The following is a 115,343-nucleotide window of genomic DNA, read 5'->3' as shown; positions in this document are numbered from 1 at the left end:
TTGTATCATTCACGTTTTTCATAATATACTTGTTCTTTTCAGCGATTTAGTTAATCTTAAGTAGTTTTGATAAAGAGAAAGTTTAGCTTTTGATTTCAATTATATATTATTATTTTAGGGATAATACATTAGCTTTTTAAATATTCACCATTTATGCCAACCATATGATATTGCTTCTCCTAATTTCCAGCCTCTTAACAGTTGTACCCTTTTTGGTATTGATTAACACTAAGCCTAAAAAAAATAGTCTGTTTATCCTTAACGTTCTTTCCTTAACTTTTGGCGTTATGTTATTATCCCTGCCTGCAGGCGAGTTTATAGGTAAGGCGCTTTATTATTTCACCCATTAACATTGGCTTTTGATTACAAAACATCCCATCTTTTGTGAGTTTGATAGCCATCATGAACATGCAGATGCTGTTTCTATTTCGGTTAGTTTAAATTTTCTTCAGCATTTCATTTTCCATCATTAATTTTATTCCTGTTTGATGGGATAATTCCAAATTCGATTTATCAGACCTTTCATCCCTACAATCTCCCTGTTGGTGTATCATTTTTGTTGCCCTTCCATTTTAATCCAAAATTGCCCACATAAATTAATGTAGTCAATATGGCCGTTGAAAAAGAGGCAGATCTGGAGAACAATGTTTTGGTTTTTTTACACCAAACAAAAGTGAGTACCCAGATTATTTATTCTATAACCTTACTAGCGATTATTGCTGCAATCTCTGCACTTCCTTTTATCTATACCACGGTAAGTGTTAAAGGCAGTGGTTCTTTGCAAAGTAATATTGAAAAAAATGAGTTGCTGGCACCAGTGTCTGGAAGGATCACCATGATTAATTTAACAGATAATAAAAAAATAAAAAGGGGAGATCTCCTTTTAAATATAGATCCAACGCTCCAGGAAAAGCAGGGAATGATTTTAAGCACTCGTACAAATGAACTTAATGATTTGTTAAACGATGCTACGCTCGTGTTAAAAACAGTCGATTTAAGCAGTGCCGGATTACCAGCACTGCACACCGGCTTATATGCTGCCAGTTGGCAACAGTTTATGGAGCAAACTCAAAACGCTTCTAATGCAAAAATGCAGGCATATAAAATCTACACCAGATATGAAACCTTGTTTAACAAGAAGGTAGTTACGCAGGCAGAGTACGAACAATATAAATTCAATTACGATCAGGCGCTTTCTGATTTTAATCTGGTGGCCCGGAAATATAAAACGCAATGGCAAACTGAAGTTAATCAATACCGTAAAGAATTAAAAGATCTGAATGATCAAAAGGTTCAGCTTACCGAGCAGGAAAAACTATACCAACTTACCGCACATATCGATGGTACTGTTCAGGGGTTATCTGGTTTGCAAGTCGGTTCAATTGTTTCTGCAGGACAAAAAATAGGAGAGGTTTCTCCGGATAGTGCATTGCTCGCCATTAATTATATTAAACCATCCGATATAGGCTTAATTAAAAAAGGACAGGAAGCCAGGTTTCAGATAGATGCCTTTAATTACAATCAATGGGGGATGTTAACAGGTATTGTTACCGATATTTCTGACGACATCATTATGATTAACCAGAATCCATATTTTAAGGTGAAGTGTAAGTTGAATAAAGACTATTTGCAATTAAAAAATGGTTATAAAGGTCAGGTAAAAAAAGGAATGAGTTTCAGTGCCCGTTTCACCATCGCCAGAAGAAGCCTTTATCAATTGCTTTATGATAAGGTAGACGACTGGCTAAACCCGAATGGAGCTAAAGGCTAGACGAAAGCTAAAAGCTTAAAGATTAAAGCTAAAAGGTAATGGTTAAAAAGTCTGAATAAAACATCCTCATATCTCACATCTGAAACTCATGTCTATTTTAATTAAACAACGCGATATTACTGATTGTGGAGCTGCTTGTCTGGCATCAGTTTCGGCCTTTCATAAATTAAAAATGCCAGTTGCCCGAATCAGGCAGTTGGCCAGTACCGATCAAAAAGGTACCAATGTTTTAGGCTTAACAGAAGCTGCAGTTAAACTCGGTTTTGAAGCTAAAGGTGTACGTGGTCAGGTAGATAGCTTAACAAAAATTCCGCTACCCGCAATTGCTCACGTGGTGGTTAAAAAACAATTGCAGCATTATGTGGTACTATACAAAGCCACAGATAAACATATTGAGATAATGGATCCTGGTGATGGCAAAATTCACCGTAAAACTGTAGAGGAGTTTGCAGCCGAATGGACAGGAGTATTGGTTTTAATGTTGCCTGATGAAAGTTTTAAAAAAGGGAATGAAAAGGTAGATACGGGGAGCAGGTTCTGGAATCTGATTAAACCACACAAAACCATTGCTATGCAGGCACTTTTTGGTGCACTGATGTATACTATCCTTGGTTTATCTACCTCTATCTTTGTCCAAAAAATAACCGATCATGTTTTGGTTGATGGTAACCGAAATCTACTGAACGTGATGAGTCTGGCAATGATTGCGATCTTATTGCTGCAATTATTTATTGGCACGGCGAAAACTATTTTTACCATCCGCACCGGACAACAAATTGATGCCCGTTTAATTTTAGGCTATTACAAGCACCTGCTGAAATTACCACAACAGTTTTTTGATACCATGCGTGTTGGAGAAATTATTTCGAGGGTTAACGATGCGGTAAAGATCAGGGCATTTATTAACGATGTTTCCATTAACCTGGTGGTAAACGTTTTTATCGTTATTTTTTCCTTCGTGCTCATGTTCAGTTATTACTGGAAGCTTGCGCTGATGATGCTTGTCGTTATTCCGCTTTACCTGCTGATTTATTATGTGAGCAATGGCTTAAATAAAAAGATCCAAAGAAAGCTGATGGAGGAATCTGCAGATTTGGAGTCGCAATTGGTAGAGGGTTTAAATAATGTAGCTACGATTAAACGTTTTGGCCTGGAACGTTTTACGAATGAAAAAACCGAAACACATTTTGTTTCCTTGCTTAGAACCATTTATAAATCAGGAATGAATGGCGTTTTCTCTGGAACATCAACCGAAGTTATTGCCAGATTGCTGACCATTATCTTATTATGGGTAGGAGCGGGATATGTTTTAGATGGCGAAATTACTCCGGGAGAATTATTTTCATTTTATACGTTGATTGGTTATTTCACTGCGCCAGCTGCCTCACTGATTGGAGCCAATAAGGCAATTCAGGATGCCATCATTGCTTCTGACCGTTTATTTGAAATTATTGATCTGGAAGTGGAACAGGATACCTCTAGTGTACACCTTACTAAAGAATTAATTGGAAACATTCGTTTCGAACATGTTGCTTTCCGCTATGGTAGTCGTGTTAACGTTTTTGAAGATCTGAATCTGAATATTGAAGCTGGTTCATTTACCGCCATTGTTGGAGAAAGTGGCTCTGGTAAATCTACCTTAATGTCGCTGCTGCAGAATATTTATCCTATTCAATCTGGAAATATCTTTATAGGGATTAATGCCATTAAATACCTAAATAATAATTCGTTGCGAAACATTTTAAGTGTGGTTCCTCAAAAAATAGATCTTTTTGCAGGTAATGTAGTGGATAATATTGCGGTGGGAGATTATGAAGCGGATATGCAACGTATTATAAACATTTGTTCGCAATTGGGAATTATGGCTTTCATTGAAGAATTGCCGGAAGGCTTTCAAACCTATCTGGGTGAAAACGGCGCTTCGTTATCTGGCGGACAAAAACAACGCATCGCAATTGCCAGGGCTTTGTACCGTAACCCTGAAATTTTAATATTGGATGAGGCTACTTCATCTTTAGATTCGGCTTCAGAACAATATGTTCAACGGACGATAGACTTATTAAGGAAGCAGAATAAAACGATCATCATTATCGCACATCGGTTAACTACCATCAGAAAAGCAGACAAAATTATTGTTTTAGATAAAGGGAAAGTGGTAGAAGAAGGAAGCCATACGGAAATGATCTTTGCAGATGGTCATTATGCAAACTTATGGAAACAGCAGTTTGGCGATGATGATTTGACCAACCTGTTAACGCCATCACTGGAATTTGTCAATTCTAAAATTGTATCCTAGTGATTTAACGAAATTAAACTCATATGAAACTATTAGAATATATTGACCGCATCAAAATCATACATAAATTGATAAAAGAAAGCCATACAGGTGCTCCAGAAAGTTTTGCGAAAAGATTATCTATATCAACATCGAGATTGTATGTGGTATTGGATGAATTGAAGCTGATGGGGGCACCAATAGAATATTCGCGCCAGTTGCAGACGTATTATTATACCCAGGCATTTGATGTAAATATCAGGGCTGATTTTACAATTTTAAAAACAGAAGAATTAATTCATATTAATGCAGGGTTTTTAAATCAAAATAATTATTCACTCCTTTTTTTGTAGAGTGGACAAAAGTAATTTAGTGGTGTTGCAACGAAAGGCGTAAACCGAAAAGCCTTAAATGAGTAGGTAAATTATTAGAATATAAAAAATGAAAAATTTAAATCAATTAGCTTTAAAAGAATTAAGTAATTCTGAAATGGTAAATATTGATGGAGGTAAACTTCCATATGCTGATTATACTTGGTCTAACACAGACAACGAACTCATATATACAGCTGAGGCTGTTGCCAATGGAGGTAAATTGTTATACAATGGTGTTGCTGCTGCATGGAATTGGGCTACAAGCTAATTTGCAGTTTACATAAAAAATCATTTATTGAAATTTCGATTCAATAAGATAATTAAATAAAGACTGATTTTTCAATTTTGAAAATCAGTCTTTTGTATAGTTCCAAACCTTATTTAAATAATACCAAGTATCAGATATTAGTAATGACAATGATAAAATACCCTAAAAATGTTTTACAAGCCATAATGTTGTTGATTTTTGGCTTCATTACACTTCTTCCCTTAATTGCCATTAACGAACTACACATCATAAACATACCCAAGGAAATATTTAATCATATTATGTTTCTATTATATTTTCTTGGAATAGTTCTTTTTTATACATTGAAAAACAAAGGAACAGCATCATTTATCTCCTTTTTCAAGACTGGTGATTCCTTTAATGCAATAGCCTACATAATAATATGCTTACTAGTGATGATTTTTCAAGTGGGAATAAATGTCCCCTTAGCTAAATTTATATCCTATCATTTTAGTAAAACGAATAACATAACAAACCCCCTAAATGATATTTATACAGTTTTAGCGTCAATAATCCTCGCTCCATTTTGTGAAGAAATTATTTTTAGAGGCATTATTCTACGTGGTTTTCTTGTTAATTATAATTTTAAAGTTGCCATTTTATTATCAGCTATTATTTTTTGCGTTTTTCATATAAATCCATCCCAACTAATAGGAGCATTAATTTTAGGATTATTTTTGGGGTATATATACGGATATACTAAAAACTTATTTACTACAATAATTTTTCATTCCTTATCTAATTTAATTAGTGTGTTAACTGCTTTGTTATTATTTCAAACTTTGGGTATTGGCAGGGCTGATATAATATACGGAAAGTGGACACTTCTTACTGTTGGCTTTAGTGTGATTTTGGTTGGATGTTTGATCTACTTACTTCACGCATTTGTTAAAAAGAAGTGCATAAAGAATGTTTAGCTATGATTCAAGTAATAAGCATTTATAGGTGGTCTAACGGTTAATTATGAATGTCAACTAAATAAGCTTTAATAATTTTTTATCCTAAAGTGCTATTAAAGTTAGATCCTTGTCTGTTATTGTTAAACCTTATTTATACACCAAAGCCAGATACCGCCCATGGTGGCTCACGCACCCGGCAGCCATACTTTTATAATTTATCGGGTGATTAGGCTGGGAATAAATTTCAATACTGATTTCGCTAAGCTGATTAGAAAGTGGAGCGGCGATAGTATGTACATAGGTTGATAAAATACTCGTTTTAGTAAAATAAATCTGGCTGTCAACAGTAACCGATCCAATTACCTCGCCATCAACATTTGTTAAAGAACAGGACAAATGCGTTGGCGCAAAGTTTCTGATTCCCGTTTTGCGGTTATGAATTTTATAGGCAGCTTCTTTCATGCTCCATAAAATCCAGACTGTTGTATTGGGGCAGCTGGAGGTTTTGATTAACTCCTGCTCTGCATTTGTGAAAATTTTTTCCAGGTATCCTTTTCTCCGCCAGTTGCTTTGCACTTTAGCCAGATCCAAATCTACCACATCGTTGCCGATCATTTTTCGCTTAGTTTTTCTTTGATTACCTCAATAGATGCCTTAACGGTGAGCATTTTTTCCATTGATGCGTTATCGATCGTGATGCCGAATGCTTCTTCAACATCTAAAATGATATCAACCAGATTAGCTGAATTGATATTCAGATCTTTGATGAAGTCAGATTCTTCATTCAGATTATCCAAAGCTTCCGAAACAGGTGCGTAAGTGGTGATAATAGGTTTCAGTTGATTAATTATTTCTTCGTTACTCATGGGTTATATTTTTTAAAAACGATACAGGCATTTACATCGCCAAAACCGAAGCTTGCTTTAATTAAAGTATTGATTTTTATCGATTTCATTTCCTGTGGAATTTTTTCCACATCGATTAACTCGGCAATAGCTGGATTTAAATCTTCACAGTTTACATTTGGAAAGAGAAAATCATGATGGATTTGCAGTACTGATGCCACACATTCTATGCTTCCTGATGCGGTTAAACAGTGGCCTGTCATTCCTTTTAAAGCATTGATAGATGGAAAATCACTTCCTTTCCGATTCAATGCAACTGTCCAGTTTTTAATTTCCAATGCATCCATTGCTGTAGCCGTTAAGTGACCATTAATGGCATCAATTTCATTGGCTTCAACTTTGGCATTTTCAAGCGCTTTTACAATGCATTTTTGTACTGCTGTGGAGTTAGGTGCGGTCATGGTTCCGGCGCCCCTTTGTCCGCCAGAATTTGTATGGCCACCTAAAATTTCTGCATAAATTTTTGCGCCCCGGGCTTTTGCATGGGTTAATGATTCTACTACAAAAGCACCAGCGCCACTTCCGGGTACAAAGCCACTGGCTGTTGCACTCATCGGCCGCGAACCTTGGGTAGGTGTATCATTATGTTTGTAAGTGCAAACTTTCATTCCATCAAAACCACCCCAAATGTATGGACCGCTATCACTGGTGGCACCAGCCAGAATTACATTGGCCTGTCCGCTTTTGATTCGTTCGTATGCCATAAGTAAACTTTCTGTTCCGGTGCAACAGGCGGATGAATTGGTGGTAATTTGATTGCCTAATCCAATTTTTCCAGAGAGATAGGCGCTTACGCCGCTATTCATGGTTTGCGCAACTACTGTGCTACCCAAACGTCTGATTTCTAGTTTATCAATCGTGTAAATGGCTTCTCTAAAACGGTCAATTCCGGAAGTTCCGGCACCGAAAACCATTCCATAATCCCAAAAAGGTTCATCTGTTTGATTTATCTCCAGGCCAGCATCCTTCCAGGCATCCAGGCCGGCGATAACGCCATATAAAATCCCGGAACTATTGAAGTTGCGTAATTCCAAAGGTGTAAAATATTGCGCAGCAAGCTCAGTTGATACATCAGGTAAACCAGCAATCTGGCAGGAGAATTTCAGATCACTTAAGTTTTGCTGGTGCCGAACGCCAGAAATTCCATTTTGAATGGCATGCAAAAAGGTTTCTAATCCAATTCCATTTGGCGAAACTACACCCATTCCGGTGATGACAACCCGATTATCCATTGGCATTTTTGATAAACATCCCGGCAAGTTCCCCATAGCAAACTTTTTCTCCTGCTTCATTTTGCATGGTAATTTTACACTTCAATTTGTTAAAACGGAAGTATATTTTTTCGGAGATGACGATTACTTTCTCTCCTGGAAAAACAGGTCTTAAAAACTCAACATTTGAAGAGGTCATCGCAACCTTACCATTATATTCATTTTTATGGGCTGACAGCAGAAAAATTCCTAAGCAAACTAAACCGATTTGTGCCATGGTTTCCGTCAAAATTACGCCAGGTGTTACCGGATTGTCTTTGAAGTGACCTTTGTAGAAATCAAGTTCAGGGCTAAAAGTAAAAGTACCTGTTACGCCATCTTCTGTAATTTTTTCGATTTCATCAACAAATAGAAATGGCCTTGAATAAGGCAAGAGGTCTATAATTTGCTGTGCTGTCAATTTTACCATTCTATTAAAATTCTTTGTGCAGAAAATCCAGGACCAAAACTCAACATTAAACCTTTTTCACCTTTAGCGGGTTTTGAATCCAGAAAACGTTCCAAAACATATAAAACCGTGGCGCTGCTCATGTTCCCGTAAAGGCGTAATACTTCTTTGGTATCGTTAATATTCTTTCCTAGTGCGCCAAATAAGCTTTCTACCATTTGTACAATTTTTTTCCCTCCCGGATGAAAGATGAGGTGATCGATATCGCCTATTTTTAGGTTTTGCTTAGCTAAAAAAGGGTGGATTATATCAGGGAAATGGGCTTCAATGGTTTGCGGAACTTCAATATTCAGTACCATTTTCAATCCTGTATTGGTGAGGTCAAAGCCCATCATGTGTTCTGCGTCGTAAAAATGATACATCTCTTCAGCGATTATTTCAGGCCCTTCATCTTCTTCGTTAGAAGATAGTAGCACGCATGCTGCGCCATCACCAAAAATGGCAGCACTTACAATGTTGGTCATGGAGAAATCGTTCAATTGAAACGTTGCCGTAGGTGATTCTACCGCCACAACAGCTGCTCTTTTTCCCGGGTTTGCTTTTAAGAAATTCTTGGCATAAATCATTCCTGAAACGCCTGCAGCACAACCCATTTCTGTAACAGGTAGCCGAACAATATCCTGACTAAGTTTTAATTTATTAATCAGGTAGGCATCCAAAGATGGAATCATAATTCCGGTACAGCTTACGGTAATCAGAAAATCCAGATCTTCGGGTTTCCAGCTGGCTTTTTCCAAAGCATCGGTTAGGCATTGTGTCCCTAACTTTATTCCTTCCCTGATATAGATTTTGTTTCTTTCTTCAAATGAAGCATCACTAAAAACCTCTTCGGGCGACATGAATGAGTAGCGCTTATCAACCGCAGCATTTTCGAAAATCTTTTTTACTTTCCTGATAAACCGTTCATCCTGCCCATTTAACCAGGCATCTAAAAAAGGCACAATTTCTTCAGTGGCACGATTATAAGAAGGCAAGGCTTTACTCAGGGCTTTAATTTTTACGCTCATATTGATTTTATAATCCATTGGTAACGAAAAGCCCATCGCCATCGGATAGTGAAATTGTTAAACTTTAACGCTGTAGAATACTGCTGCAGATCAGTTTTTTTAAAGCCTCTTAAAATGGAAACCAATCCATCTTTTCGCGACATTTCATTTAATCTGAAGATAAAACAGATGGCATTAAATAAGTGATAAGCCAGTTTGCTGCGGTGTAAATCATTAATAACTATCCCAAGTTTGGTTTGTTGCCGGAAAGACTCCATCAAATTTAAAATTTCGCTATCCTTAAAATGGTGCAAGGTTAGGGTACATAAAATGATATCAAAATCCTTTGCTTTAAAGGCGTCGCTAAAAACATCAACACAGTCATAATTGATATTATCATAACCTGTAGATAAACCTTCAGCATGCCTGATGGTAAAAGCATTTGCATCAACACCAATCAGGTTTAGTTTCAAATTGTTTTTTACACCATAATCTGCCAGCGTTCTCAACATGTCTCCGTTTCCACAACCCACATCTACAATAGATATTTCCGCCTCTTTCTTTTGGCTGTTGATTAAAGTTTTAACACCATCCAGGGTTACTTTGTTTCCGCCCAATAGTTTATTGATGCTGGCAATTTTGTCGAGTGCATCTCGCAATACCTCACCCTCGAGTGCAAAATCATCCATCAGTTCGGGTTCATCGCTTCTTGTTCTGGTGTTTACCGGCATTTAGCTTAAGGTTATAGGTTTTCCGTGTGTACGTTTAATTATTTGTGGCAATAGCATAGGGAATTTAGCGATATAGTTAATTAAAAAATCAGATAGCCTTTCTTTTTTTAATAACGCTGAAAGTAGCTTTCCGGTTTTTAATCTCGAATTAAAATTAAATTTCCATTGAGCTATATATTCGCTTTCTAGTTTTTGGCGAGAGGTGATTGATCCATTCAAGAACTTTATGATTAACGTACTGGCTATTTGAGCAGCATGGATAGCCATCCCCATTCCGTTACCGCAGAGCGGATGAATTAATCCGGCAGTATCACCAACCATTAAAATGTGATTTTTAATGCATTCTTTCTGCTCGAATGAGATCTGACTGATGCTTAGTGGCGTATCAAACTGCATGGCGGTATTCTCCAGAATTGCTTTCAAATGCGGGTTTTGATACAATACTTTTTCCTGATGTTCTTTAATGTTTTTATGCTTTTTAAAGGAAGCATAATTTACCAGGTAGCAAATGTTGATCAGGTTATGCTCTACTTTTGATACCCCACAGTAGCCTCCTTTAAAATGGTGTAGCGCAACCAGATCATTTGGAAAATTACCTTTATAATGCGCTTTAACTGCGAGCCAGTCAGATTTTTCTTTGATAAATTTACGGTCTAATTTCACATCCAGGGTTGATCTTTTGCCGTAAGCCCCGATTGCAATACGACTTCGGTAATTTTTATCTTTAGTTGATACCGTAAAAATTTCATTGTTGAACACCACATCCAACACCGTATCCTGAATGATTACTGCTCCTGCTAGTTTTGCTTTCTCCAGCAAAAAGTGATCAAAAGTAAAGCGGCTGATTCCAAAACCTCCTAATGGCAAATCGCAACCAATCAGGGCACTTTTCGGCGTGCTCATTTCAAATTTGGTGAGTGTAGTAGGCAGTAAAATAGCTGGATGGGCACCTAAAGCATTTAAGTAGGGTAAAACCTCGTTTGAGATATATTCTCCACAAACTTTATGGTGCGGGTAGCTTTCTTTTTCGATTACCATTACCGCTTTGCCAGCTTGTGATAGATGAATCGCACTCACTAATCCAGCCAAGCCCCCTCCAATAATGATTACATCGGCATCAAGCATATCCTGCAATTTAGGATAATTATATGAAGATTGTTTGAAGAAGATGAACGATAGACGAACAACGACAAACGAAAATTGAACGTTAAAAAGATTTAATAAGATCGTAATTGTCAGATTACCTGTCGCTTCTTTCTTCCATATTTAAATCAGTGTCAAACGGACTCTTTGTAAATGGATAGATGGATTGGTTTACAAAACCTTTGGGATAGGAGGCCTCGTGAACGCCAGTACCTGCTGGCCATTCATTTTTAGGTAAATAGTAAGTTCCAAAAATCATATCAATGAAGGGGAAAATCGAGGCAAAGTTATGTCCATAATATTTAGGGTCTTCGCAGTGGTGCCAATGGTGGTACTGTGGCGTGGTAAAAATATATTTGAGCGGACCAAAATTTATTCTTGTATTCGCATGTATTAAAACTGCATGGATAGCAATGAAAATGATGTAAACATTAAATACCATCGGCGAAAAGCCAAAAATGTAAAGCGGAATAAAGGTCATTGCTCTGGTGAAAAAGATATCAATGAAGTGCGTCCGGCTTCCGGCAAGCCAATCCATGTTTTGTGTAGAATGATGGATAGAGTGAAAACGCCATAGTGATACACGCGTATGGAAAAAGCGATGTGCCCAATATTGAAACAAATCTGTAGTGAAGAAAGCTAAAAATAATGCAACGATAAAAGGTAAACCCTGCACCCAGGTATGGAGTTTGTCTAATCCCATCCATCCAAAAAATAATACTGCAGGTTTTTGGGTAATGATTCCGAAGAACTGAATAAATAAATGGCTGATCACGAAGTAAGTTAAATCTGTACGCCACTCTTCATGAAACTTGGTTTGCTCGTTGTTCTTTGGGAAAAATAATTCGAGTGGAACAAAGATCGCGACCATTAAAAGTAAATCTAAAATCATCCAGTCTAAACCAAAATGCCAGCTCGATTTTGCTACGTCTCTACCTTGAACACTTAAAGCGCCAAGAATAACGGCTAAAGCGGCAAGCGAAAATCCCGGCCATCCCCATTTTAATTTTTTACTCAAAATTATGCTCAAAGCCGCAAAGAAGAAAGAAGCAATTACGCCGCCCAACATCAAAACTTCCATACTATCTTTGGTGTATATTTCCCGAAACTCAGGAGTGGTCAGTTTTTCAGGGTAATGAAAACACAGGATTCCGAGCAAAGCCAAAACAGCCAGAAATATAGAGATATAACCACTTATCTGGCCCTGGCCAACAACTAAACGTTTATTTGGAGACATTATTTAACTTAAATTTTTTAATCAACAATTATACTGAAAATTATATTCTTATAAAACGTAAACTTTTATATCGGATTGCTTTGGCGGATTTTTAGATTCAGTCATGTTAAAGCTTTTAAGTATTAGCGAGCTGTCTAAATTTCATGAATGAAGATCAAATTGCTAAGTTTTGGTGGCCTTAGTTGGGGGAAATACTTACAAAGTTTTATGGTACTGTCATCCAACTTGCGGAATTCTTCAGCGCATAGGCTTTTGAAAAGCTTATAAAATCAGAAACATTTTTTAACGGAAAGGGTTGCTTTAATAGGCATTGTCGAAATGCGATGCTTTTCTTTTTTAAATAATAGGTAATTTTGAAAATACAATTATGCTACTTAACTATTTACGTTTTTTACTGCTTCCTTTCTCGTTAATTTATGGAATAGCCATCATCCTTCGCAAAAAACTTTACGATTGGGGTATTATGCGCTCCGTTAAATTTGATTTGCCCGTAATTTGTGTGGGTAACTTAGCTGTTGGAGGATCTGGCAAAACCCCAACTACAGAATATTTAGTCAGGTTACTGGCAGATTATAAAATTGCGATCTTAAGTAGGGGATACGGGCGGGAAACGAAAGGTTTTATTTTAGCTGATAACAATGCTACCGCAGAAACGATAGGAGATGAACCGCTACAGTATTACCATAAGTTTGAAGATGTAACGGTTGCTGTATGTGAGGATCGCGTTAAGGGAATCGAAAAATTAAAAGAAAACCACGATTTAATTATTTTAGATGATGCCTTTCAACATCGCCCGGTAAAAGCAGGTTTGAATATTCTACTTTTCGAGTTTCGGAAATTAGGTACGTTGCAGTTTTTACTTCCGGCAGGAAACCTGCGCGATGTTTTTGCATCCAGAAAAAGAGCCGAAATTTTATTAGTTACCAAAGCCCCGGTTCCATTATTGCATGTGGCGCAGCAGGCATCGATAAATGAACTGCAACCAAATAGCACACAGAAAGTATTGCACTCTTACTTAAAATATGGCGATCTTAAACACCTTTATTTAGAGGATAGCCGATCATTGGAATCAATTAAAGATTTTGAAATCTATTTGTTAACGGGCATTGCGAATCCAGATCCTTTAATTGAGGAACTGGAAAAGTATAGCAAAACCATTAAACATGAAAAATTTGCTGATCATTATGCATTCAAAACTGATGATATCAAGAAGTTTAAATCGGAATTTGAAGCAGGTAATAAAAAAGAAAAAATCATCATCACAACAGAAAAGGATAGCAAACGTTTAAAAGCTGCGGGATTTAAAGATTTACTGGTAAATTTACCCGTATATTTTTTACCCATCGAGGTTGAATTATTTGAAGAAGATAAGATTACCTTTGATGAACTTATTTTAAACTATGTTAAGAGTAATAGAAGAAACCGTTGAATATATCAAACGCAAAACTGAAAACTTTAAGCCCGAGATTGGTATAATTTTAGGAACGGGCCTTGGTGGCCTGGTGAAAGAAATTGAGGTTGAGCATCAACTGATGTACTCCAACATTCCGAATTTCCCTATATCTACCTTAGAGTTTCATAGTGGTAAGTTAATTTTTGGAACGTTAAACGGAAAGAAAATTGTTGCCATGCAAGGGCGTTTGCATTATTACGAAGGTTATAGTATGCAACAGATTACTTTCCCTGTACGGGTAATGAAAGGTCTGGGTATTGAAAACCTTATAGTTTCTAATGCAGCAGGTTCGTTAAATCCAGCATTTAAAAAAGGAGATTTAATGATTCTCGAAGATCACATCAACCTGCAGCCAGATAATCCATTACGTGGATTGATCGAAAGTTCACTAGGTCCGCGTTTTCCGGATATGAGTCAGCCCTATAAAAGAGATATCATTGCAAAGGCTTTAAAGATTGCAAGCGAGGTTGACATTAAATGCCATAAAGGCGTTTATGTAGCTGTTTCTGGTCCAAATTTAGAAACAAAAGCAGAATATAAATACCTTCGTTTAATTGGTGCAGATGCAGTTGGTATGAGCACCGTGCCCGAAGTGATTGTAGCTAACCATGCCGCCTTACCAGTATTCGCCATTTCGGTGTTAACCGACGAAGGTTTTCCGGAAGATTTACAACCATTTAATCTTGATGAGATTTTGGAAGCTGCAGCAAAGGCGGAACCAAAGATGACTGAAATTTTAACCCGCCTAATTGCTGAGTTATAAGATGGGTAAACTGGCTCAAATTTGTCTTTTAATCTTACTGCTAATCGGCATTAATAAAGCTTTTGCCCAAGATTTAAAAACAAACATCAATAAAAAAACCGAAGCAGATTCTATTAGAAAAAAACTAGATGGGCAGGATTCTGTTATTTATACCGCGAAATTTATTCGTTATACAAAACTTGGTTTGAGCAAAGACAGTATTGTATTGTTGCCTCTTGATACTTCTACCACGAATATTCAGAATTATAGTCCGCTTTTACAGCCGCAGCACCCTACCATTAACAATGGTAATATGGGGCTGTCTGCCAGGCCGCTGCTTTACGAACCAAGTAAAAGAATTGGTTTCGATGTAGGTTTTCATTCATTGGATTATTATGCAATGACTCCGGATGATATTATCTATTACCAGGCAAGGGCGCCCTATACCAGCCTTTATTTGGTAAGTGCAGGACAAAAGGAGCAGCTTTTCAAAATGATTCATAGCCAGAACATTAAAAAAAACTGGAATGTTGGGGTGAATTTTAACCGTGGAGATTCCCGGGGTTTTTACCGTAGACAGCGTGGTGATAATTTAAATGTAGCCGTTTTCTCCTGGTACCAATCACCTAGTAAGCGATACAACATGTGGGCTTCTGCCATTTTTAATACCATGCGTGCTTACGAAAATGGTTCAAATGGCGATACTACTATTTTTGAGCCTGGGTATAACAAAATTGATCGGGCATCTGAAGTGGTGAACCTCACTACAGCCAGGAATTTATACAAAAAGAATACACTCTTTCTAAAGCAAACTTACTACGTAGGCAGGATTGATACCTCTGCTAATGCGAATAATGCCGTTTTGCCTACTAATAAGGTTACCTACACCATAGAATACAATAGCGACAATTATAGCTTTGCTAAAAATGAGCTTGATGCAAATAACATCATGCCAATTGGATTTGCTGATCCTTCGTTTACGAATGATTCTACTAAAGTGCGGCATCTTAAAAATGAGTTTATTTATAGCTTTTTCTTTCGCCCAAAAAACTCAACGGTAATTAAAAATGAACTTAAGGTTGACGCAGGAATTCGTCACGATTATTATACTCATCGCTTTCTGGGTTTTAAACCCGATGGTTTAACTTATGAAGAAAGTCAGTTTACCTACCAAAATACGACCATTTTAGGGTCTGCCGGCTATCGTTTCTCTAATAACATCGATTTCAATCTTGATTTACAACAAATTTTGCAAGGTGAAAATGCAGGCGATTATTTGTATGAGGCCAAAAGCAGAATTCTCCTAAGCAAATCGGTTGGGAGAGTAGAACTTGGTGCTTATGTACAAAATCAATCTCCGTCTCAGCTTTTCAATTATTATCATGGCAACCACTACAGATGGGAAAACACAGGCTTTGAGAAGACAAAAATTGCCAATCTGTCTTTCAATTTTATTAATGATAAGTACGAATTTACGGCCGGAGCGAAGTATTTCTTAACCAGCAATTATTTATATTTTGGTTTAGATAACACCAATGGATCGAATGCAATTTCGCCACGGCAGGTTGATGGAGATATCAGCTTAATCAGATTTGATGTTTCGAAAAAGTGGCGGTTCGGAAAGTTTGTTATGGAGAATTATCTGGCCTATCAAAAAACTGATAGAAATGAAATTTTGAGAACCCCAGAATTCTATACCTATAATAGTATTTATTTGAATAGTACTTTCTTCAAAGTATTGAAATCGAATATTGGCTTTGATGTACGGTATAATTCTGAATATGCTAATTATTCTTATTCGCCTGCTACCGCACAGTTTTATATAGGCAGTAACACGGTTTATAAATCAACACCGATTGTTGATGTGTTTTTTAAGGCTAATTTGAAACGGGCGAATCTTTTTGTTAAATATGATTTTATAAATCAGGGGTTATTTGTACCTGGTTATTATACGGTGAATCGTTATCCTATGCAGGATGCGTTGCTGAAGTTCGGTGTAAGCTGGAATTTCTATGATTAGATTTTTGTCATTCAGGGCGATTTAAAACGAAAGTTACTGAGCTGCATATTTAATGAAACATTAAGGGATTAAGATCATTAAATTGATGAGCTTTTACAGGATCAATAGTTTTCAGGAAGAAAATGGGGAAAGCGCTTTAATGAAACATTAAGGCATTAAGATCATTAAATTGATGAGCTTTTACAGGATCAATAGTTTTCAGGAAGAAAATGGGGAAAGCGCTTTAATGAAACATTAAGGCATTAAGATCATTAAAGTTAATTAGCCACATATAATGAGTGTGAGCAAGAATGGGTGATCTGCGTCTTAATACTGATAGTTTATTCTGCTATAGAAACCTGCTTATAAACGAAAAAAGCCGTTTTGAATTAAATCAAAACGGCTTTTAAAATTTTTAGGCTTTCTTAGAAAGAATAACCTACTGAGAAACCTAATACACGGTTAGTCAATTTGTTATCATTGTTATTTGATCTAGAATCTTTAGATGTAAGATTTGATAATCCTAAACCATAGTTCGCACCAACAGAAATACCTGAATTTAAACGGTAAGCCAAACCAAAGTTTGCTCCGAATTCAGTACTGCTATAATCTTTATCTGCAGCACTACCAAAAGATAAATCGTTTTCACCTGAGGTTGTAACTGTTGAGCTTGAATTGTTTGTGTTATTAACTGCAGTAGCGGTTGATTCTAATTTATTTTTTCCAGATATGTTGAAACCGATGTAAGGACCAGCACTGATTTGAAATGCTCCAGCATCTCCAGTAGGAATTCTAAACACTGCATTAACTGGAACTTCAATAGTCATTAAACTAGCTTTATTACTAGAAATTGTAGTAGTAGTAACGTTTGCTGCTGTTACAACATTTGTTGACTCAAACTTTGCTCCCTTGTTTTGTAATGAAACTCCTGGTTGAATGAAAAAGTTGTTTCCAACACCAAAGTCTGCAAATGCAGTAACATTAAAACCTACATTACTTTTAACATTGTCGTTGAATGAATTTGAGAAAGCGTCATCTCCGCCCATGTGGAACTTAGCTAAGTTTACACCTGCTTTGATTCCAAATCTAGCATCAGAACCCGTCATTGTTGTTGTTTGTGCGAAAGCACCTGTTGCCATTAATAATACTGAAGCACTTAATAATAATCTTTTCATGATATTTTTTCTTTAAGTAAAGAATCTTGTTTTTAAATTTTAGGCCGAAACCTTTTGTTAATTACAAGCCTCAATTCCAAAAGCTGTGCCAAAGTATCAGGTGTGTTACAAAATGTATGGTAAGCCGTTGGTTTACAGTGCCTGTTTTTGATGATTTGATAGCGGAATACCCATAACGGGAATATTTTATGCGCTGTTTAAAATTGTATACAAATCAGGAATTTTATTAAAAGCGGTGTATTTTTAACGCATTACTTTAGTTTATCAACTTACGAAATTTCCAAAGCCAGGAGGGCGGGAAGAATTTCGTCAGTTTAATGATAAATCTTTGAGACTGACAATGTATAGACCATTGCTCATGGCCACCAAAACTTCGTAAGTCAGATCAACTTGCGCAGTCTCGAAGGCCAACGAGCGAGGAAAGACTTCGAAAGTTTAGCGGAAACATCAAGAGACTGACGAAGTTTCTCAACCACACAGGTCATCTAAACTTCGTAAGTCGATGCTTTAGTTTATCAACTTAAGAAATTTACAGAGCCAAGTGGGCGGGAAGAATTTTGTTAATTTAACGGATAAATCTTTGAGACTGACGAAGTATAGGCTATTGCTCATGGCCACCAAAACTTCGTAAGTCAGATCAACTTGCGTAGTCTCGAAGGCCAACGAGCTAGGAAAGACTTCGGAAGTTTAGCGGAAACATCAAGAGACTTACGAAGTTTCTCAACCACACAGGCCATCTAAACTTCGTAAGTCGATGCTTTAGATTGATCAACTTACGAGATTTCCAAAGCCAAGTGGGCGGGAAGAATTTCGTAAGTTTAATGATAAATCTTTGAGACTGACGAAGTATAGGCTATTGCTCATGGCCACCAAAACTTCGTAAGTCAGATTAACTTGCGCAGTCTCGAAGGCCAACGAGCGAGGAAAGACTTTGAAAGTTTAGCGGAAACATCAAGAGACGGACGAAGTTTCTCAACCACACAGGCCACCTAAACTTCGTAAGTCAGAAATTCTAAGTTTTCTGTGGTTTTTTCTTCGCTGCTGGAAAAAGTACATTATTTAAGATCAAACGGTAACCTGCCGAATTGGGGTGTAGATTTAAGTCTGTTGGAGGATCTCCGACGGCGTGCTGGTAATCTTCCGGATCATGGCCGCCGTAAAAAGTAAACTGGCCTTTGCCAATTTCGCCATGGAGGTACCTTACTTCTGCAGCGCCTTTATTTTCACCCAGTACGGTTACACTTGGTTTCACTAAACTCTTCTTAAATGCGGTGGTCTGTCCCATGAAACCTTTAATTACTTTATCATGATTTTGCGTAAGCATAGTTGGAACCAAATCCCATTTTGCAGAAAAATCAAAAAGAGTGAAATAGTCATTGCTTTGATTAAGTGTTCTGAATTGGGTAACATCAATATCAGAAAATTCATAATTCATCGGGTTGTTATCCAGCTTGAAGTTTTGGAAGGCCAATGTTTTATTAAAATCTAATTTCGACTGTGCATTTGGATCTGCTGCGTCGCCATCAAACATCTGTGCGCAGATATCTATGCCATCAGCAGCTAATGCGATATCGAAACTATCTGTTCCAGAGCACATGGCAAACATAAAGCCTCCGCCTGCACAATATTCTTTAATGTGTTTGGCAACCGCCAGTTTCATTTCCGATACTTTTTTGAAGCCTAAGCGTTTGGCTAATTTTTCCTGATTTTTTACATCTTCCTGGTACCAGGTCGCATACCTGAAATTAGACCAGAACCGACCATATTGGCCAGTAAAATCTTCATGGTGCAGGTGTAACCAATCATATTTGCTTAATTTATCATTAATAATATCGTCATCGTAAATTACTTCGTATGGAATTTCTGCGTAAGTGAGTACGAGCGTTACGGCATCATCCCAAGGTAATTTGCTTTTAGGTGAGTATACGGCAATCTTCGGCGTTTTCTCCAGTTTAACCATTTCCATGTTCACCGCCGGATCGCTAATCTCATTTAAAAGATTTACCACTTTTCCATCCGCCAGTACTTCATAAGAAACCCCTCTAATTTTTAATTCGTCTTCCACACTTTTATTATACTTGATTAAGAAGCTTCCTCCACGGTAGTTTAACAACCAATCCACTTCCACTTGCTTGCTAATTGTCCAATAGGCAATTCCATATGCTTTGAGGTGGTTTTTCTGGTCTTCATCCATATAAATCAGAAGGGACGATGCCCGGACACCAAGTGCACAAAACAGGCAAAACAACAGGATATAATATTTCTTTCTCAAAATGATGTCGCTTAAAATACTAAAATACCTCATTTAAACTGTTTAGAAAAATTTAATGGTATCAGATGTAATACAATTTTGTTATTTTTGCCTTTTACTTTAAAAAATGAATTGTTTTTTAAGGCGTTAAAAATTAAATTTAGTACCCAAAATTGATATGAGTAAAGCAATAATAAAAACCGAAAAAGGTGATATGACTGTTGAGTTCTTTGAAAAAGACGCTCCAAAAGCAGTTGCAAACTTCAAAAAATTAGCAAGCGAAGGCTTTTATGATGGTGTAACTTTTCACCGTGTGATTCCTAATTTCATGGTACAAACTGGTTGTCCAAATTCAAAAGATCCGGCTAAAGCACATTTAGCAGGTACTGGTGGCCCGGGTTACAAAATCGATTGTGAGCTTGATGGCGAAAATCAATATCACGATCGTGGTGTATTATCAATGGCTCATGCAGGTCGCAACACTGGTGGTTCTCAGTTTTTCATCTGCCACAGCAGAGCTAACACTGCACATTTAGATCGCAACCATACAGTTTTTGGTAAAGCTATCGAAAATGTTGATCTGGTTGATGATATCCGCCAGGGAGATAAAATTGTAGGAATTGAAATAATCGAAGACTAAAAACGCGTTTAGCATTTGGTGATAAGCGATTTAAATCGTTAAACATCAACTGCTGACTGCTAAACAAAATATTATGAATTTAAGAGGAATTGTTGCCGTATCTGGCAGACCAGGTTTATTTAAACTGGTTGGACAAAATAAAGTGGGTTATATTTTAGAGGGTTTAGATGCTCAAAAAACTAAAGTTGTAGCCAATATCACCAACACAAAGTTAGCTTCGTTAGAAGATATTACGGTTTATGGTGAAGATGAAGAAATCAAATTATCAGATATTTTTGCTAAAATTTCCGAAAAAGGAACTACACCAGATTTAAAAGGTGATTTGCGTACTTATTTCTTAGAAGTGGCACCTGGTCATGATCAGGAAAAGGTATATGCTTCTGATATGAAGAAAATTATTACCTGGTATAACTTATTAAAAGATTTGCCTTTGTTTACTGAGGAAACGCCTGAAACTCCAGGTTCTCCTGCAGAAGTTAGCCTAGCCGAAGAAAAAGTTGCTGCTGATAAAAAGCAGAAAGGTGCAAGTGCTAAAGGTTCAGCAAGTGCTAAAGCCACTACCAAAACTTCAGCGCCTGCTAAGAAAGCAAGCATGACAAGTAAAAAAGGCGTTTAAGCTTTTATTCAAGAATTTCAGAAAACACCAGGCAAATTGTCTGGTGTTTTTTGTTTTAAAAGAAATAATAAAGAATCACTACAATCACCAGTGAGATGATAATGCTGATCCAAAGCATTTTGTTATTGCCGCTCTGGTTACTTCTAAATCGGTATTGACGTTTATATTTATCTAACATATTTTTTTATTTTATGATGTGATTGCATTTCAAATTCCATATCATTTGAAGAATTGTTTATTAAACAAAAATACCATTTACCATTTTGCTTTTTCCATCTTCCCTTATTCCATCATCCCTCTTCCCATCATCCATCTCTAAGCGTGATGATAAGGTTCGCCCTTTAGGATGCTGAAACCCCTGTAGAGTTGCTCTACAAAAAACAATCGAATCATTTGGTGTGAAAAAGTCATGTCAGAAAGTGAAATCAGGCCATTTGCTCTTTTATAAATGCTTTCATCAAAACCGTAAGGACCGCCAATAATAAAAATCAGGTGTTGCACACTTCCAATCATTTGCTTGTTCAGGTAATTTGAAAAATCAATCGAGGTATACTTTTTGCCCTTTTCATCTAATAAAATAACAACATCGCCATTATTAATTTGTTTGTGCAGGAGTTCGGCTTCCTTGTTTTTTTGCTGCGCTTCACTCAGGTTTTTTACATTTTTAACGTCGGGAATAGGCAAAAAACTAAAATTGATGTAATGCTTCAGGCGGCTAATGTATTTATCAATCCCCTCAATCAAATATTTATCTTCCGTTTTGCCAATGGCTATTAAAGTGATCTTCATTTAATATTTTGTTATCTTTAGAATTTTCCGCGATTCAAAGATAATGTTAAATACTCAAGCACAAATTATATCTGGCTACAGCCAAAAAATTACAGATGTAAGTGATCGGATAGATCAAATTAAAAAATTAATAGACCAGCTTTCTTTTGGAAGAATAGGACTATTCCTAGCCGAAATTCTATTTTTTATTTTGCTCCTGAATTCTGCTGATGATGAATGGAGAACACTGGTTCAAATTTTATTGATGCTGCCTGTTTTCGCTTTTGCTTTAATTGTTAAAAAGCAAAGCAAGCTGGATCGCGAAATTGATTATCAAAAACAATTGCTGTGGGTTTATCAAAATGAATGGAATTTGCTGAATGGCATGGTAAATGGTTATGATGATGGTAAAGCTTTCGAGTCAGAAACACATCCTTATACTTCAGACCTTGATATTTTTGGACACGCCTCGCTATATGGTTTGTTGAATCGGTGTTATACCAAAAATGGAAAAGAGTTGCTGGCTAAAAACCTGGCAGAGAAATCATCAAGAGATAAAATTTTAGCCCGACAAGATGCCGTTAAAGAAATGCAAACCAAAATTGACGATACTTTTGATTTTAGGGCAAATCTTCATGGCCATGATGTAGAAAAAATTGAACAAATTAAACTACAGTTAAAATCTCAGCTTGGCGAGCAACTTAGTTTCGTGCGAAATAAGGCGTTAAAATTTTATGTTGCTATTGTTCCTTACATTTCTGGCGCAATAATTTTAGCAGCGATTTTCTTAAACAGCGCATTCTGGAATATCCTTACCATTTATCTCATCATTAACATCGGCTTCATTGTATTGCGGGGTTCGAAGATAAATAAGGTATTTTATAGTTTTGGAGGCGGATCGAATCTCCTTAATGGATATGCAGATGCCATTTTATGGACAGAGAAATACGAGTGGACCAGCCCTTATATTTTAGCTTTATTTAAATCGAAGACACCGGTAAGTATAGAAATTAAAAGCCTTTCTAAGATTATTCAAAATTTCGATGCCAGGTTGAATATTGTGGTCGGTACGGCGTTGAATGCGTTGCTTTTATGGGATTTGAAGTGCTGTGTTAACCTGTATCGCTGGTATCAGTCTTCGTCAAAAGATGTAATCTCTGCATTGAACCACCTGGGTGATTTCGAGGAATTGATTTCCCTTGCTACTTTGGTTCATAACGAGCCTGCATGGGTTTTCCCGGAAATTACCGATAATTTTAATTTAGGCACAAAAGAGATCGGTCATCCGCTAATTGCCCCGAATATTAGGGTAAATAATACATTTTATCTGGAGAATGAACCAACCGTAGATATCGTAACCGGTTCGAACATGGCCGGCAAAAGTACGTTTTTGCGGACTTTGGGGATCAATATGGTATTGGCCTATGTTGGTGCTCCTGTTTGCGCCCAGGCCATGAGCCTTTCTGTTTTTTCTATTAATACTTATATGCGGATTAAAGATTCGCTGAATGAAAGTACTTCGACATTTAAGGCAGAACTGAATCGATTGAAGATGATTTTAGATAATGTAGTTAGTGATAAAGATACTTTTGTATTAATTGATGAGATGTTACGTGGAACGAACAGCCGCGATAAATACTTAGGATCAAAAGTTTTTGTTGAAAAACTGATCAATGAAAAAACGCCGACACTGTTTGCTACGCACGATTTACAGTTGGCAGATCTGAAGAACGACCATGATAAAACGCTTCGTAATTTTCACTTCGATATTCAAATTACAGAAGGGGAAATGAAATTTGATTATAAATTGAAACAGGGTCCTTGTTCAACCTTTAATGCGGCAATCCTGCTGAAGGAAATCGGTTTAACCCTATCTTAGCGTTTTGGATTAATGGAAAGCTATCTAAAAACTTTACACACAAATCTAATTGTTAATGATTTCTTAATAGTAAACTTGCAACTTACGATCAATCAATTGATAAGATGATCAAAGCAAGTGATTTTGGTAGTGATTTTTCATGGGGTGTGGCCACTGCGGCACCGCAGATTGAAGGTGCTTCGCAGCAATATGGCAAGGGTGCATCCATCTGGGATACCTTTTCTGCAAGAAGTGGCAAAATTAAAAAAGGGCATAAACTTGATGTGGCCTGCGATTTCTACCACCGATACCAGGAAGACATTAAGCTGGTTAAGCTTTTAGGTTTTGAAGTGTTTCGTTTTTCTATTGCATGGGCAAGAATACTACCCACAGGCAGAGGAGAAATTAATCAGGAAGGAATCAGGTTTTATCACAACGTGATTGACGAATGCCTCACGCAAGGAATTATTCCATATGTTACGTTATATCATTGGGATTTGCCCCAGGCTCTCGAAGATGAAGGGGGGTGGACGAGCTTCAGTATCAATGTTGCATTTAATTCTTTTGTAAATATCTGTGCTAAAGAATATGGCGATAAGGTTAAAAACTGGTTGGTGTTAAACGAGCCATTTGGCTTTACCTCATTGGGGTATATGCTGGGCATTCATGCGCCCGGCCGAAGCGGATTAAGCAATTTCTTCCCGGCAGTGTTACATACCGCGATAGCGCAGGCCGAAGGTGGAAAGATACTACGCGCCGAAGTTAGCCATGCCAATATTGGTACTACATACTCTTGCTCAGAAATTATTCCTTATACGCAAAGCGACAATGATATTTTGGCCGCAAACCGGGTAGATTGCCTCATGAATAGGTTATTTGTGGAGCCTGCACAAGGGTTGGGCTTCCCCACCGCAGATTGGGATTTGCTGGAGAAGTTTCAGATCGAATACGGTACCTGGCGTTTAAATGATCGCATGAAATTCGATTTTGACTTTATTGGTCTTCAAAACTACTTCCCTTTAACTATAAAATACAATGCCTTTATCCCTGTTATTCAAGCCTGGGAAATAAAAGCCAAAAGCAGGAAAAAGCCACATACCGCAATGGGCTGGGAAATTAATGCCGATAGTTTCTATCGGATTATTAAGCAATTTGCCGCCTATCCGAATATCAAGAACCTGATGATTACCGAGAATGGTGCAGCTTATCATGATAAATTAGGCGATGGCAAGGTAATAGATGCAGAACGCATCGAGTATTTCGAATTGTATTTAAATGCCGTGCTCAAGGCTAAAAATGAGGGGATAAATATTACGGGTTATATGGCCTGGACGCTTATGGATAATTTCGAATGGGCAGAAGGTTTTAATGCGCGATTTGGTCTGGTTCATACGGATTTTAAAACCTTAGCGCGAACGATCAAATATTCTGGTTATTGGTGGCAGGAGTTTTTGAGGAATTAGGTTTGTATTCCTGTTGATGTTCTTTCCTGTTTGGGATTTATAATTCAAGTTTGTTTTGATGAGGATTAAAAATCCTCAGTTAATAGATCAGGAAAAAATTTCCTGACCAACCAAGAAATAACGCTTGTCTAAAAATGAAGGACGCAGATTTAAAAAGATTAAATAAACTGGATTATCTTATCTTCAATTTGAAAGTTAGTAACTTTTAATAGTATGGCGGCAGGTTAAAGTTAGTAACTTGATTGATAATTTAGTCTGAGGTTTCTGTTTTAATAAAATACTGGTAATATTGAGCTTGAAAAATTTACAAACAGGAGTAGCTTTTATTTCTACTGATCGACTTATCTTAATTCCTTTCACTACCGAAATTATCGCTTCAATAACACATGATGAAGGTGCATTATTGAAAGCTAATAAATTGGTTTACGGAAATGGTTGGCCAGATGATGATGCTTGGGAAACATTACCAAAGATTAAGAAAAGCCTGGCACTTGTTACTCATCCATCTGGCTTTGAATCTTGGCTGATCGTTAAAAAAGATGGTTTAGTAATTATCGGTGATGCCGGTTTCAAAGGAAAACCAAGTGTAGAGGGATGTATAGATATCGGTTACGCAATTATTGCAGCTGAGCGAAAGCAAGGGTTTGCTTCGGAAACTGTCCAGGCGTTAATACATTGGGCTTTTGATAAACCTGAGGTCAACTCCATTACGGCCAGTTGTTTAATTTCAAATCCTGAGTCGAGAAAGATCTTGCAGAAATTTGAGTTCAGTGAATTAAACAGGAATAATGAAATGATTTTTTGGGAGAGAGAAAAATAATGCTAATTATTTCCCGCAGATTTCCGAAGATGAAGAACGCAGATTTAAAAGGATTGAATAAGCGGAGTTATTTTCTTCAATTTAAAGTTAGTAACTTTTAAGAAAGGATTTAAGCTTGATGTATATTAACATCGCTACCTTCTTAAATGAAAAATCCCGTTCTGATTTTACTCAAAACGGGATTTTCTTTATGGAGTAAGGAACAAAGAATAAGGAGCAAGGAATAATTAACTTATAGTCTTTATTCCTTGCTCCTTTATCCTTTACTCTTTTATCCTTACTCTTCTAAAGCTCCGCTTTTGCAGCAGCTTCATCTCTGATAATGTTCAACGCGCCACCAGCTTTAAACCAGTCGATTTGTTGTGCATTATAACTGTGGTTAACTGAGAATTGTTCTTCAGAACCATCTGCATGGTGTAATACCAATGTTAATGGTTTATCTGGTGCAAATTCTGTTAAGCCTAAGATGTCGATTTTATCATCCTCAAGGATTTTATCGTAATCATCTTTATCAGCAAATGTTAAACCAAGCATCCCTTGTTTTTTAAGGTTGGTTTCGTGAATACGGGCAAAAGATTTTACCAATACTGCACGAACACCTAAGTGACGAGGTTCCATAGCTGCATGTTCACGAGATGAACCTTCACCATAGTTTTCATCACCCACTACGATCGAACCAATACCTGCCGCTTTATAATCACGTTGAGTTGCTGGAACAGGGCCGTATTCGCCGGTTAATTCATTTTTAACGTTATCTGTTTTTTCATTGAAGTAGTTTACCGCTCCAATTAACATGTTGTTAGAAATATTATCTAAGTGACCACGAAACTTTAACCATGGGCCAGCCATAGAAATATGATCCGTTGTACATTTACCTTTGGCTTTAATTAAAAGGTTTAAGCCTTTCAAATCTGTACCTTCCCAAGGGGTGAAAGGAGCTAATAACTGCAAACGATGAGAAGTTGGAGAAACTAAAACCTCAACTGATGAACCATCAGCTGCCGGCGCTTGAAAACCAGCATCCTCTACAGCGAAACCTTTTGTAGGTAATTCATCACCAGTAGGTGGATCTAGTTTAATTTGCTCGCCTTTATCGTTCGTTAACGTATCGGTTAATGGATTGAAACCCAAGTCTCCTGCAATTGCAATAGCAGCAACCATTTCTGGTGAGGCTACGAAAGCGAAAGTGTTCGGGTTACCATCCGCACGTTTAGCAAAATTTCTGTTAAACGAGTGTACGATGGTGTTTTTCTCTGCTTTTTCTGAACCTGTTCTATCCCACATTCCAATACATGGTCCGCAGGCATTGGTAAAAATTGTAGCATTTAAATCTTTGAAAGTTTTTAAGAAGCCATCGCGATCTGCCGTGTAACGTACCTGCTCAGATCCTGGGTTAATTCCAAAATCAGCCTTAGTTACCAACCCTTTTGCAATAGCCTGGTTAGCAATAGATGCAGCTCTTGATAAATCCTCATAAGAAGAGTTGGTGCAAGAACCGATCAATCCCCACTCTACTTTTAAAGGCCAGCCATTTTTCTCTGCTTCCACTTTCATTTGAGAAACCGGAGTAGCTAAATCTGGCGTAAACGGTCCGTTTAAATAAGGTTCTAATTCATCAAGATTAATTTCAATTACCTGATCAAAATAAGTTTCAGGATTAGCATATACTTCATCATCACCAGTTAAATATGCTGCAATTTTGTTTGCTTCATCTGCAACTTCATTACGATCAGTAGCGCGTAAATAACGCTCCATACTTTCGTCATAACCGAATGTAGAAGTAGTTGCTCCAATTTCGGCACCCATATTACAAATGGTACCTTTACCAGTACAGCTTAAGTTAATTGCGCCATCACCAAAATATTCTACAATTGCACCCGTACCACCTTTTACAGTTAGAATACCAGCAACTTTTAAAATAATATCTTTAGCAGCCGTCCAGCCGTTTAACTTACCTGTTAATTTTACACCAATTAATTTAGGGAATTTCAGTTCCCAGGGTAAGCCAGCCATCACATCACAAGCATCTGCACCACCAACACCAATGGCAACCATACCCAAACCACCTGCATTAACAGTATGTGAGTCGGTTCCAATCATCATTCCGCCTGGGAAAGCATAATTTTCTAAAACTACCTGGTGAATAATACCTGCTCCTGGTTTCCAGAAACCGATGCCATATTTATTTGATACAGATGATAAGAAATCAAAAACTTCGGCACTTTCTGTTCTGGCGTGAGGTAAATCTATTGATGCACCTTCTTTAGCGGTTATTAAGTGATCGCAATGAACGGTAGAAGGAACAGCCACTTGTGGACGGCCAGCCTGCATAAATTGCAAAAGTGCCATTTGAGCAGTTGCATCTTGCATGGCAACGCGATCTGGTGCGAAATCTACATAGTCTGTTCCGCGGGAAAATGCTTTTTTAGGATTGCCATCCCAAAGGTGAGCATACAATATTTTTTCTGATAATGTTAAAGGTCTGCCAACAATCTTGCGTGCCGCATCTACACGAGGGCCGAAGTTTGCATAAACCTTCTTTATCATTTCTATATCAAAAGCCATAATTTATTTATTAAAATTTATTGTCGATAACAACACTAACTAAATTAAGTAATTTTTGACAGACTTACTTTTAAGATTTGTCAAATTGATTATTTAAAACCATTCTATTTATTTTTAAATAAATAAAAAGGCTACCTAATATTATTTCAGATAGCCTTGTAATGTTAACAAATAATATGCTGGTTTGTTTTTTTATTGCTTCGTAGAGATAGGTGTAAACTTTGTTAAATTAATACCTTCTACTGCTAATTTATATTCTTCAATGTTAGGAATGCGACCTAAAATTGCAGATAAGACTACAACTGGCGTAGAAGCCAATAAAGATTCGCCTTTTTTGCCATCCCTGTCTTCAACCACACGGCCTTGGAATAAACGCGTAGATGTAGCCATTACCGTATCTCCTTTAGCCGCTTTCTCCTGGTTACCCATGCATAAGTTACAGCCCGGGCGTTCTAAATACATGATGTTTTCGTATTCGGTACGTGCTGTGCTTTTAGGTAGCGCATCGCTAAATTCAAATCCAGAGTATTTCTGTAAGTATTCCCAATCGCCTTCTGCTTTCAGCTCATCGATGATATTGTAAGTTGGAGCCGCAACTACTAATGGCGCTTTAAATTCTACTTTACCAGTTTGTTTTTCTATGTTTCTCAACATTTGAGAAACGATTTTTAAGTCGTCTTTGTGTACCATACAAGAGCCCACAAAACTTAGGTCTACTTTTTTATCTCCACCATAAAAAGTCAAATCTCTGATGGTATCGTGTGTATAACGTTTAGAAACATCTACGTTGTTCACATCCGGATCTGCAATCATTGGCTCATTGATGATATTCAGATCGATCACAACTTCAGCAAAATATCTGGCATTTATATCTGGCATTAAAGCTGGCTTAATACCCGTTTTGATTTCCTCAATACGTTTGTTTGCTTTGTTGATTAAACCTTGTAAAACCTGGTTATGGTTATCCATACCCTTGTCTATCATGATTTGAATACGTTTTTTGGCGATTTCCAATGATTCAATTAATGTATCATCTTGCGAAATACAGATCGAAGCTTTTGCTTTCATCTCTGCTGTCCAATCTGTAAAAGTGAAAGCCTGATCAGCTAATAAAGTGCCAATGTGAACTTCGATGATACGACCCTGGAATACATTTTCACCATCAAACTGCTGTAGCATTTGCAATTGTGTCGCATGAACCACATCACGGAAATCCATGTGCTGTTTCATTTCACCTGTAAATGTTACTTTAACTGATTCAGGAATTGGCATAGAAGCTTCGCCAGTTGCTAAAGCTAAAGCCACCGTACCTGAATCGGCACCAAAAGCTACGCCTTTAGACATCCGTGTATGGGAGTCGCCACCGATGATGATCGCCCATTCGTCAATCGTAATGTCATTCAATACTTTGTGAATAACATCAGTCATTGCGTGGTATTCACCTTTAGGGTCGCGGGCGGTAATTACTCCAAATTCATTCATAAACTTCATCAGTTTAGGAATGTTGGCTTGTGCTTTTTTGTCCCAAACCGAAGCTGTATGACAGCCAGATTGATAAGCACCGTCAACAATTGGAGAGATAACTGTAGCAGCCATTGCCTCTAATTCCTGAGCAGTCATCAAACCAGTTGTGTCTTGTGAACCTACAATATTAACTTCTACCCGAACGTCAGAACCAGCATGTAAAACTTTACCCGGCGTTAGGCCTACTGCATTTCTATTGAAAATTTTCTCTACAGCCGTTAAACCTTGCCCTTCAATAGATACTTCTTTAGCTGGAGCAAATACTAATGGGGCTTCAATACCTAAAATTCGAGCTGCAAAAGTTTGGATTTTCTTACCAAAAACGATGGCATAAGAGCCACCAGCTTTCATAAATTCCATTTTTTGCGCCGTTAAGGCTTTGGAAATATCGATTAGCTCTTGATCTCCGTTGTATAATTTTTTAGTTTTTGTATTAATGTTAAGTACTGTACCCGTTTCAATTGCGTAAACCTGCTCTAAAATTGGCTCATCATTTTCATTACGAATGACGTTACCATTTTCATCCATTTTCTTTACCCAGTTTTTAAGGTCGATACCAATACCACCCGTTACATCAACTGTTGTTAAGAAAATTGGAGAAATACCATTAGTGCCGCCCACAATTGGCGCTATGTTAACAAATGGGATATAAGGACTGGATTTTTTACCTGTCCAAAGGGCTACGTTATTTACACCCGACATCCGCGAAGAACCTACGCCCATAGTACCTTTTTCAGCAACCAACATCACGCTTTTATCTGGATGTAATGCTTGTAGCGCTTTGATTTCTTCCTGAGCCTCTGGCGTGATCATACATTTACCATGCAATTCACGATCAGAACGGGAGTGTGCCTGATTGCCCGGAGACAATAAATCTGTTGAAATATCTCCAATACCAGCAATAAAAGTAACCACCTTGATTTCTTCAGCTACTTCTGGAAGTTTGGTGAAAAATTCAGCCTGGGCATAGCTTTCCAATATTTCTTTAGCAATATCATTGCCGTTGTTGTAAGCTTCTTTTAAACGATCTGTATCTGCATCGTACAAGAAAACTTGTGTTTTAAGCACATCAGCAGCTTTATGAGCTTTATCTCCATTATCAGCTAAAGCAATATCTAATAAAACTTTGATAGAAGGCCCGCCCTTCATGTGCGATAATAATTCGAACGCAAAATCAGGTGTAATTTCTGCTACAGTGGTTTCTCCTAAAATAATTTCTTTTAAAAATTGTGCTTTAACAACCGCTGCACCGGTAGTGCCTGGCAAGGTATTGTATATGAAAAAAATAACAGCATTTTCTCTGTTAAAATTATTTACACTTTTAATTTGATTGATGATTTCACTCGTTAATTCGGCTCCGTCAATAGGTTTAGGATGAAGACCTTGAGCTTTTCTGTCTTCAATTTCCTGGATATAATCGTTATAAATACTCATCTTAGATAATTTATCCAATTCGTTTCAAGCTTTCACAACATAAGTGTAATGCTATTCACAAAAAGAATACTGCTTTTGTATATTAATTTGTTTAAATTGAATCAAAAAGATTCTAATTCTTGGTTAAAACAAAAATAGAAAAAAGCAACCCGTAATTGCAATTTAGGCAGGCGATTAAGTAATTTGGAATTATTCTAAATTAATTTGAAAGATCAGAATTTTCATTCGTTTTACCCTTACAAACATCTGAATGGTTTTAATTTTTAAGATGCATATTTTGATTCAAAAAATTTAGAAATGGGTTTTTTAATAACCAACAAATGCATTGCTAAAATTTATTAATGAGTATTAATCCAAACAGGTATCATCATCAACATTATAGTAAAACCCTAGAAGCTTTCTTACAACTGTTCAATAATGAACAATATTGTTCACTTACGAACGCATTCCATCGCCGAATATCTTAAAATATAGATTTATTGACTAGCAGCGCAATAAAATTTAACTGGCACAACAATGGCTACTGGCTAAAGCGTTGAAAAAATGAAACCTTTATCAGTAAAAAATTTTAATACCCGGGGCAGTGCATATGCTAATCGATCAAATGCTTTTAAGCTATCATGAAAAACGATAATAGAGCCATTTTCGGTATGTCTGATTACGTTTTGATAACATTTTTCCGGGGAGAGATTGATGTCAAAATCGCCACTGAGTACATCCCACATGATGATGTTTAGTCTTGAGTTGAGAGTTGGGAGTTGAGAGTTGTTTGGCGCTTTAAACTCCGAACTCCAATCTAATGACTCCAAACTCTTGATTTGACTTTTCTTTATCCTCCCATAAGGTGGCCTGAAAAGATTAGATTTAGTAAGTGCCTGACACTTTAAAGTATTTTGTATATAGGTTTCATCGTCGGTTTTCCATCCTTTTAAATGATTGAAGGTATGGTTTCCGATGGCGTGTCCGTCGTTTATGACATGAGCGTAAACGTCTGGATGCTTAGTAATATTATCACCGATGCAAAAAAAAGTAGCTTTTGCGTTAAAGACCTTCAAAGTTTTTAAAACAAAATCTGTAACATTGGGTATAGGTCCATCGTCAAAGGTCAAATAAATAACTTTATCGGTGCGGGATTTATTCCAAAGCAATGATGGATAATACCATTTTAGCAGAAGCGGTGATTTGATCAGGTACATTTAACTTCAAAGTTAGTAAATGCCTGTACAGATTGAAATTATTAAAGTCGTTTATATAGATTTGAAAACAAATTATGAAGATGTTTACCAAAAATAAGTTAATTACCGGATCTGCAATATTAGTTGCTTTAGGCTTAAGTCAAGTTGTTAATGCCCAACAAGTAATTACCATACAGCAGGCTGTTGATAATACCTTAAATAATAACCTCACGATTAAACAAGCCCGATTTAGCGCCGCTATAACTGAAGAGAATTTAACACAATCTAAATATGCGCTGTATCCAAACTTAAGCGCAAGTGTAAGTCCAAATTTAACTTTTGGTCGTGGTTTGGATCAAACTACTTTTCAGGTTACCAATCAAACATCATTATATACAAGTGGTAATCTAAATACTAATGTTGATTTGTTTCAAGGCTTTTCCAAAATTAATCAGATTAGACAAAATAAATTATTATTACAAGCAGACCAAACGAACGTTGATAAAGTTAAAAACGATTTAATTTTGAATGTGGTTACTGCATATCTTCAGGTTTTATATAATACTGATTTAGAAAGAGCATCAAAAGAACAATTAGAAATCGCCAATAAAACTTTAATCCGGGAGAATGCTTTACTTGACGCAGGGAATAAAACCCTTGCCGATGTTTCTCAGGCTAAATCTCAGGTGGCAACTGCAGAGCTTAATTTAACAAATGCTCAGAATGAGTTGTCAATTTCCTATTTAACTCTGGGTCAACTTATGGAAATGCAACCCAATCAGAGATTTGTTGTACAGGCACCCCTGATTGATAATGTTAAAGCTGCTTCTTCGACAGCTAATGCTGATGAAATTTATAATAATGCCTTAAATATTTTTCCAGATATAAAACTGGCAAATTTACGTTCACTAGCTGCTAAACAAGCAATTGCAGTTGCAAAAGGTGCTTACGCTCCTTCGTTAAGTTTAGGAGCCGGACTTAATACTTCTTATTCATATCAGTTTGATTATTTAGGAGCATTTCCTCAGGCATCATTTGCAGATCAGATTAACCAGCGTTTAGGGCAAAGTATTGGCATGAGTTTACAGATTCCAATATTTAATGGCTTTACTGCCCGGTCAAGTGTTCGCAGAGCGAAAATAACTTATCAAAATACCTTAACTTCCGAGCAGCTTGCGAAGAATAATTTAAATAAAGTTATCTTCCAGGCAACAACAGATTTAAAAGCAGCTGAAAGTCGTTACAGTTCTACACAAAATGCTTTCGATGCTCAAAAAGATGCATTTTATGTAGTGGAGCAACGCTATAATGTTGGCTTGGTAAATTCCTTAGATTTCAGTACGGCCCAAACCAATAGAAACAAAGCGGAAATTGATTTTATTCAGGCAAAATATGATCTTTTATTCAGGGCAAAAGTGATTGATTATTATTTAGGGAAACAGATTACGTTTTAGATAAGATTAAGGATCAAAGATCAAGGAGCAAAGATTAAGGAACAAGGAATAAAGAACAAGGATTAAGGAGCAAAGGCAAATTTGAGAATAACATCAATGTAATCATCTCGAAGGGAAAAAAGAGATTAATCATATTACAACATTGTAGCCTTACAACATTACAACTTTAATAAACAAACGAAACATATTAACTATTATGAAACTGAAGCACATATTAATTACCATTGGTGTTATCATTGCCATTTTAATCGTACTGAAGCTTACCGGAGTGATCGGGGGTGAGAAAATGGAAAAAGTAACTACTGAAAAAGCATCGGCAAAAACGGTTGTTGAAACCGTAACGGCGAGTGGTAAAATTCAGCCAGAAACGGAGGTGAAATTGAGCTCTGAAGTTTCAGGAGAGGTAGTCCAATTGACGGTTAAAGAGGGAGATATTGTAAAGGCAGGTCAATTGCTTTGTAAGGTTCGTCCAGATATTTTACAATCTGGATATGAGCGGACTGTAGCTAGTTTTAATGCACAAAAAGCAAGTGTTGCATCTGCGCAACAGCAGTTGATCCAGAACCAGGCTAATTTTGCCAATGAAGAAGCAACCTATAAACGTAATGTAGAACTGTTTAAGAAAAAAGTAATTTCTGCATCTGAATTTGATGCAGCCAAAGCAGCTTATTTATCAGCCAAAGCCACCTTGGCCAGTGCAAAAGAAAGTGTAACCGGTGCTAAATTTACGCTTGAGCAAACTGGCGCAAATGTTAAGGAAGCTGGAGCTAACTTAGCCAGAACAACCATTTATGCACCAGCTGATGGGGTAGTTTCGAAACTTTCCATTGAATTAGGAGATCGTATTTTGGGTACTTCACAAATGGCAGGAACCGAGATTATGCGAATCTCAAACCTATCTTCTATGGAAGTTAATGTTGATGTGAACGAGAACGACATTACCCGTGTTAAAGTAGGTGATAAAGCTTCAATAGAAGTAGATGCGTTCTCAGATAAAAAATTTAGAGGAGTGGTGACCGAGATTGCCAGTTCATCAACAGCTGTTGGAACTGTAACCTCTACATCAGTAGATCAGGTAACCAATTTCTCAGTAAAAATTAGAATCACAGAAGTGATGGAAGGTAAGCAACAGTCGATCTTCCGCCCGGGTATGTCTGCAACGGTAGATATTGAAAGTGCTTCCCTTAATGGTTTGGCTATTCCGATTCAGGCAGTATTTACGGATAGTGGCAAAAGTGCAGATCAGAATCAGGGCAACCAGGAGAATTCTGACAAGCAAAAATCAAAATTAACTGATAAGAAAGTTAAGCAGTTTGTATATGGTTATGATGCTAAAACTAAAAAAGTTAAGAAGGTTGAAGTAACTACAGGGATTCAGAATGATCAGTTCATTATTGTTAAATCAGGACTCAAATCTGGTCAGGAGATTGTTACTGGCCCGTATTCTGCTATCCAGAATAAGCTGAAGGATGGAATGATTGTAGAGAAAACAGCTAAAGACCAATTGTTTAGCAAAGACGGTAAAAAGTAGTTTATAATTAATCGCAAGAAATAGTAACTTGCGTTGTTAAAGGTGTAATATAGCGGTTGGGGTGTAAGGTTTATGGTTTAAAGACGCAAAGTCTAAACCTTTAGCCTTACACCCTTTACCTTATATATTTAATAAATACCTTTTACCTTAAACCTTTTTTATAACATGGTACCTAAAATAGCGATGATAGGGGGCGGTAGCTGGGCTACAGCTATTGTAAAAATGCTATCTGATAATACTTCAGAGAAGGAAATATATTGGTGGATGCGGAATGAAGTTGCGATAGAACATATCAATAGATTCAAACACAATCCTCATTATTTAAGTTCGGTAGAAATTAAATTACCAGAAGATAATATCTCATCTGATATTGCCTGCATCATTAAATCGGCCGATTTCATAATCTTAAATGTTCCTGCTGCTTTTCTAAAAGAAAGTTTAGTTGGAATAACCGCTGAAGATTTAAAAGGAAAGAAGATTATTTCTGCCATTAAAGGAATTGTACCCGAAGATAATTTAATCATTGGTGAGTTTTTACATGAGATTTACAGTGTGCCCTATGATGATATTTTAGTAGTAAGCGGTCCATGTCATGCAGAGGAAGTTGCTTTCGAGAAACTTTCTTACCTCACTATTGCCTGTACGGATATTCAGATTGCCTCTAAATTTGCTGCTTTCTTAAATAACAGATATATTAAAACCAATGTTTCTGATGATATCTTCGGAACGGAGTATGCTGCGGTGTTAAAAAATATTTACGCGATTGCGAGTGGCATTTGTCATGGTATTGGTTATGGTGATAATTTCCAGGCAGTTTTGATTAGCAATGCTATTCGTGAGATTAAGCGTTTTGTTGATGCAGTGCACCCCATTAACCGTGATATTAAAGAGTCAGCCTATCTTGGTGATCTTTTAGTTACGGCTTATTCTCAATTTAGCCGTAATCGTACTTTTGGAAACATGGTTGGGAAAGGCTATACGGTTAAATCAGCACAGCTGGAAATGAACATGATTGCTGAAGGTTATTATGCTGTAAAATGTATGCATATCAAAAATCAGGCTTATGAAGTGGATATGCCCATTAGCAAGGCCGTACATAACATCTTATATAATAACCGTTCGCCGCGGATTGAGATGAAATTGCTTGCTGAAAAGTTGAATTAGTATTTTTGGTTTTAATAACTTTTTTGCTTTATTTTTTTGTCAAAACTAAATCGTAATTAACAGCTTCGGTATTAAAACAAAATTAAAGATTCACTGTTATCATCTGAAATAAATATATAGGCCATGAAAAAGAAATTTTCAATCGGATTATTAGCGCTCGCATTAGTTGGTGGATTAACCTTTAACGCAGGTGCGCAAGAGAAAAAAACAGAAGTAGGAAAAGCATTAGATCATACAGGTAAAGCAATTGGAAAAGGGGCAAAATCTGTAGGTAATAAAACTGCTGAAATTGCAGTTAAAGGCGGATCGAAAGTTGCAGATAAAACCTGGAAAGGTAAAATGGCACCAGATGGTTCTGATGTTTACATCAATGCTAAAAATGAAAAATATTACGTGAATGCTAAAGGTGCAAAGATTTGGTTAAAACCTAGCCAGATCAAAACCAGACCACAATCTAAAAAATAGTATCTGGTGCATTTGGTAATAAAAGCAGCTCAACAAAATGAGCTGCTTTTTTTGGCTTATAATTTTAACGAAAATATACTTTTGATGTAGAAATCGTCGTTTGGTGCCGTACTTTCCAGATGTATGTCAACCTGATCTATCAGCAATCGCTCTGTTTTGTTTCCATTTATTTTCAGGTTGAGTTCCATAGGCTGGCGGTTGCCCAGTTTCAGAAAAAATGTGTTATTAATGCTTTTAGCAAGCGAGGTAATGCGGGAGGAGAATAATTGGTTAAATGCATATGTGTTGGTTCCATAGGAGAAAGATTGCCTGATGTTAAATTCTATTGGCTGCGAAACGCCTTGATTGTCTTTGTAATAAAGTTGGATCTGATCTTTACTAAATGCGCCAGCATTTGCTACGTTTAATAAATCTGATCCATTACTTCCTTTAATGGATAAACTTAAATAAGATTCTATAGTTGGGGAACATGCACAAAGTCCGCCGCCCTGATCAATTGTTTTTTTGCAACCAATGCCTATAATAAACATGAATGCGAGAACGATAAAGACTTTTTTCATAATTGGTTTTTTTCTTTAAACGACTGTGCTATTGATATCGCTACAGCGTTGAGAAATAATACTGCAAAAAAAAAATCCCGATAGGAGATTGCTATCGGGATTAATGTAAAGGTGATTATCTAAACGATTGTACCGTACAAATCGAAATCCTCTGCTCTGTCTATTTTAACCTGGACAAAACTTCCATTGGCGGCATAACCTGTTGAAGCATCTATTAAAACTTCGTTATCAACTTCAGGTGAGTCGAACTCTGTTCTGCCTACAAAGAAGTCGCCTTCTTTTTTATCTACTAATACTTTAAATGTTTGACCTACTTTTTCCTGGTTAATATCGAAAGAGATACCTTGTTGAATTTCCATAATGTCATCAACACGTTGTTGTTTCACTTCCTCCGGCACATCGTCAATTAGTGTATGTGCATGTGTTTTCTCTTCGTGAGAGTAAGTAAAACAGCCTAAGCGATCGAATTTAGTGTCGGAAACCCAGGCTGCCATTTCTTCAAAATCCTGCTGTGTCTCGCCTGGATAACCACAAATTAAAGTGGTACGCATGGCAATATTAGGAACCTTATCTCTGATTTGATTAACCAGGTCGATTGTTTTTTGTTTGGTAGTACCGCGGCGCATCGATTTCAACATATTATCGGTAATGTGCTGCAAAGGCATATCCAGGTATTTACAGATGTTATCACGCTCATTCATCGCGTCTAAAATTTCCATCGGGAAACCACTTGGGTATGCATACTGTAAACGAATCCATTCAATGCCTGGTACATCCGAAAGGCGACGCATTAATTCATCGAGTTTACGAACGCCGTAAAGATCCAAGCCATAATAAGTTAGATCCTGCGCAATTAAAATCAACTCTTTTGTGCCGTTTTTAGCCAGGATTTTTGCTTCATTAACCAATTCTTCCATTGGCTTACTCATGTGCTTTCCACGCATCAACGGGATGGCACAAAAGGAGCATGGACGGTTACAGCCTTCTGCTATTTTGAAATAGGCAAAATGTGATGGTGTAGTAAGCAAACGCTCGCCAATGAGTTCATGTTTGTAATTTGCACCCAATTCGTGCAGGATATTTTGTAAGTCGTTTGTGCCGAAAAAAGCATCAACGTTGGTAATTTCTGCTTCTAATTCTGGTTTGTAGCGTTCAGATAAACATCCTGTTACAACAACTTTTCCAATTTTACCAGCTTCTTTTAATTCACTGAATTGCAGAATGGTATCAATTGATTCTTGTTTAGCATTATCGATAAAACCGCAGGTATTGATTACTACGATATCGTCTTTCCCCATCTTATCAGATTCGTGAACCACATTTAAATTGTTTCCACGCAACTGACCCATTAACACCTCCGAATCGTAGATATTTTTTGAGCAACCCAAAGTAATTACGTTGATTTTAGGTTGTTTAATTGCTGCTTTACTTCTTGCTATTTTTGTATTCATATTCCGTGATTGTACTAACCTTTCAGCACAGATTAAAATGATTATTAAAGATTACACTGATACTCTTTGAACTTCACAGCTGGTGTTTCCGAAGTTGATCAATAATCCAGTTTTTATTTTGCTTGCTTTTAAATAAGAAATGAGTTGATTTTGAAATATCTTAGGTTGGAAACCAGTAACTGACTTTAGCTCCACTATAACTTTGTCCTCAACCACTAAATCGCATCTGAATTTACCAATTAAGTGACCTTCAAATATGACAACAAATTCTTTTTCAACTTCAAAGCTAAGCCCAGCCTGATGAAGTTTTATTTTGAGTGCATTAACGTATATTTTTTCCAAAAAGCCTGGGCCTAATTGCGTATGGACTTTGTATGAGCAGCCAATAATGGTTTTAGTAAGTTGTTGATGAAGGTATTCTTCCATTATTGAATTTACACAAAAATCTGTGTAATCTTTCCATCCGTGGAATCAACCACGAAGTGTATCTTACTTAAACAAACTATTCACAAACTCCTTCTTATCGAAAAGCTGTAAATCACCTATTTTCTCACCCACACCAATATATTTAACAGGAATTTTAAACTGATCTGAAATCCCGATTACTACTCCACCTTTGGCAGTTCCATCAAGCTTGGTGATGGCTAAAGCATTTACATCAGTGGCTTCTGTAAATTGTTTACATTGTTCAAAAGCATTTTGTCCGGTGGAAGCATCCAAAACCAATAATATTTCATGTGGTGCATTCGGTATAACTTTCTGCATCACCTGCTTAATTTTGCCAAGCTCATTCATCAAGCCAACTTTGTTGTGCAAACGACCGGCAGTATCAATAATTACTACATCTTCACCTGTGGCTACAGCAGATTGTAGTGTATCGAAAGCTACAGATGCCGGATCAGAACCCATGGCTTGTGCTACCACTCTTACGCCGACACGTTCACCCCATAATTTAATCTGATCTACGGCAGCAGCCCTGAAAGTATCGGCAGCACCTAATACTACCTTAAGTCCTGATTCTTTTAATTTATGGGCCAGCTTGCCAATAGTGGTGGTTTTACCCACGCCATTTACACCAACCACCATAATCACATAAGGTTTATGGTCGCCATATTCAAACTGGCGAAAATCATTACTGTTGTTTTCTGATAAAAGCAGCTGTATCTCATCGCGAAGAATGAAATTTAGTTCAGACGTATTGAGGTACTTATCTTTTGATACGCGGTCTTCAATCCTTTTAATAATTTTTAATGTGGTGCTTACGCCAACGTCAGAAGTTACTAAAACTTCTTCCAGGTTATCAAGCACTTCATCATCAACAGAAGATTTCCCTGCAACGGCCTTGGTAATTTTGTTGAAGAAACCATCTTTGGTTTTCTCTAAACCTTTATCCAATGCTTCCTGAGCTTCAGGTGCAGTTTCTTTCTTTTTGAAAAAATCGAATAAGCCCATTATTTATTAATTATGTTTTTTAAGAAATCGGTAGGTGTTTGTGCAGGTATTTACCTCCTGTGAAATCTTTTGTATTTCTGGTTACGATAAGATCAGTTTGATTTGAATGTGTTGATACATTTTAAATCAATGTCGCCAAACGATTTGTATCTAAGAATATCTTTACAAGGCATGTTTAGCTTTAAGATATTCCCATCTAGCTTGATCAACATCAATATTTTTTTTAACTTCAGTACGTCCTTCAACAAATTCACTTCCAGTTAATAACAGGACTGCATCATTTAAAATAATTACCTCAACTTCTTTGTTTTTTACATCAAAGCCATCGGGAACAACAATTGTTCCATTCTCAGAAACTTTGGTTTTAAATATATACGCTTCCATGGCTTGTTTTTTCAAAGATAATCAATTATTTTCTATCGTAAATTTCGCCAACAAAAAAAGCCCTTCCGGTTAAAACGGAACGGCCTTTAATATTTTATATTAAAAAATATTAACCTTATTTAGATGCGATAGCATCTTTTACGTGGTCGTTATGAACGATAAGTTCTTTGAATGAATAAGCACCACTTTTAGGTGATTTAACCATTGTAATTACTTTCGAATATTCTTTACCTGTACCTGTTTTAAGGGTTGCAACTACTTTCTTTGCCATGTTCTTATGTTTTTAATGATCGAATTAGAGAATGTTGGAATGAGAGAATTTTTTAACTCAATCATTCAATCAATCTGTCATTCAATTATTTTATCTCTTTGTGTACGGTTACTTTTCTCAACACTGGATTGAATTTTTTCAATTCTAAACGCTCAGTTGTGTTTTTACGGTTCTTGGTAGAAATATATCTAGACATACCTGGCATGCCACTTTCTTTATGTTCAGTACATTCTAAAATAACCTGAACTCTGTTACCTTTTTTTGCCATTATAATATAAATTTAAACTGTTAATCTCAACAGTTAATGTTTTTTACAAAAATCCTTTTTTAACGAAACGGTTGATGGCTTCGCTGATACCCACTTTATTAATGGTTTTAATCGCTGAAGTAGAAACTTTCAACGTAATCCAACGGTTTTCTTCAGGAATATAAAATTTCTGAAGTTGAAGGTTCGGGTAAAATTTGCGTTTGGTTTTAACGTTTGAGTGAGAAACGTTGTTACCTACCATTGCTTTTTTTCCTGTTAAATCACAAACTCTTGACATGACTTGTAAATATAGTTGTTAATATCGTCCGCTTAATTTTTTTAAGAGTGTGCAAATATCTGAATAATAAATGAAAAGCGCAAGAGTGGCGCTAAATATTTTCATATATTTTTTAAATAATGTGGAGGATTGATTTTAATGTGGTTTGAATATTTCTCCTTATCATTATTTAATTAAATTAGCCGATACTAATCCAAAACATATAATCGAGCGATGCAAATTACATCTTTTAAGCAATACGAAGAAGATTTTAAGAAAAGCGTAGAGAATCCCGAGCAATTCTGGGGGGAAGTTGCGCAGAATTTTCAATGGCGAAAACCCTGGTTTAAAGTATTATCGTGGGATTTTAAAGAACCCAATATCAAATGGTTTGAAGGCGCAAAACTTAACATTACTGAAAATTGCCTGGATCGTCATTTAGAAAAAAACGGCGATAAACCAGCCATTATCTGGGAGCCAAATAGCCCTGAAGAAGAAAGTGTAACGTTAACTTATAAGATGTTGCACGAACGTGTTTGCCGTTTCGCCAATGTATTAAAACGCAACGGTGCAAAAAAAGGCGACCGCATTTGTATCTATATGCCCATGGTTCCGGAGCTTGCCATTGCGGTTTTAGCTTGTGCAAGAATAGGTGCAGTGCACTCCGTAATTTTTGGTGGATTCTCTGCGAAATCTATTGCAGATCGAATCAACGATTCACAATGTAAATTGGTGATCACTGCAGATGGCGCCTACCGCGGAAGTAAGCAAATTCCTTTAAAGGATGTAATTGATGACGCCTTAATTGGTTGCCCTACGGTTGAAAAATGTATCGTTTTAACGCATGTACGTACCCCGGTTTCGATGTTAAAAGGACGTGATGTTTGGTGGGAAGATGAGGTTAAACACGTAAATGATATTTGTGAAGCTGAAGAAATGGATGCCGAAGACATGCTTTTCATTCTTTATACTTCAGGTTCAACCGGAAAACCAAAAGGCGTGGTGCATACTTGTGGTGGTTATATGGTTTATGCTGGCTACACCTTTGCCAATGTATTTAATTATCAACCGGGCGAAGTTTATTTTTGTACTGCAGATATTGGCTGGATTACCGGCCACTCTTATATTGTTTATGGTCCACTTTCTCAAGGCGCCACCTCTGTGTTGTTCGAAGGCATTCCAACTTATCCAACACCGTCGCGCTTTTGGGATATTGTAGAAAAGCACAAAGTAAATACCTTATATACCGCGCCTACAGCCATCCGCTCTTTGATGAGTTTTGGTGATGAGCCATTGGAAGGAAAAGATTTGAGCAGTATTCGGGTTTTAGGGTCGGTAGGAGAGCCTATCAACGAAGAAGCATGGCATTGGTTCGATGAGAAAATAGGACACGGTGAAGCGCCGATTGTTGATACCTGGTGGCAAACTGAAACCGGAGGGATTATGATTTCGCCAATCGCAACCGTTACGCCGACTAAACCTAGTTTTGCCACTTTGCCTTTACCGGGAATTCAGCCTATTCTGGTGGATGAAAACGGAAAAGAAATTCTGGGTAATGATGTGATGGGGAACCTTTGTATTAAATTCCCCTGGCCGGGGATGTTAAGAACAACTTATGGCGACCATGAGCGATGCAAGCAAACTTATTTCTCCACTTACCCGGATCTGTATTTTACCGGAGACGGATGTATGCGCGATCAGGATGGTTATTATAGAATCACCGGCAGGGTAGATGATGTTTTAAATGTTTCAGGGCATAGAATTGGTACTGCCGAAGTGGAAAATGCCATTAACATGCACGCAGGTGTAGTAGAAAGTGCTGTAGTTGGTTATCCTCATGATGTGAAAGGACAGGGCATTTATGCCTTTGTAATTAATCCGGAAATGCATGGTGAGGCAGAGCTAACCAAAAAGGATATCTTACAAACGGTTACCAGAATGATTGGTGCCATTGCTAAACCAGATAAAATATTATTTGTTTCGGGATTACCGAAAACGCGTTCAGGAAAGATTATGCGTAGAATTTTAAGGAAAATTGCTGAAGGCGATATCGCTAATTTAGGCGACACTTCTACTTTACTTGATCCGAATGTGGTTGAAGAGATTATCGAAGCGGCGAAGGCTTTGAAATAGTTATAATATCGATCAAACAAAAAATGCTCCCGAATTCGGGAGCATTTTTTGTTTAAAAAGCTTGTAATTAGTAACCTGGGTTTTGAGCTATATTTTTATTCGCATCAATCTCTATTTGAGGAATTGGAAAAACCAGATTATTTGCATTCCATGGAATTGATCCGATATTAGTTTGGGTTCTTTTGGCATCATGCAGTGCAAAACCTTCGAAAGCAAGTTCCAGTTTTCTTTCTGTGAGAATATCAGCTAAAGTTGCTGTGGTAGTTGTCAATCCAGCTCTGCTTCTTACTACTGCTAAATCTTGTAAAGCCGTTTGGCCACCAATTGGTGCGGCAGGTGTTAAACGAGCATTGCATTCTGCTCTGATTAAGTACATTTCCGCTAATCTAATAATCGAAACATTTCCATACTGATTGGCGAACTTTGAAGTGAACATATCTCCATCATCGTAAAACGCATTAATACGATCATCCGCTGCACTATAAGTTTTATCTATCCAACTCTGAGAAATAACAGCATCTCCGCGACCACCATATGTTGATGAACCATAGAATTCGTTGTAACCGTTAAATCCTGTCAGCGTTCTCACTTGAATAGAGAATACGTCTTCCGTAGTATTTGATCCAACGGCTGAACCCATAACTGGAAAAGCACCAATAAACGTTGGTGTTAAAGTATAATTGCCTAAAGTAATTACTCTATTGGCAGCGGCACCAGCTGCTGCATAATTGCCCATCTGCAAGTATATTCTGGCTAACATACCTGCCGCCGCAGATTTAGTGGCAAAAAAACCATTTGTTGCAGGTAATTTACTTTCTGCTTCAGTAAGATCAGCAATAGCCTGTGTATAAACTGCCGCAACAGTAGCCCTGCTTACATAGCTGCCTTCAGTTACGGCAGTTGTTGGGGTGAGAACAAGTGGAACACCAAGATTTGTTGTTGGAGATCCATCATTATAAGCTTTACCAAATAATCTAACCAGGTCAAAGTAAACCGCACCCCTGATAAATTTTGCCTCACCTTCAATTCTATTCTTTTTTGCTGCATCTACTTTATCTATTGCCGCAATTACATTATTTGCATCATTAATTGCAGTGTAGCCATCAGCCCAAACGTTATTTACAAAAGTGTTGGTTTTTAATATTGATTTATTGATCGTTTGTGTAAGCTCTTCATAAGTCCCAAACCAATTTATTGCATCGGTATTAGCTAAAAAATCAGCCATAAGAAATGGTCTGCCTCCATAGAGATTTCTGCTACCTAAGGCAGAATAGGTACCGACTAATGCAACTTCCACATCTTTTGACGTTAGAAGGGCTTTGCTTTGGTCAATTGTATCTACAGGAGAAATTTCAAGTGCTTTTTTGCAGGATGAAGCTCCAAAAAGAATCATGGCTGCCATTAGCAAATTATATATATATGTCTTTTTCATGTTTTTGCTCTTTAAAATTACAGACCAATGTTTATGCCTAAGGAAATTACGCGGGGTTGCGGAGCAGAGTAAAAATCTACTCCCTGATTAATATTTGAAGATTGATAATCAGCATTTACTTCCGGATCCCAACCTTTGTAGCCGGTAATGGTAGCCAGATTCTGAGCCGTAGCGTATAGCCTCAATTTGCTTAACTTAATTTTTGTTAAAACTGCCGTTGGAAAAGTGTAGCCAAGTGTTAAGGTTTTTAAACGAATATAATTACCATCTGATAGATATCTTGTGGAGTTACCAACGCCGTTTCCAAGTCCTAAACGAGGTTCCGGAACCATGGTGATATCTCCTGGTTTATCCCAATAACTCATTTGATCTGCTGTTTGGTTATCATATCCGTTTGAACCATTGGCACTCATGTATTGACCTCCGGCATTGAAAATTTTATTTCCGGAAACACCTTGGAAAAACAAACCCAAATCAAAGTTTTTATAAGAAAAGGTATTGTTTATTCCGAATGTATATTTTGGGTTCGGATTGCCAGCAAATATTCTCTGCGCTTCGTTAATATTTGTTGTAGTTCTCCTGTCGATGTTCCCAGCTGCATCTGTGGTATTTCGGTAGTAAAGTGCGTCTCCATTTGCAGCGTCTACACCTGCATATTCCGGTAAATAGAAAACACCAATTGGTTGCCCTGTAATTGCTGCATTAATTTCATTGGTATTTAGTACCTGTCCGCCAAGATCAGTGATTTTGTTATTATTAATCGCTCCCGTTATTGCGGTAGACCATTTAAATTCGCCCACAAAGTTTTCTGAATTAATCCCCAATTCAAATCCGGTGTTTTTTAATTTACCTAAATTCTGGGTTATAGTGCCAAAGCCAGTTGTTTGTGGTATCGGCACGTTTAGCAGTAAGTCTGTGGTGTTTTTTTGATAGAAATCGAACGTACCAGTAATCCTGTTTTTTAGAATACCAAAGTCTAAGCCTAAATCCAACTGTTTAGTTTTTTCCCAGGTTAAATCTGGATTGGCAATTCTTGATGGAATTTGCCCTGCTGAACCGCCATAAGCACCTGTTCCACTAAATAATCCACGGGCAGCGTAATTTCCAATTTCTGCATTACCTGTTAAACCGTAACTGGCTCTTATTTTTAATAAGCTAATCGTCTCGCTCTGTTTAAGAAAATCTTCTTCAGAAGCAATCCAGGCTACAGATCCTGCAGGGAAGTATCCATATCTATGATTTTCACCAAAGCGGGATGACCCATCTGCTCTTACGCTAAATCCAACCAGATATCGGTCATTATACTTATAGTTTGCTCTGAAAAAATAAGAAAGAAAACTAAAAGCACTCTCATTACTTGTTGCAATAACCTTTGTAGCTGCCGAACCTAATTTAACATAAGCATCGCTTGGAAAATCCTGACCTTCTATTGTGCTATATTTCGTAGTAGACTTTTGGTAACTCGTTCCTAAAATGGCATCAAAACTGCTTTTTCCGATTGTTGTATTGTAACTGAAGAAATTATTGGTATTTGCATTAATTACAAAAGTGGAAATATTCTGCCCATCGCCGTTTGATGTTCCTGTGTTTCTAAAAGTTAAGGAACCATAATAACTCTCTTCGTTTTGGTTTAAGTTATCAATAGAAAAGTCTGTACTAAATTTTAAACCTTTTGCTATGTTTACATTTGCGAATGCTTTGCCTATTGTGCGATAAACAGTTGCTTTATAAGCAGCATTTTCAATGCCAATAAATGGATTATAATATACTGGATAATTTGATGCAGCACCTGGCAATGTTCCACTGATTAAACCTGATCTTGGATCGATAAAAGGCGTAATAGGAGATAAAGCTACTGATTGTAATGGGCTGGAGAAAGCATTATCATTAGATAAACGATTATTGATACTATTTGAAAAGTTTAAATTTATTCCAACTTCCAGAAAATCGGTTACTTTATTCGTTAAGTTTAACCGGCCACTGTAACGTTTGTAGCTATTGCCAACAATGATTCCTTTTTGGTCTAAAGCTTGTCCACCCATGTAAAACTTGGTTTTTTCATTGCCTCCTGTTAGATTTAGATCGTACTGTTGTGTTACTGGGTTGTCCTGAAATGATTCTCGCTCCCAATTGGTATTTACCTTGTAAGTTTGATAATCATTATTGCCAGCAGAGTAACGATTAAATCTGCTCTCTACAACTGAGCTATAATCGTCAAGTGCTTCCTGTAGAGTTGCATAATCAGTTGTGTTTGCAAAATCATCTTGTGCACGACCAATACCTGCTCTTCTTAACAATTGAACATATTGTTCAGCATTTAAAAACTCCCTATGGTTTGAAGGTGTGCTTATCCCTCCCAGGGCATTAAATTGGATCAGTGTTTTACCTGCTTTCCCTTGTTTTGTGGTAATTAAAACTACGCCATTGGAAGCCCTTGCACCATAAATAGCAGATGCTGATGCATCTTTTAATACCTCAATAGATTCAATATCGTTTGTGTTTAGATCTGCTAATGCGCTTGTTGGAGCCGTTGTGCTTGAAAAATCTCCAGACGTAATAGGGATTCCATCCACAATATAAAGTGGTTCACTACCAGCGGTTACAGAAGCTGCTCCACGTACCCGAACTGTAATACCCTGGCCAAGTTTGCCATTTTGTGCTGAAATTTGAACGCCAGCTGCTTTACCTTGCAAAGCCTGCTCAAAACTGGTAACAGGTAAGTTTTCCAGGTCTTTTGATTTTACAGAAGCCACTGAGCCAGTTACGTCTCTTTTACTCTGCGTACCATAACCTACAACAACCACATCCGATAGCGTGGTGTTTTCTTCTTTAAGATTGGCATTGATAGAAGTTCCTGTAATCGGGATTTCTAAAGTGGTGTAACCTATAAAACTAAAAACGAGTGTCTTCGCATCGTTCGGAACATTGAGTTTGTAAGTACCAGTTGCATCACTTTGCGTGATATTGGATGGTAAGCCTTTTACAAACACACTTACGCCCGGAATAGGACCGGAAGTGCCTGAGGTAACTTTGCCACTAATTACTTTGCTTTGTGCGAAAGCAAACGAAATTAATCCGAAAGTTAAAACCATACTAAGTAGGAGTTTTTTCATTAATTGTTTAGTTTTAGTTGATAATAATCAGTTCTTTCCATGGAACGATAGATGAATTTAAATAAAAAAAGAATATAAACATGTAAAGAATAACTTCTGAAGATTATTTAATATATAAATATGGATTTTCTTTCAAAAAAGGCATAAAATTGATGTAGGATCTTGAAAAATGCTTGCCAATTTTACTTTTATGATATACATTAATGATCTGGAAATAAAAAGAAAGTCGAATCGGCTAAAAAGAAAGTTTAAATAAGTAAGTCTGATAACTTTTGATCATTTAAGATGTTATGAATACCTGGGAACGTTGCAACAAAATAAAACAGGAGGAGTTATTGTGATGAATCAATTGATCATAAAATTAAATTGCAAAAAGGTGGGCTAAATCCGTGCGTTTGTAATAAGTAATAGTAAGTATAAAAAATATGGAAGAACAAGTTAGGAGATTTGCAGAAAATCCGATTTTATCGCCAAAAGATTTAGTTCCAAGTCGGGCAGGTTTAGAAATTGCCTGTTTATTAAATCCGGGCGTATTCAGGTTTGATGACAAAGTTTGGTTATTGATTCGGGTAGCGGAACGGCCTGAACCGGTTCCGGGTGTGATCTCTTTTCCTGTATTAAAAGATGGAGGGATTGAGATCATCACAATTAATGAAAATGATCCTGATTTAAGAATAGAAGATCCCCGGATCATTAACTTTAAAGGTACAGATTACTTAACCACACTTTCGCATTTAAGGCTGGTTTGCAGTGAAGATGGTGTTCATTTTTATCAGGCGGAAGGTTTTCCTTTATTGCAGGGAGAAGGGGAAAACGAAGCTTTTGGAATAGAAGATTGCCGGGTTGCACAAATTGGCGACACTTATTATTTAACTTATACTGCGGTTTCTGCACATGGTGTTGGAGTGGGCTTACGTACCACAAAAGATTGGAAAACTTTCGAAAAGCATGGCATGATCATCGCTCCGCATAATAAAGATTGTGCCATTTTCGAAGAAAAGATTAATGGAAAGTTTTATGCACTTCACCGTCCGAGTAGTGTAGGCCTTGGTGGAAATTATATTTGGTTGGCTGAATCTCCAGATGGCATTCATTGGGGAAACCACAAATGTATTGTCAAAACCAGAAAACATCAATGGGATGGTGCACGGGTTGGCGCAGGTGCTGCCCCGATAAAAACAGATCAGGGTTGGCTGGAAATATACCATGGTGCTAACGCAGATCATCAATATTGCCTGGGCGCTTTTTTAATGGATTTGAACGATCCTTCAATAGTTATTGCGCAAACAGATGAGCCAATAATGAAACCGACAACTGATTATGAGCTGAATGGTTTTTTTGGAGAAGTTGTATTTACAAATGGTCATACAATTGATGGTGATGAGTTAACCATTTATTATGGTGCCGCTGATGAATTTGTTTGTGGGGCGAAGGTTTCGATTAAAGAAATCTTGAGTGCGCTGAAACCTGTTTAATTACTTTGCCACGGAAGCACGGATTGACACGGAATTTTAATGTGTTTTACTAAGGTGGATTACAAATCCACAGCTCAATAATCTGGAAAGTTTTTCCAGACCAACACTTAATTTTTCTGCACGCAAACCAATGAACTAATGGCCATTGAACCAATGAACATTTTTTTTGCCACGGAAGCACAGATCGACACGGAATTTCGATTTGTTTTACTAAGGTGGATTACAAATCCACAGCTCAATAATCTGGAAAGTTTTTCCAGCCAACTTAATTTTTCTGCACGCAAATCAATGAACTAATGACCGTTGAACATTTTTTTTGCCACGGAAGCACGGATTGACACGGAATTTTAATGTGTTTTACTAAGGTGGATTACAAATCCACAGCTCAATAATCTGGAAAGTATTTCCAGACCAACGCTTAATTTTTCAGCACCCAAACCAATGAACTAATGGCAATTGAACCAATGAACATTTTTAGTTGCCGCGGAAACACAGATTAGCACGGAATTTCGATTTGTTTTACTAAGGTGGATTACAAATCCACAGTTCAATGATCTGGAAAGTACTTCCAGACCAACACTTAATTTTTCTGCATCCAAACCAATTAACTAATGGCCATTGAACCAATGAACATTTTTTTTTGCCACGGAAGCACAGATCGACACGGAATTTCGATTTGTTTTACTAAGATGGATTACAAATCCACAGTTCAATGATCTGGAAAGTATTTCCAGACCAAAACTTATCAAACCAATACTTATAAAAAAAGCGATTCCTGTTTCCAGAAATCGCTTTTTTGCATTGTTTTTGTTTATCGTTTATCGTCTCGCGGAGCTTTAGTCTTTAAGCTTTCCGCTTTAGTCTTTGTTCTTTAATCCTTGTTCTTTAATCTTTCTTAGTATCCAAAAATCTGCTCCAGCGTCAATTTAGTAACCGGACCAAATTTGGCTAAATCGGCCATGTTGATTTTTTTCTCTGAAGCAACAATACAATAGTTGTAAGGCTTAGCCGATAAATTATCATGGTGAAAAGTATTAATATCAGTAAAGTTTAATGGTTTTAGGTTGGCGTATTCATCAATTCTGGAATCGTGGTCAAAACCAAGTTTTTGATCAGATAAATAGCTGGCGATAATACCATCCTTAGTGATTCGGGAAGTTTCTAAACCATTTAATGAATTCGCTTTAGATAGGTCGAAAGATTTATCAGATTCTGGAAGTGTATTTAACAATTCATTCATGCCGGCAACAGCATCATTCATTTTATCAGCCTGTGTACCCACATAAGCCACTACCGTATTTTCTTTCTCTTTAGTGTTTGGTGTAGAGTATACGGCAAAAGTAGAATAGGCCAATGCTTTAGATTCGCGAATGGTTTGGAAAACAATAGAACCCATACCACCACCAAAATAATTATTAAATAAACCAATTTTCGCTGCGTTAGCTGGATCATATAATCCACCGTTTCTTACCCAACGAATTTCGGCCTGCACCATGTCGTAATCTGCAAAATAAACTTTGGTAGAATCTGTTTTAATATAATTGAATTTCTTGATCGGTGCTACAGGCGTAAACTCACTGGCTAAATGGTGTACTTTAACAATATCAGCAGATAAGTCTGTTAATGTTTTCGGACCGTAATACGTAATGGTGTGTTTATAATTGGTGAGGTTATGCAACAGGTAAATCAAATCAGCAGATTTCATGTTTTTGATTTCATCGTTACTTAAACCATAGTTAAATGGATTATCTGTACCATATTGTGCGTAACTCATCAACCCACCTAGGATAGAAGATTTATTCAATTTAGCATTCTCTCTTGATTTTAGAATTCTGCCTTTCAAATCTTCCAATGCTTTTTCGTTTGGTTTACAGTTAGCTAAAACATCCTCTACTAAAGCTACGGCTTTATCAAAGTTTTCCTGCAAGCCAGAAATAGAAACCGTGGTTACATCCGTGCCAACGTTTAAGGTGTAATTACAGGCGATGTTGTAAAAAGCTTTACTAATCTCTTCTGCAGAATATTTATCAGTGCTTAAGAAAGCAAGATACTGCGAGGCATAAGGTAAAAGCTTGTAGTGATAAGATCCCATATCAAAACGGTAGCTCATGCGGAAAATTCCATTCTCATTATTTTGAACAGTAATTACATCAGCTATGCCAGCCTTACCGAAATTAAGATCTTTGGTGTAATCTAAAAACTTAGGGGCGATTGGTTTTACCGGAGCCGCAATAATGCTTTTTGTAAATGGAGAAACTTCGTTAGTATTTGTTTTAACTGCAGTAATAGTCGGTTTTTCTACTTTAAGGATGCTCTTATCTTCACCTTTGTGTTTTAAAATAGAAGCATAATTATTGATAAAGAATTTATTGGCAAAATCTACAATTTCTTTTTTAGTTACTTTGCCCATGGCATCAGTTGATGATAGCATTTTATCCCATTCAGTTCCACGGTTTTGGATAAAAGCAGTCATGGCGTAGTCTGCACGTACATCGTTATTATCAAAAGCTTGTAATTCTCCAAGTTTGATGTTTGCCACGGTTGCTTTAATCAGGCTTTCATCGAAATCACCTTTTTTAAGTAAATCAACCTGCTCTAATAATAATTTTTGTGCTTCTTCTAAACTTTGTCCGGCTTTAGGAGCGCCAGATAAAATGAAGATTCCGTAATCTTTCATCTGATTGTAACCAGCACCAGCCCTTAACATTTTCTGTTGCTTGTTAATGTTGATATCCATTAAACCAGCCTTGCCATTAGATAGGATGCTGCTGATTAAATCCAACAATAAACTTTGACGTGTATTCTGAGCAAAGCCACGGTAAGCAACATATAAATTTTCTGCACTTGGACCGTAGATGTCTACTTTTTGCACTTGGGTAAGTGGCTTTTCTGCAGCAGGATTATACAACGATAATGGTTTTGAAACCATGTAAGAGAAATCCTTTTCTACTTTCTTAATTAAATCATCGTAGTTAATATCACCAGACATAATTAAGGCCATGTTATTTGGTACATAATATTTGTTGTAATATTTCCTGATTTCCACTAAGGAAGGATTTTTTAAGTGTTCTATGGTACCGATAGTGGTTTGCTGACCGTAATTATGCGTCGGGAATAACGTATAAAGCATTTTCTCGTACATTTTACGTCCGTCGTTATCCATGCCGATGTTCTTTTCTTCGTACACAGCCTCTAGTTCTGTATGGAAAATACGGAAAACCGGAGAGCGGAAACGTTCTGCCTGAACCGATAAAAATTTATCAATAGCATTTGACGGAAGATCTTCCTCGTAAACAGTTTCCTCAACCGAAGTATGTGCGTTTGTAGAACCACTACCAATTGATTTCATCATTTTATCGTATTCGTTCGCGATAGAATAATTTGATGCTTCGCCAGAAGCCTTATCAATTTCCGCATAAATCTCTTTACGTTTTACCGGATCGGTTGTTTTGATGTAGGTTTCGTAAAGTGCTTCAATTTTATCAAGAAGTGGTTTTTCCTTTGCGTAATTTAAGGTTCCGAATTTGTCTGTTCCTTTGAATAACAAATGTTCTAAATAATGCGCTAAACCGGTGTTGGTTCGTGGGTCGGTATTGCTTCCGGCCCTTACAGCCATTTTATATACAATATTTGGCTCTTTGTTATTTTGCGATAAAATAACAGTTAAGCCGTTTTTTAGCGTATAAAAACGTGTTTTAGTGGGGTCGTTTGTTACAAATTTATAGCTGTAGCCGCCAGATGATCCTGTTTTCCATTGGTAGGTATTTTGTGCCTGCGCAACTGTACCTGTAATTAGAAAACAAGCTAAAGTAAATAGTTTGATTTTCATTGATTTGTTTTTGGTTTATAAAATGAAAGCCTTCCAACAAACGTAAAATGTTGAAATATCAGACTCATTCTTACCCAAATATATATGCTTTCTTTTATCGAACGAAATGCTTTTTACAAAACACAAATAAAAAAGAAGTATTTAATGAAAATAAGATATTAAACGGGTGTTTATTGTGCCCTGAATTTAATAATCTGTATTTTTGTCAACATGACAAAGCAAAGTTCTAAACCCAATATTTTAGTCGTTAATGATGATGGAATTACAGCCACAGGAATAAAAAACCTAATGGAAGTAATGCAGGAAATTGGCCATGTAGTAGTGGTTGCACCAGATAGTCCGCAAAGCGGAATGGGCCATGCCATTACCATTGGTAAACCTATTCGTTTTGATAAAGTTACCATTTATGAGGGCGTAGAAATGTACAAATGCAGCGGCACACCCGTAGATTGTGTTAAAATTGCTGTTAATAAGATCTTCAAGGGTAAAAAGCCGGATTTATGCGTATCAGGAATTAACCATGGATTGAATAATTCGATCAATGTACTTTATTCTGGTACCATGTCTGCTGCGGTAGAAGGTGCAATCGAAAAAATTCCATCTATCGGTTTTTCTATGGATGATTTTGCCGCTGATGCTGATTTTAGTCATACTAAAAAATATATTAAAAACATTTGCGAAGAGGTGTTGGCCAATGGCTTGCCGGAGGGTACCTTGTTAAATGTTAACTTCCCGAAAGGCGGAGATTTAAAAGGAATTAAAATCTGCAGACAGGCAAATGCCAAATGGATGGAAGAATTTGATGAGCGCACCGATCCTTACAACCGTCCTTATTATTGGTTAACAGGTGTTTTTGAGAATTTTGATCGCGGTGAGGATACAGATGTTTGGGCGCTTGAACATGGTTATGTTTCCATCGTTCCGGTACAGTTTGATTTAACTGCTCACCACGCTATCCAAACGTTAAGCAGCTGGAATTTTGGGGTAAATGATAAGAGCAAAGCAGATAAGCACAACAAGGTTTCGGCACCAGATGGAATTAATTTAGGTTAACCAAATCATGCATAATCAGTTAAGCAAATTAAATAATTCTGTATGGATTGGTTTGGGAATAGGCTTGCTATCGCCAGCCATTCTTTGCGCCATTGCCTGGTTTATTATTCATCATGTGGCATCGTTGGCAAAAGCCGATCTGTTGTATATTGGTGGAATTGCAGTAAACGCGTATACCATGCAGTATTTTTTTAAGTTTAATAAAGAAAATATCGGACGGGGAATCTTAGCTGCTACTTTTCTTTGTGCACTTATTTTCTTCGCCTATAAAGTTTTTTAGTAATGGATGATTTAGATGTAAAATGGATGATGGGGAATGTGAAATGGAGGATGTGTGTTGCGTCTTAAACCATCAGCCATATTACATACTTAAATGGATGATGGGGGATGTAAAATGGAGGATGTGTATTGCGTCCCAAACCATCAACCATAATACATTTTACATAAAAATAATGGGGAATGTGAAATGGAGGCTGAGCGTTGTTCCCAAACCATCAATCATATCACATTTTACATAAAAATAATGGATGATGTGAAATGGATGATGTGTACGCGTCCTAAGCCATTAACCATGTTACATTTAACATAAACCACACCTTACATACATGAAATATTACCTCGTAGCAGGAGAAGCCTCTGGCGATTTACACGGTGCAAATTTAATGAAGGCTTTAAAAGCTGAGGATAGCGAAACTGTTTTCAGGTATTTTGGTGGTGATAAAATGCAGGCCGAAGGTGGCGAACTGGTGAAACATTATGCCGACATGGCATTTATGGGGTTTACCGAGGTGGTTTTAAACCTGAGAACGATTTTTAAGAATCTCAAAGCATGCAAAGAAGATATCCTGAACTGGAAGCCTGATGTGCTGATTCTAATTGATTTTCCTGGTTTTAACCTGAAGATTGCAGCCTTTGCGAAGGCTAACGGCATTAAAGTGTGCTACTATATTTCTCCAAAAGTATGGGCCTGGAATCAGAAACGGGTGCTTAAAATCAAAAAGGTTGTCGATCATATGTTTTGCATTTTACCATTCGAGGTTGATTTTTACCGGGAATGGGGAATGGAGGTTGATTATGTAGGAAATCCCTTGTTAGATGAAATTGCACAGTTTTATCCGGATGCAGATTTTAGAACAAATAACAATTTAGGTAGTCAGAAAATTATTGCCTTACTCCCGGGTAGCAGAAAACAGGAAATTGAGCGACTGCTGCCGGTAATGCTTAGTATGACTGATAATTATCCTGATTATATTTTTGCAATCGCAGCCGCACCTACCTTTTCTGAAAGCTATTATCATCAGTTTACGGGGACGAAAAAAGTTCACTTACTTTTTAATAATACTTACAACCTGTTAAATGTAGCGCATGCGGCAATTGTGGCTTCAGGAACCGCTACACTCGAAACAGCTTTGTTTAAAGTGCCTCAGGTAGTGGTTTACAAAGGAGGAGCGATCTCCATCGCCATTGCCAGGATGCTGGTAAAAATTAAGTTTATCTCACTCGTTAATCTCATCGTTAATAAGAAAATAGTAACCGAACTTATTCAGGAAGACTGTAATCCTGAACAGGTAAACCTAGAACTGCAAATCATCCTGGATGGAGAGGGGAGAACCGAAATGCTCAACAATTATAATGAATTATTGGGTTTAATGGGAAAACCAGGCGCATCAGCAAAAACGGCTGGCTTAATTGCTGGCTACCTCAAATAAACAGAACCCCTACCAGTAAAATCCGCAAACAGGCACAGCCTGATCAAAAATCTCTTATGGAATTGCTAAAACGTTTTTGTAACGTTTTTTTTACTTGCTAAAACGTTTTAATAAATGATTATTTTTTTCTAATATTGACTTAACTAATTATAATACTAGATAACTGACCAAATTCACTTTTAACAAATGAATCAATATGTATTTGCTAAAGGGCGGTTTATTTCTGCTCAAAAGCTACTGGTTCATCAATGATCATCCTATTTCATTTCAAAACATAACTAAATAGCTAATGAAAATTAATTTACTCAAACTCACTGGTATCTCTGCAATTGTTTTGTCGAGTTTCCCGGCGTTTTCGGCAGAATCTGACCGGAAAGATTTCGATGGTTTTCTCGAATTCGAATTTCCCTGGCACAAGGCAAGTGTGTGGAAAGTGATTACCGGAAAGGTAGTTGATGAAAAAAATCTTGGTGTTCCAGGCGTAGGGGTACAGAACATTACCACAGGCCAGGGTACTGTAACTGATGCCAATGGGCAGTTTAAAATTGATGCGAACGAAAATGAGGTGATCAGATTTACCTATCTCGGTTATCAAACGCAGAATGTAACTATCGCTGCGCAAACTACCTTAAATATTAAACTGGCCGTATCGGCAGATACTAAATTAGATGATGTGGTGGTAGTAGGTTATGGTACACGTAGCCAGAGAGAGTTAACTTCTGCCATTACCAAAGTGGATACTTCTCAATTCAGGCAGAGTGGTGCCAGAAACGCGCTTGATTTATTGCAAGGTAAAGTTGCGGGTTTACAGATTACCAGGAGTAGTTCTAACCCAAACTCTGGTGTAGCGATTCAGCTTCGAGGGGTAACTTCTATTTCAGGTACATCAAGCCCGTTAATTGTAATTGATGGTATTCCGGGTGGAAATTTAGACCTTTTGCAACAAGATGATATCGAATCTTTCTCCGTTCTTAAAGATGGGTCTGCAGCAGCCATTTATGGTACAAGAGCTAATGCAGGTGTAATTTTAGTCACCACGAAAAAGGGACGTAAAGGGCCTTCGCAATTCAATTATAATGGTTATGTGAAACATGAAACCTTATATGAGCGCCCTGATTTTATGAATGCTTCTCAGTTTAGAGAGAAAATTGCCAGCGGCCAATATAATGCTAAGGATTTCGGCGGTGATTTCAGTTATTTTGACGACATCATCAATAAAGATAATTTAACAAACTACCAGAATCTATCTGTTTCCGGAGGTGGCGATAAGTCTAATTACCGCGGTTCATTTACTTATAATAGATTGGATGGCTTTTCGAGGGAAAATAGCAGAGAGCAATATCAGTTCAGAATGAGTTTAACTCAAAAAGGCTTCAAAGATCGCGTAACCGCATCCTTCAATGTGGCTTCCAATATCAATAAAGCCAATTTATTAGGCGGTAGCGGCTGGGAAAATGTTTTAACTAAGAATCCAACGGAATCTTATTACAACCCTGACGGAAGTTATTTATTTACCAGGAACATTACCAATGAAGTTGCGCGTTTGGAACAGGAAACCAACAGAAGGTCGCAGCAAACGTATTCTGCTGATGGTAAAATTGATGTAGATATTTTAACGGGTTTGAAAGCTTCTGCATTTGTGGCTTACCAACGAAATCAGTTTGTAGATAATCAGTACCGTACGCTGGGTAGCCAGAATTCGGTAGAAAACGGAGATTCGCCAGGAGGAGGTTATGCTTACAAAGGCACTGAGTTAAACGAGAATTTCAACTTCGAACCTACAATAGAGTATAGCAAAACCATTAATGATAAACATCGCTTAACGGGGATGCTTGGGTATTCCTACCGTTATGAAGTTAACGAATCGTTTAGTGCGAATAACAGGGGTTATACCAACGATATTTTCGAAGAGAATAACTTAGGTAGCGTACCGATCGGGATCAATCGTGTAGGCTTAGGGAGTAATAAAAATGATAATACACTAATCGCATTATTTGGCCGGGTACATTATACTTATGATGGTAAGGTGAATTTTGAAGCAGTATTAAGAAGAGAAGGGTCTTCAAGATTTGGAGCCAACAACAAATGGGCAAGCTTTCCCGCAGTTTCTGCATCTTACGAGATTACGCGTGAGAAATTTATGGAAAATATGAAGTGGCTCAACTTCTTAAAAATCAGAGCAGGTTATGGTGAAACAGGTAACTCTGGTTTTGCAAATTATGCATCACTGGTTACCTTGAGTACAGGAAATCTTTATCCATTTCCTAATGGAGAATGGCTGCAAACCTATGGTCCATCACGTAACCCAAATCCTAATTTGAGATGGGAACGTAAACGTGAATATAACTTTGGTGTAGACTTTTCAATGCTTAACAATAAGTTAAGTGGTTCCATCGATTTGTTCAAACGTAATATTATTGATTTACTGGATACTTATACTTCGCCTCAGCCGCCTTTTGTTCAAAGTTCTATTTATACCAACGTTGGAACCATCTCTGCTAAAGGATTAGAATTGACATTGAGTTATCAGGCCATTAAGAAAGATAATTTTAGCTGGAACATCGATTTTGCAGGAAGTACTATCGATAATAAGCTAGATACTTATTCAAATGAGGTTTATAAAAGAGACATGAGAACATTTGGAGGTATTGGTGGGGCGGGAGATCTTGGCGATGCTTTCCGTACTTACGAAGGAAGGAATATCGGAGAATTCTGGGGTAAACGTTTCGCTGGTTTCACACCAGAGGGTAAATGGACATTTTTTAATAAAAACGGTGTAGCGGTGCCTAATGCACAAATTAATACCTCGCCTTTTCGTGATCAGACAGATTTAGCACTAATTGGAAATGCAATTCCTAAATACTACTTATCACTTGGTAATAAATTTACTTACAAGCAGTGGGACTTAAATATTTTCTTAAGAAGTAAACTTGACTTTGATGTACTGAATACTTTAGCCTTATCATATGGAAACAAATTTGGAACTCAAGGTAACTTACTAAATAGTGCATTTACCAAATATGCAGAGATTAATGATACCTATATGTATTCGGACTATTATCTGGAAAAAGGAAGTTTCTTAAAAGTTGACGAGGTAACGTTAGGTTACACCTTCAAATTTAATGATAAAGCATTCCGTAGCCTTAGAGTATATGCCGTTGGTCAGAATTTGGCATTATTAACAGGTTATAGTGGTAACGACCCAGATTTAATTCAGGATACCGGTCTTGGCCAGGAAATTAACGGACGTAGTCTTGGCATCGATACCAGGAGTCCTTATCCAACAACCAGGCAATTTGTTTTCGGTGTTAATTTTGGATTTTAATATTTAAAGAAAGATGAAAAATTTTAAAAAAATCATATTGTCTGCACTGATTACATTGCCAGTTTTATTTAATGGCTGTACCAAGTTAGATGAAAATGTCTATAGCTCATTAGTTACAGATAACTATTATAATAACAAAAATGAAGTTTTATCTGCTGTTTTGAGGCCATATACCCATGCAAATGCCTGGGCAACACCTTCTGGACAAGATAACTGGTGGAGACCATCAGAACTTTCTGGTGATCAGCTGGCCTGGCCAACTAAAGGCCGCCATGGTGAAGATGGCGGTAAGTGGAAACGTTTACACTATCATACCTGGCTGGTAGATGATGGGCCTTTAAACAATGCCTGGTCATTAATGTATGGTGGAATGGGCTTTTGTAATGATCCAATCGGAAACCTGGAGAAACGTTCCTTATCACAAATGGGGATTACCCAGGTTGAAAAAGATGCATTCATCGCTGAATTAAAATTATTCAGGGCTTATCACTACCTCAAACTAATGGATCTCTTTGGCAATATTCCTATTGTAACTGAGGTTGGTGTTCCTGCTAAGCCAGAAACCAAGCCACGTGCTGAGGTATTTGCATTTATAGAGAAAGAAATAAAAGATAATATTGATAAAGCACCAGTATTATCCAGAAGTATGGTGGGAAGAATGAGCAAGGCCGGTGGTTACGCCATGTTAGTAGAACTTTACCTAAATGCAGAAGTTTGGACGGGTACAGCCCGTTGGGATGATTGTATCGCCGCAGCAAACAAACTGATCAATAATGAAGGTGGCGGACAAAATGGTGCGATGGCGCTTGATCCGAACATTACCGATCAGTTCAAAACCACCAATGATTTATCAAAAGAGGTTATTTTTGCAATCGCTTATGAGTTTAGAATTGCAAATTCACAACCCTCATGGACTGGAGAATTCTTCCATTTTCAGCAAGATAGAATCTACGGGGGTTCCAGAAATGGAAATAACGGTATTATAATGGTTCCGGGAAATTATACCAAATACAATAATGACGATTTGAGAAAAAGTACCTGGTTACTGCAAGGTCCACAGGTTCGTTTTGACAACGGTCAGCCAGCGCTTGCCAGTGGAGGAAACGAATATAGTGGTCAGCAGATTGATTTTGTTGATGAAATTCGCCGTGCACGGGCAAATTCTACAGTATCGAATATGATCGAAGGTGAAGAAAACAGCGGTGTACGTTTTAACAAATATAAATTGGGAAACAATGTAGCCGGTATTGTAAATGGCAACCCAATTGGTATTGATTTAAATTATAATTGTACTGACTGGAATTTGTATCGCCTCACCTGGATTTACTTTGCAAAGGCCGAAGCCATTATGCGCAAAAATGGTGGTATTGCAAATGCAGAAGCTGTTCAGTTAATTAATGATTGTAAAAAACGGGCTTTTACAACTGCCACCTGGCCAGCAAACCAATACACAACTGCCAGTTTAACGCTTGATGAGCTCTTAAATGAAAGGGGTCGTGAGTTTGTTTTCGAAGGATTCAGACGTGATGACTTAATCCGATTTGGTAAATTCCATACTGCATCCTGGTGGGATCACGCGCCATCAGCACCATTCAGACAGTTATTTCCAATTCCTTTAATTCAACGAACTTTGAATGAAAATTTAGCCCAAAACCCGGGTTATTAACTAACATCAAGAGAAAGGCGCCTTATATGGCGCCTTTCTCATTTAACATTAAATAACATTTTTCCATTCACTATTTCCATCAATTTCAACGATTATGCATTATATTAGCCAAAATCAGGCTAGTTTTAGTTGGTTGGCCTGCAATTCACCCAGTAAAATATACCCTATAAATGAAAAGCCTCTCTATAAAAGATATTGCCGTTGCAGCTGGTGTATCAATCACCACAGTTTCTTTCATTATCAATGGTAAAGCCAGAGATAAATCGATTAGTGAAGCTGTAATTAAAAAAGTAGAAAAAATTATTGCAGAGAAAGGGTATAAACCAAATCAAATTGCCAGAAGTTTGAGAACTGGAAATTCAAACATCATCGGATTGATTATTGAAGATATTTCAAACTCATTCTTCTCCAGAATAGCCAGGTTAATTGAAGACAAGGCTTACAAAAAAGGGTATAAAATTATTTATTCCAGTACAGAAAACAATGTTGAAAAAGCGAAAGATCTGATCAACATGTTTAAATCGAGAAAGGTTGATGCTTATATTATCTCGCCAATTAAGGGTTTGGAAGAAGATATTCAACACCTCATTGCTGACAATAAACCAGTTATTCTGTTCGATAGAAACCTGCCGGATTTAGATACCAATTATGTAGGGGCAGATCACTTCAAAGCTACGTGCCAATCTGTAGAAAGTTTCATCAAGCAAGGAAAGAAGAAAATTTCACTGGTTACTATCGATATCGACGTGCAACAAATTACAGAGCGTTTAGCCGGTTACGAAAAAGCACTGGCTGATCACGGTATGGTTTACAATGAAAACCTGGTACTAAAGGTTCATTTTAACCAGGAGGAAAAAGAAACCATGGCGCAAATGGAGAAACTTTTCCAGTCGAAAGAAATAGATGCAGTACTCTTTGCCACAAATTATTTAGCCATAAGCGGACTCAAGGTATTAAAAAAAATGGGTAAACAAGTTGGAGATGACTTCAGTGTAATTGCCTATGATGATCACGAAGTTTTTGAGCTTCATACCCCAGGAATTTCTGCCGTGCAACAACCACTTGAGGAGATCGCCGAAAAGGTAATCCAGTTGATTCTAAGTCAGCTTTCCTCCAAAACAAAGCTCGATAATCAACACATCATACTCCCTGCCAAACTCATTCAAAGATAATTCTCAGTCGGTAATGTAAATGTTACGGCCAGGGATTGTAAATGTTTACTTTACTCTATAATATTGAAAAGGTAAAACGTTTTACGTAAATTTGATTTTTTAAGTCTTGAAATGTCGGTTCCAATTCGAATGCTAATCCGTAAATAAAGTTATAATCGTCGTTTTGGTATGCCGAATCGCTATAAATAAAAACTAACCAAATAATTATGAAAAATCTTTATACACTGGCAGTTTTAATGGTATACAGCATGTGTACCTTTGGACAAGACAAAGCGCCGGCCTATCCTTTAATCACCCACGACACTTATTTAAGCATCTGGTCTTTTGGTGATGGATTAAACCAATCTGCAACCAAACACTGGACCGGGAAGGAACATTCGCTCACTGGGATAATCAAGGTAGACAATCAGTTCTATCGTTTTTTGGGCGCCGATAGTAAAACCTATAAAACAATTCTGGCTGCAGCTGATGAAGTAAATTATCAAGCCAGTTATAGTATAAAAAAACCTGCTGAAGGATGGGAAAAGCTAAATTTCGACGAGGCCTCCTGGATGAAAGGGGAAGCCCCCTTTGGTGATGATCAACTTTCTAAAACCAAATGGACTACAGAGGAGATCTTTTACCGCAGAAAATTCTCTATCATTAAAAAGTCGACCACAAGAAAATATTTAAAGCTTAATCATGATGATAATGTAATGGTTTACCTCAATAACCAACTCATTTATCAAAAGGAAGGGTGGGTACATGAGTACATTTATATACCCATTCCAGAAGATGTTTTAAAAGCTGGCGAGAATATTTTAGCCATTGATTGTAAAAACACCGCTGGCGGTAGGTTCCTGGATGCCGGCATTGTAGAAGAAGTTCCTGCAGTTGGAAATGTGATCAACGCAACACAAACCAATGTAACGGTAGGTGCCACCAATATCGCTTACACTTTTAATGCGGGTGGTGTAAATCTTAATTTAACGTTTACCTCTCCTTTGCTTTTAAACGATGTGAACTTAACTGCCAGGCCAATTAGCTACATCACTTATGCAGTAAATTCTGCAGATGCAAAAGCGCATAAAGTTGATGTTTATTTTGGTGCCTCCTCAAATCTTGCTGTAAATACGCCAAACCAACCCGTTTCCGTTTGGAAAAGTACTAAAAATGATCTCTCCATTTTAAAAGCAGGAACAGTAGAGCAGCCTGTGCTGAAAAAGAAAAATGATGATCTCCGGATTGACTGGGGTTACCTGTACATTGCAGTGCCAGCTAAATTTAATGCCCTGCAGCTTATTGGGAAACAGGGCGATAACATCAACGCGTTCAAAACAGGAAAATATCTGCAGGAGCCACAGGCGATCAATGTTAAAACGCAGGATTTAGGTACTGTAATTCCGTTCGGAACAGTTACCTCAAAACCAGTAGAAAAATATATGATGTTGGGTTATGATGACTTGAAATCGATCGAATACTTTGGTGATCAATTATTGCCGATCTGGAGAAAATCTGCAACAGCTCATTTCGAAGATCAATTATCTGCAGCCAGCAAGGAATACTCCACACTTCAGGCTAAAACTAAAGCTTTTGATGCCAGGCTTCTTGCAGATGCTACAAAAGTTGGCGGTAAAGAATATGCAGATTTATGCAAACTTGCTTACCGACAAAGTATTGCTGCACATAAAATTGTTTATGCCCCAAATGGCGATTTACTCTTCCTATCAAAAGAAAATTTCAGCGGTGGTTTTATTAATACGGTTGATGTAACATATCCATCAGCGCCACAATACCTGCTTTACAACCCCGAACTGTTAAAAGGAATGTTGAATGGCATTTTCTACTATGCTGAAAGTGGGAAATGGAAAAAACCTTATCCTGCTCACGATATTGGTATTTACCCAATTGCTAACGGACAAATTTATGGAGAAGACATGCCGGTAGAAGAAGCGGGAAACATGCTTATTCTGGCCGCTGCCATTACCCGGGCAGATGGAAACACTGTATATGCCGCTAAACATTGGGAGGTGATGTCTATCTGGGCAGATTACCTGCTAAAGGAAGGCTTTGATCCGGCTAACCAGTTATGCACCGACGATTTTGCCGGACACCTCGCCAGAAATGCAAATTTATCTGTAAAAGCAATAGTTGGTTTGGGTGCTTATGCGCAAATGGCCGAATTATCAGGTAAAAAGGAGATAGCTACAAAATATAGAAATGCAGCTTTGGAAATGGCGAAAAACTGGCAGACACTTGCCGATGGCGGTGATCACTTCGCACTCACTTTTAATGATAAAAACACCTGGAGCCAGAAATATAACCTCGTTTGGGATAAGCTTTTGAAATTAGATCTCTTCCCGAAAGCGGTATACAAAAAGGAAATAGATTATTATTTAACTAAACAGAATGAATTCGGCTTGCCACTGGATAGCCGGAAGGATTATACCAAATCTGACTGGATTGTGTGGACTGCAACACTGGCAGACAACCAGGCAGATTTTGAAAAATTTATAGCTCCTGTTCATAAATTTGCCACAGAAACCACAAGCAAGGTTCCGTTAACAGACTGGCATGAAACCAAGACAGGAACGAAAGCGGGTTTCCAGGCGCGAAGTGTTGTTGGAGGTTATTTTATTAAGCTGCTGGCAGATCAGTGGAAAATTAAATAAGTATATATTAATCAAATTCAAATAATTAAGTCAATACAATGGTGGCGTAGATCTCCGTTATATTGAATCAAACAAATGAAAACAAATACTAATTAAAATCAGCTTTTTTATCTCAGATATTGAGATAATAACAGCCAGATCTTAGATAGAATAGCGTAAAATTAAAATAGAAATAAAGAATGGAAAAGCCTGTAGCATTGGGTGTAGATATTGGCGGCTCGCATATTACAGCCGCATTGGTAGATTTAGAAACAAGAACCCTGATTGATGATTCAATCAAACGTAGCCCTGTAAATTCGCGGGAGAGTAAAGAAGACATCTTATCTGCCTGGTGCAAGATCATCGATCAATCTTTTAACAACATCAAAAATGGGAATCGAAATATTGGCATTGCTATGCCTGGTCCGTTCGATTATGAAGAAGGTATTTCACTCATTAAAGATCAGGATAAATTTAAGACGCTTTACAAGGTCAATGTTAAAGAAGAATTGGCTAAACGATTGGAAATTCCCACGGAGAACATCCATTTTATAAATGATGCTGCTGGCTTTCTACAGGGCGAAGTTTTTGCAGGTGCCGCAAAAGGTAATTCAAATGTGTTAGGCTTAACATTAGGTACGGGATTAGGTTCTTCATTAAGCATTAAATTGAAAGCGATAGATGCTGATTTGTGGAATTCGCCTTTTTTGGATGGCATCGCTGAAGATTATCTTTCTACCCGATGGTTCGTTAAACGGTATAAACAACTCAGCGGAACGGAATTGGCTGGCGTAAAGGAACTGGTAGAAATTGTCGACACTGATCATTTGGCTACCAGGGTATTTATGGAGTTTGGTTATAACCTTGCCCAATTTTTGATTCCTGTAATTAACGAACATAAGATAGATACGGTAGTTATAGGCGGCAATATATCTCAGGCTTTTAATGCGTTCGCACCAGAACTAAATGCTACCTTAAAAGGTAATGATATTGATGCAAACATAAAAATATCGCAACTGAAAGAACATGCGACTTTAATTGGTGCTGCAAGCTGTTGTGATGTGAGTTTGATATAAGTGGTCAAGATTTTTGTAGCTCCTCCTTTTAGTATTCACTTGACTAAGTTTTATTAGTAATTCAAAATCTGACCGTTTTTTAAGAAACTGTCTAAATTTCGTGAATGAAGATCAACTTGCGAAGTTTTGGTGGCCTTTGTTGTAGGGAATACTTCGAAAGTTTTATGGTGCTGTCATCAAAACTTGCGAATTCTTCAACGCACAGGCTTTTTAAATTTCGTAAGTTGATAAACTATAATCTTTAGAGCGCTTCTAAGTATCAGATAACTTCAGGGGTTTATTTAAAAAATTATTTATTAAAATAAATATTATTGCTATTTTAGTGTTTTAAAACGTTTTAGTATATAAAATTGCTGATCAGGTTTTCTTTAAAATAAAGCCTTCCAGAATAGCAATTTATTTATTTGGCATTACTAATCAAGAACACTGAAAATAAACTTAAATGAGAAAAATATCCTTTTTAACTTCGTTAGCTTTTGTGGCCATCTTGCCTTTATCAAAGATTCAGGCTCAAGAAACCATTAAGAAAAATGGCTACACACTTTCGTTTGAAAGTAATTACGCTGCGCTTGATCCAAAGTTGAAGAAAAGATTGATCGAAACGTTCTTTGTAGTATATCCGAAACTTGCGAAAGAATACAATCCGGAAACCTTAAAATCGGTAAAGTTTTTGGTTGATACCGCTTATAAAGGTGTGGCTGCAACATCCGATGGAAAAGTAACTTACAGCTCCATTTGGATGGATAAACACCCTGAAGATATTGACGTGGTTACGCATGAAGTGATGCACATTGTTCAGGATTATGGCAGGAGCGTTGGTCCGGGCTGGTTAACAGAAGGAATTGCAGATTATGCCCGTTTTAAATTTGGCGTTGATAATGCGGGTGCGAAATGGATTTTGCCAGCTTTAAAACCAGAGCATAGCTATAAAAACAGTTACAGAATTACAGCGAGGTTTTTCGCCTGGATAGAAAAAAATGTGAAGTCGGGCGCAATAAAAACTGTTGACGCCTCACTAAGAGACCATACCTACCAACCAGAAATCTGGGTTAAATTAACCGGTAAAGATTTAGATGGACTTTGGGCAGATTACGTAAAAAATCCGGAGTTTTAATTTTTCAAACACACCAATAAAACCATAAGAATGAAAAAACTATTTATTGCTTTCCTCAGCTTCGCTGCCTCCGCCAGCTTTGCCCAAACGGTTGGCAAAATTACTGATCCCGTAGACTGGATTAATCCCCTAATGGGCACCCAATCTAAGCCAAGTTTATCAAACGGAAATACTTATCCTGCCATTGGTTTGCCCTGGGGGATGAACATGTGGACACCACAGACGGGTAAAATGGGTGATGGCTGGGCTTATACCTACGATGCCGATAAAATTCGTGGCTTTAAACAAACGCATCAGCCCTCTCCATGGATGAATGATTATGCTGCTTTCTCCATCATGCCGGTAACGGGCAAATTAAGGTTTGCAGAAGAGGAACGTGCAAGTTGGTTTAGCCATAAAGCAGAGGTTTCAAAACCTTATTATTACAGTGTTTATTTAGCAGATGCTGATGTAACAACAGAAATTACCCCAACAGAAAGAGCTGCACAATTTAGGTTTACTTTTCCTAAAACAGATAGTTCTTACGTGGTGGTAGATGCATTGAACAAAGGTTCGTACATCAAGATTATTCCGGCAGAGCGAAAAATTATTGGTTATACTACCAAATATGCCCGTGGCCCACTTCCTAAAAACTTTAAAAATTACTTCGTTATTTATTTCAACAAAGATTTTAAACTGGCGAAAACCTGGAGTGGAAACAAACTTAAAGATGATGAACTCGAATTAGAAAGCGATCACAGTGGTGCCATTATTGGTTTTAAAACCACAAAGGGAGAACAGGTTACTGCAAAGGTAGCTTCATCTTTTATCAGTTTCGAACAAGCCGATATCACCTTAAAAAGAGAATTGGCCAGCGATGGTTTTGATGCTACAAAGGCAAAAGGAAGAGCCATCTGGAACAAGGCACTAAATAAAATAGCAGTAGACGGTGGTTCTATCGATCAAACCCGCACTTTCTATTCTTGCTTATACCGTACCTTATTCTTCCCGAACAAATTGTATGAAGTAGATGCCAACAATAAAGTAGTGCACTGGAGTCCATATAATGGTCAAACTTTACCAGGCTACATGTTTGCCGGAACGGGTTTCTGGGATACCTTCCGCGCTTTATATCCATTCTTAAACCTGGTATATCCTGCTATTAATAAAGAAATGCAGGAAGGTTTAATTAATGATTACAAAGAAGGTGGCTGGTTGCCGGAGTGGAGTAGCCCTGGTTATGCAAACATTATGGTGGGTAACAACTCGGCATCGGTTGTTTCTGATGCCTACATTAAAGGTTTGCGCGGATATGATATTCAAACCCTGTGGGATGCTTTAAAACACGGTGCCGATAATGAAGGTCCGATTGATGCCGTTGGCCGTGATGGAGTGAAGTATTATAATGAATTGGGTTATGTGCCTTTTGATGTAAAGAAAAATGAAAATGCAGCAAAAACGTTGGAGTATTCTTATGATGACTTTACCATTTATCAATTAGGAAGAGCGTTGGGCAAACCGGCATCTGAAATTGATATTTATAAGAAAAGAGCAATGAATTATAAAAACCTTTTCGATCCGGCTTCTGGATTAATGAGAGGTAAAAATAAAGATGGCAGTTTCCAAACGCCGTTTAGTCCATTTAAATGGGGTGGTGCATTTACAGAAGGGAACAGTTGGCATTATACCTGGTCTGTATTTCAAGATGTGGATGGTTTAGCTAAATTAATGGGCGGTCATGATCGGTTTGTAACCAAACTGGATTCTGTTTTTTCTATGCCGCCTGTATTTGATGAAAGTGCTTATGGTGGTGTGATTCACGAAATCCGCGAAATGCAGATTGCAAACATGGGTCAGTATGCGCATGGAAACCAACCTATCCAACACATGATTTACCTTTATAATTATGGTGGTGCGCCTTACAAAACGCAATATTGGGTACGCGAAACGATGAATAGAATGTACAAACCAACACCAGATGGTTATTGTGGCGATGAAGATAACGGCCAAACATCAGCATGGTATGTTTTTTCTGCCATGGGATTTTACCCGGTAACGCCAGCGGTAGATCAGTATGTGCTGGGTGCGCCTTTGTTTAAGAAGGTGATTTTAACATTAGACAATGGCAAAACAGTAACCATTAATGCAGCTGCAAATAGCGATAGCAACCGTTATGTACAATCGTTGCAAATTAATGGTAAACCCTATTCAAAAAACTGGATCAGCCACAGCGGTTTACAAAAGGGGGCGGTGTTGAATTTCAACATGACAGCTACCCCAAACAAAACGAGAGGTGCTAACCCGGTTGATTTCCCTTATTCACTATCAACAGAAAAATAAAATATTGAGGGCAAAAAAGAAATGGGGATTCCACAATTGCAGAATCCCCATCATCTAAATTAACGCTCTCAATTATATAAACGTTATTAAAAGGAATTATTGCACATGTGCAATAATTCCTTTTGTTTTATGTTCTTTTGCTTCCGGCCCATATTCTTTAATTAACGTTTTAGGGTAAATAAAGAAACTGCACCAAGATTCAGTTATCTATTATACCAAGGGAAAAGGGAAAAGGGAAAAGGGATCAACCACGAACGAAAGACGAACAACGAAAAACGTTTAACAAAAACAACCACCGAAAAACGATCTGCACCCAGCAAAAATACCCATCCATTTTCTTAGTTTTACCTTATGGGAATCATTGATCAAAATCACCAGAATGCAGAGAAACTTGCTGCGGCAAAAGCAGCCGTTAAACTGGTTAAAAACGGAGATATTGTGGGATTAGGAACCGGAACTACCGCTACGTTTGCGATTAAAGAATTAGGTAAACTGGTTGCTGAAGGGCTGAACATCAAAGCTGTGGCGAGCTCCATCCGAACCGAAGAACTGGCAAAGTCGCTGGGCATTGAGATTCTGAACTTAGGAGAAATTTCTTCGGTAGATATCAGTATTGATGGTGCTGATGAATTTACCGAAGGTTTAGATTTAATAAAAGGTGGAGGCGGTGCATTGTTCCGCGAGAAAATTGTGGCTTCCATGAGTAAAAATGCCATTATTGTAACCGACGCCTCTAAAAAAGTTAAGAAATTAGGTTCATTTACTGTTCCTGTCGAGGTGATTCCCCTGGCTTATCAGTATGTTTTTGATCAGATCACTAAACTGAATGGTAAAGGGAAGAAAAGAACGACAGATCATCAAGACTACTTCACCGATAACGGAAACCTGATCATTGATGCAGATTTCGGTTTGATAGACGACCCTAAGGCACTGTCTAATGACTTAAACAAAATCGATGGCTTATTGGCGCATGGCTTATTTATTGATTTAACTGCCCAGGTGATTATGAGTGAGCAATCAGAAATAATTATTTTCAAGTAATTCACCGGGAAATTCATCGGCTAAAAAAAAATCTAAATATTTTAACCGACAAATTTATTTAACTCACCGACGAATTAAAGTTATTAAGGGGAAAGCCATTTTCCCGCCTTCATTTTCGTGATACATTTGAATATAAATCAAAACAATCATGGAAAATTTAACTAAAAACAATCACGACAATAAACAATTTGGCTTAGGTATTTTAATTGTAGTCATCGGTGCAGTATTCATGCTAAGAAATACAGGTTTGGATATTCCGAACTGGATCTTAAGCTGGCATACCGCTATGTTGGGTGTAGGTTTGTGGTTGGGTTATCGTAAAAATCTCGAAAGTGGCAGCTGGTTGGCGATTGCCATTATTGGTGGAATCTTTACCTTGAAAGATATTTCACTCTTCGATTTTGATCTATCAAGAATCAGTACCGCATTAATCCTCATCGGCCTTGGCTTATATATAATCTTAAAGCCTAAGAAAATTAAAACCTTCGATCAATTCGGTCAGCATTCAACTTCAAAAAAAGAAGGTATCAACTTTTAAAATTCACAACTCCATCATATAGATCAAAAGGGACATTTTAGCAATTGTCTCTTTTTTGGTTCTGATATTTTCGGTAAAATCCAGTAAAAAGAAACGGGGATTCCACCATTAAGGCAGTATCCCCGTCATCTAAATTAACGCTCTCACATACATAAACGCCCAGATTTCAAAATATTGTTCAGGATTGCATTTTTATTTTAAAGTTTTTTGAGAAAGGCTCTAAAGTCCCACTGGTTGGTGTCTCACCAACCAAATCTAAGGGCTTTTTAGTGATAGTCCTTTTTTGGTTCCAGTATCTTTGAAAACATAGTAAAAAAAGAACGGGGATTCCACCATTAAGGCAGTATCCCCGTCATCTAAATTAACGCTCTCACATACATAAACGCCGAGATTTCAAAATATTGTTCAGGATTGCGTTTTTATTTTAAAGTTTTTTGGGAAAAAGCCCTAAACTCCCAATGGTTGGTGACTCATCAGCCAGCTTTAATCTGTTAACTAATTGATTTACAGTTTCTATTTTTTCTGTTGGTGAGACACAACGTATAGATGGAAAAGTCAAAGTGTTAAAAAAAGTTAAAACTAAATGGCTAGTTGATATAAAAAACTTTCAGTGCCAAATATTATTAACTTTGGATATTGATCAAAAACTCCCATAAATAGATGAAAAGAAGTATTTTAATTATAGTCGCGTTATTATTTACCACGAGTGCATTTTCTCAAAATGTGATTCAGCTATTTAACAACGCTAATGATTTTTTTAAATTATTACAGGAAGAAAAGTTTGCAGATGCCCACGCCACTTTCGATGACACCTTAAAAACAAAGCTTACGGAAGATGCATTGAAGAAATTGTGGTTTGATATGGCAACCAAATTTGGAAAGCCAGAATCTTTCGATGCGATTCAAAGCAGGGCGCAAGGTGAATTTTTTGCTATAACAGTTGAAGGTAAGTTTAGTAATGGCAATCAGAATTTTATTGTTGGCTTTAATAAGGCACAAAAGATTGTAGGTATCTTCCTTGCACCCAGTAAAACTGCAACAGCATACCTGAAACCAAGTTATGCTGATACGAGTTTATTTATCGAGAAGTCTGTTTACATAGGTGCAGCAGGTAAGCAACTGGCTGCAATTATTACAACCCCTAAAAATGCTAAAAACTTCCCGGTGGTGGTTTTCGTGCATGGTTCAGGTCCAAGCGATATGGATGAAACAATAGGAGCGAACAAGCCCTTTAAAGATTTGGCAAGTGGTTTAGCCTCAAAAGGAATCGGATCGGTACGCTATGTTAAAAGAACGCTGGTATATCCTAATGAATTTTCAACTGTTTACACTGTAAAAGAAGAAGTTTTAGATGATGCAGCAGCGGCCATTGCAATGGCTAAAACTATTCCGGGTGCAGATGCAAAACAAGTATATGTTTTCGGCCATAGCCTGGGTGGAATGCTTGCTCCAAGAATGGTAAGTACAGCACCAGATTTGGCTGGGATTATTCTCGCAGCAACGCCAGCAAGAAAACTTACTGACATCATCATCGAGCAGAATCAATACATGTTCGATTTATCAAAAGACACAACCGCAGCGAATAAAACGCAGCTCAATGAAGCCATAAAAGAGATTAACAAAAGCAAAATCTCGCAACTGGGTACTACCATCAAGCCAGATTCAGTAATCCTGGGTATTCCGGCTAAATACTGGGCTGATTTAAATGCTTATAATCAGGTAACTACTGCTAAAGCTTTAAGTAAACAAAGAATATATGTGTTGCAGGGCGGAAACGATTTTCAGGTTTCTAAAACCGATTTTGACCTTTGGAACGTTGCTTTAGGTAAAAAGAAAAATGCCATGCTTAAATATTATCCTACACTTAATCACCTGCTAAGTGAGCAAACGGAAAAAGCCAGCACTGCACAATATCAGATACCAAAAAGTGTTTCTGAAGTGCTGGTAAATGATCTGGCTACCTGGATAAAAACCAAATAAGTACCACAACATAATGGAAGCCTTGATTAAATCAGGGCTTTTTTTATTACCTTTCATTTTTCATTAAGTAATAGCTTATTTTATATCTTTAATGAACAAAACTATTTAATGGTATCGCAATTTTCTGAAGCAGAGAGATATACATCGCTCGTAGAGGCATCGCCTATGCCAACCGCCTTATACGTTGGAGAAGATATGGTTGTAATGGCTGCAAACCAAGCTATGCTCGATCTTTGGGGCAAATCTGCATCAATCATTGGAACAAAACTAATGGAAGCTATTCCGGAGCTTGAAGGACAGCCTTTTTTTGGAATCCTGAGTCAGGTTTTTCAAAGTGGAGAAACCTATTATACAAAAGAATCTCCGGCCGATCTGGTGGTTAATGGTACCTTAGAAACCTTTTATTTTACTTTTACTTACAAGCCAATCAAAAATGATGCTGGGGAGGTTTTCGCCATTATCAATACTGCTGCGCAACTTACTGAACTGGTTAAGGCCAAAAAGCAGGTTGTTGAAACGCAGCAACGCTTATCTTTCACGCTCTTATCCGCTGAAATTGGTACCTGGGATCTAGATCTGATCAACTATGAGGTGAACTGGGATGCAAAATGCCGGGAACTTTTTGGCTTTCGTAAAGAAGGAGAGATCAGATATGAAGAAGTATTGTCTTGTATTCATCCCGAGGACGAAGAAATGGTGCGTAATGCAGTAGCCCGGGTCATTAATAATGATGGACACTATGATATAAAATACCGCACCATCAGTAAAGAAAATAAGCAGATCAGGTGGGTTCACTGTAAAGGGAAGGCTTATTTTTATGATGATAATATTGCCTATCGCTTTGCTGGCATCGTGCAGAACATCACCAACGAAGTTAAAGCCAGACAGCGGGAGCATCAGCTGTTAACATTGGTTAATAACAATGTAGATCACATGACGATTGCAGATCTAGATGGCAAGGTAATCTATATGAATGAAGCTTCCAGAAAACTGTTGGGCATTCCAATGGGTGCCGATGTCACTAAATTTAGTGCAAAAGATTTTTACACACCTGAAGAATTAGACCGTGTTCAAAACCGGATTATCAAAGAAATTGACGAAGTGAAGGGCTGGACAGGCCACATCAGCCTGCTTAATTATCAAACGAAGGAAACGATCCCCTGCATGGTCAGTTATTTGTTAATCAAAGATCTGGAAACCGGAGAGGTTATTGGTAGGGGTGCTACAGCCAGAGATTTGCGACCTGAAATTCGGGTGAAAGCAGAACTTCAGAAACTGGCCACAATTATTGATAGTAGTGAAGATTTTTGCAACTATTGCGACATTGATGGATATACACGGTACATTAATCCTTCCGGGATTGCGCTTATTGGCATAAAGGAAGATCGGATTCTGAATATGCACCTGTTCGATTACCATAGCGAATCGTCAAATGAAAAAATTAAAAATGAAATATTTCCTAAGCTGTTTGCTGATGGCAAATGGTCTGGAGAATTGGAATTACTACACCAGGTAACAAGAGAAATCATCCCGATTCATAAGCAATTTTATATGATCAGGGAAGAGTTTACCAATACACCGGTAGCTATTGCCGCCATAGCAAGAGACTTAAGGCCGGAATTAAATATCAGGAAAATTCTGGCAGATAAAAATGCAGCTTTACAAAATGTTGTTGAAGAGTTGGAGTTTTTAGCCAATAGCGTGCCTCCCGTGGTTTGGTCGAGTAAGCCAGACGGAAATTTAGATTACATCAATAAAAGATGGTTTGATCAAACGGGTAAAAATGATGAGGAAACACTCGGTAGCCGATGGGTAGAAAACGTTCATCCAGACGATATTCCAAACGTAGTTAAAATTTGGAATGCCTCGCTAAAGAGTGGCAATCCGTACGAGACTGAATTCCGTTGCCTGGATAAATTTGGAACATACCGCTGGCACTTGGTTAGGGCTATTCCATTAAAAAATCCGGAAGGAAATATTATAAAATGGTATGGTACCAATACTGATGTGCATGATCAAAAGGAACTGGAAAAGCAGAAGGATAATTTTCTGGGGATTGCAAGCCATGAATTAAAAACGCCCGTAACCAGCCTCAAGGCCTATGCGCAGGTGATGGAATCGATGTTTAAACGTTCTGGCGATTTTAAAAATGCTGATCTTCTTGGCAAAATGAATAAACAGATAGACCGTTTAACCAATCTGATCAGCGACTTGCTCGATGTAACCAAAATTAACTCAGGAAGGATGCAGTTTAATGAAACAGCATTTGATTTTAATGAAATGGTTGAGGAAGTGATTGAAGATGTTCAGCGGACATCATTCAAACACATCATTCATCCTGATTTAGGCTTTAAACGAAATATTGTAGGCGACCGGGATCGCATCTGCCAGGTGATCACCAACCTGTTAACCAATGCTGTTAAATATTCTCCGGATGCAAATGAAGTGGTAATTTATACGGCTGATCATCAGGATAGCGTTCAGGTTTCGGTGAGAGATTACGGTATCGGCATCAGCGCCGAATTAAAAGACCATGTTTTTGAGCAATTTTACCGGGTAAGTGGTCAAAAGGAACACACCTTTCCCGGCTTAGGTTTAGGGTTATACATTTCTTCAGAAATTGTAAAAAGATTAGGTGGAAAAATTTGGGTAGATTCTGTGGAAGGCGAAGGTTCTACGTTCTGTTTTTCTATCCCTGTAAATGTTTGAACGGATGTGAATTTCTGTGTTCATTCCTATAAAATTTAAACAATTTTGTCTGTAATAGGTTAGTGATAGGTATATATTCATCCTATCCGATACTTATGGCAAAGACTAAAATCACTTTAAAAGGAATATGGAGCGTGCTAAAAGCGGCTATTACTGGCTTTGGCGATCATAAAGTGACCAAGTTAAGTGGCTCGCTCGCGTACTACACGGTGTTTTCAATGGCGCCGTTGCTGGTTGTAGTTATTTCTTTGTGCGGGATATTTTTAGGGAGAGAAATAGCAGAAGGACAGGTGTATGATCAGCTGGAAGGGTTTCTGGGGCGTGAGTCTGCTACATCTTTGCAAGCCCTTATCAAAAATGCTTACCTCGATGGTAAAAGTACTTTTGCGCTAATTATTGGAATTATCACTTTACTAATTGGTTCAACGACTATTTTTGGTGATATTCAGGATTCCATTAACACCATTTGGGGAATTAAGCCTAAGCCCAAAAGAGGCTGGGTAAAAATGCTTCAAAATCGTTTTTTATCTTTTTCAGTAATCATTAGCTTAGGATTCGTTTTATTAGTTTCTTTAGGTGTTACCTGGCTTTTAGATCTATTTAGTAGTAGGTTGCAGGCACGTTTTGCGGATGTATCTTACTATGTTTTTTATGTAATTAATCAGGTGGTTACACTGGCTGTGATCTCTTTAATTTTTGGAGTAATATTTAAAGTATTGCCTGATGCCATTATCAAATGGAAGGATGTGATTGCTGGTGCAGTAGTTACAGCCATCCTGTTTATGATCGGTAAATTTGGAATTTCACTTTATATTGGGCAGAGCAATGTTGGCGGAACTTATGGTGCAACCGGTTCGTTGGTTGTGGTGTTACTATGGACTTATTACTCTTCGATTATCCTGTATTTCGGTGCAGAATTTACTAAGGCTTATGCCATTGCTTATGGATCAGAAATCTACCCTTCACATTATGCCGTGACTACGAAAGAAGTTGAGGTAGAGACAGGTAGAGGTTCAATTCAGGATAACCACCCGGAATTGGTAGAAGAAGTAAAGCAGCATGCGGAGGATAAGTAATAAATTGGTTATCTGCAAAATGCGATTACTCTAATACTTGAGGTAGATATTTATTTCATTTTATGCCCCGATCTGCGACTATTGAACACAAAACGAAGTGCCGTTTTTATGATGTGTGTAGGATGGTGTAAAAGGCCCATAGCTGGATTGACAAAGCGCTTTGGGTACTTTGGCGCTCTAAAATGCGCAGCATTCTTGAACACCTCTAAAAACAATATTAACTGTGAAAAATTACCATGCCTCCGCGGCAGAGAGCGGATAAAAAATCTTTATAAATTAATGTTGTCCACACTATAGTCCAAAGGAGAGATACCCAAAGAGCGAGGTGGTTTTAAACAAAATGCTCTACTAAATATTATGCTAATGCTCATTATTAATTGAATTCATGTCATAGAGTTTAAGTAGGAGTCTAACTAAAATAATCTCGGGTATTATTATGATTTACTCACCCCAAGCAGTGATCAACAATTGTCTGGAGCCACCATAATTCCGGTGTTCACACAAGTAAATGCCTTGCCAGGTACCCAAAGCAAGTCTTCCGTTCCTGATTGGAATGGTAACAGAACTGCCTAGTAGCGCAGCTTTTAAATGTGCAGGCATATCATCAGATCCTTCATAATCATGCCTATAGTCGGGATCATTTTCTCTGACAGTTTTATTGAAGAACATTTCGAAATCTACCCGAACGGTTGGGTCTGCATTTTCATTTATGGTTAATGAAGCCGATGTATGCTGAATAAATACCTGGCAGATTCCGATTTTGATTTCGCCGATTTCTGGTAAAGCATTTTCCACCTCGTTAGTTATAATGTGGAATCCACGTCTTCGTTCCCTTAATGATAGTGCTTGCTGAAATATCTTCATTTTCAAATTTACTTAACAATCCATCCAACCTGCGAATTTTCATCACTGATTAACTGGTAATTGTTAAAATTACCCAGTAGGCTCACCGTTTGTCCTGCCTTTAAATTAATTTTAACTGCGGCTAAACTATCTGGTTGATCATATACTTTTTCTTGCGTTAACCTGATCTTTAATTTTCGAAGTGGTTTTGCAACTTGCACCAGTTCTCTGCTGTTAATGAAGCCAATGTTTCCATCAGGTAATTCTCCTTTATAATAATTTCCGGTTGCTGAATTTATATTGATGATCGTTCCTGGAGTTAATGTGACCACTATTGCAGCTTCATTTTGCGGCGAACCGTATAAGTTTACTTTCGATGAGGTTCTTAAAGTTTTATTCAAATTACTGATAGCCGCATTGATATTGGCTGGCGTTTTGGTAACCGGATCAATATAGGGTAGGGGATTTACGGCTCTACCAGAAGCATAAATTCCGAAATGCAAATGAGTAGCAGTGGTTTTGGCATTTCCGGTATTGCCCATCAAACCTACGGTATCACCAATTTTTACATCCTGACCTTCTGTTGCAATTTGTTCATCAAGATGGGCATAATATAAAGTATAGTCTTTTCCTGTAGGTCTAAGCCAAACTACTTTTCCGCCGAGGTTATTTTCATTTACGCGGGTAATGGTTCCGGCGGCACTGGCTACAACCGGACTTCTACGAGGGCCAAAAATATCAACACCTTCATGTTTCCTTGCATTATTATCCCGTCCATCGCCCCAAAAACTACCAATACTTTTGCTTTTTGATTGCGTTGGGAAAGCCAGTGAAGGTCCGGTAGTAATTTCCAGTGTATATTCTACATTTTGCAGCAATTCTGGTTGCAGTCTGATTAAATAGTTTCCGGTATCATCAGTTTCGTACTGGATTGGGTTGTTCAAGGTATCTGCTGATGCGATTCGCTTTGGATGATTAACATCGGCTAAATGCCATAGATCCATATAAATTACAGATCCGGTTGGTTTCTTGCTCAAACTAATGGTGATTTTTTGACCCTTAGTAGCCGGGAACTGATAAGCCGCCGCCGGAATTTTACCTGCATCGAAATAGCCCGTTTCTTTGTAAGGTAAATTAATTTTTAATGCCTTTTTAATACTTGATTCTGCTACATTTATCCAAGCCAAACCCATCGCCGTTTTATCTAAACCAGCTGTTTCCAACTTTCGTTTATATTGTTCGTGTGGAGTGGCAGCTTTAAATAGATTTACAGAGCCAGTTTTACAGGAAAGAAAAGCAATTGATGTAATTAAGAAAATAAAAAACAGTCTCTTCATCAATCTAATCCCTGTTTAAACGATTAAAAACAGCTGCGGTAACCAGTCCGCCGATAAGATACCATGCCACTGTAAGCGCTTTGGTTTTATCTGTTTTAGTTACTGGTTTATCATCCAATCCCATTTTATCTGGAAGTTTAATAGCAGCCAAACCAGCTGTTAAGCCTGCAACCGCACTTTTAAGGTAAAGGTTTTTACTGCCAGACATGGCAATGGTGGTATAGTAAATTCCGTTACTAACCAGATCTCCCGCTAACGTAGCTGCATAAAGTCGATTGCCGGTAGGCGCCTCCAGGTTCAGGCTATTCATAGATTTGGTTAAGGCTTCCTCTCCCAATAAATCAACCCTTGGTGCATCACTGTCGAACCTGCGGACAGTTTCATGTAATATATTTAAGGCTGCGGCACCTGCAAAACCTGCTAAAATTGCTTTCAAAACTTTCATGTAATTAAAAGCCAATAAACGGTGAAATTGTTTTGAATAAGGGAGGTTAGATTTGATAGAGCGAACAAAATTGATAATTTAGCTAAAGTTTATTATGAATAAAATATCAATCATCTTTTTGGCTGTATTTGCATAGCGTTTATAAAGTAAAGAATTTTTAGCTTGAATGATCAAACTAGGATTGATAGCCTAGCAACTTTCTAATCTGATAGAAAAACCTTTCTATTAATCTTAAATCTTCAGTTACAATTTCAGCATTTCCTTTTAGTTCTTTGTCAAAAAGAAGCGTTTTATGATAAGAAGTTTTTAGTCCTTTAGGCAATACCACATCCACATAATAATTTCCTTTCTCGTCTGGCGTAAAGGAAATATTTTGAACCCTACCTTCTACAATGCCATATTCTTGAAAGCGATAGTTATCCAATTTGATTAGCACTTTTTCTCCTTTGGCAATCTTGCCAGAATTGATAGCCGGAACAAACATCCTTCCAATCAGTTTTTTTTTATCGTTTGGCAGAATAGATAAAATGGCATCTCCACGTTTTACAAATTGGTTTTCGCCCCAAAATTGCTGAAAGCTAGCCACCCCCTCCGTTGAGGAAATAATTAAATAGTTCTGTTCCCATTCCCTTAACGAACGTCGCAATTGTTCCAATAACTGCAAGGTTTGAGAAGCAAAATTGATTTTATCTTTCTCTGCATTTATTGTCGAACCACTTTTTGTTTTATCCAGATTAAAAATAGCTTCTTTGGTTTGTGATAAAGAGATATCTATATTCTCCAGACTTTGCTGTGCTTGTAGAAATTTAATTTTTTCATTTTCAAATTCAAAAGTGGAGATTACTTTTTGATTCAAAAGTGTTTGGGCCCGTTGGTAATTTTTCTTAATCAGTTCATATTTCTCCAATTCGAATATTTTTTGCCGTTTCAGTGTTGTGATTCTGCTTTTATACGCTGCAATATTTTGAGCAGTGGCTATGTTTTCCGGATCATAAGGTTTGAGCCGTGTAAACAATTTTTCATCCTGAAAGGCCTTGGCAAAATTATTGTAATCGCTTTGCAATTCGCCTAATTTAAGCCTTGATATTTTTTCAATTGGAAAATAAACCAGTTGATCAGCAGAAATGGAATCGATTATTTTTTTGAGTTGTAAAATATCTTTATAGTTAGCTGTTGATTGTAAAATCATCAATATTTCATTTTTCTTAACTTTTTGGTGATCGGTAATAAATACTTTTTCGATTTTAGAATCAGTTCTAACCTGAAGCTTTTCTGGAGGATTTTGAGAAGTAACGATAATTGGAGCTGGTATAAATTCTGGATATTTAATAAAATAGCTCATTAATAATATCATTAAAAGAATACCCAAAATAACCACATTGCCCCAGCGGAACATCCAGTGCGGTGGTTCTGCCAAAACATCCTGCACGGCCTCCGATCGGAGTTCTATTTCATCCAATTTATCTCTTTTAGTTTCCAAGTTCTAGCTGGTTTTTAATTAATCTATAATATTCTCCTTTTTTATGTACCAAATCATTGTGGCTGCCTTCTTCTACAACCATTCCTTTATCCAGCACAATAATTTTATCAGCATGTTTAACAGTAGAAAGTCGGTGGGCAATTACTATGGCTGTTTTTCCTTCGAAAAATCGAGATAAATTCTCGATGATAATTTTTTCATTATTAGCATCTAATGCACTGGTTGCCTCATCAAAAAAAATGTAGTCTGGCGATTTATAAACTGCTCTGGCGATAAATAACCGCTGCTTTTGTCCGCCGCTAACACCTACACCCTCATTGCCGATTTTAGTATTGTAGCTTAATGGTAAGGTTTCGATAAAATCCTGTATGTTGGCAATTTCTATTGCCTTCCTTAATTTTTGCTTATCTATAGTATCATCGCCAACGGCGATATTATTGGCAATGGTGTCATTAAATACATAACTCTCCTGCATGACTACACCGCAATGGCTTCGCCAATACCTTGGTGAAATATTTTTCATATCGGTATTACCAATTTTTATTTCGCCTTTATCTGGCTCATAAAATTTTGTTAAAAGCTTTAATAATGTGGTTTTTCCACTGCCGCTCGCACCCACTATTGCAGTGGTTTTTTGATAGGGAATAGTAAGATTTAACCCCTGGAAAACAAATGAGTCAGATCCTGTATATCTGAATGAAACATTATTTAATTCTATAGCTTTTGGCGGAATTTCGAAATCATATTGTTTTTCCTTGCCTTCTTCATCATCTTTATCATGAATTTCTCCCAACCTTTCCAAAGAAATTTTGGCATCTTGTGTTTGTTTAATAAAATCAATCAACTGCAATAAAGGGCTGTTTAACTGGCCAATAATATATTGCACTGAAAGCATCATGCCCAGCGTAAGATTGCCTTCTAGCACCAATTTTGCGGCAAGAAAACTCACTAAAATATCTTTAATCTGATTGATAAAACCACCACCTACCGATTGCCATTGCTCTAATGAAAGTGACTTGATTCTAATTTTAAATAACTTTACCTGTAAAAATTCCCAGCCCCAACGTTTCTGTTTTTCGGCATTATGCATTTTTATTTCCTGCATGCCGTTAATCAACTCAATTACTGTACTTTGCTCTTGTGCGATTTGAGAGAACATTTTGTAATCCAGTTCCTTTCTTTTTTTAAGAAAAAAACTAATCCAGGCCACATATAGAATAGCACCAAATAAATAAACAACAAACAGGCGATAATCATAAAGCAAGAGTACGATGCTAAAAATGAACAGGTTTACCAGCGAGAAAAGGGTGTTAAGTGATGAGTTGGTTAATAGCTGTTCTATTCTATGATGGTCGTTTATCCTTTGCATAATATCTCCAGTCATTCTTGTATCAAAGAAACTGATGGGAAGTTTCATGAGCTTGATGAAAAAATCGGAGATGATGGAGATGTTAATTCTGGTAGAAAGGTGCAGTAATATCCAGCTTCGGATAATGTCAATTCCCATTTTTCCTAAGAAAAGCATTACCTGCGCCAGTAAAACGAGATAAATAAAGTTAATATCTTGATTTTGTATCCCAACATCAACAATGCTTTGGGTGAGGAATGGAAATATAAGCGATAATAAACTACCCGCTAATAAACCCACAGCCAATTGAATAACAAGTGATTTATATTTTAACAAATATTTAAAAAGAAAAGAGAAACTTGTTTTCTTCTCCTCCTCATCAAAATCATTTTTGTAAAATGATGGACTTGTTTCTAAAATAAGTGCAATGCCTTCTTCAGTGTTATCGTGGGCATTTTCGCCAATCCAATGTTTAATAAATTCTTCTTTCGTATAGGTAATCAGGCCGTAACTGGGATCTGAAACGTATACCTTATTGGCTTTATCAATTTTGTAAACGACTACATAATGGTTTTTATTCCAATGCACCATACAAGGCATTGGTGCATCGGTAACTAACGTATTAAAATTTATTTTAACACCTAACGTTCTAAAACCTAAGGTTTCTGCAGCGTTACTTAACCCGTGTAAACCGCTGCCTTCTCTGGTTGTTTCTGATAGGGTTCTGACTTGTTGTAACGAAATATTTTTATGGTAATGTTTCGCTATAATACGCAAGCAAGTGGGGCCACAGTCTTTTGCATCTGGTTGTTTATAGAAAGGGAATTTTTTAAGCATCTCGATTCAATTGTTGCATGCTATAATTTTGTATTGCTTTCTGCTTAAGCGGATTGGTGCTCCACTCATCCCATTGGTTAGTATATGGGTTATAACCACATTTTAAGGGTTTGGAAATGTCTAACCCTTCATTGTTTTTGTGGGTTTGCTCTGTAAAAGCTCTACAATCTGTACATACGTTACGAAACTCACAGTCTTTGCAAATCTCAATTCCAGCCTTAGTTAGGTTCCAATATTTTTTAAAATCTTGATGGAGGATTGCCTCTTCCAAAGTTGTATTGTTAATGTTTCCGAAGTTACTACGCATTGCCGGACAGTTTTTGATATTGCCATTTATATCAATACCGATTTTTTTATTAAGACAAGAATTATGATTAACGGCTTCTAAAACCTTCATCATGTTTGTATCAAAATACTTTAAGTCTACTTTTCCGCAAGAATTGATTTTTAAATATTGGCTGGTAAAAACCAGGTTAAATTTGAAAACATCCGAGACCTCAAACGGAGCTTTTTCGCATTTATGAAATATCAAACTGTAGATTCTTACACATTTTTCATTTAGGTTTTTCATCATATCTTCATCAACTCCCGAATGATATAGAGAGAAAATTTCTATGCTTTCTAAACATGAGTTATTAAACGTATCCTCTAAGTTCAAAAAATCTGATAGTGAAAGTTCCCTCTCACAATAGATTACCAAATGCCTTATTCCTAAATTTTCTATAGATTGCACCAGCTGCGGCGACAGCACTAAATCAGCAGTTTCAATAAATATATTAGAAATTGTGCTGGCGTCTCTAAACGCCATTGATAGTGGTGGGAAATTTTCATCCCAATTATTTTCAGTAATAAAACCGTACTCTTTTTCCAATAAAAAATTTAGATATTCTTGTGCTATTTCTTTTGATTCTTTATCATAAAAAGAGAATACTTCCTCAATAGAATTGGATTTCAACTCTTCAACAATGTTATTCAATTCTAAAGACTGCAATTCAGAGCTGTTTCGCTGTAAATCAGAAATCAGGATCCTGTTAACACCTTTTGTAATCAAAATATCGCTAAATAAATTAAAGTACTTCATAACAATCTGCTAATTGGCTTATATGGTTTTACAAGCATAAGAAAGTTTGTTTTATAGCGCCCGCATGTGCCATAAAGCACATCGTTACTTTTTTGATTAGTTTTTTTACCTCTGTATTCATCCACAAATTTGAATGTTAGCGGCAACTTGTTTTTTTCTTCGATCTGGTATCTCATAAATATTCGGCAATAGCTTGCTCTGCAGCATAATTACACATGGCTGAAACCCCTAAAAATTGGCCAACGGTATTTACCTCTAAAAAATAAAATTTATCTCCGCTCTTCATAAAATCTATTGAACCACAGTTTACATCCAGTAACACCATTAATTGGTGCGTTTTCTCTTCAATTTCAACAGGAAGATTGTACCTTACATTTCGGTTAGGCTTTTCGAGATTATATTTTCTGAAATCGGTTTTGGTTCGTTCATCATTTTGAGACATTATTGCTGTAGAAAAGAACTCTCCATTCAAATAAAAGCTCCTGATTTCGAAATCCTTTTCAATTTTTTCCTGAAAAAACGTGATAAAAAAACTATCGTCTTCTTGATGCGCTATTACATTGGTATACATAATACTTTCCGCATAATCTTTGTAAGCATTTATGGTGATGTTTCCGGTTAAGGGCTTTATAATTGTTTTATCGAAAACCACCTCAGCTGTATTTTCAGCCAGATAATACTCCGGAACATCTAGTCCTACTTTTTTTGCCTGCTCTAACACCAATAGCTTATTTACCGCGCTATTGTTTTGCTTATTGACGTGCTTTTTAGATTCAATTTTTTTGATCACATAATCCTGTAACCAATGTTGGTGCTCCTGCATGTGGATATCTACAGGCGGGCTATCATATTGAAAATTTTTAAATTTTAATCCCCCTCTTCTGTACCAAACACTGTTTATTTCATCGATGTAAAAATAGTTTCTCTGGCTTTCTATATATATACGTTTTTCTTTCACTTTTATCTCAAACACTTCATCTTCGTCCACCCGAATGAATTTTTTATCCATTGCCAAAAGCCATTTTATAACTTCATTAGTGGTAGTCTCTTGCTTCTTGGATATAATTAATATCACTTTTGTTTATTTACGCCGTGAATAATTTTATATGGGTGCCTCCTATTAAAGAAGGCACCCATACCTTTTTTCAATGATCCTGACTAAATGGAATTTTTGCCCGAATTGATCGGCGAAATTACATTTACACCGATTCTAGTAATTATGAATGGGTTCTCCAGGTGCAAGACGACGGATCTCCCTGTAAAGATATTGACCCGTACCATTTTCGCCCGAATAGTGGTCATATTCTATACAGCCCTCTCCTACGAAGACATTAGATTGAATGTCGGTATAGCCTCCCAACGCCCTTCCTCCATTGATTGACGATAAATCGGTAAGTTTTTGGTTCTCAAGTAAAGAGAAATCTTTCTTCGTTCCTTTTAAATTTTTCATTTTGTTAAAGTTTAATTGATTAGGTAAACTCGCCATCTTACCCTGACGTTTGGGTTTTGCTAATCAGCTTTTATATCTATATTTTTTGTACGTCTACAAAAGCATAAATGATAATTGCTTATTTGCATTTGCGATGAGACAAGCAAGTACGCGTTATTGCTTTAATCATATTTAAACTTCCCTACAAAAAGACATCGATACAAGAGGTAATTAATATGTGAGCTAGTTGAGCCTACATTCGTTAATATTTTATATAAAAGCGCTAAACTTTGAAAAAAAGTGCTTAAAGCTGAATCAGGAATTTAGTTGGTTACGAAAATTGATTCAATTCGTACAATTCTGGGTAAGAAGTCTTCAAATATTAACCAGAGGTTTTTCTCAAAAAAATCTATTTATATATTTAAAAATATTTATAGATTTCATTAAGCCAATCCCGATTACTGAAAATGAATTTTAAAACCGTATTTATCATTTACACTATTTTGAGTTTCCTTTTTGTTTCCGCCTGCAGAAATAAAGAGAAAAATACAAAAGCGAAGACACCAGGAATTCAAAAAGATTATTTATCAGTCATCATATCTTTAGATACCCTGCGATCAGTAAAAGTTAAAAATGTCATTTTCAGGGAAGATAGCTTATTGAGTATTTCTTCCAACAAAGAAGCTAACCCCTACTATCACTATTTTAAGGCAAGAAAATATACCTTGGATAAGAAAATAGACAGCGCTTTGCTGGAGTATCAGAAAATGAAAGTTATAATGCCAGGCAGTGAGGTAGAACTTTTAAAAACCTATGAAATACTCGGTCAAAACATGGTTAACGGGTCGATGGTTGAATCTGCCTTAACCAGCCAGATATTTGCTGCTTTAAAAAAAGCTGAACAAGTAAATAGTCGCTTAACCTATCGGTTTTATGATTTATTGGCACAAGCTTATTTTCAAAACGATAATGAAAAAAAATCTTTGGAATATGCAGCTTTATATTTTGAAAACCATCCTTTTAAAGCTCATCCAGTAATTAAACAGCGTTATTTTGATATTTCTTTCTTATTGGCTTATCGGTTAATGGATGTTGAAAAAATGACCTATTACAATTCGCAGGCCCGGATTTTGGCGCAAAAAAATGGCGATAGTTTGGCGCTGGCCCGTACTTATGATAACGAAGCACAAATTTACAGTCAGCAGGGGCAGCCCGATAAAGCACTGGTTTGTAGTAAAATATATTTTAATTACCTTAAAAAAACCGATGACCTAAACGATATTGCCTTTAATAATCTGGCTACCACTTTTATTCGAAACCACCAACCTGATTCGGCTATTCATTATTATAAAGCCGGGATTGAGTTCGAAAAACGTGATCCATCGGGAAAGCAAAAACCGGTTCATTACAATGGGTTGATTGAGGCCTATAAGATGAAAGGAGATTTCGCCCGTGCGCTTCAGGCAGCAGATTCCGCATATGTTATTGAACTTAGAAATAATAAAGCCATTGAGGCGGTTAAGGTTGCCGAAATGTATGAAAAATATAAAGTTGAAAAAGATCAGAATATAATACAATTAAAAAGCAGTAATAAGCTAAATGAAACCATTATCAAACAACAACGGTGGACACTTTTTTTAATTCTCCTGGTCTTTTTTGGTGTAGTTTCTTTCTTCTTCGTGATCTATCGCCAACAACGACTGAGAGAGAGAAATAAGTTGTTAAGGTCTGAAAACCAGCGGTTAAATATAGAACAAAAGCTCTTACAGGCACAGTTAAATCCTCACTTTATCTTTAATGCCATAGCCAATTTGCAAGGTTTGGTAGCTTCTGGACATATAGATGAATCGATTCGTTACCTAAAGTCGTTTTCTGGTTTGCTGCGGGGCATCCTGGAGCAAAACAGGAAAGATTTTATCGAAATTGATGAAGAAATTACCTCTTTAAACAATTACATTCATTTGCAGCAAATGCGTTATGCCGGTGCTTTCGATTATAAAATTACCATTGATAATCAGCTGGATGTGAATGAAACTTTCATCCCGCCAATGCTGATTCAACCTTTTGTAGAAAATGCCATCGAGCATGGTTTCAGGAACATTTCGCATAAAGGCGTGTTAAACATATCCTTCAAGGTTAAAAATGATTTGTTAAGTATCGAGATAGAAGATAATGGCAGTGGTTTAACTACAAAAGCAGCCGATAAGCAAAAAAAGCAGTCGTTGGCGCAAATTATATTAAAGGAAAGGTTCGATTTACTTTTTACCTCAAAAGGGCAACAAGCACACTTTAAAGTGGAAGATAAAAAAGGATCAGACGCAAAAGGCGTGATCGTTGAAATCATCATCCCAACTATTACTAACTAAATAAGATCATAATGAAAATTTATATTCTGGAAGACGAAGCACGAATTTTGCAGCACATTTTACAAATTGTAAAAAAAATCGACTATCTGGAAGTAGTAGGTTTTGCAGGAGAAATTACCATCGCCAAGAAAGAGATACCAGTATTAAAGCCCGATATTATTCTGGCTGATATCCGATTAAAAGATGGCGATAGTTTCCACTTATTTGATGAAATTGGTGTTGCCGATTTTCAGGTTGTTTTTCTTACGGCCTATGATCAATATGCTATTCAGGCACTTAATTTAGGTGCATTTGGATATTTACTAAAACCAATAGACGACGTATTGCTGATTAACACACTTAACAAGTGCTTTCATCACCGAAAGCATGAAGCCTTTGGAGAACAGCAACTTGCTATTGCAAAGGAACACTATTTGTCGCAAGGAGTTGCTGCTACCAAACGTATCGCTTTGAAAAGTGTAGAATATATTGAGGTGGTTAATATAGAGGATATCATGTTTTGCAAAAGTGATAAAGGTTATACCAGTTTTTATTTGAACAATGGGCGGGAAATTGTGGTATCAAAAGGGCTGAAAGAATATGAAAGTCTGCTTACGCCTTTTGGTTTTTTGAGGTGTCATCAGTCGTATTTGGTCAATTTCAAATATGTGAAGAAATACTATCGTGAGGGTTATCTGCAAATGGAGAATAAAGAAAATATACTGGTTTCCAGCAGGAAAAAAGAAGAGGTGTTGCGGTATCTGGAGAATATCGCTTAAATAGGAATTAAATTAGTGGTGCTAAATAAATAAATCAAAGAGCGCCGTCAATCCCAAGGGGCGGAGAAATCAAAAAACAGTTGTACAATAGTATAATATTGCACTAACAAACCTTAAACGCAGTGGTTTTGTGTTCATAAATGATGGTTCGAAGCCTAAAAGAATTTTGAGCACAAAACGATTGCCGCTGTTTTTTTGATGTGTGTGAGGTGGTGTGAAAAGCCCCTAGCTAGATTGACAAAGCGCTTTGGGTAATTGGCGCTCCAAAATGCGCAGCATTCTTGAACACCGCTAAAAACAATATTAACTGTGAAAAATTACCATGCCTCCGCGGCAAAGAGCGGGCAAAAAATCTTATAAATTAATCGTCCACAAAATAGTCTTTCAGAGGGTTAATTTATTTTATAAAAATCAATATAAATGACGTTTGTGCAGGATATAGGTTCTGCGATATGCAATTCCTGCCGATTTATCTGGAGGTGCCCGCAAGGCGGGGTTCATTTATTTGTCTTGGCCAGACAGGCTTTTTTTTTGGGGCATCAAAAGAAACAAAACCGAGCATTTCTGCGAGCTCATTAATACAGAAAAAAAACAATAAATAACACATTAATAAATGTCGGCTTAAAATTTTTGTTTTAAAGTTGTGGTTAGGCTTAAATAAGCTATCCCCAAAAATTTGTTAGGCCGATTTGAGCGGAACGAAGATGCAATACTTAGGCTTAGCCAGGCGAAAACACAAATAGTAAAAAGATTCATTATCAATTAATTGAAAATAACGTCAATGGTAGTAGTCGTTACAGACCTTGTGTAATAGGCAGTAAATAACTATCGAATGTAGTTAATCCATCGTAGTAGTTTATTCCTGTTTTATCAAAAAAGACTACAAAATTGTGTATTAATTCCTTTAATAACGATGGGTTAAATATATTTGTGAATAAGAGTTGATAATTCAGCTTTAACACATCTCAAACTTTAACCCATGAATAAATTCGAAAGCCGTTACGCCCAAAGCCCAAAAGAAGTTAAACAAATGGACACTGCAACATTGCGTGAAAATTTTTTAATTGAAAACGTTTTTGAGCCCGACCAAGTTAATTTAACCCTATCACATTTTGATAGATATATTGTGGGCGGCGCAATGCCTGTTCATCAGAAACTGGATTTACCAAATCCTGATGATTTAAAAGCGAGTTACTTTTTAGAGCGTAGAGAATTGGGAATGATCAATGTAGGCGGAAAGGCAATTGTCACAGCTGATGGAGAGCAATTCGAACTGGATTATAAAGAAGCCTTATACATTGGAAAAGGAACAAAAGTGGTTTCATTTGAATCGGCAGATGCTGCTGCACCCACAAAATTATACATCAATTCTGCACCCGCACACCATACCTACCCAACCAGAAAAGTAAGTAAAGCTGAAGCAGAAATTGTAGAGCTCGGCACACCGGAAACGGCGAACCATCGTATTATTAATAAACTTTTAGTAAACAGCGTTTTGCCTACCTGCCAGTTGCAGATGGGAATGACAGAATTAAAATCTGGAAGTGTCTGGAATACCATGCCTGCGCATACGCATGATAGGAGAATGGAAGCTTATTTTTATTTTGAAGTTCCACAAAACCAAAGTGTTTGCCATTTTATGGGCCAGCCACAAGAAACCCGTCACATCTGGATGCAAAATGATCAAGCCGTAATTTCTCCAAACTGGTCAATCCATTCAGGAGCAGGAACCAGTAATTATACTTTTATTTGGGGTATGGCAGGAGAGAACCTGGATTATGGCGATATGGATCATTGTGCAATTAACGATTTGAAATAATTAAAGAAATATCATTGTAGTAACGATTATTTCTTCCGCCTCTGTGGAAGGATTTAATTATTCAATAACAAAGAAATTAAAGAATTAAAATGTCAAACATATTTGATTTAGCAGGTAAAACTGCGTTAGTAACAGGCTGCAAAAGAGGCATTGGCAAAGCTATGGCTTTGGCTTTAGCGGAGGCTGGTGCAGATATTATCGGAGTTTCTGCCAGTCTGGAGCTTCAGGATAGTGCAATTGAAAAGGAAGTTTTAGCACTAGGAAGGAAGTTTTATGCCTATCAGTGTGATTTTAGTCAGCGGGAGGCGACGTTATCTTTTGCTGCAAAAGTAAAAACTGATCACCCGGTGATTGATATCCTGGTGAATAACGCCGGAACTATTCTACGTAAACCCATTGCCGAGCATCCGGATGAGATGTGGGATGAAGTGATTGCAGTAAACCAAAATGCTCCTTTTATTTTAACCAGAGAGATTGGTCGGGATATGATTGCCAGAGGAAGCGGGAAAGTTATTTTTACGGCGTCTTTATTGTCATTTCAAGGCGGAATTACCGTTCCGGGTTATGCAGCGAGTAAAGGTGCAATTGCTTCACTTACTAAGGCATTTGCAAATGAATGGGCATCAAAAGGAGTTAATGTAAATGCTATTGCTCCCGGATATATTGCTACAGACAATACATCTGCATTAAGAGAAGATCAGGATAGAAGTACATCCATATTATCCCGTATTCCGGCAGGTAGATGGGGAACACCAGAAGATTTTAAAGGGCCAACATTGTTTCTCGCTTCAAATGCAAGTGATTATGTTCACGGAACGATCTTAACCGTAGATGGCGGTTGGATGGGAAGGTAGGGTTGAGTTTGGAGTCGTGAGTTTGGAGTCTTGAGTCCAAAGTCTCCAGTTGGGAGTCTAAAGTCATGATGCTGAAAGACCGATGTAGGGGTTGGGGTGTTAAGCTCCAGGTCCGTACATCGGTCTTTTTTTTATTAACATTTAAGGTATATCAGGATATTAAGTTTTATCTCGTTAATCTGATATCTTAAAGATTGTTTGGTATAGTATATAGCGATAGCTAGAGATACTTTAACCTAACCCATTGGTTGGTGGCTCACCAACCAGTTTAAATTTTATTTCGTAAACAACCGTCTTCGGACCTCTGTCTTTAAACAAACTAAAAAAGATTATAAATCTCTTTAATGTCTTTCAAAATAGCTTCGAAATCGATTTTTAAATCAATTAATCGGCCAGTATGAATATCAAAAACCCAGCCTTGTACGGTTAAACCTCTTAAAGTAATGGCTTCCTGTACGGCCGCTGTTTTTAATAAGTTTACACACTGCTCCTGAACATTCAATTCTACTAACCTGTTGTAACGGATGCCTTCATCCTCAATTGCGTTTAACTCATCTTTGTGTGTGCGATAAACATCACGGATATTTCTTAGCCATGGATTTAAAATACCCATATCTGCCGGTTGCATAGCAGCCTTAACGCCTCCACAATTGTAATGACCACAAACGATAATGTGCTTTACTTTTAAATGGCGAACCGCATAGTTTAATACCGTCATTACACTTAAATCTACATTGTTTACCAGGTTGGCAATATTTCTGTGAATAAATGCTTGTCCGGGTTGGATCCCCATTAAATCTTCTGCAGTTACCCTACTGTCAGAACAACCAATGTATAAAAATTCAGGCGTTTGTCCCTTTGCTAACTCAGTAAAGTAATCAGGATTGTTGGCTAATTTTCTGCCAATCCATTCTTCATTATTTTTAAAAACGTCTTCTACATTCATGTTTTTCTTTTTAATTTAAGGTAATATATTAGTAAGATGTACCCAGGATTCTTTTGTAATTTATCAAAAATAAAAAAAAGAATCTTTTTCGGAAATTTTCATAGATCGATTCTTTCAACTCAAAATAATCCTTTTCTCAATGGGCTATTTTTATGTTGTATAATCCTTTGCGAATGTTATTTGGCCAATGCGATCCTGGCTAAAGAAAATAAATCAAAGAATTAAATTTCGATAGATCTATTTTATTTAATACTTCTATTAACGGTAAATACAATAGGTCTATTGTAACGCCTATTTAACAAATTTCTACTTCAAAAGTTTGGCGGCTGTTTAACTTGCTAATCAAGTTTATAGCCTAAACGTAGCGCCTGTAGATACAACATGGCAAGGAGAGTTTTAATATAAATCAATGTAGCAGGTACATTGATTTTAAACCATACGGCAGTAAATACCATATAACCGGCAATAGAAAGCAATAATTAATAATGCCGATCTACTACTGAAGAGAGTGTTTTAGAATCAGGGGCTCTAATTTAAATATGAACCTTAACGCGGGAGGCAGGAATGGTTTTTTCATCTGCAACTTTCGAAAGATCTTCTAACGAATAAAGATTAGCCATACACTCTGCAACTGCATTTTTATCCGTATACCAAACGTCTTCATTTGTAAAATGACAAATGCCTTTTCCCATTTCTGTAACGATACTTCCCAGCAATGTTGCCAAGTGGTGTTCGAACAAGTTTCCGGGGTAATATTTGATGGAGAATACTTTTTTAAAGCCTTTAAGTTGACCTTCTATTTCACTGCTAATTTTGATCGGTTTGTAAACCTTCTTTTTCTTTTTACGCAATAGTTTATCGATGAAACTTTGCTTCACCACTTTCTGGCGAACATTCTTCTTTTTAAATTCAGCAAGTTCAAAAGGTTTGAAAGAGGTACTGAACTGTACCTTTAATACGCTGGTATTTAAAATTTCAATACTAGGTTTAGTCCACCTGAATGCCAGAGACAAGATGCTTCTTGGATTTTTAAAAGTAAATGATTGTTCCAGGCTTAACACTTTTTCATGCTGATTTAAGCGTTCAACGATTTCTGGAATCAAATCATTTGTTAGGGAATTGGTGTATATGTTTATATGAGCACTCATATTTTTAATATTAATAAAGATAGTCTGCTTTTAACTCACAGCTTATCTGTTAAGTAATAAGAAGAATTGGGTTAGTTGAAACTGGCCTAAACAAGCTTCTCACTAGTTTATTTAATTAAGATGTGGTTAGAATAAAATTTATTTATTGTATTGCAACATGCTAACGTGATAATTTATAGACCTACAAATATATTCTTTATATTATTGTTTTTTAACTGGTAAACGAATGTTTTACTTAAAACGTTACAGGGTTGAATTATTTTTTTTTAAATACAAGATTATCAACTGTTTATTTTTTTAAATAATCGATAATCTAAGGTATTTACTTGCTGTTGTGGTCTGCAAATAACATTTTTTTATCCATAAGTGATTTCAATGTTCTGTTAAAACTCCTAACGGAGATGCCTAAATAAGCAGCCATGTCTTCTTTTGAGAGGATAATTTGCTCTTCAGCCTGAAGCGTTAATAGTTTTGATAAGCCATATTCGAGCGTATACAATTGTTGAAAAGATGCCCGGGTGCTTGTATGAATAATTCGGGTAGATAATTCCTGTAAGAGGAATTTGGTGAAGTTAGGATTTTTAGCAATCAGCTCAGAAAACACATAATCCGGAATGGCATAAACGGTTACTTCACTTATTGCTTCTACATTACAGAGGCACTCTATTTTTTTTAGCGCTTCTAATTCGCCAATTACCTCTCCCTTGCCTAAAAATTCTATAATGAAATCTTTGCCGTTTTCTTCCGATATGAAACATTTTGTAATGCCATCTTTAATCATATAAATATTAGTGATGGTTTCTCCCTGGCAAACAAATCGGTTTCCGGGTTTGAAGGTTTTAAGCAAGATCTTTGAATCAACATTTTCACGACAAAAGCTTTCAATGAAGGACAGAAATTGGAGGTTCGTTCGGAGCATATTTTGTATGATGGACAAATGTCCTTTATGGAGTGGTTTGGTTATTTTACTTTTGTCGCACTAAAATTAAGCATAAAATGAATAACCAAATTACTGTAATTGCATTTGATGCCGATGATACCCTCTGGGTAAATGAACCTTACTTTCGTGAAGCAGAAGAGCATTTCGCCGCGCTTTTAGAAAATTTCTTGCCCAGGCACAGTACTGTTGTCGAATTGTATAAAACAGAAATTGCGAATTTACCCCTGTATGGTTACGGAATTAAGGGTTTTATGTTGAGCATGATCGAGGCTGTTCTTCGGATTACGGAAGGAAAAGTAGATCCTGCTATTATTCAGAAGGTGATAGATTTAGGACAGGAAATGTTAGATAAACCTGTAGAATTGCTCGATGGCGTAGAGGATGTTTTGAAAGCTTTGCATGGGAAGTTCAGGTTGGTTGTGGCCACCAAAGGTGATTTGCTCGATCAGCAAAGGAAGCTAACGAAGTCTGGTCTTGATCATTATTTTCATCATATCGAGATTATGAGCGATAAGCAGGAGAAAGACTATCAAAAATTAATTAAACACCTGGATTGTAAACCTGAAGAATTTTTGATGTTAGGTAATTCTTTAAAATCTGATGTTTTGCCAGTTTTAGCCATCGGCGGAAATGCCGTTCACATTCCTTTCCATACCACCTGGGTGCATGAGCATATCGACCATACAATAGAACATCCAAATTTTTATCAGATGGAAAATCTATCTGAAGTTTTACTAAAATTAATGATATGAAAGAAAAATTAGATCTTAATAGCTGGATCAGAAAAGACCATTTCGAGTTTTTTAACACATTCGATGAGCCATTTTTCGGAGTGACAGTAGATGTAGATTGTACGGCAACGTATCTGGAAGCAAAAGAAAGAGAAGTTTCATTCTTTTTGCTTTATTTACATAAATCTTTATTGGCCGCCAATAGCGTAGAGCCGTTTCGTTATCGCATTATTGATGGTGAAGTTTGGAAATACGAACAAGTTCATGCCTCTGCAACCATCAACCGTCCTAACGGAACTTTTGGTTTTGGATATATAGACTTCTACCCGGAATTTGAATCTTTTAAAGCTGGGGCAATGGAAGAAATTAATAAAGTGGAGCAGAGTACAGGTTTGATTCCATCATCTGGTGGTGAAAACGTGATCCACTGTTCTGCTTTACCCTGGCTTAATTTCAAATCTATTTCACATGCACGTAGTTTCTCTTTTAAAGATAGCTGCCCGAAATTATCCTTTGGCCAGGTGCGCGATGAAGCCGGGCAGAAAATAATGCCAGTTTCGATTCATGTTAACCACGCCCTGATGGATGGCTTCCATGTTTCACAATTTGTTTCTGTATATCAGGACCTTTTAAATCAGAAAACCAGCGACTTAATTTCAACATAATGAAGGGTTAACATTAAGCTTATAAATTAGGCTAATGTTTCTCCTCGCCGTTGCCATATGTATTTGCTTTTTAGCAATAATAGCCGTGTTTCAAATGGACACTTTTTTTAAGGCGTTCATGTTTTTGGTGCTATTAACGGTTGTTTTTTTTATTCTTTTTCTTTTTATCAATCACCCATTCCCATCGGCATTGAGTGTTATCTCCATTATGGCGGTTTTTGCAATTAAATTTGAGGGTTAAGAGGTAGATAAAAATATTAATTAATTATCATTTGCTTTAGCTAAACTAATTACTATTTTTGCTGCACAAGGGGGATTAGCTCATTTGGCTAGAGCGCTTCGCTGGCAGTGAAGAGGTGATCGGTTCGAATCCGATATTCTCCACCCTTAATATTAAGCCCTTAAATTAACTTTTAAGGGCTTTTTTGCGTTTTGAAACGGTTGTATTAATGTATAGAATAAAATAACCCTTTTTTCTTAAAGGAAATTACTAAGTTACTACACCTTGTTTTTTACTTAAACAAATTACATGACATTAAATACCTTATTGGTGCGTGCTTAAGATCATTACCATGAAAGACTAAACTATAAAATCAGAAGTAGATAAAAGTTCAGGATATCTATTTACCTAATCATTACAAAATCATAACATACCCGTTACGGTTAACCGGGGTGCTAAAACTTAATTTTGCCCGCAGTATGCAACTGGTAAAAGCACTTAAAGAAAACTATAGCAATGCATTTGATATGATTTATAATCAATATCATCAGCAAATCTATGGATATGTACTCCAGCGCTCCCAATCCAGCTACATTGCGCAGGAGGTAACCCAACTCACCTTTATCAAGTTATGGAACAAGCGTGAGGTGTTAGATGATCAGTTAGCTGTCGACCTACAGCTTTTCGGTATGGCCAGGCAAGTCATGATTGATTTACTCCGCAAGGAATCGGTTCGTTTCAAATATGAAGGTCAATCTGCCCACACCCCTTTTACCGATAGCCTCATAGATGCCATTGAGAACAAGGAACTTTTGCGGCTCATTGAAGAAGACATTCAGAATATGCCAAAGATGAGACGCATCATTTTTGAGCTGAGTCGTAAAAATGGCTTGTCGCATAAGGAAATTGCTGAAATGTTTTCCATTTCTCCAAAAGCAGTAGAGCAACATATTGGCAAGGCACTGCTCCAACTCAAGCAACATCTTTATTCGATTATGTTTTAGTTTATGGCATCACAGCTATTTTTTTAGACTGAAAGTTCCTCCAACGCCAGCCCAGGCACAAGCCTCCTGTTCTTTACAGAAATAAATAATATTCATTCGCGTTCAAGCGATTATAGATAGGGTTTTAAGAAACCTTTGGCTATCCAAAGATGCCGCCAATACAGTTTTCCTAAGCTTAGGGGAGTGAAAAATTTCACCAGTCATCAGCTTTCTTATCCTTTCCCGTATTAAATAATTGTTAAGCAGCTAGGGATAACACGCCGAGCCACGTAATCTGGTTATGAAGTTCGATAAAAATAAGCAGGCCAGCCAGGAATCTGAAGACAAAACCACCATCCGTCAGAAGATCTGGCAAACACCTGCTATCATCAACAAACTTTTCAGCGATCGTGGATGGCAACAGTTTGAGGCCAATCCTGGCAAAACTGATGTTCCTTCTGCGCAAATGCTGAATTACCTCCAAACCAAAATCCAGGAGCAGGAACTGGATAAAGCCTGTAGGAAACTCGAAAGGCAACGCAATATTAAGTTATGGTGCTATAGCGGCACAGTGGCGGCCTCCCTTATTTTTATTTTCTTTTTCGGCTTCTGGCAAGCACCTGAATCGAAAAATAATATCAGCCAGATTCAGCCAACCCATCACAAAACCATTACCCGCGATCCTCTCTGGTTAACTATTGAAAATAATTTCAAACAAGTTAAAACGGTGCAGCTGCCTGATCATTCTACCGTTGCCCTTTTTGCCCATAGTCACATTCGCTACCCTAAAAATTTCTCAAGGCAGGCCCGTGAAATCTACCTGAATGGAAAAGCGACATTCTCCGTTCAGAAAGATGCTTCAAGACCATTCAGTGTTTATGCCGCAAGTACGAAAACAACTGCTTTGGGTACTTCCTTTACCATCGATACACGTACCCATGCACACAAAACAGCTATCAAATTGCATAGTGGAAGAATCGTAATTGCTTCTACCTTGCCTACACCAGGTTTTAAAAAGGCATACCTGAGCGGAACGGGCGAAAGCTTTTGCTTTGACAGCAGATATAATACAATCGAAAGATCAAAATCAATCATCATCCCGCTGTCTAAACCTGCCGGGCCTGCAAAAATGAATCTATTGAATATGACTAACAGACCGCTAACAGAAGTGTTCAGCGCTTTGCAGGAAGCTTATCACATCAAAATCAGAATAGGTAGTAGTTCCATTGCCGATATCCAGTACACGGGCAGTATCAATATTGAGCATGATAAACTCAATGACGCATTAGCGGTGATTTGTCTCATTAACGATTTACGTTATGTGACTGAACCGGATGGCTCCTATACCCTCTATACCCAATCTCAAACACCCGCTATTAAAAAATAATAAACCATAACAAATAATGTTTAAACACACACTTCAAATCAAAAAGACCATGTGGTGCTTCCTGTTTCTATGCCTGGGCATGTTACAGGTTAAGGCACAGCAGGAACAAGTTAAAGGTGCCACACAGGATGAGAACGGAATGTTTCTCCCAGGTGTAGGCATCAAGGCGGTGCATACTGGCAATGGAAAAAGCTTTTCCACCAGCTCATCAGATAAAGGGCTTTTCAGCTTTAATACGCTGCCCGAGGGTGGTCCTTATCAATTTATCTTTACCTATGTGGGTTTTCAAGCCGATACCCTTTCCGGATATACCATCGCCAAGGGCAAACCGCTTGCCATTAGCGTAAAATTAAAAGGTATTGCCACGGCACTTCAGGAGGTGGTTATCGGCTATGGCAGAATCGCCAGAAAAGATGTAACCAGTTCCATCACTACCATCAAGGCTGAAGATTTTAATCCAGGTGTATTTAATTCTCCTGCGCAGCTATTACAAGGAAAGGTACCAGGATTGGTGATTTCAACGAACAACAACCCCAATGCCACCCCATCCGTAACGCTTCGTGGTGCATCCACGCTCAGATCGGGAAATGCTATGGAGCCATATTACGTAATTGATGGTGTGCCAGGCGTTTCACTATCACTTATTTCCCCGGAAGATATTGCAAGCATTGATGTACTCCGCGATGCATCTGCAACTGCTATATACGGTTCTAAAGCAGCTAATGGAGTAATTATTGTCACCACTAAAAAAGGGAAGACCAATCAAACCACGGTGAGCTACAACGGTTACGCATCCATCGATAAGGTAGCCAAACGCTGGGACCTCATGGATGCCAGCCAGTATAAAAATTTTGTATTGAACAATGGCTTTTCTTTAGACCCATATGATGATCGTGGTGCCAATACCGACTGGCAAAAAAAAGTGTTGCGTACCGGTGTTTCCCATAGCCACAATCTTTCCGTTATCGGCGGCAGCGAGAAAACAAAGTTCAATGCCAGTGTAAATTACTTCAAAAATAACGGGGTAATCAAAGGTACCGATATGAGTCGGTTGATTGGTCGTACCTGGCTGGAAACAAAAGCATTAAAAGACCGCCTGGAGCTTTCCTTCAATCTGAACGCCAGCATAACCAAACAAAATGATGTTCCATCGCAGGGACAAGGACTCAGCGTTTACGATGCCATGGCTTACTATTTGCCTATATCTCCGGTTAAGAACAATGATGGTTCCTGGTTCGAATATCCCCAGCGTTCGCAATATGCAAATCCGGTTTCACTTATCGAGGAAAATACCATTTTTAATAACACCAAATTGCTCCAGGCGCATGCCAGGGGTAGTTACCTGATTCTCCCGGGATTTAAATATAACCTCGATCTGTCTCTGCAAAACAAACAGTTTAACCAATCTATCTATAACTCTTCGAAGTCTATGTTGGCAACCGGCATGAACGGAAGGGCCAACAGATCCGCTGTAGAAGATGAAAGAGTAGTGATAGAAACCAATTTTAGCTATGAAAAAATCTTTGGGCGGCATAAAATTACAGCCCTGGTAGGGTACTCATGGGAAGAAAACAATAATAACGATGGTTTTCAACTGTCTACCTACAACTACTATAGCGATGACCTGCTTTACTATAATGCAGGGTTGGCCAATAATGTTGATGTGAATGCTCTGGGAGGTTATAACCTTTCTACCCTCCGGATGATTTCACTTTATTCGAGAATCAACTACGCACTGGATGGAAAATATCTCCTTCAGGCTACTTTGCGCCGAGATGGCTCTTCTGCCTTTGGCAGCAACAACAGCTGGGGTACTTTCCCTTCTGTTTCGGCCGCATGGCGTATCTCAGAAGAACCTTTCTTAAAGTCGAGCCAGGTGTTTGATGACCTGAAACTTCGTGCTGGATACGGCGTTAGTGGCAATTCAATGGGTTTTGATGTATTCACCGCAACTCAGGTGTATGGCGCTACAGGCTGGTTTACCAATGCTGCCGGAAATCAGTTACGCACCCTGGGCGCCATTAGAAATGCCAATCCCGATCTGCGCTGGGAACGCACCGGAATGTTTAATGTAGGTTTAGATTTTGCCGTATTCAGGAACCGCCTGAGTGGCTCGGTAGAATATTATAATAAAAATACCTCCGACCTTATTTATGATTATCCGGTTTCTACAACCCGATATTTGTATAACTTGTTAACCACCAATGTTGGCGAAATTAATAACAAGGGTTTTGAGCTCAGCTTAAATGGCGCACCTGTAAAGGGAAAAGATTTCGCCTGGAACACGGGTATCGTGCTTTCGCACAATACAAATAAGGTAGTAAAAATTTCCAACAGTGAATTTACGGTAAACTATATCGACCTGGCTGATTTAGACGGTGCAGGACAATCAAATGCTAAACAGCAAAGATTAATTGAAGGTTCGCCTATTGGCCAATTCTATACATGGGAATGGGCTGGTTACAATGATAAAGGAATATCTACCTTTTATGTGCACGATAAAGTTACTGGCGAACGTACCGGCGAAACCACTACAACACCGTTGGATAAAGATCGTGCTGCTACGGGCAGTGCGCAGCCTAAATATACTTTAGGATGGAACAACAACTTCACCTATAAAAATTTAAGCCTTGCAGTATTGTTCCAGGGAGTATTTGGGAATAAGATCATGAATGCTTCCCGGGCACGCTATTCTAATGTGGTGGGTAATGCCGGAAACAAGAACTTATTGGTTAGCGTGCTGGAAACAGAAAAGGTTACCGATATCAATGCACATTACCTCTCAGACCGGTATCTGGAAAAAGGCGACTACCTGCGTCTGTCGACAATATCACTAGGTTATAATTTCAAAAAGATCGGTAACAGTCTTAATAATCTCCGCCTGTTTGCCACGGTGAACAATGCCTTTGTTTTAACCGGATATAAAGGCCTTGACCCTGAAGTTTACCTCGGCGGCATTACCCCAGGCCTGGATAACCGCCAAACCTATCCGAGAACACGCACCTTTATGCTGGGCCTTAATTTTAATCTATAACAAGGAGAAACAACAATGAAAACCTATATTAAATCACTTATTATACTCGTTTTAGCCACCTCAACTATGGGCTGTTCAAAACTCGATGTAGACATTAAATCACAGTATACCGCCTTTCCTAATTCACCGGCAGCTGCAGAAGCCGTTTCAGCAGATGTATATAATGCCTATCGGGGTGCCATGGGGCGCGACCACTGGATGGCACAAACCCTTTCATCTGATGAAGCCGTAAGTGTGGCCATGGGTACAGACTGGTATGATGGCGGTGTTTACCGGGAATTTCACCTCCATAATTGGAGTGCAGATAATAACATGTTACCGGGCATATGGAATTCTGCCATGACCGGGATTACCTCATGCAATAAAGTGTTGGCTTTGTTTGGCGATGACGAAAGCACGAACGCGGCACCCATACGTGCCATGCGTGCCTATTATTACTTTATCCTCATGGATAATTTTGGTGCAGCACCCATTATTACTAAGCTGGTAGAACAGCAGCCAGACCGTTCACCCCGCGCCGAAGTATGTAAATTTATTGAATCAGAATTACTTACCGTGATCAATAAACTCCCTACCAATGTAGATGCTGGTACTTACGGAAAAGCTACTCAGTATATGGCTGCTGCTTTATTAGCCAAAGTATACCTGAACTGGGCGGTTTACAACAGCATTGACCCTGCGAATTATACGCCGGGCCTTACCAATGATAAACTGCAACGTGCAGCAGAGATGTGCGACCTGATCATCAAATCCGGAAAATTTAACCTCAGCGACAAGTTCCTTAGTAAATTCCGTCCGGATAATGGTCCGCAGGTTAAGGATTTTATTTTCGCAATGCCTTTTGACCGGGACAGACAGCAAGGCATGACTTATAGCCGCTTCTGGATTCACCGGAGTGCACAAAAACAATTCGGCGATTTGCCACAAAGTGTAGGTGGCACCTTTCGTTGCCTGCCAAGCTACCTGGATAAATTCAATCTTCCGGGAGATGATAGAAATGCATCTTATATTGGTGGCAAACAATATTATTGGGCAAACTATGCCCCTACTACCAATCCTTTACTCATCAACACATCGAAAAGGGGAATAGATCAGGATTATACAGGTAGCGATGCCGATAATAAATTTGACTGGCAGCTGGAAATTACCAGAGACATTAACCTTCGACCAAATGGTGCAGCTACACTGGATGTTGGAAACGATCAGAAGGGGCGTTCTATGGGCTATCGATCAATTAAGTTCTACATGGATATTAACGTAACTGCTGCACAGAACCGTAACCAAAGCAATGATGTACCTATTTTTAGATATGCCGATATATTGTTAATGAAAGCAGAAGCTCTTCTTCGAGGTGCTGCGGCAACAAATGGCGAAACGCCGGTATCATTGATTAACCAAATCAGGCGATACGTTAATGCACCTGTATTAACCACAATCCCCACACTTGATGACCTTTTAGATGAGCGGGCACGTGAGTTTGCAGATGAGTCTTGGAGAAGAAACGATCTGATCCGCTTCGGTAAATTTGAAGATAACTGGGGTTTTCGCAACCTTTACGCAGTTGGCTTTTCACAAAAATTCAGGCGGATCTTTCCGGTGCCAACAACTGTTTTAAACCTTAATACCAATTGGAAACAGAATATGGGTTATTAAATAGAAATTAAATCCTTAAGACATGCTGTATCATTATTTGCATTTTATTCCGGGTTATGATAACGTTAAGCCAACAGCGCTTGATGGGAATGATTATCTGCAGCGGATCAAAATAGTTATAAGGAAAATGAAGAGGAAAGAATGTGGTTCAAAAAAGTAAGGAACCACATTCTTTAGAGTATAAAATTAAATTAAAACACTTTTGAAAAGTATTACTTTTTTTGGCTAAAAGATAATTCCTAACACTACTTTATCGATTCAGAATATACGAAAGATAGTAACAATAGATAGTAGTAACATTGATACAATTACCTCCGAAGATTTAAAGAGATTACCTCAAGTTGTAAAGAGCGAAATAGTGGAGGTATAAATATATTAAGGATCAAAAATCTAGACGATTAGCAAAATTATTACTAATTAAAAGCCTACAAGGCCATGGTCGATATGCTCTTATTAATAAATATTTTAGTGAAAGGACCGCATGTTTTGTTTAATTTACTCGTTTTTTAAACTTGTGATTTCATGAAATTCATGGATAAACTGTTCAAGTTGTTTGCTGGTTCGGAGTGATGCGATGGTTAACAGATCGGTTTTGTCAGGCGATTCGGGTTTTTTGAACCTTAGGTTGACTGCGGTTCTGGTGTAAATAAAGTTTGTATAGATCCGCACGGTTTCGATGCGAATGAAGTCTTCGAAATGATAGTGTTTATTTAAATAAGCCAGCGTTCCGGTTCTTTCAATGGTTTGCGCGGTTTTATTGAAAATGACTTTTGTAAAGGCTGCAGCGATACAAAAGAATCCAAATAGGAAGAAGGCTGATCCGCCTAAAAGGGCTCCGATCGGGCTTTTGAAAATTAAAGTAAAAAACAGTACACCGAATAAAATAAAAAATGTACCCAATATGATCACTCCTGTTTTTTTACTTTTTAGAAGATAGGAACCTTGATCATAAACGAAATACCGATAGGAAATCATAGCTGGTGGGGTTGAGGTTTTTAAAGTTTTGTGGTGCTGTGGTTGTAAAGGTAATTGCATTGGTTTCTATTTTTTTTAATTTTTGGAAATTAAAAGGATTGAACCAAACGGGTTGTCTTGGGTGTAGTGATTTTTAAGGTGCTGCTAGTCACCTGGCAATGGTGATCGGTCAGGGGGGAAAGGATACTGATCATTAGTATTGTTGGTATTGGTGTTTGTTGTTGGTATTGTTGTTTGTTGCTTTTATTGTTGGACGCTGTGGATATTGGGTTGGAGGCGCTGGAACGCTTTGCTTTAAGTTTTTTGATCTAAATGCCTTTTGCTGCCGTTTTCAATGACCGTTTGGATGTTATTTCGTTCTTTTTTGCGGCTAGGCATAAAGGAAATTGATACTGCTGATTAAGAAGATGAACTGGGTTTATAAGGGTTAATTTGAATAATTGAATGCAATTATTCAAATTAACCCTGGCGCTGCATACAGTGTTGGAGCTTACCTTCGTATTTCGTTTTCTATTTTTTTGCTTTTTGCTGTTCTTTATATTCCTGTAAAAACTTGTTAGGGGTACAATTGTCAGATAGGTTTTTGTCATAGGCGATATACATCGGTGATTTTTGCATATTGCTTTCTTTAGGAAGGTAGATCTCGTAGTTATTGTTTCTATAGGTCATGATAATATATGCCTTGCCTTTATAGGTGATTTCATAGTCTGCCTTACCGTTGTAGCTTTCTACTTTGGCTTTGAATATTTTTCCTGCCCAGGAATGGTCAATGTCATAAACGCCTATGAGTACTTCGTTATTTTTGTCGGGACCATAGCGCGTGGTGGTTACGATCAGGCCTTCTTCGCCTCTGTAGGTTTTACAAACTTTTCCCATTTCGGTCTGCTGCGCGGCGGCGCCGAAGCTGATCAATATTGAGCATAAAACAGTAGTGATGCTAAGTAATTTTTTCATTGGTTTTTTTTGTTTTAGTTGGGTAAATAAAATCAAAGATGCGCTATATCTGCAAGTCTCGCAATAACACTTTTGTATCAATCCTGCTTTTATTGATTAATACTTATTGTAGGAAACAGGCTTTCTATAAGTGCGTACCATCACACCTTTGTATGAGTTTCTAGGTAGATACATTTGCTTACCTTTGTCTGGCTATGAATATTTAGTGTAGCATGGTGAACCTTTATGCGATTGTTTGAGAAATATTTATGTAACCGGGTGCTTTCAGGCGTATACCTATTGTGCTGTTTAACGGTGCTTTTAGGTGCCTGCCGGCAGGATCAATCTTCAGGCAATGTTGCTTTTTACAAACGTAGCGTAAGTGTTTCCTTAAAGCCGCTGATTAATGCGGCCATTTTTAAGGCAAAGGATGATCCCGCGGCGGCTATTCCGCTTTATGAAAAGGCGCTTGCTGCGGCCAAAAGACATAAAGATGAAGTAGCTCAGGTGAAGAGTTACCGAATGTTGGTGTTTTACTACAGCATTTATAAGAATGATTTTACCCATGCGATAGCCCTTTCAGATGCATCGATCCTGTTGGCAAAGAAAATAAATGATCCTGGTACCTATAGTGACCTGTATGCCTCAAGGGCAGTAGCCTACAGCGTTGCAGGCAAACTGAACGAAGCTGCGGATGCGAGTACAACGGCACTGCAATACCTGCAGCAGGACAAAGCACCGGATAGTTTAAAGAATTTTCCGTTATACAATAACCTGGCTGTCTTACACACTCAGTTGGGTAACTATAAACTGGCTGTGGAAAATGCCAATAAGTTTTTAAAACACTATACCACTTTAAAGGATACTGCAAGAATGATTGGGGCTTATCAAACGATGAGCAATGCCTATTACCAGGCGAACGATACCGTTAATTTTCGTATTACAGCCAGAAGAGCGCAGGCTCTGCAACGAGCTTATCCGGATAAAACAAAAGAATATATCGTGAACTCGCTCATGGTGGCCATGTATAAAAGCATCAAAGATTACGATAGTGCAAAAGTTGTTGCCCGGCAGATGATAAATTCTGATTCAAATATGAATACCCCCAGGTATTTTGAAACTTTAACGCAGATGATGGAAATAGCCGACCACGCCAATGATACGGCGTATGCGGCAAGTATTTTGAAACGGGGCATTCCGATGCAACAGCTTTTGGATGAAAACCTGCTGCCGCTTTCCTTAAGGAAGAATGTTTTCGATGGATATTACAAAATGCTTAAAATGACGGGCAATAAGGAATTGGCACAAGTTTGTGTAGAGCAGGCTTACCGCCTTGCCGGCGAACTGCGTAAGCAGGAAATAAATAAAGACCTCGAAAAATACGAAATAGAACGCAAAAAAGTAATGCAGGAAAATGTATTGCTTAGCAAAGACCTACAACTGACCCGAAAAAGCAATACCATTACAATTTTGATCATGAGCGCCGGTTTGCTTGCTCTGGCGGGAACTGCTTTTTTGGTGAGCTATCGCAGGAAGATGCAAATAGAGAAAAACCGTTTTGAGCTGCTGGAAAAGGAGCAGCAATGGAAACAAAGCAAAGCTGTACTGGAAATGCAACTTGTTGAACGCACCCGCATTGCACAGGAACTTCACGACGACCTGGGCGCATCCCTGACTTCCATAGCACTAAGTACCGAATTGCTGAAAAGGAAACATCCCCAACGGGATACAAGGGAGATAAGTATTATAGCCGATAACTCTGCGCAATTGATAGATCAAATGAACCAGATTGTATGGACATTAAATAATAATAATGACACCCTGCAAAGCCTGCTAGCCTATATTCGCAAGTTTGCAACAGGGTTTCTGAATGATGCTGGTATTCACTTTACGATGCACTTGCCGCAACCCATTGCCGAACATATTTTGGATGGCAGTGTACGCCGAAATCTTTTTCTTACCGTAAAAGAAGGGCTCCATAATATAGTGAAACATGCTCAGGCCACATCAGTAACCCTTAAAGTCACCATTACTAATACAAAACAGTTAATCCTTCATTTGGCTGACAATGGAAAAGGGATGACTGATAAAAGAGAAGAAATGGTTTTGGGCAATGGCCTGCGCAATATGAAGGCAAATATGCAAACCATCGGCGGCACTATTATTTGGCTAAATAACCCAAGTGGGGGAATGGGCATTACGGTTACTTACCTTTTAAAAACCTAACCAATGAAAAGATTAATTACCATAGCTATTGTAGAAGACAATGCATCTATTAGGGAAATGCTGCAATCTATCATAGCAATGGAAGAAAGCTACTTGTGTACCGGCGTATTTGGAAATGGGGAAGATGCGCTGAAAGGGATCCCGGAGCTACAGCCTGACGTAGTACTGATGGATATCGGACTGCCGGGAATCAATGGCATAGACTGTATAAAGCAATTAAAACCTACCTGCCCCCGTACAGAATTTTTGGTATGCACGATATACGATGAGGATGAAAAAGTGTTTCAGGCTTTAGAATATGGTGCATCATCTTATATCCTTAAAAGGAGCAAACCTGAATTTTTATTGCAATCTATTCTCGAGGTACACGATGGCGGCAGTCCAATGAGTCCTGATATTGCACGCAAACTGGTACAACGTTTCAGGCAAAAAGAAATTAAAAATGCCGCCGCACTAACAATAACTCCGAGGGAAAAAGAAATTTTAGAACTGCTTTCTCAGGGGCTTTTTTATAAAGAAGCATCAGATCAGTTGGGCATTTCCATCAATACCCTTAAGCGCCACATTTACAACATGTATCAAAAATTACAAGTAGATAATAAGACGGAAGCTATCAACAAGGTTTTTGGGAAATAAAATTATAACAAATAATCTATAATGTTATTTATACCTATTGAGCATTTATGTAACGCATGTTTTAGCCAGGCTTTATTCATATTTCTTGGCTTTGGCAAGATTGATTCTTGCTTTCTTATGGACTTTATTGCAGGTCAGGGCTTGATGGACCATAGCTTAGATTTTCTATAAAGAGGTATGGTAATCTCTCAGAAACGGGCACTTATTTAAAGGAATCGCTGGAAACGTCTAAGGTCGGATAAATTCATTCCAGCGAGTTAACGAGGCGCTGAGTCTCTTGCAGGGTTTTATCAAAGCTCCGGAATATGGTCGCTTTGGTTTTTGTGTTTTGCAAGTATGTTCGAGAGAATTCCAGTCGATGTTACTACTTTTCTGGAATGTTTGTTTTACCGATAAGTGAGATAACCACTTCCTTGAAATATGGGAATCCTCAAAGATTGTCTCAGCTTTGTTATTGCTGCAAAATATTCAACATATGAACCCGCTTTATGACCACTATCTCTTAAGACTGGAATCCGTATTCTTCCTGACTTTTCATAGCAGGTTTTTTCCAAATCTCCAGGTAGAATATTTTCAACAACTTCCTGCGATTCAGGCTTTACTTCTGTTTAGTAAATGCAAAATAGCAGTTTTGGCTTTATCATTCATTTGTATTTCGGTTGATGGTAATCTAGATCAGAAGTAAAGCTGGTGACCTGGACTTTAGCGTAAGTGAACTGATGATCAATAAAAAATACGTCAACAACGTCTGGCAAAATTATAGGTGCTCGCTCGAGGCAGATAGCAGTAATCCTGCCGCTCTTAAAGCTAAAGCTGAAGAAAAGCGTCAGTGGTGGAAGTGATTAGCGGTATATAATTATTTGAGTAATAACACTGCCTGTTTGGTTTGGTAACACTTCTTGAATTATAGTTATGCTTACGTTTTTTTGCCCAGCGTTATAAATATTTGATATAGTACCGTCTGGATTACTAATTGTATTTTCTAATACCCATTGCTTAAAGGGTTTTCTGATGTCATTTACATGTAATTGCTTTTTCAATTCGTTCGGCATCTGAAACCGGAATGACAAAACCCTTGGTGGCGTTGATTTGGTGTCATAGATGCAATTAACATACAAATAAGTTGCATTGTAAGGAACCATTTCAGAAAAGCCGGGTATGCAAATTTTATATTCCGATAAGTATGGCCTAATTACATTCAGTCCTTTCTCCAAGCTATAATTTTTTTCACTTAGCACTTTGTGCAAGTTTTCCAATATTGCTACCAATAACGTTTTGTCTACCACCTTTACTGCTGTAATCCGTTTTTCCGCCTTTGTGTTGGCAGTAGGATTGCAGCCCGTTAAAGCAAGAGCTGTTAATAAAATAATGCAGATATGGTTAAATTTACATCTCATTGTTCTAATCAGTTTATGTTTAAATTCTTGCCGTAGTTGATGGAATTGTATAATAAACTTCATCATTATGGTCAAACCGAGTGCCTTAATTCAAGACAAAAACAAGCTATAACTGAATCAGATCTAATCCTCAAGGTGATTCGCTTGCCAAAACCCCGGACCAGAATTTTATAAATTTACGCTATCTTTAGCCGCTTCGTTAAAGAAGTATTTATGTATTGCTGATGACATTTGAAACCGCTTGCCCATGGTAATCTTTATTATGAATATGCTCTATTAGTATCGATTATAGTAATGTAAAATTCCCATTTAAAATATTTTACGATTTAAGTCTGTTGTGAAAATAGATTTTGTTCAAAAAGTCTGACAGTCTTTTATGCTACATTAAATGCGTATAATATTAATTTTTTGGTTTCGATGAATTTTGGCGGTTTATCATCAAAAGATTTATGAAACAGGGGACAATTGATCATTATTTTTAATGCCACCAAGTCAGCGGAAATTTAATTTCATCTACTGAACTGGCAATCATATCTGGTTTGAACGCATAGTGGCCAAGGGTATCTTTGCTCGAGATTCCGGATAATACTAAAATTGTCTTGTATCCCATTTGCACCCCGCCTTGAATATCGGTTTCCATGGTATCGCCAATCACTGTGGTTTCGCTGGTCTCAAGGCCTAAGAATTTTCGGGCCGAACGCATCATCACCGGGCTGGGTTTTCCAGTTACAAAAGCCTTTCTTCCCGTAGCCTCTTCGATCATGGCGGTTGTTGCCGCAATCCCTAAATTGTTCCATCCTGGTTTTTTAGGTGAAGGATCTCTGTTTGTGGTGATGAATTTTGCACCGGCAAGAATCATATCAACGGCCCGCTGAACCATTTCCAAGGTGAAATTTCTGCCTTCTCCAAGAACGACAAACTCTGGATCAGTGTTGACCAGGGTAATACCATGGTCATGCAAACTGCTCAGCAATCCACCTTCTCCCAGTACATAAGCGGTGCCCTTCGGGCTCTGGTCACTCAAAAACTTTGCTGTGGCCATGGCGCTGGTGTATACATGGCTTTCGTCAACCTTTATGCCCAAACCTTTTAGTTTTCTAACTACTTCAAGGGCAGTTCGCTGGCTGTTATTCGTCATGAAGGCAAAAGGAATGGTCTCATCTATGAGGTATTTGATGAATTTGTCAGCTCCGGTAATAAGTGCTTCGCCACTATAAATTACCCCATCCATGTCGATCAGCAGTCCTTGTTTCATTATTCTTTTTTTAGGTTCTCTGCAAACTTAATGATTTAAATGTTTTTATAAAGCCGTAGGTTGCTGCCACCTGATTCCGAAAGTGGAGTAACACTTCGAAATGACAATGTTAAGCCATCATTTGCAGTCTGCTTCACATTCACTTCGTGTTAATTAAACAATTTCTTATTGATTTGGTAACTTGCTGTCTTGAATCATCTCTTCAATATTTATTGCGAAAACGCAATTAAGCTATTGGCGCTCTTGGTAACAAATATGTTTTTAAGCTTTACTTAATCTTAAGTTAATAACCAGCCATTACTTTTGATTGATTAAAAATGATGCGCAAAACAGACGACAAAGAACTTTTAAATGCTATCCATTTAGGGGATATTCATGCATTCAAAACAATTTTTGATCGTTACTGGAAGCCCCTTTATTCGCTTGTTTTAGCCATCACTAAGGATGATGAGTTAACGAAGGATATTCTTCAAAATACCTTTTCTTCTTTTTGGGAACGAAGAAAAACCTTTATCATTGAGGATTCACTTTTGCCACTGCTTAACCGGATGGCGAGAAATGATATCATTAATCAGGTTCGACGAAATAAAGTCAGACTGGCCTGGGAAGAGGAACTTGTCGATGAACTTAGATTATCCATGGCAGCAGACGCAAATTTAATAGCCCGTGAACTTAGCGCTGAAATTGATTCAGAGATTGTCAGGATGCCAGTCAATATGAAGCACTGTTTTCAAATGAGTAGGCAAGATGATAAAACAATTAAAGAGATAGCAACTGAACTTCGTTTATCTGAACAAACGGTGAAAAATAATATTTCCGAAGCACTCAGGCGCTTACGAACACACATAAGGTTAATCGAAAGTTAACATTCTCTTAAAGTACTTTCTGCGGTTTCAAACGCTTTAATAGTGAATGAAACCAAACAGACGAAAATTTTTAATCGATCAGCTCACTGGCTATCAATTTGGCAAACTTGATGATAAACGCAAAGCGATCATTGACAAATGGTTTGACCGGGAAGCAGAAAAGCATATCTCCGCGACTCAAAAACATGCTGATTCGCTGGGAGAGGAAATCTTTTCTTCCGTTCTCAGCCGGATTCAGGTCGATAAACCAAAAAGCAAAAACTTCTTGTATATATCCTCAGCTGCTGCTGCAATTATGCTCTTCATTAGTGTAGCTATAGTGATGCGGAATAGGCCAGTGGTGAGTGTGGAACAGAAGCCTATTGCTTATACCACTTATCAGACAGCGCAAGGACAAGAGAAAAAGATTAAGCTTAGCGACGGCACCTGGGTGAGCTTAAAACCAGGCAGTTCATTTAGGGTTCCATCAGATCTGGTTAGGAATGCAATTAGAAAAGTTTATCTGGATCGGGGTGAGGCTTTTTTTTCGGTTAAGCGGGATACATTGCATCCTTTCATGATCCGTTCCGGTAAGTTTCTTACTACTGTTTTGGGAACTTCATTCACTATTACCACTTTTCCCGAACACAAATCCTACAAAGTGGCTGTAAAAACCGGAAAAGTTAGGGTGGAGCGGATGGATGGTAAAACGAGGAATCTGCTTAGCGCTTGTTTGACCAAAGGCAAGGAATTAAATTATAACGAGATGAACAAAGTGATTTCCATCTCTGAAACATCAGGCCCTCCGGTGGAAAAATTAGCAGCGGAAGTTCATCATGCAAATTTACAAATGACCCTGACCGAAATCGGTGGGATTATAGGCGAAAAATACAACCTAACCGTCAAAGTAAAACCGCAGCAACCCTTGCGTAAATATGCGGTAAAGCTTGATTATGAAAACCTTGAGCAGACCTTGAATGAGCTGGCCATGCAAACAGGCATGCGCTATGAGATCGATAACAAATTACTCACTATAACTCCCGGCCTATGACCTAATTAATTAAACCAAAACCGGATTTCTACTGCAATAGAAACCCGGCTGAAAGATGTGTACTGAAGCAGTATCATCTACTTAAAATCAATTCAAAAAATCAATTAAGCAATTAAATATGCGATATTATTACCATTTTTTTAACTTTTCAAAAAGAAAAACTTTGTTTTTGGCGCAGTTGCCAGTTTTTTTATTCTTTATGCTAATCATTACCCGTGCCGGTGCGCAGTCAACAGATGCTTCTATCCGGGGGCGGGTTACAGATGAAAAAGGGGCTCCGGTTCCGGGTGCATCAATTGTGCTGAGAAATGAGTCTACTGGATTTAGAACGGTTACTGCAACGAATAAGGAGGGCGGATACTCACTTATCCAGCTTCCGCTGGGCAGGCCGTATAGTATAACGGTAAGTTATATTGGATATCCAAAGCAGTCTAAAACCGATCTGGCATTAAACCAGGGGGATAACATTGTTGCCGATTTTCGGCTGGATGAGTCTAATACACAGCTATCTGAGGTTAATGTGAATGCGAATGGTTTAAGTAAACGCATAGACCGGCTGGGGTCAAGCACAGCCATTACGGCACAAAACATCCAGCAGCTGCCCACACAGAACAGAAATTTTAATAACCTTTCTGCGCTGGCGCCAACCACTAATGGCACCAATATTTCTGGCCAGCGTGCTTCCTCAACCAATTATCTGATTGATGGTGCGAGTGCACGGAATAACCTCACCTCTGGTGCGGTGGGCAGTGGTCCATATTCGCTCTCGCTTGAGGCCATCAGAGAATTTGAAGTGGCTGCCAATGTGTATGATGTGAGTAGGGGCAGAGAGGGTGGAGGTACCGTTTCGGCAGTCACCAAATCTGGAACCAATACACTTACCGGATCAGCATTTGACTATTACCGTTCTGATTTTCTGGCCAGTCCTTATGATATCAGGGGAAATAAACGCGAACAAAAATTCACGACAAACCAGTATGGGTTCAGCTTAGGTGGCCCAATTATTAAGGATAAACTTCACTTTTTTACTGCCTTAGATCGTCAGGATGAAAATATGCCTTTTTTTATTGCAGATATCAGGGATGATGCTGATCAAATCAGCTTGGGGATCAGCAGGGGAGCGCTGGATAGTGTAATTAATATTGGTCGCGCAAAATACGGACTTGGGTCGGGGAAACAAGTGGGAGAGTTTGAAAGAAAAACGCTGGCCAACACTTTTTTTGCAAGGATCGATTGGCAGATCAACGATAAACACCGATTAACCATCCGCAATAACTACTCTGATTGGGTTAATCCTAATAGTAATAGTGACAATTCAAATATTAATTTCTTTGAAGTATGGGGAGACTTTAAATCTAAGGAAAACAGTACACTGCTCTCCCTTCGTTCTCAGTTTAGTCCATCCTTTCTGAATGAATTTAAAGTTCAGTATCAAACTGCAAAACGAGATTATTTACCCAATAGTGAGCTCCCGGCTGCTAATATTCCCAGGGCAATTGTAACCGTGCGTTCTACCTTGCCAAATGGTACCCTTGGCAACCGGACTGTTCAACTGGGGGGACAGCGTTATTTTCCGGAAAATAATCTGGAAAACCAGTTTCAGCTGATCAACACCTCTTATTATAATGTAGACAAGTATAAATTTACTTTCGGAACGGACAATACCCTGACTTATATGGATACGTATTTATCCAGTGAGCAGAACGGAAGGTTTATTTTTAATAGTCTTTCTGAGTTTGACAACCTTAATCCCTCACGCTATGCAAGGGAAGCACCTATTGATGGAATCCCTTCGGTACAACAATACCTGTTAAATCTTTCCCTGTTCGGTCAGGTAGAATTTGACCTGGCTAAAAATATCAATGCGATGTTTGGTGTTCGGTATGATATAACTAGTTTTCTAACGCATGCTGACTATAACCCTGTTGTAGACCGTACACTGGGCTTGCGTACCGACAGCAGGATTACGGATGCTGGTAAAATCCAGCCAAGATTCCAGATTACATGGGATATTAACAATGAAAAGAAGGATGTCATCAGATTAGGGGGGGGATTATTCTCTTCTTATCCCGTAAATTATGCACAGGTAAACAATATACAGAACAGTGGAACCAAGGTAGCATCAATTGATGTTTCGAGGCCTGCCTCTGGTCCAAATTTAGTACCCAGACCTGATTTTCCAGGCTATCGTCTTAATCCTTCTTCCGCTCCCGGTATTATTCAAGGGGTACCTTACGTATCCACCATCAATCTGAATGATCCG

Annotated in this window: 91 protein-coding genes and 1 tRNA gene (2 of these 92 cut by a window edge); 51 read left to right on the top strand and 41 right to left on the bottom strand. The window is 37.7% G+C overall.

The window, feature by feature from the left end:
• The 6 genes from ACN1CD_RS09635 to ACN1CD_RS09610 form a co-directional block, all read left to right on the top strand.
• Positions 1 to 64, top strand: the 3' portion of a protein-coding gene (locus ACN1CD_RS09635; protein WP_419130179.1) for a lysostaphin resistance A-like protein. It extends 428 nt beyond the left edge of the window; 64 of the gene's 492 nt are visible here — the last part of the coding sequence; its start codon lies beyond the left edge, outside the window; the stop codon is at positions 62 to 64.
• A gap of 546 nt (positions 65 to 610) precedes the next feature.
• Positions 611 to 1,771 (top strand): HlyD family secretion protein, encoded by a 1,161-nt coding sequence (locus tag ACN1CD_RS09630; protein WP_419130178.1) that lies wholly within the window; start codon positions 611 to 613, stop codon positions 1,769 to 1,771.
• An 88-nt stretch (positions 1,772 to 1,859) separates the two neighbouring features.
• Complete coding sequence (locus tag ACN1CD_RS09625; protein ID WP_419130177.1) at positions 1,860 to 4,067, top strand: peptidase domain-containing ABC transporter; 2,208 nt, start codon at positions 1,860 to 1,862, stop codon at positions 4,065 to 4,067.
• Between the two features lie 23 nt (positions 4,068 to 4,090).
• A complete protein-coding gene (locus tag ACN1CD_RS09620) occupies positions 4,091 to 4,399 on the top strand; it encodes a hypothetical protein (RefSeq protein WP_419130176.1) in 309 nt (102 codons plus the stop codon).
• A gap of 88 nt (positions 4,400 to 4,487) precedes the next feature.
• Entirely contained in the window at positions 4,488 to 4,688 is a 201-nt protein-coding gene (locus tag ACN1CD_RS09615) for a hypothetical protein (protein WP_419130175.1), read from the top strand.
• Between the two features lie 143 nt (positions 4,689 to 4,831).
• Positions 4,832 to 5,626 carry a lysostaphin resistance A-like protein gene (locus ACN1CD_RS09610; RefSeq protein ID WP_419130174.1) on the top strand — a complete coding sequence of 265 codons (795 nt, stop codon included), beginning with the start codon at positions 4,832 to 4,834 and terminating at the stop codon, positions 5,624 to 5,626.
• 129 nt (positions 5,627 to 5,755) lie between these two features.
• Here ACN1CD_RS09610 and ACN1CD_RS09605 read toward each other — a convergent pair whose 3' ends face one another.
• From ACN1CD_RS09605 to ACN1CD_RS09570, 8 genes are all read right to left on the bottom strand, one after another.
• The gene (locus ACN1CD_RS09605) at positions 5,756 to 6,223 is read right to left on the bottom strand and encodes a 4'-phosphopantetheinyl transferase family protein (protein ID WP_419130173.1); all 468 of its coding nucleotides are present in this window, start codon (positions 6,221 to 6,223) and stop codon (positions 5,756 to 5,758) included.
• Positions 6,220 to 6,474: an acyl carrier protein gene (locus ACN1CD_RS09600; protein ID WP_419130172.1), complete on the bottom strand. Its 255-nt coding sequence runs from the start codon at positions 6,472 to 6,474 to the stop codon at positions 6,220 to 6,222. Before ACN1CD_RS09600 ends, ACN1CD_RS09605 begins: the two co-directional genes overlap by 4 nt.
• Positions 6,471 to 7,745, bottom strand: a complete 1,275-nt coding sequence (locus ACN1CD_RS09595) for a beta-ketoacyl-[acyl-carrier-protein] synthase family protein (RefSeq protein ID WP_419130171.1) — start codon at positions 7,743 to 7,745, stop codon at positions 6,471 to 6,473. The genes ACN1CD_RS09600 and ACN1CD_RS09595 overlap by 4 nt, the downstream gene beginning before the upstream one ends.
• Positions 7,738 to 8,193: a 3-hydroxyacyl-ACP dehydratase FabZ family protein gene (locus tag ACN1CD_RS09590; protein WP_419130170.1), complete on the bottom strand. Its 456-nt coding sequence runs from the start codon at positions 8,191 to 8,193 to the stop codon at positions 7,738 to 7,740. Before ACN1CD_RS09590 ends, ACN1CD_RS09595 begins: the two co-directional genes overlap by 8 nt.
• On the bottom strand, positions 8,187 to 9,239 hold the full coding sequence (locus ACN1CD_RS09585) for a type III polyketide synthase (RefSeq protein WP_419130169.1): 1,053 nt from the start codon (positions 9,237 to 9,239) through the stop codon (positions 8,187 to 8,189). Before ACN1CD_RS09585 ends, ACN1CD_RS09590 begins: the two co-directional genes overlap by 7 nt.
• The gene (locus ACN1CD_RS09580; protein WP_419130168.1) at positions 9,236 to 9,949 is read right to left on the bottom strand and encodes a methyltransferase domain-containing protein; all 714 of its coding nucleotides are present in this window, start codon (positions 9,947 to 9,949) and stop codon (positions 9,236 to 9,238) included. Before ACN1CD_RS09580 ends, ACN1CD_RS09585 begins: the two co-directional genes overlap by 4 nt.
• Complete coding sequence (locus tag ACN1CD_RS09575) at positions 9,950 to 11,074, bottom strand: NAD(P)/FAD-dependent oxidoreductase (protein ID WP_419130167.1); 1,125 nt, start codon at positions 11,072 to 11,074, stop codon at positions 9,950 to 9,952.
• Between the two features lie 115 nt (positions 11,075 to 11,189).
• Entirely contained in the window at positions 11,190 to 12,329 is a 1,140-nt protein-coding gene (locus ACN1CD_RS09570) for a sterol desaturase family protein (RefSeq protein ID WP_419130166.1), read from the bottom strand.
• 367 nt (positions 12,330 to 12,696) lie between these two features.
• On the opposite strand from ACN1CD_RS09570, the gene lpxK reads away from it, so the two are divergent.
• From lpxK to ACN1CD_RS09555, 3 genes are read left to right on the top strand one after another with little or no spacing between them, the layout of a single operon-like run.
• The gene (gene lpxK, locus ACN1CD_RS09565; RefSeq protein ID WP_419130165.1) at positions 12,697 to 13,758 is read left to right on the top strand and encodes a tetraacyldisaccharide 4'-kinase; all 1,062 of its coding nucleotides are present in this window, start codon (positions 12,697 to 12,699) and stop codon (positions 13,756 to 13,758) included.
• On the top strand, positions 13,730 to 14,545 hold the full coding sequence (locus ACN1CD_RS09560; protein ID WP_419130164.1) for a purine-nucleoside phosphorylase: 816 nt from the start codon (positions 13,730 to 13,732) through the stop codon (positions 14,543 to 14,545). Before lpxK ends, ACN1CD_RS09560 begins: the two co-directional genes overlap by 29 nt.
• Positions 14,532 to 16,544 (top strand): putative porin, encoded by a 2,013-nt coding sequence (locus tag ACN1CD_RS09555; RefSeq protein ID WP_419130163.1) that lies wholly within the window; start codon positions 14,532 to 14,534, stop codon positions 16,542 to 16,544. Before ACN1CD_RS09560 ends, ACN1CD_RS09555 begins: the two co-directional genes overlap by 14 nt.
• 404 nt (positions 16,545 to 16,948) lie before the next feature.
• Here ACN1CD_RS09555 and ACN1CD_RS09550 read toward each other — a convergent pair whose 3' ends face one another.
• Complete coding sequence (locus ACN1CD_RS09550; protein WP_419130162.1) at positions 16,949 to 17,698, bottom strand: porin family protein; 750 nt, start codon at positions 17,696 to 17,698, stop codon at positions 16,949 to 16,951.
• A 1,012-nt stretch (positions 17,699 to 18,710) separates the two neighbouring features.
• Positions 18,711 to 19,892, bottom strand: a complete 1,182-nt coding sequence (locus tag ACN1CD_RS09545) for an asparagine synthetase B (RefSeq protein ID WP_419130317.1) — start codon at positions 19,890 to 19,892, stop codon at positions 18,711 to 18,713.
• 235 nt (positions 19,893 to 20,127) lie between these two features.
• Between ACN1CD_RS09545 and ACN1CD_RS09540 the strand changes: the two genes are divergently transcribed.
• Together ACN1CD_RS09540 and ACN1CD_RS09535 are read left to right on the top strand one after the other, a co-directional pair.
• Positions 20,128 to 20,589, top strand: a complete 462-nt coding sequence (locus tag ACN1CD_RS09540; protein WP_419130161.1) for a peptidylprolyl isomerase — start codon at positions 20,128 to 20,130, stop codon at positions 20,587 to 20,589.
• A gap of 73 nt (positions 20,590 to 20,662) precedes the next feature.
• Positions 20,663 to 21,205: a DUF5606 domain-containing protein gene (locus ACN1CD_RS09535; protein ID WP_419130160.1), complete on the top strand. Its 543-nt coding sequence runs from the start codon at positions 20,663 to 20,665 to the stop codon at positions 21,203 to 21,205.
• 55 nt (positions 21,206 to 21,260) lie between these two features.
• Here ACN1CD_RS09535 and ACN1CD_RS09530 read toward each other — a convergent pair whose 3' ends face one another.
• Together ACN1CD_RS09530 and rlmH are read right to left on the bottom strand one after the other, a co-directional pair.
• Complete coding sequence (locus ACN1CD_RS09530; RefSeq protein WP_419130159.1) at positions 21,261 to 21,383, bottom strand: hypothetical protein; 123 nt, start codon at positions 21,381 to 21,383, stop codon at positions 21,261 to 21,263.
• A 137-nt stretch (positions 21,384 to 21,520) separates the two neighbouring features.
• Positions 21,521 to 21,994, bottom strand: coding sequence for a 23S rRNA (pseudouridine(1915)-N(3))-methyltransferase RlmH (gene rlmH, locus ACN1CD_RS09525; protein ID WP_419130158.1), 474 nt, complete (start codon positions 21,992 to 21,994; stop codon positions 21,521 to 21,523).
• A 43-nt stretch (positions 21,995 to 22,037) separates the two neighbouring features.
• On the opposite strand from rlmH, the gene ACN1CD_RS09520 reads away from it, so the two are divergent.
• The 3 genes from ACN1CD_RS09520 (at position 22,038) to ACN1CD_RS09510 (ending at position 26,114) form a co-directional block, all read left to right on the top strand.
• Positions 22,038 to 23,852 carry a MutS-related protein gene (locus ACN1CD_RS09520; RefSeq protein WP_419130157.1) on the top strand — a complete coding sequence of 605 codons (1,815 nt, stop codon included), beginning with the start codon at positions 22,038 to 22,040 and terminating at the stop codon, positions 23,850 to 23,852.
• 104 nt (positions 23,853 to 23,956) lie between these two features.
• Positions 23,957 to 25,294, top strand: a complete 1,338-nt coding sequence (locus tag ACN1CD_RS09515) for a GH1 family beta-glucosidase (RefSeq protein WP_419130156.1) — start codon at positions 23,957 to 23,959, stop codon at positions 25,292 to 25,294.
• 295 nt (positions 25,295 to 25,589) lie between these two features.
• On the top strand, positions 25,590 to 26,114 hold the full coding sequence (locus ACN1CD_RS09510; protein WP_419130155.1) for a GNAT family N-acetyltransferase: 525 nt from the start codon (positions 25,590 to 25,592) through the stop codon (positions 26,112 to 26,114).
• A gap of 285 nt (positions 26,115 to 26,399) precedes the next feature.
• Here the strand turns inward: ACN1CD_RS09510 and ACN1CD_RS09505 are convergent, their stop codons facing one another.
• From ACN1CD_RS09505 to ACN1CD_RS09495, 3 genes are all read right to left on the bottom strand, one after another.
• Complete coding sequence (locus ACN1CD_RS09505; RefSeq protein ID WP_419130154.1) at positions 26,400 to 28,679, bottom strand: aconitate hydratase; 2,280 nt, start codon at positions 28,677 to 28,679, stop codon at positions 26,400 to 26,402.
• 192 nt (positions 28,680 to 28,871) lie between these two features.
• Positions 28,872 to 31,637: a bifunctional aconitate hydratase 2/2-methylisocitrate dehydratase gene (locus tag ACN1CD_RS09500; RefSeq protein ID WP_419130153.1), complete on the bottom strand. Its 2,766-nt coding sequence runs from the start codon at positions 31,635 to 31,637 to the stop codon at positions 28,872 to 28,874.
• A gap of 527 nt (positions 31,638 to 32,164) precedes the next feature.
• Entirely contained in the window at positions 32,165 to 32,833 is a 669-nt protein-coding gene (locus tag ACN1CD_RS09495; RefSeq protein ID WP_419130152.1) for a polysaccharide deacetylase family protein, read from the bottom strand.
• Positions 32,834 to 32,907: 74 nt separating this feature from the next.
• Between ACN1CD_RS09495 and ACN1CD_RS09490 the strand changes: the two genes are divergently transcribed.
• The 4 genes from ACN1CD_RS09490 (at position 32,908) to ACN1CD_RS09475 (ending at position 37,426) form a co-directional block, all read left to right on the top strand.
• Positions 32,908 to 34,266, top strand: coding sequence for a TolC family protein (locus ACN1CD_RS09490; protein WP_419130151.1), 1,359 nt, complete (start codon positions 32,908 to 32,910; stop codon positions 34,264 to 34,266).
• A gap of 196 nt (positions 34,267 to 34,462) precedes the next feature.
• A complete protein-coding gene (locus ACN1CD_RS09485; RefSeq protein WP_419130150.1) occupies positions 34,463 to 35,797 on the top strand; it encodes an efflux RND transporter periplasmic adaptor subunit in 1,335 nt (444 codons plus the stop codon).
• Between the two features lie 165 nt (positions 35,798 to 35,962).
• Positions 35,963 to 36,961, top strand: coding sequence for an NAD(P)H-dependent glycerol-3-phosphate dehydrogenase (locus ACN1CD_RS09480; RefSeq protein WP_419130149.1), 999 nt, complete (start codon positions 35,963 to 35,965; stop codon positions 36,959 to 36,961).
• Positions 36,962 to 37,084: 123 nt separating this feature from the next.
• Entirely contained in the window at positions 37,085 to 37,426 is a 342-nt protein-coding gene (locus ACN1CD_RS09475; RefSeq protein ID WP_419130148.1) for a hypothetical protein, read from the top strand.
• A 56-nt stretch (positions 37,427 to 37,482) separates the two neighbouring features.
• On the opposite strand, the gene ACN1CD_RS09470 is transcribed toward ACN1CD_RS09475, so the two are convergent.
• The 8 genes from ACN1CD_RS09470 to rpmB all read right to left on the bottom strand — a co-directional run bounded on the left by ACN1CD_RS09470 (position 37,483) and on the right by rpmB (position 42,089).
• Positions 37,483 to 37,986 (bottom strand): hypothetical protein, encoded by a 504-nt coding sequence (locus ACN1CD_RS09470; protein ID WP_419130147.1) that lies wholly within the window; start codon positions 37,984 to 37,986, stop codon positions 37,483 to 37,485.
• A gap of 119 nt (positions 37,987 to 38,105) precedes the next feature.
• Complete coding sequence (rimO, locus tag ACN1CD_RS09465) at positions 38,106 to 39,437, bottom strand: 30S ribosomal protein S12 methylthiotransferase RimO (protein WP_419130146.1); 1,332 nt, start codon at positions 39,435 to 39,437, stop codon at positions 38,106 to 38,108.
• A 51-nt stretch (positions 39,438 to 39,488) separates the two neighbouring features.
• Positions 39,489 to 39,863, bottom strand: a complete 375-nt coding sequence (locus tag ACN1CD_RS09460) for a GxxExxY protein (RefSeq protein ID WP_419130145.1) — start codon at positions 39,861 to 39,863, stop codon at positions 39,489 to 39,491.
• A 63-nt stretch (positions 39,864 to 39,926) separates the two neighbouring features.
• Positions 39,927 to 40,889, bottom strand: a complete 963-nt coding sequence (gene ftsY / locus ACN1CD_RS09455) for a signal recognition particle-docking protein FtsY (RefSeq protein ID WP_419130144.1) — start codon at positions 40,887 to 40,889, stop codon at positions 39,927 to 39,929.
• A gap of 162 nt (positions 40,890 to 41,051) precedes the next feature.
• Positions 41,052 to 41,288, bottom strand: a complete 237-nt coding sequence (locus ACN1CD_RS09450; RefSeq protein WP_419130143.1) for a hypothetical protein — start codon at positions 41,286 to 41,288, stop codon at positions 41,052 to 41,054.
• 100 nt (positions 41,289 to 41,388) lie between these two features.
• Positions 41,389 to 41,544 carry a DUF4295 domain-containing protein gene (locus ACN1CD_RS09445; RefSeq protein WP_109929234.1) on the bottom strand — a complete coding sequence of 52 codons (156 nt, stop codon included), beginning with the start codon at positions 41,542 to 41,544 and terminating at the stop codon, positions 41,389 to 41,391.
• A gap of 85 nt (positions 41,545 to 41,629) precedes the next feature.
• Positions 41,630 to 41,812 carry a 50S ribosomal protein L33 gene (rpmG, locus tag ACN1CD_RS09440; RefSeq protein WP_010599807.1) on the bottom strand — a complete coding sequence of 61 codons (183 nt, stop codon included), beginning with the start codon at positions 41,810 to 41,812 and terminating at the stop codon, positions 41,630 to 41,632.
• A gap of 43 nt (positions 41,813 to 41,855) precedes the next feature.
• Positions 41,856 to 42,089, bottom strand: coding sequence for a 50S ribosomal protein L28 (gene rpmB, locus ACN1CD_RS09435; RefSeq protein ID WP_025145121.1), 234 nt, complete (start codon positions 42,087 to 42,089; stop codon positions 41,856 to 41,858).
• 213 nt (positions 42,090 to 42,302) lie between these two features.
• Between rpmB and acs the strand changes: the two genes are divergently transcribed.
• Positions 42,303 to 44,201, top strand: coding sequence for an acetate--CoA ligase (gene acs, locus ACN1CD_RS09430; protein WP_419130142.1), 1,899 nt, complete (start codon positions 42,303 to 42,305; stop codon positions 44,199 to 44,201).
• A gap of 67 nt (positions 44,202 to 44,268) precedes the next feature.
• Here acs and ACN1CD_RS09425 read toward each other — a convergent pair whose 3' ends face one another.
• Complete coding sequence (locus ACN1CD_RS09425) at positions 44,269 to 45,633, bottom strand: RagB/SusD family nutrient uptake outer membrane protein (protein WP_419130141.1); 1,365 nt, start codon at positions 45,631 to 45,633, stop codon at positions 44,269 to 44,271.
• A 17-nt stretch (positions 45,634 to 45,650) separates the two neighbouring features.
• Complete coding sequence (locus ACN1CD_RS09420) at positions 45,651 to 48,746, bottom strand: SusC/RagA family TonB-linked outer membrane protein (protein WP_419130140.1); 3,096 nt, start codon at positions 48,744 to 48,746, stop codon at positions 45,651 to 45,653.
• A gap of 425 nt (positions 48,747 to 49,171) precedes the next feature.
• Here ACN1CD_RS09420 and ACN1CD_RS09415 point away from each other — a divergent pair, with 425 nt between their 5' ends.
• The gene (locus ACN1CD_RS09415) at positions 49,172 to 50,221 is read left to right on the top strand and encodes a glycoside hydrolase family 130 protein (protein WP_419130139.1); all 1,050 of its coding nucleotides are present in this window, start codon (positions 49,172 to 49,174) and stop codon (positions 50,219 to 50,221) included.
• Positions 50,222 to 51,116: 895 nt separating this feature from the next.
• Here the strand turns inward: ACN1CD_RS09415 and ACN1CD_RS09410 are convergent.
• Positions 51,117 to 54,050 (bottom strand): M16 family metallopeptidase, encoded by a 2,934-nt coding sequence (locus ACN1CD_RS09410; RefSeq protein WP_419130138.1) that lies wholly within the window; start codon positions 54,048 to 54,050, stop codon positions 51,117 to 51,119.
• 210 nt (positions 54,051 to 54,260) lie between these two features.
• On the opposite strand from ACN1CD_RS09410, the gene surE reads away from it, so the two are divergent.
• The 15 genes from surE (at position 54,261) to ACN1CD_RS09335 (ending at position 77,458) form a co-directional block, all read left to right on the top strand.
• A complete protein-coding gene (surE, locus tag ACN1CD_RS09405; protein WP_419130137.1) occupies positions 54,261 to 55,103 on the top strand; it encodes a 5'/3'-nucleotidase SurE in 843 nt (280 codons plus the stop codon).
• Positions 55,104 to 55,110: 7 nt separating this feature from the next.
• Complete coding sequence (locus ACN1CD_RS09400; protein ID WP_419130136.1) at positions 55,111 to 55,383, top strand: stationary phase survival protein SurE; 273 nt, start codon at positions 55,111 to 55,113, stop codon at positions 55,381 to 55,383.
• Positions 55,384 to 55,708: 325 nt separating this feature from the next.
• A complete protein-coding gene (gene lpxB / locus ACN1CD_RS09395) occupies positions 55,709 to 56,812 on the top strand; it encodes a lipid-A-disaccharide synthase (protein ID WP_419130135.1) in 1,104 nt (367 codons plus the stop codon).
• A 289-nt stretch (positions 56,813 to 57,101) separates the two neighbouring features.
• Positions 57,102 to 60,137, top strand: a complete 3,036-nt coding sequence (locus ACN1CD_RS09390) for a SusC/RagA family TonB-linked outer membrane protein (RefSeq protein WP_419130134.1) — start codon at positions 57,102 to 57,104, stop codon at positions 60,135 to 60,137.
• 13 nt (positions 60,138 to 60,150) lie between these two features.
• The gene (locus ACN1CD_RS09385; RefSeq protein WP_419130133.1) at positions 60,151 to 61,803 is read left to right on the top strand and encodes a RagB/SusD family nutrient uptake outer membrane protein; all 1,653 of its coding nucleotides are present in this window, start codon (positions 60,151 to 60,153) and stop codon (positions 61,801 to 61,803) included.
• 170 nt (positions 61,804 to 61,973) lie between these two features.
• The gene (locus ACN1CD_RS09380; protein WP_419130132.1) at positions 61,974 to 62,975 is read left to right on the top strand and encodes a LacI family DNA-binding transcriptional regulator; all 1,002 of its coding nucleotides are present in this window, start codon (positions 61,974 to 61,976) and stop codon (positions 62,973 to 62,975) included.
• A gap of 206 nt (positions 62,976 to 63,181) precedes the next feature.
• On the top strand, positions 63,182 to 65,626 hold the full coding sequence (locus ACN1CD_RS09375) for a glutaminase domain-containing protein (RefSeq protein WP_419130131.1): 2,445 nt from the start codon (positions 63,182 to 63,184) through the stop codon (positions 65,624 to 65,626).
• A 179-nt stretch (positions 65,627 to 65,805) separates the two neighbouring features.
• A complete protein-coding gene (locus ACN1CD_RS09370) occupies positions 65,806 to 66,681 on the top strand; it encodes an ROK family protein (RefSeq protein ID WP_419130130.1) in 876 nt (291 codons plus the stop codon).
• 442 nt (positions 66,682 to 67,123) lie between these two features.
• Positions 67,124 to 67,795: a basic secretory protein-like protein gene (locus ACN1CD_RS09365; protein WP_419130129.1), complete on the top strand. Its 672-nt coding sequence runs from the start codon at positions 67,124 to 67,126 to the stop codon at positions 67,793 to 67,795.
• A gap of 30 nt (positions 67,796 to 67,825) precedes the next feature.
• Complete coding sequence (locus ACN1CD_RS09360) at positions 67,826 to 70,114, top strand: GH92 family glycosyl hydrolase (protein WP_419130128.1); 2,289 nt, start codon at positions 67,826 to 67,828, stop codon at positions 70,112 to 70,114.
• Positions 70,115 to 70,465: 351 nt separating this feature from the next.
• Positions 70,466 to 71,155 (top strand): ribose-5-phosphate isomerase RpiA, encoded by a 690-nt coding sequence (gene rpiA, locus ACN1CD_RS09355; protein ID WP_419130127.1) that lies wholly within the window; start codon positions 70,466 to 70,468, stop codon positions 71,153 to 71,155.
• 148 nt (positions 71,156 to 71,303) lie between these two features.
• Positions 71,304 to 71,693, top strand: a complete 390-nt coding sequence (locus ACN1CD_RS09350) for a LiaF transmembrane domain-containing protein (protein ID WP_419130126.1) — start codon at positions 71,304 to 71,306, stop codon at positions 71,691 to 71,693.
• Positions 71,694 to 72,353: 660 nt separating this feature from the next.
• Positions 72,354 to 73,673 (top strand): DUF3887 domain-containing protein, encoded by a 1,320-nt coding sequence (locus ACN1CD_RS09345; protein WP_419130125.1) that lies wholly within the window; start codon positions 72,354 to 72,356, stop codon positions 73,671 to 73,673.
• Positions 73,674 to 73,781: 108 nt separating this feature from the next.
• Positions 73,782 to 76,382: a PAS domain-containing sensor histidine kinase gene (locus ACN1CD_RS09340; RefSeq protein ID WP_419130124.1), complete on the top strand. Its 2,601-nt coding sequence runs from the start codon at positions 73,782 to 73,784 to the stop codon at positions 76,380 to 76,382.
• A gap of 95 nt (positions 76,383 to 76,477) precedes the next feature.
• Entirely contained in the window at positions 76,478 to 77,458 is a 981-nt protein-coding gene (locus tag ACN1CD_RS09335; protein WP_419130123.1) for a YihY/virulence factor BrkB family protein, read from the top strand.
• Between the two features lie 441 nt (positions 77,459 to 77,899).
• Here ACN1CD_RS09335 and ACN1CD_RS09330 read toward each other — a convergent pair whose 3' ends face one another.
• From ACN1CD_RS09330 to ACN1CD_RS09295, 8 genes are all read right to left on the bottom strand, one after another.
• Positions 77,900 to 78,322 carry a secondary thiamine-phosphate synthase enzyme YjbQ gene (locus tag ACN1CD_RS09330; RefSeq protein WP_419130122.1) on the bottom strand — a complete coding sequence of 141 codons (423 nt, stop codon included), beginning with the start codon at positions 78,320 to 78,322 and terminating at the stop codon, positions 77,900 to 77,902.
• A gap of 8 nt (positions 78,323 to 78,330) precedes the next feature.
• Complete coding sequence (locus ACN1CD_RS09325) at positions 78,331 to 79,638, bottom strand: peptidoglycan DD-metalloendopeptidase family protein (protein ID WP_419130121.1); 1,308 nt, start codon at positions 79,636 to 79,638, stop codon at positions 78,331 to 78,333.
• Between the two features lie 4 nt (positions 79,639 to 79,642).
• Positions 79,643 to 80,083 (bottom strand): hypothetical protein, encoded by a 441-nt coding sequence (locus ACN1CD_RS09320; protein WP_419130120.1) that lies wholly within the window; start codon positions 80,081 to 80,083, stop codon positions 79,643 to 79,645.
• 175 nt (positions 80,084 to 80,258) lie between these two features.
• Entirely contained in the window at positions 80,259 to 81,563 is a 1,305-nt protein-coding gene (locus tag ACN1CD_RS09315; RefSeq protein ID WP_419130119.1) for an HlyD family secretion protein, read from the bottom strand.
• Complete coding sequence (locus ACN1CD_RS09310; protein ID WP_419130118.1) at positions 81,553 to 83,748, bottom strand: peptidase domain-containing ABC transporter; 2,196 nt, start codon at positions 83,746 to 83,748, stop codon at positions 81,553 to 81,555. The genes ACN1CD_RS09315 and ACN1CD_RS09310 overlap by 11 nt, the downstream gene beginning before the upstream one ends.
• Positions 83,741 to 84,829 carry a grasp-with-spasm system SPASM domain peptide maturase gene (gene gwsS / locus ACN1CD_RS09305; protein WP_419130117.1) on the bottom strand — a complete coding sequence of 363 codons (1,089 nt, stop codon included), beginning with the start codon at positions 84,827 to 84,829 and terminating at the stop codon, positions 83,741 to 83,743. The genes ACN1CD_RS09310 and gwsS overlap by 8 nt, the downstream gene beginning before the upstream one ends.
• A 172-nt stretch (positions 84,830 to 85,001) precedes the next feature.
• Positions 85,002 to 85,904: a grasp-with-spasm system ATP-grasp peptide maturase gene (gene gwsG, locus ACN1CD_RS09300; protein ID WP_419130116.1), complete on the bottom strand. Its 903-nt coding sequence runs from the start codon at positions 85,902 to 85,904 to the stop codon at positions 85,002 to 85,004.
• Positions 85,905 to 86,039: 135 nt separating this feature from the next.
• On the bottom strand, positions 86,040 to 86,315 hold the full coding sequence (locus tag ACN1CD_RS09295; RefSeq protein ID WP_419130115.1) for a TIGR04139 family peptide modification target: 276 nt from the start codon (positions 86,313 to 86,315) through the stop codon (positions 86,040 to 86,042).
• Between the two features lie 410 nt (positions 86,316 to 86,725).
• On the opposite strand from ACN1CD_RS09295, the gene ACN1CD_RS09290 reads away from it, so the two are divergent.
• The 4 genes from ACN1CD_RS09290 to ACN1CD_RS09275 all read left to right on the top strand — a co-directional run bounded on the left by ACN1CD_RS09290 (position 86,726) and on the right by ACN1CD_RS09275 (position 92,055).
• Complete coding sequence (locus tag ACN1CD_RS09290) at positions 86,726 to 88,624, top strand: histidine kinase (RefSeq protein ID WP_419130114.1); 1,899 nt, start codon at positions 86,726 to 86,728, stop codon at positions 88,622 to 88,624.
• 11 nt (positions 88,625 to 88,635) lie between these two features.
• Positions 88,636 to 89,382 (top strand): LytR/AlgR family response regulator transcription factor, encoded by a 747-nt coding sequence (locus ACN1CD_RS09285; RefSeq protein ID WP_419130113.1) that lies wholly within the window; start codon positions 88,636 to 88,638, stop codon positions 89,380 to 89,382.
• Positions 89,383 to 90,361: 979 nt separating this feature from the next.
• A complete protein-coding gene (gene kduI, locus ACN1CD_RS09280) occupies positions 90,362 to 91,201 on the top strand; it encodes a 5-dehydro-4-deoxy-D-glucuronate isomerase (protein ID WP_419130112.1) in 840 nt (279 codons plus the stop codon).
• Between the two features lie 89 nt (positions 91,202 to 91,290).
• Positions 91,291 to 92,055 (top strand): SDR family oxidoreductase, encoded by a 765-nt coding sequence (locus ACN1CD_RS09275; RefSeq protein ID WP_419130111.1) that lies wholly within the window; start codon positions 91,291 to 91,293, stop codon positions 92,053 to 92,055.
• A 319-nt stretch (positions 92,056 to 92,374) separates the two neighbouring features.
• Here the strand turns inward: ACN1CD_RS09275 and ACN1CD_RS09270 are convergent, their stop codons facing one another.
• The 3 genes from ACN1CD_RS09270 to ACN1CD_RS09260 form a co-directional block, all read right to left on the bottom strand.
• Entirely contained in the window at positions 92,375 to 93,001 is a 627-nt protein-coding gene (locus tag ACN1CD_RS09270; RefSeq protein WP_419130110.1) for a carbonic anhydrase, read from the bottom strand.
• Positions 93,002 to 93,534: 533 nt separating this feature from the next.
• Complete coding sequence (locus ACN1CD_RS09265; RefSeq protein ID WP_419130109.1) at positions 93,535 to 94,149, bottom strand: hypothetical protein; 615 nt, start codon at positions 94,147 to 94,149, stop codon at positions 93,535 to 93,537.
• Positions 94,150 to 94,471: 322 nt separating this feature from the next.
• Entirely contained in the window at positions 94,472 to 94,996 is a 525-nt protein-coding gene (locus ACN1CD_RS09260; protein WP_419130108.1) for a Crp/Fnr family transcriptional regulator, read from the bottom strand.
• 149 nt (positions 94,997 to 95,145) lie between these two features.
• Between ACN1CD_RS09260 and ACN1CD_RS09255 the strand changes: the two genes are divergently transcribed.
• The 7 genes from ACN1CD_RS09255 to ACN1CD_RS09225 all read left to right on the top strand — a co-directional run bounded on the left by ACN1CD_RS09255 (position 95,146) and on the right by ACN1CD_RS09225 (position 103,762).
• Positions 95,146 to 95,841: an HAD family hydrolase gene (locus ACN1CD_RS09255; RefSeq protein WP_419130107.1), complete on the top strand. Its 696-nt coding sequence runs from the start codon at positions 95,146 to 95,148 to the stop codon at positions 95,839 to 95,841.
• Positions 95,838 to 96,485, top strand: a complete 648-nt coding sequence (locus tag ACN1CD_RS09250; RefSeq protein WP_419130106.1) for a CatA-like O-acetyltransferase — start codon at positions 95,838 to 95,840, stop codon at positions 96,483 to 96,485. Before ACN1CD_RS09255 ends, ACN1CD_RS09250 begins: the two co-directional genes overlap by 4 nt.
• Positions 96,486 to 96,795: 310 nt before the next feature.
• Positions 96,796 to 96,869, top strand: a tRNA-Ala gene (locus ACN1CD_RS09245).
• 315 nt (positions 96,870 to 97,184) lie between these two features.
• Positions 97,185 to 97,709, top strand: coding sequence for a sigma-70 family RNA polymerase sigma factor (locus ACN1CD_RS09240; RefSeq protein WP_419130105.1), 525 nt, complete (start codon positions 97,185 to 97,187; stop codon positions 97,707 to 97,709).
• Between the two features lie 280 nt (positions 97,710 to 97,989).
• The gene (locus tag ACN1CD_RS09235) at positions 97,990 to 99,075 is read left to right on the top strand and encodes a FecR family protein (RefSeq protein WP_419130104.1); all 1,086 of its coding nucleotides are present in this window, start codon (positions 97,990 to 97,992) and stop codon (positions 99,073 to 99,075) included.
• A gap of 16 nt (positions 99,076 to 99,091) precedes the next feature.
• Positions 99,092 to 102,109, top strand: a complete 3,018-nt coding sequence (locus ACN1CD_RS09230; protein ID WP_419130103.1) for a SusC/RagA family TonB-linked outer membrane protein — start codon at positions 99,092 to 99,094, stop codon at positions 102,107 to 102,109.
• Positions 102,110 to 102,124: 15 nt separating this feature from the next.
• On the top strand, positions 102,125 to 103,762 hold the full coding sequence (locus tag ACN1CD_RS09225) for a RagB/SusD family nutrient uptake outer membrane protein (protein ID WP_419130102.1): 1,638 nt from the start codon (positions 102,125 to 102,127) through the stop codon (positions 103,760 to 103,762).
• 495 nt (positions 103,763 to 104,257) lie between these two features.
• On the opposite strand, the gene ACN1CD_RS09220 is transcribed toward ACN1CD_RS09225, so the two are convergent.
• Together ACN1CD_RS09220 and ACN1CD_RS09215 are read right to left on the bottom strand one after the other, a co-directional pair.
• A complete protein-coding gene (locus tag ACN1CD_RS09220; protein ID WP_419130101.1) occupies positions 104,258 to 104,797 on the bottom strand; it encodes a hypothetical protein in 540 nt (179 codons plus the stop codon).
• 450 nt (positions 104,798 to 105,247) lie between these two features.
• On the bottom strand, positions 105,248 to 105,691 hold the full coding sequence (locus ACN1CD_RS09215; RefSeq protein WP_419130100.1) for a hypothetical protein: 444 nt from the start codon (positions 105,689 to 105,691) through the stop codon (positions 105,248 to 105,250).
• A gap of 231 nt (positions 105,692 to 105,922) precedes the next feature.
• On the opposite strand from ACN1CD_RS09215, the gene ACN1CD_RS09210 reads away from it, so the two are divergent.
• On the top strand, positions 105,923 to 107,896 hold the full coding sequence (locus ACN1CD_RS09210; RefSeq protein WP_419130099.1) for a tetratricopeptide repeat-containing sensor histidine kinase: 1,974 nt from the start codon (positions 105,923 to 105,925) through the stop codon (positions 107,894 to 107,896).
• Between the two features lie 3 nt (positions 107,897 to 107,899).
• Positions 107,900 to 108,532, top strand: coding sequence for a response regulator (locus ACN1CD_RS09205; RefSeq protein ID WP_419130098.1), 633 nt, complete (start codon positions 107,900 to 107,902; stop codon positions 108,530 to 108,532).
• Between the two features lie 842 nt (positions 108,533 to 109,374).
• Here the strand turns inward: ACN1CD_RS09205 and ACN1CD_RS09200 are convergent.
• On the bottom strand, positions 109,375 to 109,929 hold the full coding sequence (locus tag ACN1CD_RS09200; RefSeq protein WP_419130097.1) for a hypothetical protein: 555 nt from the start codon (positions 109,927 to 109,929) through the stop codon (positions 109,375 to 109,377).
• Positions 109,930 to 110,407: 478 nt separating this feature from the next.
• Complete coding sequence (locus ACN1CD_RS09195) at positions 110,408 to 111,184, bottom strand: HAD-IIA family hydrolase (protein ID WP_419130096.1); 777 nt, start codon at positions 111,182 to 111,184, stop codon at positions 110,408 to 110,410.
• A gap of 317 nt (positions 111,185 to 111,501) precedes the next feature.
• Here ACN1CD_RS09195 and ACN1CD_RS09190 point away from each other — a divergent pair, with 317 nt between their 5' ends.
• The 3 genes from ACN1CD_RS09190 to ACN1CD_RS09180 form a co-directional block, all read left to right on the top strand.
• Positions 111,502 to 112,050, top strand: a complete 549-nt coding sequence (locus tag ACN1CD_RS09190) for an RNA polymerase sigma factor (RefSeq protein WP_419130095.1) — start codon at positions 111,502 to 111,504, stop codon at positions 112,048 to 112,050.
• 46 nt (positions 112,051 to 112,096) lie between these two features.
• The gene (locus ACN1CD_RS09185) at positions 112,097 to 113,080 is read left to right on the top strand and encodes a FecR family protein (protein ID WP_419130094.1); all 984 of its coding nucleotides are present in this window, start codon (positions 112,097 to 112,099) and stop codon (positions 113,078 to 113,080) included.
• A gap of 199 nt (positions 113,081 to 113,279) precedes the next feature.
• Positions 113,280 to 115,343: the 5' portion of a carboxypeptidase regulatory-like domain-containing protein gene (locus tag ACN1CD_RS09180; RefSeq protein ID WP_419130093.1), read on the top strand. It continues 1,059 nt past the right edge of the window; 2,064 of the gene's 3,123 nt are visible here — the first part of the coding sequence; it begins with the start codon at positions 113,280 to 113,282; its stop codon lies off the right edge, out of view.

The sequence above is a fragment of the Pedobacter sp. N23S346 genome (genome assembly GCF_048515415.1).
Lineage (GTDB): Bacteria > Bacteroidota > Bacteroidia > Sphingobacteriales > Sphingobacteriaceae > Pedobacter.
Note: the sequence above shows the minus strand (reverse complement) of the source record. Positions and strands in the feature narration are given on the sequence as shown.

Bases quoted from the DNA above. Each gene is read 5' to 3' on its own strand.
- rpmB (WP_025145121.1), bottom strand. From the start codon at position 42,089: ATGTCAAGAGTTTGTGATTTAACAGGAAAAAAAGCAATGGTAGGTAAC.
- kduI (WP_419130112.1), top strand. From the start codon at position 90,362: ATGAATAAATTCGAAAGCCGTTACGCCCAAAGCCCAAAAGAAGTTAAA.
- ACN1CD_RS09255 (WP_419130107.1), top strand. From the start codon at position 95,146: ATGAATAACCAAATTACTGTAATTGCATTTGATGCCGATGATACCCTC.
- ACN1CD_RS09425 (WP_419130141.1), bottom strand. From the start codon at position 45,633: ATGAAAAAGACATATATATATAATTTGCTAATGGCAGCCATGATTCTT.
- rpmG (WP_010599807.1), bottom strand. From the start codon at position 41,812: ATGGCAAAAAAAGGTAACAGAGTTCAGGTTATTTTAGAATGTACTGAA.
- ACN1CD_RS09195 (WP_419130096.1), bottom strand. From the start codon at position 111,184: ATGAAACAAGGACTGCTGATCGACATGGATGGGGTAATTTATAGTGGC.
- ACN1CD_RS09560 (WP_419130164.1), top strand. From the start codon at position 13,730: ATGTTAAGAGTAATAGAAGAAACCGTTGAATATATCAAACGCAAAACT.
- ACN1CD_RS09585 (WP_419130169.1), bottom strand. From the start codon at position 9,239: ATGAGCGTAAAAATTAAAGCCCTGAGTAAAGCCTTGCCTTCTTATAAT.
- ACN1CD_RS09530 (WP_419130159.1), bottom strand. From the start codon at position 21,383: ATGTTAGATAAATATAAACGTCAATACCGATTTAGAAGTAACCAGAGC.
- ACN1CD_RS09615 (WP_419130175.1), top strand. From the start codon at position 4,488: ATGAAAAATTTAAATCAATTAGCTTTAAAAGAATTAAGTAATTCTGAA.
- ACN1CD_RS09240 (WP_419130105.1), top strand. From the start codon at position 97,185: ATGCAACTGGTAAAAGCACTTAAAGAAAACTATAGCAATGCATTTGAT.
- ACN1CD_RS09600 (WP_419130172.1), bottom strand. From the start codon at position 6,474: ATGAGTAACGAAGAAATAATTAATCAACTGAAACCTATTATCACCACT.
- ACN1CD_RS09625 (WP_419130177.1), top strand. From the start codon at position 1,860: ATGTCTATTTTAATTAAACAACGCGATATTACTGATTGTGGAGCTGCT.
- ACN1CD_RS09410 (WP_419130138.1), bottom strand. From the start codon at position 54,050: ATGAAAATCAAACTATTTACTTTAGCTTGTTTTCTAATTACAGGTACA.
- ACN1CD_RS09505 (WP_419130154.1), bottom strand. From the start codon at position 28,679: ATGGCTTTTGATATAGAAATGATAAAGAAGGTTTATGCAAACTTCGGC.
- ACN1CD_RS09230 (WP_419130103.1), top strand. From the start codon at position 99,092: ATGTTTAAACACACACTTCAAATCAAAAAGACCATGTGGTGCTTCCTG.
- ACN1CD_RS09475 (WP_419130148.1), top strand. From the start codon at position 37,085: ATGAAAAAGAAATTTTCAATCGGATTATTAGCGCTCGCATTAGTTGGT.
- ACN1CD_RS09265 (WP_419130109.1), bottom strand. From the start codon at position 94,149: ATGAGTGCTCATATAAACATATACACCAATTCCCTAACAAATGATTTG.
- ACN1CD_RS09275 (WP_419130111.1), top strand. From the start codon at position 91,291: ATGTCAAACATATTTGATTTAGCAGGTAAAACTGCGTTAGTAACAGGC.
- acs (WP_419130142.1), top strand. From the start codon at position 42,303: ATGCAAATTACATCTTTTAAGCAATACGAAGAAGATTTTAAGAAAAGC.
- ACN1CD_RS09620 (WP_419130176.1), top strand. From the start codon at position 4,091: ATGAAACTATTAGAATATATTGACCGCATCAAAATCATACATAAATTG.
- gwsS (WP_419130117.1), bottom strand. From the start codon at position 84,829: ATGAAGTACTTTAATTTATTTAGCGATATTTTGATTACAAAAGGTGTT.
- ACN1CD_RS09575 (WP_419130167.1), bottom strand. From the start codon at position 11,074: ATGCTTGATGCCGATGTAATCATTATTGGAGGGGGCTTGGCTGGATTA.
- ACN1CD_RS09445 (WP_109929234.1), bottom strand. From the start codon at position 41,544: ATGGCAAAGAAAGTAGTTGCAACCCTTAAAACAGGTACAGGTAAAGAA.
- ACN1CD_RS09385 (WP_419130133.1), top strand. From the start codon at position 60,151: ATGAAAAATTTTAAAAAAATCATATTGTCTGCACTGATTACATTGCCA.
- ACN1CD_RS09250 (WP_419130106.1), top strand. From the start codon at position 95,838: ATGAAAGAAAAATTAGATCTTAATAGCTGGATCAGAAAAGACCATTTC.
- ACN1CD_RS09610 (WP_419130174.1), top strand. From the start codon at position 4,832: ATGACAATGATAAAATACCCTAAAAATGTTTTACAAGCCATAATGTTG.
- ACN1CD_RS09360 (WP_419130128.1), top strand. From the start codon at position 67,826: ATGAAAAAACTATTTATTGCTTTCCTCAGCTTCGCTGCCTCCGCCAGC.
- ACN1CD_RS09325 (WP_419130121.1), bottom strand. From the start codon at position 79,638: ATGAAGAGACTGTTTTTTATTTTCTTAATTACATCAATTGCTTTTCTT.
- ACN1CD_RS09345 (WP_419130125.1), top strand. From the start codon at position 72,354: ATGAAAAGAAGTATTTTAATTATAGTCGCGTTATTATTTACCACGAGT.
- ACN1CD_RS09540 (WP_419130161.1), top strand. From the start codon at position 20,128: ATGAGTAAAGCAATAATAAAAACCGAAAAAGGTGATATGACTGTTGAG.
- ACN1CD_RS09490 (WP_419130151.1), top strand. From the start codon at position 32,908: ATGAAGATGTTTACCAAAAATAAGTTAATTACCGGATCTGCAATATTA.
- ACN1CD_RS09545 (WP_419130317.1), bottom strand. From the start codon at position 19,892: ATGGATGAAGACCAGAAAAACCACCTCAAAGCATATGGAATTGCCTAT.
- ACN1CD_RS09350 (WP_419130126.1), top strand. From the start codon at position 71,304: ATGGAAAATTTAACTAAAAACAATCACGACAATAAACAATTTGGCTTA.
- ACN1CD_RS09370 (WP_419130130.1), top strand. From the start codon at position 65,806: ATGGAAAAGCCTGTAGCATTGGGTGTAGATATTGGCGGCTCGCATATT.
- ACN1CD_RS09295 (WP_419130115.1), bottom strand. From the start codon at position 86,315: ATGGCGAGTTTACCTAATCAATTAAACTTTAACAAAATGAAAAATTTA.
- ACN1CD_RS09595 (WP_419130171.1), bottom strand. From the start codon at position 7,745: ATGGATAATCGGGTTGTCATCACCGGAATGGGTGTAGTTTCGCCAAAT.
- lpxK (WP_419130165.1), top strand. From the start codon at position 12,697: ATGCTACTTAACTATTTACGTTTTTTACTGCTTCCTTTCTCGTTAATT.
- ACN1CD_RS09535 (WP_419130160.1), top strand. From the start codon at position 20,663: ATGAATTTAAGAGGAATTGTTGCCGTATCTGGCAGACCAGGTTTATTT.
- surE (WP_419130137.1), top strand. From the start codon at position 54,261: ATGACAAAGCAAAGTTCTAAACCCAATATTTTAGTCGTTAATGATGAT.
- rpiA (WP_419130127.1), top strand. From the start codon at position 70,466: ATGGGAATCATTGATCAAAATCACCAGAATGCAGAGAAACTTGCTGCG.
- ACN1CD_RS09380 (WP_419130132.1), top strand. From the start codon at position 61,974: ATGAAAAGCCTCTCTATAAAAGATATTGCCGTTGCAGCTGGTGTATCA.
- ACN1CD_RS09270 (WP_419130110.1), bottom strand. From the start codon at position 93,001: ATGAATGTAGAAGACGTTTTTAAAAATAATGAAGAATGGATTGGCAGA.
- ACN1CD_RS09285 (WP_419130113.1), top strand. From the start codon at position 88,636: ATGAAAATTTATATTCTGGAAGACGAAGCACGAATTTTGCAGCACATT.
- ACN1CD_RS09340 (WP_419130124.1), top strand. From the start codon at position 73,782: ATGGTATCGCAATTTTCTGAAGCAGAGAGATATACATCGCTCGTAGAG.
- ACN1CD_RS09235 (WP_419130104.1), top strand. From the start codon at position 97,990: ATGAAGTTCGATAAAAATAAGCAGGCCAGCCAGGAATCTGAAGACAAA.
- ACN1CD_RS09220 (WP_419130101.1), bottom strand. From the start codon at position 104,797: ATGCAATTACCTTTACAACCACAGCACCACAAAACTTTAAAAACCTCA.
- ACN1CD_RS09185 (WP_419130094.1), top strand. From the start codon at position 112,097: ATGAAACCAAACAGACGAAAATTTTTAATCGATCAGCTCACTGGCTAT.
- ACN1CD_RS09335 (WP_419130123.1), top strand. From the start codon at position 76,478: ATGGCAAAGACTAAAATCACTTTAAAAGGAATATGGAGCGTGCTAAAA.
- ACN1CD_RS09390 (WP_419130134.1), top strand. From the start codon at position 57,102: ATGAAAATTAATTTACTCAAACTCACTGGTATCTCTGCAATTGTTTTG.
- ACN1CD_RS09365 (WP_419130129.1), top strand. From the start codon at position 67,124: ATGAGAAAAATATCCTTTTTAACTTCGTTAGCTTTTGTGGCCATCTTG.
- ACN1CD_RS09605 (WP_419130173.1), bottom strand. From the start codon at position 6,223: ATGATCGGCAACGATGTGGTAGATTTGGATCTGGCTAAAGTGCAAAGC.
- ACN1CD_RS09190 (WP_419130095.1), top strand. From the start codon at position 111,502: ATGATGCGCAAAACAGACGACAAAGAACTTTTAAATGCTATCCATTTA.
- ACN1CD_RS09485 (WP_419130150.1), top strand. From the start codon at position 34,463: ATGAAACTGAAGCACATATTAATTACCATTGGTGTTATCATTGCCATT.
- ACN1CD_RS09215 (WP_419130100.1), bottom strand. From the start codon at position 105,691: ATGAAAAAATTACTTAGCATCACTACTGTTTTATGCTCAATATTGATC.
- ACN1CD_RS09495 (WP_419130152.1), bottom strand. From the start codon at position 32,833: ATGTACCTGATCAAATCACCGCTTCTGCTAAAATGGTATTATCCATCA.
- ACN1CD_RS09630 (WP_419130178.1), top strand. From the start codon at position 611: ATGGCCGTTGAAAAAGAGGCAGATCTGGAGAACAATGTTTTGGTTTTT.
- ACN1CD_RS09470 (WP_419130147.1), bottom strand. From the start codon at position 37,986: ATGAAAAAAGTCTTTATCGTTCTCGCATTCATGTTTATTATAGGCATT.
- ACN1CD_RS09570 (WP_419130166.1), bottom strand. From the start codon at position 12,329: ATGTCTCCAAATAAACGTTTAGTTGTTGGCCAGGGCCAGATAAGTGGT.
- ACN1CD_RS09480 (WP_419130149.1), top strand. From the start codon at position 35,963: ATGGTACCTAAAATAGCGATGATAGGGGGCGGTAGCTGGGCTACAGCT.
- ACN1CD_RS09420 (WP_419130140.1), bottom strand. From the start codon at position 48,746: ATGAAAAAACTCCTACTTAGTATGGTTTTAACTTTCGGATTAATTTCG.
- rimO (WP_419130146.1), bottom strand. From the start codon at position 39,437: ATGAATACAAAAATAGCAAGAAGTAAAGCAGCAATTAAACAACCTAAA.
- ACN1CD_RS09375 (WP_419130131.1), top strand. From the start codon at position 63,182: ATGAAAAATCTTTATACACTGGCAGTTTTAATGGTATACAGCATGTGT.
- ACN1CD_RS09400 (WP_419130136.1), top strand. From the start codon at position 55,111: ATGCATAATCAGTTAAGCAAATTAAATAATTCTGTATGGATTGGTTTG.
- ACN1CD_RS09520 (WP_419130157.1), top strand. From the start codon at position 22,038: ATGTTAAATACTCAAGCACAAATTATATCTGGCTACAGCCAAAAAATT.
- ACN1CD_RS09550 (WP_419130162.1), bottom strand. From the start codon at position 17,698: ATGAAAAGATTATTATTAAGTGCTTCAGTATTATTAATGGCAACAGGT.
- ftsY (WP_419130144.1), bottom strand. From the start codon at position 40,889: ATGGGCTTATTCGATTTTTTCAAAAAGAAAGAAACTGCACCTGAAGCT.
- ACN1CD_RS09515 (WP_419130156.1), top strand. From the start codon at position 23,957: ATGATCAAAGCAAGTGATTTTGGTAGTGATTTTTCATGGGGTGTGGCC.
- ACN1CD_RS09290 (WP_419130114.1), top strand. From the start codon at position 86,726: ATGAATTTTAAAACCGTATTTATCATTTACACTATTTTGAGTTTCCTT.
- ACN1CD_RS09330 (WP_419130122.1), bottom strand. From the start codon at position 78,322: ATGAAGATATTTCAGCAAGCACTATCATTAAGGGAACGAAGACGTGGA.
- rlmH (WP_419130158.1), bottom strand. From the start codon at position 21,994: ATGAAGATCACTTTAATAGCCATTGGCAAAACGGAAGATAAATATTTG.
- ACN1CD_RS09460 (WP_419130145.1), bottom strand. From the start codon at position 39,863: ATGGAAGAATACCTTCATCAACAACTTACTAAAACCATTATTGGCTGC.
- ACN1CD_RS09200 (WP_419130097.1), bottom strand. From the start codon at position 109,929: ATGAGATGTAAATTTAACCATATCTGCATTATTTTATTAACAGCTCTT.
- ACN1CD_RS09225 (WP_419130102.1), top strand. From the start codon at position 102,125: ATGAAAACCTATATTAAATCACTTATTATACTCGTTTTAGCCACCTCA.
- ACN1CD_RS09205 (WP_419130098.1), top strand. From the start codon at position 107,900: ATGAAAAGATTAATTACCATAGCTATTGTAGAAGACAATGCATCTATT.
- ACN1CD_RS09310 (WP_419130118.1), bottom strand. From the start codon at position 83,748: ATGCTTAAAAAATTCCCTTTCTATAAACAACCAGATGCAAAAGACTGT.
- ACN1CD_RS09590 (WP_419130170.1), bottom strand. From the start codon at position 8,193: ATGGTAAAATTGACAGCACAGCAAATTATAGACCTCTTGCCTTATTCA.
- ACN1CD_RS09500 (WP_419130153.1), bottom strand. From the start codon at position 31,637: ATGAGTATTTATAACGATTATATCCAGGAAATTGAAGACAGAAAAGCT.
- ACN1CD_RS09415 (WP_419130139.1), top strand. From the start codon at position 49,172: ATGGAAGAACAAGTTAGGAGATTTGCAGAAAATCCGATTTTATCGCCA.
- ACN1CD_RS09580 (WP_419130168.1), bottom strand. From the start codon at position 9,949: ATGCCGGTAAACACCAGAACAAGAAGCGATGAACCCGAACTGATGGAT.
- ACN1CD_RS09320 (WP_419130120.1), bottom strand. From the start codon at position 80,083: ATGAAAGTTTTGAAAGCAATTTTAGCAGGTTTTGCAGGTGCCGCAGCC.
- lpxB (WP_419130135.1), top strand. From the start codon at position 55,709: ATGAAATATTACCTCGTAGCAGGAGAAGCCTCTGGCGATTTACACGGT.